88 protein-coding genes (2 of these 88 running past the window's edge) are annotated in these 115,343 nt (G+C 46.4%); 67 read left to right on the plus strand and 21 right to left on the minus strand.

Features of this window, described 5'->3' with window-relative positions:
• Positions 1 to 1,710 carry the 3' portion of a hypothetical protein gene (locus J0M30_05100; protein ID MBN8666861.1) on the plus strand. 294 nt of this gene lie to the left of the window's left edge, so the window shows 1,710 of its 2,004 coding nt (coding positions 295-2,004); its start codon lies off the left edge, out of view; its stop codon occupies positions 1,708 to 1,710.
• A 29-nt stretch (positions 1,711 to 1,739) separates the two neighbouring features.
• On the opposite strand, the gene J0M30_05105 is transcribed toward J0M30_05100, so the two are convergent.
• On the minus strand, positions 1,740 to 2,912 hold the full coding sequence (locus tag J0M30_05105; protein ID MBN8666862.1) for a hypothetical protein: 1,173 nt from the start codon (positions 2,910 to 2,912) through the stop codon (positions 1,740 to 1,742).
• A 363-nt stretch (positions 2,913 to 3,275) separates the two neighbouring features.
• Here J0M30_05105 and J0M30_05110 point away from each other — a divergent pair, with 363 nt between their 5' ends.
• A complete protein-coding gene (locus J0M30_05110; protein MBN8666863.1) occupies positions 3,276 to 3,794 on the plus strand; it encodes a transposase in 519 nt (172 codons plus the stop codon).
• A gap of 213 nt (positions 3,795 to 4,007) precedes the next feature.
• Here J0M30_05110 and J0M30_05115 read toward each other — a convergent pair whose 3' ends face one another.
• Together J0M30_05115 and J0M30_05120 are read right to left on the minus strand one after the other, a co-directional pair.
• A complete protein-coding gene (locus tag J0M30_05115; GenBank protein ID MBN8666864.1) occupies positions 4,008 to 4,985 on the minus strand; it encodes a glycosyl transferase in 978 nt (325 codons plus the stop codon).
• Between the two features lie 2 nt (positions 4,986 to 4,987).
• Positions 4,988 to 5,830, minus strand: coding sequence for a UDP-2,3-diacylglucosamine diphosphatase (locus J0M30_05120; GenBank protein ID MBN8666865.1), 843 nt, complete (start codon positions 5,828 to 5,830; stop codon positions 4,988 to 4,990).
• Between the two features lie 180 nt (positions 5,831 to 6,010).
• On the opposite strand from J0M30_05120, the gene J0M30_05125 reads away from it, so the two are divergent.
• The 7 genes from J0M30_05125 (at position 6,011) to J0M30_05155 (ending at position 16,531) form a co-directional block, all read left to right on the plus strand.
• Positions 6,011 to 9,301 (plus strand): SusC/RagA family TonB-linked outer membrane protein, encoded by a 3,291-nt coding sequence (locus J0M30_05125; protein ID MBN8666866.1) that lies wholly within the window; start codon positions 6,011 to 6,013, stop codon positions 9,299 to 9,301.
• A 27-nt stretch (positions 9,302 to 9,328) separates the two neighbouring features.
• A complete protein-coding gene (locus J0M30_05130; GenBank protein MBN8666867.1) occupies positions 9,329 to 10,852 on the plus strand; it encodes a SusD/RagB family nutrient-binding outer membrane lipoprotein in 1,524 nt (507 codons plus the stop codon).
• A 104-nt stretch (positions 10,853 to 10,956) separates the two neighbouring features.
• A complete protein-coding gene (locus J0M30_05135) occupies positions 10,957 to 12,267 on the plus strand; it encodes a hypothetical protein (GenBank protein MBN8666868.1) in 1,311 nt (436 codons plus the stop codon).
• Between the two features lie 20 nt (positions 12,268 to 12,287).
• Positions 12,288 to 13,370: an alkaline phosphatase family protein gene (locus J0M30_05140; protein ID MBN8666869.1), complete on the plus strand. Its 1,083-nt coding sequence runs from the start codon at positions 12,288 to 12,290 to the stop codon at positions 13,368 to 13,370.
• 64 nt (positions 13,371 to 13,434) lie between these two features.
• A complete protein-coding gene (locus J0M30_05145; protein MBN8666870.1) occupies positions 13,435 to 14,115 on the plus strand; it encodes an HAD hydrolase-like protein in 681 nt (226 codons plus the stop codon).
• A 96-nt stretch (positions 14,116 to 14,211) separates the two neighbouring features.
• Positions 14,212 to 15,420, plus strand: coding sequence for a hypothetical protein (locus J0M30_05150; GenBank protein ID MBN8666871.1), 1,209 nt, complete (start codon positions 14,212 to 14,214; stop codon positions 15,418 to 15,420).
• A complete protein-coding gene (locus tag J0M30_05155; protein ID MBN8666872.1) occupies positions 15,413 to 16,531 on the plus strand; it encodes a TIGR03364 family FAD-dependent oxidoreductase in 1,119 nt (372 codons plus the stop codon). Before J0M30_05150 ends, J0M30_05155 begins: the two co-directional genes overlap by 8 nt.
• Before the next feature lie 242 nt (positions 16,532 to 16,773).
• Here the strand turns inward: J0M30_05155 and J0M30_05160 are convergent, their stop codons facing one another.
• Positions 16,774 to 17,826, minus strand: coding sequence for a HAMP domain-containing histidine kinase (locus J0M30_05160; GenBank protein MBN8666873.1), 1,053 nt, complete (start codon positions 17,824 to 17,826; stop codon positions 16,774 to 16,776).
• 286 nt (positions 17,827 to 18,112) lie between these two features.
• Entirely contained in the window at positions 18,113 to 18,793 is a 681-nt protein-coding gene (locus J0M30_05165; GenBank protein ID MBN8666874.1) for a response regulator, read from the minus strand.
• A 161-nt stretch (positions 18,794 to 18,954) separates the two neighbouring features.
• Here J0M30_05165 and J0M30_05170 point away from each other — a divergent pair, with 161 nt between their 5' ends.
• The 18 genes from J0M30_05170 to J0M30_05255 all read left to right on the plus strand — a co-directional run bounded on the left by J0M30_05170 (position 18,955) and on the right by J0M30_05255 (position 42,397).
• Positions 18,955 to 21,159, plus strand: a complete 2,205-nt coding sequence (locus J0M30_05170) for a hypothetical protein (protein MBN8666875.1) — start codon at positions 18,955 to 18,957, stop codon at positions 21,157 to 21,159.
• 85 nt (positions 21,160 to 21,244) lie between these two features.
• Positions 21,245 to 22,978 (plus strand): ABC transporter ATP-binding protein, encoded by a 1,734-nt coding sequence (locus tag J0M30_05175; GenBank protein MBN8666876.1) that lies wholly within the window; start codon positions 21,245 to 21,247, stop codon positions 22,976 to 22,978.
• A 359-nt stretch (positions 22,979 to 23,337) separates the two neighbouring features.
• Positions 23,338 to 24,483 (plus strand): F0F1 ATP synthase subunit A, encoded by a 1,146-nt coding sequence (gene atpB / locus J0M30_05180; GenBank protein MBN8666877.1) that lies wholly within the window; start codon positions 23,338 to 23,340, stop codon positions 24,481 to 24,483.
• A 35-nt stretch (positions 24,484 to 24,518) separates the two neighbouring features.
• A complete protein-coding gene (gene atpE / locus J0M30_05185) occupies positions 24,519 to 24,767 on the plus strand; it encodes an ATP synthase F0 subunit C (protein ID MBN8666878.1) in 249 nt (82 codons plus the stop codon).
• Positions 24,768 to 24,854: 87 nt separating this feature from the next.
• Positions 24,855 to 25,349: a F0F1 ATP synthase subunit B gene (atpF, locus tag J0M30_05190; protein ID MBN8666879.1), complete on the plus strand. Its 495-nt coding sequence runs from the start codon at positions 24,855 to 24,857 to the stop codon at positions 25,347 to 25,349.
• Positions 25,350 to 25,373: 24 nt separating this feature from the next.
• Positions 25,374 to 25,937 carry an ATP synthase F1 subunit delta gene (gene atpH, locus J0M30_05195; protein MBN8666880.1) on the plus strand — a complete coding sequence of 188 codons (564 nt, stop codon included), beginning with the start codon at positions 25,374 to 25,376 and terminating at the stop codon, positions 25,935 to 25,937.
• Between the two features lie 33 nt (positions 25,938 to 25,970).
• Positions 25,971 to 27,551 carry a F0F1 ATP synthase subunit alpha gene (locus J0M30_05200; GenBank protein MBN8666881.1) on the plus strand — a complete coding sequence of 527 codons (1,581 nt, stop codon included), beginning with the start codon at positions 25,971 to 25,973 and terminating at the stop codon, positions 27,549 to 27,551.
• A 223-nt stretch (positions 27,552 to 27,774) separates the two neighbouring features.
• On the plus strand, positions 27,775 to 30,036 hold the full coding sequence (locus J0M30_05205; protein MBN8666882.1) for a T9SS type A sorting domain-containing protein: 2,262 nt from the start codon (positions 27,775 to 27,777) through the stop codon (positions 30,034 to 30,036).
• A 225-nt stretch (positions 30,037 to 30,261) separates the two neighbouring features.
• Positions 30,262 to 31,425 (plus strand): T9SS type A sorting domain-containing protein, encoded by a 1,164-nt coding sequence (locus J0M30_05210; GenBank protein MBN8666883.1) that lies wholly within the window; start codon positions 30,262 to 30,264, stop codon positions 31,423 to 31,425.
• Between the two features lie 257 nt (positions 31,426 to 31,682).
• Positions 31,683 to 33,866 (plus strand): T9SS type A sorting domain-containing protein, encoded by a 2,184-nt coding sequence (locus J0M30_05215; protein MBN8666884.1) that lies wholly within the window; start codon positions 31,683 to 31,685, stop codon positions 33,864 to 33,866.
• A 352-nt stretch (positions 33,867 to 34,218) separates the two neighbouring features.
• Positions 34,219 to 35,517, plus strand: coding sequence for a T9SS type A sorting domain-containing protein (locus J0M30_05220; protein ID MBN8666885.1), 1,299 nt, complete (start codon positions 34,219 to 34,221; stop codon positions 35,515 to 35,517).
• A gap of 455 nt (positions 35,518 to 35,972) precedes the next feature.
• Positions 35,973 to 38,222, plus strand: a complete 2,250-nt coding sequence (locus tag J0M30_05225) for a TonB-dependent receptor (protein ID MBN8666886.1) — start codon at positions 35,973 to 35,975, stop codon at positions 38,220 to 38,222.
• A gap of 76 nt (positions 38,223 to 38,298) precedes the next feature.
• Positions 38,299 to 38,958 carry a hypothetical protein gene (locus tag J0M30_05230; protein MBN8666887.1) on the plus strand — a complete coding sequence of 220 codons (660 nt, stop codon included), beginning with the start codon at positions 38,299 to 38,301 and terminating at the stop codon, positions 38,956 to 38,958.
• A 14-nt stretch (positions 38,959 to 38,972) separates the two neighbouring features.
• Positions 38,973 to 39,641, plus strand: coding sequence for a hypothetical protein (locus tag J0M30_05235; GenBank protein ID MBN8666888.1), 669 nt, complete (start codon positions 38,973 to 38,975; stop codon positions 39,639 to 39,641).
• Positions 39,634 to 39,924, plus strand: coding sequence for a transcriptional regulator (locus tag J0M30_05240; GenBank protein MBN8666889.1), 291 nt, complete (start codon positions 39,634 to 39,636; stop codon positions 39,922 to 39,924). Before J0M30_05235 ends, J0M30_05240 begins: the two co-directional genes overlap by 8 nt.
• A 173-nt stretch (positions 39,925 to 40,097) precedes the next feature.
• Entirely contained in the window at positions 40,098 to 40,814 is a 717-nt protein-coding gene (locus J0M30_05245) for an ATP-binding cassette domain-containing protein (GenBank protein ID MBN8666890.1), read from the plus strand.
• Positions 40,815 to 40,818: 4 nt separating this feature from the next.
• Entirely contained in the window at positions 40,819 to 41,703 is an 885-nt protein-coding gene (locus J0M30_05250; protein MBN8666891.1) for an ABC transporter permease subunit, read from the plus strand.
• Position 41,704: 1 nt separating this feature from the next.
• On the plus strand, positions 41,705 to 42,397 hold the full coding sequence (locus J0M30_05255; GenBank protein MBN8666892.1) for a hypothetical protein: 693 nt from the start codon (positions 41,705 to 41,707) through the stop codon (positions 42,395 to 42,397).
• 24 nt (positions 42,398 to 42,421) lie between these two features.
• On the opposite strand, the gene pdxA is transcribed toward J0M30_05255, so the two are convergent.
• The gene (pdxA, locus tag J0M30_05260) at positions 42,422 to 43,513 is read right to left on the minus strand and encodes a 4-hydroxythreonine-4-phosphate dehydrogenase PdxA (GenBank protein MBN8666893.1); all 1,092 of its coding nucleotides are present in this window, start codon (positions 43,511 to 43,513) and stop codon (positions 42,422 to 42,424) included.
• A gap of 213 nt (positions 43,514 to 43,726) precedes the next feature.
• Between pdxA and J0M30_05265 the strand changes: the two genes are divergently transcribed.
• The 8 genes from J0M30_05265 to J0M30_05300 all read left to right on the plus strand — a co-directional run bounded on the left by J0M30_05265 (position 43,727) and on the right by J0M30_05300 (position 56,051).
• Entirely contained in the window at positions 43,727 to 46,318 is a 2,592-nt protein-coding gene (locus J0M30_05265; GenBank protein MBN8666894.1) for a T9SS type A sorting domain-containing protein, read from the plus strand.
• 249 nt (positions 46,319 to 46,567) lie between these two features.
• Entirely contained in the window at positions 46,568 to 49,189 is a 2,622-nt protein-coding gene (locus J0M30_05270) for a T9SS type A sorting domain-containing protein (GenBank protein ID MBN8666895.1), read from the plus strand.
• A 50-nt stretch (positions 49,190 to 49,239) separates the two neighbouring features.
• Positions 49,240 to 52,125 (plus strand): hypothetical protein, encoded by a 2,886-nt coding sequence (locus J0M30_05275; GenBank protein ID MBN8666896.1) that lies wholly within the window; start codon positions 49,240 to 49,242, stop codon positions 52,123 to 52,125.
• 361 nt (positions 52,126 to 52,486) lie between these two features.
• Positions 52,487 to 53,242: a ribosomal RNA small subunit methyltransferase A gene (gene rsmA, locus J0M30_05280; protein MBN8666897.1), complete on the plus strand. Its 756-nt coding sequence runs from the start codon at positions 52,487 to 52,489 to the stop codon at positions 53,240 to 53,242.
• A 1-nt stretch (position 53,243) separates the two neighbouring features.
• Positions 53,244 to 54,167, plus strand: coding sequence for a hydroxyacid dehydrogenase (locus J0M30_05285; GenBank protein MBN8666898.1), 924 nt, complete (start codon positions 53,244 to 53,246; stop codon positions 54,165 to 54,167).
• A 77-nt stretch (positions 54,168 to 54,244) separates the two neighbouring features.
• Complete coding sequence (locus J0M30_05290) at positions 54,245 to 54,688, plus strand: hypothetical protein (protein MBN8666899.1); 444 nt, start codon at positions 54,245 to 54,247, stop codon at positions 54,686 to 54,688.
• 319 nt (positions 54,689 to 55,007) lie between these two features.
• On the plus strand, positions 55,008 to 55,481 hold the full coding sequence (gene greA, locus J0M30_05295) for a transcription elongation factor GreA (GenBank protein ID MBN8666900.1): 474 nt from the start codon (positions 55,008 to 55,010) through the stop codon (positions 55,479 to 55,481).
• Between the two features lie 180 nt (positions 55,482 to 55,661).
• Positions 55,662 to 56,051 carry an HIT family protein gene (locus J0M30_05300; GenBank protein ID MBN8666901.1) on the plus strand — a complete coding sequence of 130 codons (390 nt, stop codon included), beginning with the start codon at positions 55,662 to 55,664 and terminating at the stop codon, positions 56,049 to 56,051.
• Positions 56,052 to 56,065: 14 nt separating this feature from the next.
• Here the strand turns inward: J0M30_05300 and ruvC are convergent, their stop codons facing one another.
• Positions 56,066 to 56,656, minus strand: coding sequence for a crossover junction endodeoxyribonuclease RuvC (gene ruvC, locus J0M30_05305; GenBank protein ID MBN8666902.1), 591 nt, complete (start codon positions 56,654 to 56,656; stop codon positions 56,066 to 56,068).
• An 83-nt stretch (positions 56,657 to 56,739) separates the two neighbouring features.
• Here ruvC and J0M30_05310 point away from each other — a divergent pair, with 83 nt between their 5' ends.
• Both J0M30_05310 and J0M30_05315 read left to right on the plus strand, forming a co-directional pair.
• Positions 56,740 to 57,693, plus strand: a complete 954-nt coding sequence (locus J0M30_05310) for a flippase-like domain-containing protein (GenBank protein MBN8666903.1) — start codon at positions 56,740 to 56,742, stop codon at positions 57,691 to 57,693.
• A 5-nt stretch (positions 57,694 to 57,698) separates the two neighbouring features.
• Positions 57,699 to 58,499: a DUF3108 domain-containing protein gene (locus J0M30_05315; protein MBN8666904.1), complete on the plus strand. Its 801-nt coding sequence runs from the start codon at positions 57,699 to 57,701 to the stop codon at positions 58,497 to 58,499.
• Between the two features lie 31 nt (positions 58,500 to 58,530).
• Here the strand turns inward: J0M30_05315 and J0M30_05320 are convergent, their stop codons facing one another.
• The 5 genes from J0M30_05320 to J0M30_05340 form a co-directional block, all read right to left on the minus strand.
• Positions 58,531 to 59,376, minus strand: coding sequence for an MBL fold metallo-hydrolase (locus J0M30_05320; GenBank protein MBN8666905.1), 846 nt, complete (start codon positions 59,374 to 59,376; stop codon positions 58,531 to 58,533).
• A 9-nt stretch (positions 59,377 to 59,385) separates the two neighbouring features.
• Complete coding sequence (locus tag J0M30_05325; GenBank protein MBN8666906.1) at positions 59,386 to 60,684, minus strand: MFS transporter; 1,299 nt, start codon at positions 60,682 to 60,684, stop codon at positions 59,386 to 59,388.
• Positions 60,685 to 60,735: 51 nt separating this feature from the next.
• Positions 60,736 to 61,521 (minus strand): undecaprenyl-diphosphate phosphatase, encoded by a 786-nt coding sequence (locus J0M30_05330; protein MBN8666907.1) that lies wholly within the window; start codon positions 61,519 to 61,521, stop codon positions 60,736 to 60,738.
• A gap of 15 nt (positions 61,522 to 61,536) precedes the next feature.
• Positions 61,537 to 61,788, minus strand: a complete 252-nt coding sequence (locus J0M30_05335) for a DUF3098 domain-containing protein (protein ID MBN8666908.1) — start codon at positions 61,786 to 61,788, stop codon at positions 61,537 to 61,539.
• A gap of 94 nt (positions 61,789 to 61,882) precedes the next feature.
• Positions 61,883 to 62,758, minus strand: a complete 876-nt coding sequence (locus tag J0M30_05340) for a hypothetical protein (protein MBN8666909.1) — start codon at positions 62,756 to 62,758, stop codon at positions 61,883 to 61,885.
• Positions 62,759 to 63,006: 248 nt separating this feature from the next.
• Between J0M30_05340 and J0M30_05345 the strand changes: the two genes are divergently transcribed.
• Positions 63,007 to 65,811, plus strand: coding sequence for a leucine--tRNA ligase (locus tag J0M30_05345; protein MBN8666910.1), 2,805 nt, complete (start codon positions 63,007 to 63,009; stop codon positions 65,809 to 65,811).
• 60 nt (positions 65,812 to 65,871) lie between these two features.
• On the opposite strand, the gene J0M30_05350 is transcribed toward J0M30_05345, so the two are convergent.
• Positions 65,872 to 66,369, minus strand: a complete 498-nt coding sequence (locus J0M30_05350; protein MBN8666911.1) for an SET domain-containing protein — start codon at positions 66,367 to 66,369, stop codon at positions 65,872 to 65,874.
• 141 nt (positions 66,370 to 66,510) lie between these two features.
• Between J0M30_05350 and J0M30_05355 the strand changes: the two genes are divergently transcribed.
• Positions 66,511 to 67,722, plus strand: coding sequence for a helix-turn-helix transcriptional regulator (locus J0M30_05355; protein MBN8666912.1), 1,212 nt, complete (start codon positions 66,511 to 66,513; stop codon positions 67,720 to 67,722).
• A gap of 6 nt (positions 67,723 to 67,728) precedes the next feature.
• Here J0M30_05355 and J0M30_05360 read toward each other — a convergent pair whose 3' ends face one another.
• Entirely contained in the window at positions 67,729 to 68,760 is a 1,032-nt protein-coding gene (locus J0M30_05360) for a hypothetical protein (GenBank protein MBN8666913.1), read from the minus strand.
• A gap of 111 nt (positions 68,761 to 68,871) precedes the next feature.
• Between J0M30_05360 and J0M30_05365 the strand changes: the two genes are divergently transcribed.
• The gene (locus J0M30_05365; GenBank protein MBN8666914.1) at positions 68,872 to 69,723 is read left to right on the plus strand and encodes an endonuclease/exonuclease/phosphatase family protein; all 852 of its coding nucleotides are present in this window, start codon (positions 68,872 to 68,874) and stop codon (positions 69,721 to 69,723) included.
• Between the two features lie 81 nt (positions 69,724 to 69,804).
• Entirely contained in the window at positions 69,805 to 70,833 is a 1,029-nt protein-coding gene (ruvB, locus tag J0M30_05370; GenBank protein MBN8666915.1) for a Holliday junction branch migration DNA helicase RuvB, read from the plus strand.
• Positions 70,834 to 70,925: 92 nt separating this feature from the next.
• On the opposite strand, the gene J0M30_05375 is transcribed toward ruvB, so the two are convergent.
• Positions 70,926 to 71,627 carry a response regulator transcription factor gene (locus tag J0M30_05375; protein MBN8666916.1) on the minus strand — a complete coding sequence of 234 codons (702 nt, stop codon included), beginning with the start codon at positions 71,625 to 71,627 and terminating at the stop codon, positions 70,926 to 70,928.
• A 342-nt stretch (positions 71,628 to 71,969) separates the two neighbouring features.
• Between J0M30_05375 and J0M30_05380 the strand changes: the two genes are divergently transcribed.
• From J0M30_05380 to J0M30_05390, 3 genes are all read left to right on the plus strand, one after another.
• Positions 71,970 to 73,520: a DUF853 family protein gene (locus tag J0M30_05380; protein MBN8666917.1), complete on the plus strand. Its 1,551-nt coding sequence runs from the start codon at positions 71,970 to 71,972 to the stop codon at positions 73,518 to 73,520.
• Between the two features lie 135 nt (positions 73,521 to 73,655).
• Entirely contained in the window at positions 73,656 to 74,006 is a 351-nt protein-coding gene (locus tag J0M30_05385; protein ID MBN8666918.1) for a four helix bundle protein, read from the plus strand.
• 1 nt (position 74,007) lies between these two features.
• Complete coding sequence (locus J0M30_05390; protein MBN8666919.1) at positions 74,008 to 75,969, plus strand: RecQ family ATP-dependent DNA helicase; 1,962 nt, start codon at positions 74,008 to 74,010, stop codon at positions 75,967 to 75,969.
• A 48-nt stretch (positions 75,970 to 76,017) separates the two neighbouring features.
• Here the strand turns inward: J0M30_05390 and cadA are convergent, their stop codons facing one another.
• The gene (gene cadA, locus J0M30_05395; protein ID MBN8666920.1) at positions 76,018 to 78,129 is read right to left on the minus strand and encodes a cadmium-translocating P-type ATPase; all 2,112 of its coding nucleotides are present in this window, start codon (positions 78,127 to 78,129) and stop codon (positions 76,018 to 76,020) included.
• 205 nt (positions 78,130 to 78,334) lie between these two features.
• On the opposite strand from cadA, the gene tsaE reads away from it, so the two are divergent.
• Both tsaE and J0M30_05405 read left to right on the plus strand, forming a co-directional pair.
• Positions 78,335 to 78,745, plus strand: a complete 411-nt coding sequence (gene tsaE, locus J0M30_05400) for a tRNA (adenosine(37)-N6)-threonylcarbamoyltransferase complex ATPase subunit type 1 TsaE (GenBank protein MBN8666921.1) — start codon at positions 78,335 to 78,337, stop codon at positions 78,743 to 78,745.
• 41 nt (positions 78,746 to 78,786) lie between these two features.
• Positions 78,787 to 80,001 carry an alanine dehydrogenase gene (locus J0M30_05405; protein MBN8666922.1) on the plus strand — a complete coding sequence of 405 codons (1,215 nt, stop codon included), beginning with the start codon at positions 78,787 to 78,789 and terminating at the stop codon, positions 79,999 to 80,001.
• A gap of 155 nt (positions 80,002 to 80,156) precedes the next feature.
• Here the strand turns inward: J0M30_05405 and J0M30_05410 are convergent, their stop codons facing one another.
• Both J0M30_05410 and lpxA read right to left on the minus strand, forming a co-directional pair.
• Entirely contained in the window at positions 80,157 to 80,846 is a 690-nt protein-coding gene (locus tag J0M30_05410; GenBank protein ID MBN8666923.1) for an ATP-binding cassette domain-containing protein, read from the minus strand.
• Positions 80,827 to 81,633, minus strand: a complete 807-nt coding sequence (gene lpxA / locus J0M30_05415; GenBank protein ID MBN8666924.1) for an acyl-ACP--UDP-N-acetylglucosamine O-acyltransferase — start codon at positions 81,631 to 81,633, stop codon at positions 80,827 to 80,829. Before lpxA ends, J0M30_05410 begins: the two co-directional genes overlap by 20 nt.
• Before the next feature lie 364 nt (positions 81,634 to 81,997).
• On the opposite strand from lpxA, the gene J0M30_05420 reads away from it, so the two are divergent.
• The 5 genes from J0M30_05420 (at position 81,998) to J0M30_05440 (ending at position 90,013) form a co-directional block, all read left to right on the plus strand.
• Positions 81,998 to 82,939 carry a helix-turn-helix transcriptional regulator gene (locus J0M30_05420; protein MBN8666925.1) on the plus strand — a complete coding sequence of 314 codons (942 nt, stop codon included), beginning with the start codon at positions 81,998 to 82,000 and terminating at the stop codon, positions 82,937 to 82,939.
• Between the two features lie 113 nt (positions 82,940 to 83,052).
• Positions 83,053 to 85,260, plus strand: a complete 2,208-nt coding sequence (locus tag J0M30_05425) for a TonB-dependent receptor (GenBank protein ID MBN8666926.1) — start codon at positions 83,053 to 83,055, stop codon at positions 85,258 to 85,260.
• Positions 85,261 to 85,477: 217 nt separating this feature from the next.
• On the plus strand, positions 85,478 to 87,526 hold the full coding sequence (locus J0M30_05430; protein ID MBN8666927.1) for a TonB-dependent receptor: 2,049 nt from the start codon (positions 85,478 to 85,480) through the stop codon (positions 87,524 to 87,526).
• A 69-nt stretch (positions 87,527 to 87,595) separates the two neighbouring features.
• Positions 87,596 to 89,008 carry an HmuY family protein gene (locus J0M30_05435; protein ID MBN8666928.1) on the plus strand — a complete coding sequence of 471 codons (1,413 nt, stop codon included), beginning with the start codon at positions 87,596 to 87,598 and terminating at the stop codon, positions 89,006 to 89,008.
• 99 nt (positions 89,009 to 89,107) lie between these two features.
• The gene (locus tag J0M30_05440) at positions 89,108 to 90,013 is read left to right on the plus strand and encodes a hypothetical protein (GenBank protein MBN8666929.1); all 906 of its coding nucleotides are present in this window, start codon (positions 89,108 to 89,110) and stop codon (positions 90,011 to 90,013) included.
• Positions 90,014 to 90,158: 145 nt separating this feature from the next.
• Here the strand turns inward: J0M30_05440 and J0M30_05445 are convergent, their stop codons facing one another.
• Positions 90,159 to 93,077, minus strand: a complete 2,919-nt coding sequence (locus tag J0M30_05445; GenBank protein MBN8666930.1) for a hypothetical protein — start codon at positions 93,075 to 93,077, stop codon at positions 90,159 to 90,161.
• Between the two features lie 352 nt (positions 93,078 to 93,429).
• On the opposite strand from J0M30_05445, the gene J0M30_05450 reads away from it, so the two are divergent.
• The 10 genes from J0M30_05450 to J0M30_05495 all read left to right on the plus strand — a co-directional run bounded on the left by J0M30_05450 (position 93,430) and on the right by J0M30_05495 (position 109,595).
• On the plus strand, positions 93,430 to 96,552 hold the full coding sequence (locus J0M30_05450; protein ID MBN8666931.1) for a TonB-dependent receptor: 3,123 nt from the start codon (positions 93,430 to 93,432) through the stop codon (positions 96,550 to 96,552).
• 18 nt (positions 96,553 to 96,570) lie between these two features.
• Positions 96,571 to 98,088: a RagB/SusD family nutrient uptake outer membrane protein gene (locus J0M30_05455; protein MBN8666932.1), complete on the plus strand. Its 1,518-nt coding sequence runs from the start codon at positions 96,571 to 96,573 to the stop codon at positions 98,086 to 98,088.
• A 21-nt stretch (positions 98,089 to 98,109) separates the two neighbouring features.
• Entirely contained in the window at positions 98,110 to 100,164 is a 2,055-nt protein-coding gene (locus J0M30_05460; protein MBN8666933.1) for a hypothetical protein, read from the plus strand.
• Positions 100,165 to 100,180: 16 nt separating this feature from the next.
• Positions 100,181 to 101,080 (plus strand): PKD domain-containing protein, encoded by a 900-nt coding sequence (locus J0M30_05465; protein MBN8666934.1) that lies wholly within the window; start codon positions 100,181 to 100,183, stop codon positions 101,078 to 101,080.
• Between the two features lie 106 nt (positions 101,081 to 101,186).
• Positions 101,187 to 102,206 carry a family 16 glycosylhydrolase gene (locus tag J0M30_05470; GenBank protein MBN8666935.1) on the plus strand — a complete coding sequence of 340 codons (1,020 nt, stop codon included), beginning with the start codon at positions 101,187 to 101,189 and terminating at the stop codon, positions 102,204 to 102,206.
• Between the two features lie 36 nt (positions 102,207 to 102,242).
• Positions 102,243 to 103,136: a glycoside hydrolase family 16 protein gene (locus tag J0M30_05475; GenBank protein MBN8666936.1), complete on the plus strand. Its 894-nt coding sequence runs from the start codon at positions 102,243 to 102,245 to the stop codon at positions 103,134 to 103,136.
• 210 nt (positions 103,137 to 103,346) lie between these two features.
• Positions 103,347 to 106,778 carry an isoleucine--tRNA ligase gene (locus tag J0M30_05480; GenBank protein MBN8666937.1) on the plus strand — a complete coding sequence of 1,144 codons (3,432 nt, stop codon included), beginning with the start codon at positions 103,347 to 103,349 and terminating at the stop codon, positions 106,776 to 106,778.
• Between the two features lie 4 nt (positions 106,779 to 106,782).
• Entirely contained in the window at positions 106,783 to 107,634 is an 852-nt protein-coding gene (locus J0M30_05485) for a TraR/DksA C4-type zinc finger protein (protein MBN8666938.1), read from the plus strand.
• A gap of 81 nt (positions 107,635 to 107,715) precedes the next feature.
• Positions 107,716 to 109,056: an alkaline phosphatase family protein gene (locus J0M30_05490; GenBank protein ID MBN8666939.1), complete on the plus strand. Its 1,341-nt coding sequence runs from the start codon at positions 107,716 to 107,718 to the stop codon at positions 109,054 to 109,056.
• A 68-nt stretch (positions 109,057 to 109,124) separates the two neighbouring features.
• Entirely contained in the window at positions 109,125 to 109,595 is a 471-nt protein-coding gene (locus tag J0M30_05495; protein ID MBN8666940.1) for a YcxB family protein, read from the plus strand.
• 72 nt (positions 109,596 to 109,667) lie between these two features.
• Here J0M30_05495 and J0M30_05500 read toward each other — a convergent pair whose 3' ends face one another.
• The gene (locus tag J0M30_05500; GenBank protein MBN8666941.1) at positions 109,668 to 110,096 is read right to left on the minus strand and encodes a GNAT family N-acetyltransferase; all 429 of its coding nucleotides are present in this window, start codon (positions 110,094 to 110,096) and stop codon (positions 109,668 to 109,670) included.
• Positions 110,097 to 110,300: 204 nt separating this feature from the next.
• On the opposite strand from J0M30_05500, the gene J0M30_05505 reads away from it, so the two are divergent.
• The 3 genes from J0M30_05505 to rnc all read left to right on the plus strand — a co-directional run bounded on the left by J0M30_05505 (position 110,301) and on the right by rnc (position 112,673).
• Entirely contained in the window at positions 110,301 to 110,537 is a 237-nt protein-coding gene (locus J0M30_05505) for an acyl carrier protein (protein ID MBN8666942.1), read from the plus strand.
• 111 nt (positions 110,538 to 110,648) lie between these two features.
• Positions 110,649 to 111,902, plus strand: coding sequence for a beta-ketoacyl-ACP synthase II (gene fabF, locus J0M30_05510; protein ID MBN8666943.1), 1,254 nt, complete (start codon positions 110,649 to 110,651; stop codon positions 111,900 to 111,902).
• Positions 111,903 to 111,944: 42 nt separating this feature from the next.
• Positions 111,945 to 112,673: a ribonuclease III gene (rnc, locus tag J0M30_05515; protein ID MBN8666944.1), complete on the plus strand. Its 729-nt coding sequence runs from the start codon at positions 111,945 to 111,947 to the stop codon at positions 112,671 to 112,673.
• Positions 112,674 to 112,799: 126 nt separating this feature from the next.
• Here rnc and mce read toward each other — a convergent pair whose 3' ends face one another.
• Positions 112,800 to 113,204, minus strand: coding sequence for a methylmalonyl-CoA epimerase (mce, locus tag J0M30_05520; protein ID MBN8666945.1), 405 nt, complete (start codon positions 113,202 to 113,204; stop codon positions 112,800 to 112,802).
• A gap of 190 nt (positions 113,205 to 113,394) precedes the next feature.
• Here mce and J0M30_05525 point away from each other — a divergent pair, with 190 nt between their 5' ends.
• The 3 genes from J0M30_05525 to J0M30_05535 all read left to right on the plus strand — a co-directional run.
• Complete coding sequence (locus J0M30_05525; protein MBN8666946.1) at positions 113,395 to 114,609, plus strand: IscS subfamily cysteine desulfurase; 1,215 nt, start codon at positions 113,395 to 113,397, stop codon at positions 114,607 to 114,609.
• Positions 114,610 to 114,717: 108 nt separating this feature from the next.
• Positions 114,718 to 115,137: a Fe-S cluster assembly scaffold IscU gene (gene iscU / locus J0M30_05530; GenBank protein MBN8666947.1), complete on the plus strand. Its 420-nt coding sequence runs from the start codon at positions 114,718 to 114,720 to the stop codon at positions 115,135 to 115,137.
• A 35-nt stretch (positions 115,138 to 115,172) separates the two neighbouring features.
• On the plus strand, positions 115,173 to 115,343 hold the 5' portion of the coding sequence (locus J0M30_05535; GenBank protein MBN8666948.1) for an iron-sulfur cluster assembly accessory protein. 180 nt of this gene lie beyond the right edge of the window; 171 of the gene's 351 nt are visible here — the first part of the coding sequence; its start codon is at positions 115,173 to 115,175; its stop codon lies beyond the right edge, outside the window.

Genomic DNA, 115,343 nt, shown 5'->3' on the forward strand with positions numbered 1-115,343 from the left:
CGGGTGCGTGGGCTCCTGATTGGCAGTTATAATTTTGAACTGGAAGTAGAGGACAACGAAGGACAAATTGACAAAGACACGATACAGGTTTTGGTGGAAGAAATAGCTACCAATCATCCCCCCGTGGCAGTTGCGGGTGCAGATATCAATATTATAACCCCGACGAATACTGTTTCCTTAAATGGTTCTGCATCCTGGGATCCGGATAATAATATTGCGGGGTATGCCTGGACAAAAATCGCGGGTCCTTCGATCGTGACTATATCCGATCCGGTGAACGTACAAACTGAAGCCGGAAACCTCGTGATAGGGGAGTATCTGTTTGAATTGGTGGTAACGGATGCCGGAGGATTGTTCTCAAAAGACACGATAAAAGTAACGGTTTCAAATCCACCCGGAGTGCCTCCTGTAGCTGATGCAGGTACGGATCAGTCCATACAATACAATTTGCAAACCTGTAGTATGGATCCCTCCTTTATTACGTTGGATGGAACAGCTTCCTTTGACCCGGATGGAACGATCGTTGCCTATCAGTGGACCTTAATAAGTCCTGCCAACTCACTGGTCAATATGACCAATCCTGTCACATCCACTACGACCGTAAGTGGTCTTGCATCCGGGGTCTATAAGTTTCAATTGGAGGTAAGGGACAATGATGGTGGAACGGATAAGGATACGGTGTTGGTCAATGTTGTATCCGGTAACCGCCAACAGATACCCGCGCAATTGGTACCTGTCGGTACTTTATCTCAACAACGCCATGTTGGTGCGGTGGCCACGGTTGGAACAAAGATATTTTTTGCTGGTGGCAGATTTCCTCCTCTAAGCCCAGGTCCCAATTTTTCCTCCCGGGTAGATATTTACGATATTTCGACCAACAGTTGGTCAACAACAGAACTTAGTCAGCCCCGTTGGGGTCTCACGGCTGTGACTTCAGGCAACCGTGTGTATTTTGCCGGAGGTACAGCCATCCAAACACAAGCTGGCACTACAGTCAGCCAAACCAAGCGGATAGATGTGTATGATAATTTGACCGGACTCTGGTCAACCATGGAAATGCCCCGTGCCGGTCATTTCAGTTCCATTGCATTTGGATCAAAATTGTTCTTTGCAGGTGGCAGCGCCATCGATATTTATGATATAAATGCCAATGCCTGGACAGCTAAGACATTAAGTCAACCAAGGTATCTGATCGCTACAGCCAACGTGCAGGGTAAATTATATTTTTCCGGAGGTGCATCAACAATTTCAGGAACAAATCCATTTGCTCAAATAGATATTTTTGATCCTTCCTCGGGCTCCTGGTCGGTTTCAGCTATGAGCGAACCAAAATACGGAATGGTCAGTGTCGGATTGCGAGGGAAGGTGATGTGGGCAGGTGGTACTACGGCTGGGGGAGTTACCAATAAAGTAGAAATGTTGGATGTAAATACGCAGTCTACATCTTTTTCCTGTTTATTTCAACCCAATTCATTTTCCTATCAAAGCCTGGGAAAGTTAAATGAACGATTGGTGTTCTTTGTGTGGAATGGAACCGCGAAAGACAGGTTCGATATTTATGATGTGGTCAATGATACCTGGTCGATCGGCGTGCTGGATCAGGCGATCACTCCTTCATTAGTTATATCAGTCAATAACGAAATTTATGTGGTTGGTGCCCTGGCGGGGGGAAATGGGTACTACGACCAGGTTTGGAAACTGGTATTCTAGCGTTAATCGTATAAAAATGTAAGACCGCTCTATTTTTCCCTCGCTGGCATATAGGCATACGCTATTTCGTATTGTGCTTTCACAAATTGAGGGGGGAGCTGTCCGATCTTCAAATCGGTTTTTTGCGGTGTGGGTTCGCAGATGGAATATTTTCTTCCAGCATAGTCGATCTGGTTCTGGCCAATCGGTTTGTCAAAAGCAACGGCAATTGTTACATGGGTGGGATAGGAGATCACCAGCATGGGCAGGTCATAGATTTCTTTAATGAGATAGAAAAAGAGGGCAGCCCGGTCATCGCAATCGCTTTGATCCGAAAGTAGTGTTTGTTCGGGGGTCAGTCTTTTTTCACCACCATAGATATTGATATCCGGTTCATATAAGAAAGCGTATCGGGTGAAATTCATCAGAAACTCAACTCCTTTTTTCTTGTTTAACCCCTTGACCCTTTTTTTAAGTTCCGGTATCAGGGATGTATAGGTAGGTCCGCTTAAAGGAGTATTGAAGTAGGAGCCATAATCCACTACCGGATAATTGGTAAACAGGGCCTTTACACCAGTGCTCAATTTTATCTTAAAATGATACCCCTCTTCATAATAATTAAAGGCAATGTCTTTTTCCTGATAGGTGGCCGGCCCGAGATCGGGCATGTGGGTGACTTTATAGGTAAAACCGCGGTTGGCATTTGCTACTGGAAGTTCAACTTCTGAAAATTGCGTTTTTGTAAAATCGATCTGCCCATAATCATGGTAGTTCAGGCATACATACTGTTTTCCCTCCTTGACCCGATAAGGGATATTGTACACGTTTTCGTCCGTTTGAATGTAGAAGAGGATGCGCTCCCCATCCACGGTAACGATGGAATTATAACCTGATTTGACCAGGAAGAACCATTTGTAGAGAGTATAACGGGCGTAATTACCGTATTTGGGACTGATTCCCTGTGCGGTCCTGCGAATGAGTTGGTAAAAAAGCCAGTCATCCAGTTTGTACTTATCCCGGGTAGCAACCAGGTTTTCGATCAATCCGGCATAGGATGATTGGTTGATTTTAGCATAAAAGTCCCGGATTCCGGATGCGGTTAGAGGCCCTTCCCAGTTTACAAATAAGGAGGAATCTGCTTGAAATTCAATCTTTTCGCCAAGAAAATCAAAGCGGAGAGGTTCAGTTTGAGCCTGAAGAGAAAGGGCGCAAACCCATAGGATCGATATGGCCAGGAGCTTTTTCAAGGGGCCGATGGTTAACATTAAAGTTACAAAAACTTAACAATTAAGTAATATTAAGTTTTTGGCCTTCTGGTTTGGGGTCCAAATTCCCGCCATCGTTGGTGTTTTCCGGCAGGTATTTTAACGGGTTGAAATAAGGACGGGCAGGAAACACCAACGATATAGGTTGTTGGTGTTCCCTTTTAGTCCTATTTCAGAATTATTCTGAAAATTGTTAGGAACGGAATAGCCGAGGTTACCTTATAAGCAGAATTGTTAAAACAACGAGCCATTCTGTTTAAAATACCTAAAATTTTTGATGATTTATTTAACATACAAAAATTCATATCCCGTTATTTTTAAATGAAGAAGATTATAACGGAATGGCCTCAGTTTTATACTGCAACAATTTTAGATTGGAAGAGGTTGTTGAAGCAGGATAAATACAAGGATATTGTAATTGCTAGCCTCCGATTTCTTGTTAAATCCAGAAGGGTTCGGATTTTTGGATTTGTAATAATGTCTAATCACATCCATCTTATTTGGCAAGTTGAACCTGATTTTAAACAGTCTGACGTAAAAAGAGATTTTCTAAAGTACACGGCTCAAAAAATAAAGGCAGACCTGCGAAGAAGCCATCCACAGGTGTTGGATCGGTTCCTTGTTTGCTCATCCGATCGCCACTATCAATTTTGGAAGAGAGGATCTTTAAGTGTTGAATTAAGATCGCGTGCTGTGTTTTTTCAGAAATTGGAATATATTCATTGGAATCCTGTAAAAGCGTTTCTTTCTTCTACGCCGGAAGAGTATAAGTATTCTTCAGCTTCTTTTTATGAAACTGGCTTGGATAATTGGGGTTTTTTAACTCATTATACTGAGTGAAAGGAGGACATGCAGGAAGCACCAACGATATAGGTTGTTGGTGCTCCCTTTTAGTCTTACCTCTTAAATATTCTGATACTAGTCGGGAAACACCAACAACGGCGCGGGTAAAACACCAATGATATTGGTTGTTGGTGTTCCCTTTTAGTCTTACCTCTTAAATATTCTGATACTTGTCGGGAAACACCAACAACGGCGTAAAGAGGGATTTCATCAACCAAAAACATGGTGAAGAAGATCCGGCACAGAACGGCTATAATCCTTTTTAAGGGCTTTTTTGCAATAGATCCAGTTGTAGAACTCTTCGGGAAAGAGTTCGTCGAGTCTTTCCAGGGTGGTGATACCCATTTTCCGTAGTGCGGCGGCATTGCATTGCTGTTCATATTGCCCCCGGATGGGAATCGAGAGGATCTTTTTGCCGAGGTGAAGGGCTTCGGCAGGGGTTTCAAAGCCTCCTCCGGTGATGATACCGGTACAATGGATCAGGCTTTCATTGAACAGTTGTTTATTTACCGGTTTCCAGGTTATATGCCCTTCGGTCCGGTCGGACTTGGTTTCTCTGGAGAAGATCTCAAATCGGAAATCGGGAAGTTTATTGAACAAGCTTTTAAGTTGTGGTTCGCAGTAGGCAGGAAGGTAGACCGTTACATATCCACCGTCTGTAGGCTGGGCATCCAGAATCATTTGCTTGATCACCGGGGTGAAAATGAATTCATCATACCGCTCAAAATGAAGTCCTGCCTGCCGGGTGGCTCTTGCATAGTTAAGGAGGATCCATTCACCAATACGGCTCTTGATGGAAGGCCTTGGTGTTTTCTCTGATACAAAGCTGGCCTGGTGTCCAAAGTTGACCGAGGGAACTCCTTTTTTGGCACAGGCAGCGGAAGTTATATGGTCAAAATCGTTCAGCACCAGATCATATTTCTCCACCGGGAGTTCATTGATCTCTTTTTTCAGCCGCAGCGGTGAATAGGCCCTGGTCATTTTCCAATAATCCAGTCCCCCATCGCATTTATAAAAAAGGCTTAATCCCTGGCTACGGAATTTCACCGGCGCATCAATGGCCAGGGTGCTGTTACTCCCACTGAGAAAAATATCCACTTCCCCTTTCTGGCTAAGGTGGGGAAGCAATTCCATGGCCCTGCTGATATGGCCGTTTCCGGTAGCTTGAACAGCGTATAAGATCTTCATGTTTACATTGCTAAGGAGTGTAAATACAAGGCTATTTCTGCAGTAACAACATCGGTTTCCTTTCGGGCCTCGATATCGCGCACCTGCACCGTATTCATCACTTTTTCGTCGTAGGTATAAATATGCCAGTCATTATTATAATATTCTAAGGAGGTCAGGTGTTCTACCCAATCACCACTGTTCAGGTACACCACACTTCCTTCCTCGTTTTTCACCACCCTTTTCTGGGGCTGATGGATATGCCCACAGATCACATAATCATATTTTTTTCGGATGGCGATCTCCGCGGCGGTCGTTTCAAAATCATTGATCCGGATCACGGCTTTATTCACACTCGCCATAACTTTTTTTGATAAAGACACCCGCTCACGACCAATCAGTTTAAAACAATAATTGATCGCTTTATTAAATAGCAACAGGGCGGCGTATCCATTGCTCCCCATCTTTGCCCACAGCTTGGCAGCACCCTTGGTGGTATTATCAAACACATCTCCATGAAAGATCCAGGTCATCTTATTGTCGATCTCAATGATGAGTTTATCTGTCAGTTGAAAATTCCCCATGTTCATATCAGTATACTTACGCAATAATTCATCATGGTTTCCGGTAATGTACACCACCTTGGTTCCTTTCGTAAGCATGCTGATCACTTCTTTCAAAACGGCGGCGTGAGAAGGGGGAAAGTATCGCTTTGAAATTTGCCAGATATCCAGGATATCTCCATTCAGAATCAGGATACGGGGGCTGATACTCTTTAAATAAGTGAGGATCTCTTTGGCCCGGCTTCCATATGTTCCTAGATGAAGGTCAGACAGCACAACCACATCAACCAATCTTCTTTCCATGGGAATAGGAGTTTTGCAAAGCTCCGGAAGAGATATGTCTTTACTGTTATCGAATGATTAAGTAATTGTGAATTGAAATTGTTAAGAGTTGCTTAACCTGAAGCTAATCCTGGCTTCATATGACACGGATAGTTTTGCGCCGGGTTAAAAAAAACAATTACAATCAAAACCGGGAAAACTATGAGAGAAAAAATGAATTGGCTCCGCCAGTTATCCGCCTTGCTGGTTTGTTTAAGCATGGCTACACTGGTACAGGCCCAAAATGTACTTTCAGGGAAAGTACTCAATGAAAACGGCCAGCCATTAAGCGGGGCCAGTGTTACCGTAAAAGGAACAAAACAATCCACCTCCACGGACAATGAAGGCAATTTCAGCCTCAATGCCTCTTCCTCCGATGTATTAGTGATCTCGTTTGTGGGATACGGTCAACTCGAAGTAAAAGGCAATCAATCAAGTTCCGTGATACTTTATCCCGACAGTAAGAGTATGTCGGAGGTAGTTGTCACTGCCCTGGGTATCCGCAAGGAGAAAAAGAAACTAGGGTATGCCATTCAGGAATTAAAAGGTGAAGAGTTTACCGTGGCCCGTGAATCAAATGTCGTTAACCAACTGGCGGGCAAAGTGGCTGGTGTGACCGTAGTAGGCAGCCCATCCGGTATTGGTGGTTCTTCCCGTGTTTCCATTCGTGGTGAGCGTTCGGTTGACCTCAATAAAAACCAACCTTTATATGTAGTGGATGGAGTTCCCGTTAGCAATGCCATCACAGGAGCATCTGGCCGGGGTAACCTGGAAGTGGATTTTGGAAATGGCGCCGGATTTCTCAATCCAGATGACATTGAATCCATGAGTGTATTAAAAGGAGCTGCCGCTTCGGCCCTGTATGGTTCACGCGCAGCCAATGGGGTTATCCTTATCAAGACCAAGAGTGGACGTCGCGGAAAAGGGATCGGTCTTGAAGTGAACAGTAACGTAACATTGGAGTCTGCACTCAAACTTCCCGAATATCAGACCGTTTACGGACAAGGAAACGGAAGTGGTGGTGCTTTTGCTTTTGTCAATGGTGGTGGTGGCGGTTTGGCCGATGGTACCGATGAAGGATGGGGCCCTGCATTCTCGGGTAATTTTAATTTCCCTCAATACAATTCACCCCGCACCCTGAATGGCCAATTGATCAATTTTACCGGCGGTGACCTGAACGCACCTGCCGGTAGCGTGATCACTTCCACACCCTGGGTAGCTGACAAAGATAATTTGAAGAATTTCCTGGAAACCGGAACCACGTTTACCAACAACGTAGCCATGGTGGGTGGCAATGAGAACGGAGATTTTCGCCTGAGCTATACCAATCTCGATCAAAAAGGGATCGTACCCAATACCGATCTCAAAAGAAATACCCTCTCTCTGTCTGCCGGTTATAACCTGAGCAAGAAGTTATCGGTGAAATCTTTCGTAAGCTATATTAAAAGCGAAAGCGATAACCGTCCGTCTATCAGCTACGGTACAGAAAGCATCATGTACTTGTTCAACTGCTGGTTACCTGCTTCTGTAAAAGTGAGCGATATGAAACGTTTGTGGCAACCTGGTCTGGAGAACCAAAAGCAGTATAGCTGGAACTATAACTATCATGATAATCCGTATCTGACCGTAATGGAAAATACCAATGGTCAGTACTATGATCGCATCATTGGCAATATCATCCTCAAGTATGATTTCACCAACTGGCTGAGTCTGCAGGTACGTACGGCTACCGATTGGAGTAATGAACGCCGGGAATACCGCCGGGCCTTCAGTACCCAGCGTTTTCCCTTTGGTCAGTACAGGGAAACAGGTATCGTAAATGAAGAAAGAAATACCGACTTCCTGTTCACTGCCAATAAGGAGATCACATCCGATCTCGCCTTTAGTGCCAGCCTCGGTGGTAACCAAATGCGCCAGACCTCTCGCTTTAAAGAGGATGTAGCCGGGCAATTAAATATCCCCGGTATCTACAGCCTGAACAACTCCCGTATCGCCCTGGTGGTTGAACAAAGCAATGTGGCCAAGCGCATCAACAGCTTGTATGGTTCTGTTGGCTTCTCGTACAAGAACAAAATATTTCTGGACCTGACCGGTCGTAACGACTGGAGCAGCGCCCTGACCCTCCCTGAAAACCTCAAAGCCTTTGGAACAGAGGATAATTCCTATTTCTATTCTTCCGCGGCTTTGAGCGCCATCATCAGCGATATGGTGGAACTGCCCGAAGTGTTTAGTTTCCTGAAACTTCGCGCCAGCCTCGCACAAGTGGGTAACGATACGGATCCTTTTGCCTTTACCCAAACCTACAACAGAAGCGATCCCTTTGGTGCTTACCAGGTGTATAGTGAGACCAGCAGCCTCGCCAACCTGAACCTGAAACCCGAGATCAGCTCTGCCTACGAGTTTGGTACGGATATCCGGTTATTCAAAAACCGCATCGGATTGGATCTGACCTATTATCAAAGCCGTACCAAAAACCAGATCCTGAATATCCCCCTGTCTAACACCAGTGGATATGATACCCGTAAGATCAACGCCGGTTTGATCAAGAACTATGGATTTGAAGCTATGTTGACTGGATCTATCCTGAAAGGAAAGAACCTGACCTGGGATGCCTACATCAACTTCTCCACCAACCGCAGTACTGTTATCGAATTGAGTGATGGGTTGACCAACTATGTAATGGCCAGTCGTCGGGTAAGTGTGGAAGCCCGCGTAGGGGAACGTATGGGTGATATGTACGGTATCGGTTTTGCAAGAGTACAGAGCTCCGATCCTACCAAACCCTACTATGATGCCAGTGGACAATACACCGGGCAAATGGTATTTGGAAGCAACGGACGTCCCATTTATACAACCAACCGCATCAAATTAGGGAACTACAATCCGGATTGGATGATGGGTATTGGAAACAGCCTGAACTATAAAGGCATCCGCTTATCCTTCCTCTTTGATATCCGTCAGGGTGGGGAGATCTATTCTGAAACGCAGACCGTAGGCCGTGAAGGAGGAATCATTGTGGAAACGCTTGAAGGAAGGGCCGATGGATATGACCTGAGCAAACCCGGAAATGGCGTGATCGGACAGGGTGTTGTTTTCTCCGGAGGTACAACCGGCACTATCAGTCCGAATACAACCAAGGTTACCGCCCGCGAATGGCATACGGCCTGGACTGGTGGACGCGGTGTTGCAGAGGGAGTCATGTATGATGCTTCTTTTGTTAAGCTCCGCGAGTTGCAGATCGGTTACTCGCTTCCTGATAAGCTATTTGGTAAACTTCCTTTCCGTGGAGTAACCGTATCGCTGGTAGGACGTAACCTCCTGCTGTGGGATAAAGTGCCCCACGTGGATCCCGAGAACATGTCCTACTCTGGGGGCACAGCGCTTCCTGGTATCGAGTACATGAGTATCCCTACCACCCGCAGTTATGGATTTAACCTCAGCTTCAAACTCTAATTCACTAACACCAAATAAAACAGGCACATGAAACTGTCAAAAATATGGATCCCGGTACTGGCCCTTGTAGTTGGCATCGGGTGTACCAAAGACTTTGAAGAGGTCAATACAAACCTGAATAACCCGATCGATGTAACACCCGATCTGTTGCTGAGTGGAATCATTCGCAGCACCATGAACCAACAGGTAAGCGAAGCCTGGGGTATCGGAAACATCGTGGTTCAGCATCATGCCAAGATCCAGTTTGTAAACGAAGACCGCTATGGCTGGAATGAACAAAATGGTATCTGGAACAATGTTTATGGTAACTATCGTAACCTGCAGAACATCCTGACCAAAGTCGGGGGAGATGAATCAAATCCCTATTACGGAGTGTCCCTGATCCTCAAATCCTGGATGTTTTCACTCGCCACGGATGCTTATGGAGATATTCCCTATTCAGAAGCTGGTAAGGCCAAGACCGAAGGGTTGTATCAACCGGTTTATGATAAACAGGAAGATATTTACACCGGCATCCTCGCTGATCTGAAGAAAGCCAATGAATCATTGGCAACAGCCATCGGGTCTTTCAACGGCGATCTGATCTACGGTGGTGGTTCCTCTGCGCTGATCAAATGGAGAAAACTCGCCAATTCCCTTCGCCTCCGTTACCTGATGCGTTTGTCGAAAAAGAAGAACGTGAATGCAGATATGCAAGCGATTCTGAGCGACCCAACCAATAACCCCATTTTTACCGGGAATGCTGATAATGCTGAACTCAAGTACTTGGCAGCAGCGCCAAACCAGTGGCCTTTGTATGGCACGCGCGTTGGTTCTTTTGATGAGTTTCGCGTAAGTAAGACATTGACTGATCGGCTTACTGCTTTGGGAGATACACGGATCAATGTTTTTGGCCGCCCCACACAAACCTCTGTGGCGAATGGTACTCCTCAGATCCTGGGTGTACCCAACGGTCTCAGTGATGTAGATGCCCTGGCATACAATGGAGGGGTACAAGGCGTATCGCGTGTAGGCTATACGTTTGCCTGTCTGGTATGCAACGACAATGGGCAAGCGCCTCCTGATCCCGCAGCCCCTCGCGCTTTGCTGATGACCTATGCCGAACTTCAGTTCATTCTTGCTGAAGCGCGTCAGAAAGGAATGATCACCACCGGTGATGCAGAAACCTATTACCTGAACGGGATCAATGCCAACTTTGCATACTGGCAATCCGTGGTACCCGCCGCCTATGGTTTGAATGTAAACATGCCGGCAGGATACCTCACCCAATCGGGCGTGGCTTTTACAGGTACAGATGCCGAGAAACTGGCTAAGATCGCTTTGCAAAAATGGATCGCTCTATACTTTAACGGACTCGAAGCCTGGTACGACTGGAAGAGAACGGGCATGCCCGAGATCATTCCTGGTCCGGCCAACCTGAACAATAATAAAGTGCCTGTACGGTATATCTATCCTCAGTCGGAGCAATCATTGAATGGCACTAACCGCGCGGCAGCTGTATCCCGTCAGGGTACAGATGACCTGAACACCAGACCCTGGATTTTCCAATAGGTCTGAATGATGAAGTAGTTCTTTTCATTTACGCATAAGCAGTAGTTTCTTCATTCTCATGTACACGGGGTGGAACGTCATGTTTCACCCCTATTTATTTTTCTATGCGCTTCTTTTTTTTAACCCTTTTATTTATACAGGTTCAGGTGGCCGCACTTTGGTCACAGGACATTAACCTGGGCAAACCTCTACCCAATTGGGAACGGGGTTATTTGGATATTCACCACATCAATACAGGAAGGGGAAATGCCAGTTTTCTGCAGTTTCCCGATGGTACCACATTTTTGATCGATGCCGGAGAGATTTCTCCGCTTGAGCCCCGTATTTTTTCCCCTCGAAATGCCAGCATCAAACCCGATTATTCCGAGAAGCCGTTTGATTGGATCGTACACTATATCCGGACTGTGAAACCGGATATCGGGACAACAGGGATAGACTATGCCTTATTGACCCATTTTCACGATGATCATTTTGGTGCCATGTATCCTGGGGCACCCCTGTCAGGTACAGGAAAATTTGGTCTAACGGGGATTACAGGCGTGGGCGAACGAGTTCCTGTTCACAATTTAATTGACCGAGGCTACCCACACTATGGATACCCTTATGATATGAAATTACAATCCACACAATATGGCGGGGGTGAGATTGAATTTGGTGAAACCATGAAGAACTATTTCTCTTTTCTTCAATACCAGATAGAAAAGGGTTTCAAAATTGACTCTTTTCGGGCTGGAAGTAAAACACAGATTTCGATGAAACATGATCCAGCCTCCTTTCCAGGCTTTTTTGTACAAAATGTAAAATCCAATCAATTTATATGGTCGGGGAAAGACAGCAGTGTACAGAATGTTTTTCCCCAATACAATGCCACTGACCGTACAACCTGGCCGGATGAAAACAGCCTTAGCCTGGCACTCACCATTCATTATGGTCCATTTATTTATTATACAGGAGGAGATAATCCGGGTAATGTATTTGCCGGGGATAAACCCTGGCGGGATGTAGAAACCCCAATGGCAAAAGCAATTGGAGAGGTGGATATAGCTACCATGGATCACCATGGTAACCGCGATGCGGTTAATGAATTTCAGGTCAGGACATTCAGGCCAACAGTCTGGATTGAACAGGTATGGTCCTCTGATCACCCTGGTCATGAGGTCTTGATCCGGGCAACATCACCTCACCTTTATCCGGGAAAGCGTGACCTCTTTGCCACAAATATGCTTGAGGCCAACAAAAATGTGATCGGCCCTCTGATCGATCGTGCCTACCGCAGCCAGCAAGGACATATTGTGGTACGGGTATTTCCTGAAGGTAAAAAATACTTGGTGATCATATTGGATGATAGTCGGGCCGACATGGTGGTGAAGGCTGTATTTGGTCCTTATTATTCTAAAAACAAACAAATAAAATAACCTCTGAAACAAATACGAATATGAAAAAGGTGTATCTCCTTCAGGTCTTTTTTTTCCTGGTATTGAGCGGTAATGCCCAAACAAAGACAGAAAACGTTGTAGTCATTACGCTGGATGGGCTTCGTTGGCAGGAATTATTTGCCGGAGCTGACAGTCAATTGATCAATGATGATACTTATGTCCACAACGCCAGAGAACTGAAGAAAAAGTTCTGGGCAAACGAACCAAGTGAACGGCGAATGAAATTCATGCCTTTCATGTGGGGTACTATTGCCAAACAAGGGCAGATCTATGGAAACCGTTGGATGGGTAATAAGGTGAATAATGCCAATCCGTATTGGTTCTCTTATCCTGGCTATAATGAGATATTTACCGGCTTCCCGGACGACAGTGTAAATTCTAATGATAAAAGGCTTAATAAAAACGAGAATGTTCTGGAGTACTTACACCGGCAGAAGGATTTTAAAGGCAAGATCGCGGCCTTTACCTCCTGGGATTGCTTTGACGCGATATTGAATGAACCCCGGAGTGGTTTTCTGGTAAGTTCCGGGTTTGATAAAACCGGATTGAATACACCCGAATTCAGGATGCTTGATGAAGCCCAGTTTCTTTCACCTCAACCGCTTGGAGATGGTGTCAGACCCGATTTTCTGACCTATACGTTTGCCAAAAAATACCTTGAGACCTTTAAACCGAGATTATTGTATATCGGGTTTGATGAAACAGATGACTATGCACACTCGGGTAAATATGATGAATATCTATACAGCGGGTATATGACGGATAAATGGATCGGGGACATATGGAATTATCTGCAATCACAACCTCAGTACAAGGACAAGACCACACTGCTAATTACCACGGACCATGGAAGAGGGGATAAAGAAAAAAAGCAATGGACAAGTCATGGGGAGAAAGTACCTGATGCCAGTGAGATCTGGTTTGCTGCAATCGGACCGGATACAAGGCCTTTGGGTGAAATGAAGGAAGAAGGGCAGTGGTATCAGCGGCAGGTGGCCACCACCATTGCGGCGGTACTGGGTTATGATTTTAAACCCAAACACCCTGTGATGGAACCTTTTAGGTCTGTGTTAGCAAAGTAATAAATGGAAGGTCATTCATAGGTTTCCCGCAGCGCGCTGCAGGAATCATAAACTAAATAGAATCATGGCAGTAAAGCTCGTTGTCTTCGATATCGCTGGTACCACCGTCCGTGATGACGGATCCGTTGCCACTGCTTTCCGGAATGCTTTTGTAAAAAATGGATTTGAAATCAGTCTGGAGGACACCCATCCCTATATGGGGGTAAAGAAAGTGGTTGCCGTGCAAATGATGCTTGAACAGTTAGGTGCCCGCTATACGGCCGACGATATTCAAAGGATCCATGCGGATTTTGTGAATGAGATGATCGATTATTATGAGTATGATCCATCGGTCAAACCCTTTGCAGATACAGAAGAGGTTTTTCAGTCACTCAAAGAGAAGGGTGTAAGGATCGCCCTGAATACAGGCTTCCCTCGCATTATTGCGGAAACCATTGTGAACCGTTTTCAATGGATGGAACGCGGTTTGATCGATGACCTGATCGCCAGTGATGAAGTAAAAGATGGCCGGCCTTCCCCTCTCATGATCGAACAACTGATGCACCGTGCAGGTATTGACGACCCAATGATGGTTGCCAAGGTGGGAGATACCACGGTAGATATTGAAGAAGGCCGTGCGGCTGGTTGTTTTTATATCATTTCGGTGACAACGGGCTCCGGCACTATGGAGGAATTGGCCCCTTATTCCCCCACGCATATTGTCAATAACCTGACAGAGGTTTTTGAAGTGCTTTCTAAAAATTAAGCGGCCTAAATAATTCTGCTGGCACAGCCATCTACCATACGGTCTCTGGGTAATTTATTACTTACCGCCCTGGCGGCGTTTAGTGTGTACACCTGTATGTATGCCTATCGCAAACCTTTTACTGTTGCCGATTTTGGAGCGCTTCGCTTTTTGAATATCGATTACAAGATCTGGTTGGTGATTGCCCAAACAACAGGTTATACGCTGAGTAAGTTTGTGGGCATTCGCTTTATCGCCGAATTGAATAAAGGAACCCGTTTTCTTGCTGTGATCAAACTGATCGGTATCGGATGGATCGCGCTTTTACTTTTTGCCATTGTACCCGCTCCATACAACATTATTTTTCTTTTGATCAATGGTTTGCCGCTGGGCATGATCTACGGTATCGTATTCAGCTACATTGAAGGTCGGCGTACAACGGAATTTCTGGGTGCCGTGCTGGCCGCCAGTTTCATATTTGCTTCGGGATTCACCCAAAGCGCCGGTAAATGGGTGATGAAAATGCTAGATACCAATATCTGGTGGATGCCGTTCATGACCGGACTTGTATTTTTTCTCCCGCTGTTATTTTTTACCTGGCTACTTGATCGTACCCCACCACCTACCGCTGATGACATTGCTCAACGTACTGAAAGACGCACGATGAATAAAGCCGAACGGCGAAAATTCATCCGGCATTTCTTTCCGGGATTATTACTGTTGGTGCTCACCTATATACTTCTCACCATCCTGCGTGATTACCGTAGCAATTTTGCCGCCAATATCTGGAAAGAACAAAACCTGGAGAATGACTCTTCGATCTATACAACGAGTGAATTAGTGCCTTCGATTGTCATCCTGGTTTTGATGGCCCTGTTGATTTCCATCCGCAGTAATATGCGTGCACTGATGGTCAATCATACCCTGGTGATATTGGGGTTCTTTCTGGCAGCGATCAGCACCCTTCTGTTCCAGGCCGGATGGATTTCTCCATTCTGGTGGATGACTCTCACAGGTACCGGATTGTACATGGGTTATGTTCCGTTCAATTGTATGTTGTTTGAGCGACTTATCGCTTCCTTTCGCTATGTCAGTACGGCAGGGTTTATCATTTATGTGGCCGATGCGTTTGGTTATTTAGGGAGTGATGCGGTTCTGCTCATAAAGAATTTTGGAAATTTCTCTTTATCCTGGACAGATTTCTATATACAGTTGGTGTTGGGGGTTTCTGCCATAGGCGTGTTGATGACCAGCATCGCCGCCTTTTATTTCAAACGAAAATACAATCGTCACACTTTAGCTTCCTCAATTATACACTATGCCTAAAGCCATCGTTATTGGTGCCGGAATTGCAGGTCTTGCCACGGCCCGCGCCCTCGCTGTTAAAGGATATCAGGTCACTGTCATAGAAAGATCCAGCCGGGCTGTTGGCGCTTCCATTCGCAATTTTGGAATGGTATGGCCAATAGGTCAACCGGATGGTGTATTATATGAAAGGGCAATGCGTTCGCGAAGTATATGGATAGATGTTTGTACTGAGGCCGGTATCTGGTTTGATCCCGTTGGCTCTCTGCACCTGGCCTACCGACCGGAGGAATGGCAGGTGTTGGAAGAACTACAAGTTGCTTACGGTCATCGCCAAACCCGTTTGCTGAATGCAAATGAAGTAAGGGCCTGTTCCCCTTTTTCACAACCAGAGGGATTATTGGGTGGATGGTTTAGTCCGACTGAAACCATTGTAGATCCCCGACAAGCCATTGCCCTGATTCCTAACTGGCTCGAAGGAAAATATGGTGTAAAATTTATTTGGGATAAAGCAGTTACCGATATTGCCTATCCTGCCGTATATGCCGGAAAAGAAATGTGGGAGTCAGACCGGATCTTTGTTTGTAGTGGTGCTGATTTTGAAACGCTTTATCCCGAACTTTTCCAGGAAGCGCCCATTACAAAATGTAAACTTCAAATGATGCGTATGGCCGGTCAGCCCAATGGGCAACGGATCGGCCCCGCGCTTTGTGGCGGACTCTCTCTGGCACATTATACCAGTTTCCGGGCGGCCCCTTCTTTGGACGGATTGAAGAAAAAATTTGAACAGGATTATCCTGAATTACTGAAATGGGGTATTCATGTGATGGTTTCTCAAAACCAGGCCGGTGAACTTACGGTAGGCGATTCACATGAATACGGACCGACGCATGACCCATTTGACCGGCAGTATATTAATCAACTGATCCTCGATTACCTTTCTCAATTTGCACGCTTTCCCAATGAACAGGTCATTGAGACCTGGAACGGCATTTATCCCAAACTCACCAATGGCGGAACGGAATGGGTGCTACAACCCGAAAGTGGTGTAACCATCATCAATGGTGTCGGTGGGGCAGGGATGACATTGAGTTTTGGGTTGGCGGAGGAGGTGGTGGTTCGGGAGGCGTGATTTTTCGTGAGACGTGAGGCGTGAATGGTGAATGGTGAATAGTGAATAGTGAATAGTGAGACGTGAAACGTGAGATGTGAGATGTGAGATGTGAGATGTGAGATGTGAGATGTGAGAAATATTTGGGTTTGTAAGTTATATGTTTTTACTATTCACTATTCACCATTCACTATTCACTATTCACGCCTCACGTCTCACGCCTCACGAAAAATCACGCCTCTCGCTTCACGTCTCCCGAAAAATCACCCCTCTCGCCTCGCATTCAACGTAAACCCGATCGTAGTACCAATATTTTCTGTGCTACGCACATGAATGGTTTGACCATGGGCTTCTACAATATGTTTACAGATGGCAAGACCAAGACCAGAGCCGGTAACATCTACAGAGCGCCCACGTTCCGTGCGGTAGAATCGTTCAAATATCCGGGGAAGATGTCTTTCCTGGATACCCATACCATCGTCACTGATCTCGATCAGTATTCTTTTTCCATCCGTATTGTAAGCACTGGCGGTGATCGTACCACCGTTTTTGCCATATTTGATAGAGTTCTCAACGAGGTTGGTTATAACCTGTCGGATCTTTTCTTTATCGGCAAAGACATACAGTGGGGATTCGCACCCTTTCTTGATCGCACAACGGATATTTCGGGGTTCTGCCTTCAGGGAAAGAACTTCGTACACTTCACGTATCAGATCCTGTATCACAAAATTTTCTTTGTACAACATTAATTCTCCCCGCTCCAGTTTTGAGATTTCATCCAGGTCATCAATCAGATTGGAGAGTCTTTCCACATTACGGGATGTTTTTTCCAGGAATGCCTTATTGACCTCGGGATTAAAAAGTGCTCCTCCCAGGAGCGTATCCACATATCCCTGTATGGCAAAGACCGGGGTCTTGAATTCATGCGCCAGGTTCTGTAAAAATTCCTTTCTGAATTGCTCATTCTTCCGGAGCATGTCGATCTCTTTCTGTTGTTGTTCTCCCCATGCTTCCACATCCTCTCTTACTTCATCAATGCTTTTTTTGGGTAAAATATATTTGTAGTATGTCTCTTCGCGTTTACTCGCTTTGGTCTGGTGGATCATTTTATAGATCAACTTGATCTTCCGGTAAATGAATTTTTCAAGGGTAAAAAGAATTAAGGCATATCCACCGATCAACATGAGGCCAAAGGCAATGGCTGCATGTTGCCAATTTCCATTCAATACATAGATACCCAGGGCTACGGGGATCGAAAGGATCAATGCCGTAAACAGGGAAAGCTGTTTGGGAGAGAGGTTTTTGGTATCGAACATGGGGCAAAGATAGACCAGGATGGGGTTGTTTGGATGACAGATGACGGATGACGGATGACAGATGACGGATGACGGATGACGGATGACAGATGACGGATGACGGATGACAGATGACCGAGGAGAGATGTTGGATGTTGGATGACCTATGTCAAAATAAATATATTGAAAACAAAGCCAGTATAAACGAAACAGTATCACCCCTCTCCAACATCCAACATCTCTCCTCGGTCATCCGTCATCTGTCATCTGTCATCCAAAATCCAACATCCACCCAACCCCATCCTGGTCAAAGCTCGAATTTATACCCCACCCCCTTCACGGTGCGGATACAATCGATGCCGAGTTTTTGGCGCACTTTGCGGATGTGTACATCAATGGTGCGATCGCCAACAATGACATCATTTCCCCATACCTGGCTGAGGATCTCATTGCGAAGAAAAACTCGCCCCGGTTTTGATGCCAGGAGATAAAGTAACTCAAATTCTTTTTTCGCTAATACGATTTCCTTGCCGTCGAGTTGGATCAGGAATTTCTCGGGGTCGATGGTCAGGCCATTTACTTTGATCAATTTGACCTCGGATTTATTCAGCCGGCGGAAAAGGGCATTCACCCGGCTGATAAAGACCTTGGGACTAATGGGTTTGCTGATATAGTCGTCGGCTCCCGTTTCAAGGCCTTTGATCTGGGTTTCCTCGTCACTCAACGCGGTAAGAAACAAGATCAGGGTTTCCTTAAAAGCCGATTGGGAACGGAGGATCTTACAAACTTCCACCCCCGTCTTTTTGGGCATCATGATGTCCAGCACAATCAGATCAGGCAGGGCGAATTTGGCCCTTTCCAATGCTTCATCCCCGTCTTTTGCCGTAAAAACCTGGTAGCCTTCATTGACCAGGTTATACTTCAGGATCTCGAGAATATCCGGCTCATCATCTGCGATCAATACCTTTCTGGATTTTTTTTCGGCCATGAGATGCTAAAGTTTGCGCAAACCTAAAGGAAATTGTTTTGATGGGATTTGTCCCAGTCGCTCATAACATAGACTTAATATAAAGTTAATAATTACTGGGTTGCCCACCGGATTACTAGTAAAAAGTGGATATAGGGTATTAAATTTGTCTTTCGTTTGGTATGTCCAAATCAATACTTTATACCTGTTTTATCTGTATCCTGGTCCTGAAGGGCCCTGTCGCATCTTTTGCCCAGGACCTGAAGCCGGATATCCGCCGCGCTTTGTACCATGATTTTGTGGACAAACAGCAGACCATGGCCCTGGCTGCCGACGGTCAGGCTGACCGATCCTACAAGCCAACCGGGAATGAAGAAATTGATTTTATCCTGACCGATGCCCTGGTTACCCGGGTGGATGCCCTCCAGTACCAGTTTGAAAAGGATTCCATCTATCCACATCCAGTCAAAGTGCGATATATCCGTGGTTTAGAGGAGATTTTGAAGAACCTGAATACAGATACCACCCGCGATCGGCAAGCAGCCCTCAACCTGCCCCGGGTCCTGGCCACTTATGAGGAGTTTATTGCCTGGGACCGGGACAATAAACCACTGGATAGCCTGGTTGAATCGCTTCCTTATGCAGTAGCCCTGCCCCTGGTACGGTCAGCCGCATTTGACCTGAACCCTTCCATAAAGACCTGTCGGCAGATCATCATCCGGAAATATTGTGAGCTCAACCCATCTCAGATATTTTTCACACTCAGGCAGTACCCCGATCTGCCTTATGCGGACAGCCTGATCAAAGTAGCCGCCTATCGCTACCCAATGAGCCTGTACGATTATGCCTCAGCCAATAATGCACTGAGTGCACGGATCCGAAAGCTGGAAGATCCCCTGATCAGCACCATTTCCCGGATGGCAGTAAGCGGTGGTAGCGGGCAGTTGTATTTTCCTTTTCTCGACAATATCATTAAAGGCAAAGTGAGCCAACGCGAAGTAGACGCCGTTAAGAATGATGCGGAGGAGTATTATAAACTATTGGTCAGGACGCGTATTGATTATGTAGAAAGGGCCATTGCCGGTGATACTACCTATGGTTTTAAGGCTTTGGCGGATATGTTGAAAAAGAAGGCCACCGATGTCTACATCAATGTCATCAACGGGCTGCACGATCAACCTGATGCGGTACGGTTCAGGGTATTGCAATCACTCAATGCACAGGAGTTATATTATCTCGCTGTTCTTAGCGATGGGGAAATATATACGTCCAGCTATGTAAAAGGCGTCTATCCCCTGATGATGGCCAAAGTAAATCACCGTCCCGATTCCCTGCTGAAACTGGTGCGCTTTGATAAGTTCCGGAAATTCATCAAGATGGCGGCAGGGTACAATACACTCAGCGATTTTCTGGGTGCTTTCCCGAATCACAATGATGCACAAACGCTGATGACCGCCTTTGTCAACGGTCTGGAAAATGGAGAAGGATTGGAAGAAGGAGTGGATGTGGCCGACTCCTATGGCAGTATCTCGGAAACCAATAAAACGGTAGCCGAGGATATGGTCACCAATGTAAAGATCAATTACCGGAAGAATTTCAACGCCAATAACCGCCGGGGCATGGTGATCTATGACCTTTTGTATAAACTTTTTCTGTCAGCCGATTCTACCAAGCCCATTGATCTTTCCAAAGAATTAGGCATTCCACCAGTCTATACCGTGAATTATGATATGTTGTCGGATGATTCCGCGCGTGTTATCCAACAAGTATTTTTTTATGGAGATGAAGATCAGGATGGACAATTGTCCTTTATCAACTTCATGGCCATGTTCAAAGGCAAACCAGACTGGAGCATCAGTGAGAATGACTACTGGGTCACGATCAAATCGGTAAAAGGGAAATCGGTCTGGATCTTTGCCAATAAACCCAAACTGGGGGATGATGATCCGGATGAACAGGCGCAGATCCGATTGGGCGAATACCTCAAAGCCAACAATCTGCATCCTACGGTGGTCATTCACCGGGGGCATAGTTATCATTTGCCTTCCACACTGGAGAAACTGGCTCCTTCAGCGGGTATAGTCGTGCTGGGTTCCTGTGGAGGTTATAATAACCTGAATGATGTACTCTCAATCAGCAGTGATGCACATATCATTTCTTCCAAGCAGGTGGGGACAAAATCGGTGAACGAACCCATCCTGGAAGAGATCAATAACAGTCTGCTGGCGGGTAAGGACATTGACTGGATCGGTATGTGGCAGCGCCTTTCAGTCCGATTTAGCAAGAACGCGGCTGCACGCGAAAAATTTGATGATTATATCCCTCCCTATAAGAACCTGGGAGCGATATTTATAAAGGGTTATCGTATTGCTATGGCTAAAGGTTAAATGGATATTTTTCAAATTCTCAAATCCTTCCGTGTCTTCAACTACATCCAAAAGTCTGCTTGATTTAAGCCTCCTCCGGAGGATCATGCATTTTGCCTCACCGTACAAGAGACGGTTTTGGTTGTCAGTGGTTCTGGCCATTGTACTGGCCGTATTTACTCCCATACGCCCCATTCTTATTCAGCAAACAGTTGATAAATATATTGCCGGGCGATTGGTGGAAGGATTGATCCTGATCACCGTGATACAGATCGGCTTATTGCTGGTGGAAACCGCCATCCGGTTTTGGTTTACCTATATAACCGCTTGGCTGGGCCAATCGGTGGTGAAAGACATGCGGGTAAAAGTATTCAATAAGGTACTCCACCTGAACCTGTCCCAATTTGATAAAACACCGATCGGCACGCTCACCACCCGGACCGTGGATGATATTGAACGGATCAATGATGTTTTTGCAGATGGCCTGATCCCTATCATTGCCGACCTGTTATCCATCATTTGTGTATTAGGTTATATGTTTTGGGCAGATTGGAAACTGACACTGGTGGCGTTGATCCCCTTTCCCATACTTATCCTGGCCACCTATTATTTTAAGAATTCGGTGAACAAGAGTTTCCATCGTGTGCGCAACGCGGTAGCCCAACTCAATGCGTTTGTGCAGGAACACCTGACGGGTATGGCGGTGGTTCAGGCCTTTGCGGCGGAAGAAAGAGAGTTTGGGAAATTCCGGAAGATCAATAAGGAACACCGCAATGCAAATATCCATGCCATCTTTGCTTACTCCATCTTCTTTCCTATTGTGGAGATCATATTGGCCTCGGCCATTGGATTGGTGGTCTGGAAAACCTCACACCAGGCATTGGCATTGGGAGAAAACCGCCAGGGTACCCTGATGGCCTTTATCCTTTGTTTGAACCTGATCTTTCGACCCCTCCGTGTGATCGCCGATAAGTTCAATGTGTTGCAAATGGGTATGGTGGCCGGGGAAAGGGTGTTCAAAGTGCTCGACAATGATGACTTTATTAAAAATGAAGGCGATCATGCTCCTGCCCGGGTGGAAGGAAGGATCGAGTTTGATAAAGTCGGATTCTCCTATGTACCCGGCAAACCGGTGTTAAAGGGGGTTTCCTTTCAGGCCGAACCCGGAAAAACAGTAGCCATAGTGGGGCATACCGGTAGTGGAAAGACCACGATCATCAGTTTGCTCAACCGGATGTATGAAACAGGGGAGGGCAGGATCTTGTTGGATGGAGTAGATATCCGGGAATATAAATTGGATGCTCTACGGGCCAGAATAGGTGTTGTATTACAGGATGTATTCCTCTTTTCCGGGTCCATCATGGATAATATTACCCTCCGCAATCCAGAAATACCCCGCGAAAGGGTCGTGGAAGCTGCCAAACTCATCGGCATGCACGATTTTATCCTTCGCCTGCCAGGTGGGTATGATTATAATGTGCGGGAAAGAGGGGCCACGCTCTCTCTGGGTCAACGACAGCTCTTGTCCTTTATCCGGGCTTTATTGTACAATCCGGCCGTCCTGATCCTGGATGAAGCCACTTCATCAATTGATACGGAAAGTGAGCAACTGATTCAGGAGGCTACCGAAAAACTCATTTCCGGACGTACCTCCATCATCATCGCTCACCGTCTTTCCACCATCCGCCGCACCGACCTGATCCTGGTGATGGATAAGGGGGAAGTAAGGGAAATGGGCACCCATGAGGAACTGCTGGAAAGGGGAGGATATTACCACCGGCTTTATCAGTTACAGTTTGAAAAACAGCGGGTTGTGGGGCGCGAGTTTCGTGAGACGTGAGGCGTGAGGCGTGAGGCGTGAGACGTGAGTTTCGTGAGGCGTGAGGCGTGAGAGGTGAATGGTGAATAGTGAATAGTGAATAGTGAATGGTGAATAGTGAGTGGTGGATGCCGTAATGGGTTATAAGTTATTGATTTTTAGAGGTAGACTCGACAATACACCGTACTACATTCACTATTCACTATTCACCATTCACTATTCACCTCTCACGCCTCACGTCTCACGAAACTCACCTCTCACGCCTCACGCCTCACGTCTCACGAAACTCACGTCTCACCCCTCCCGCCTAAAAGGATTTTTCCATTTTTTCGGCATTTACACCTCCGACCCCTATCTTTGCGCCAAATTTTGGGATGGGTATGATGTCGAGATTACTAAAATCCTTTACTGTAGCGGCTTTCAGCGTTTTTTTGGTGGTTTTTCCGGGTGTCACTCGTGCCCAGGATCATGGTCACGAGGAAGGGCATGAAACCGGTGCTCCCAAGACCGAACATGCCGAAGAAAAGAAGGGCGCTTTCAATGCCCAGGAAGTGATTTTTGACCACGTATTAAATGCCCATGAGTTTCATTTCATGGACCTGCCCGGAAAGAATGGTGAAAAGCACCCCGTAACCCTTCCCCTGCCAGTGATTCTTTATTCTCCTCAACGCGGATTGGATGTGTTCATGTCTTCCAAATTTCATCACGGACATGAAGCCTATAAAGGGTATCGTCTTTCTCATGGTAAAGTCATTGCCGTAAAGGAAGATGGTATTACTCCCGATGAAACCGTAAAAGTGCTGGATGTTTCTCTTAGCCGTAACGTAGTGCAAATGTTCATCGCCCTGATCCTGCTGGTTTGGTTGATGACCTCCATTGCCAAACGTTATAAAAGCGGCACTGGTGTTAGTTCCTCACCCAAAGGCTGGCAAAATGCCATTGAGCCGGTGGTGACCTTTGTACGGGATGAAGTGGCCAAGCCCAACCTGGGTGATAAATATGCCAAATACCTTCCGTATTTGCTGACCATCTTTTTCTTTATTCTCATCAACAATATTTTCGGGTTGATACCCGGTTCTGCCAACGTAACCGGCAATATCGCCTTTACCGCGGTGTTGGGGATCATTTCACTGATCGTGATCCTGTTTAGCAGCAACAAACATTATTGGGGACATATTTTCAATCCTCCGGTTCCCGGCGCCATGAAGCCCATCATCGCCCTGGTTGAGTTCATTGGAGCGATCTTTACCAAACCCGCTTCGCTGATCATACGGCTTTTCGCCAATATGTTGGCAGGGCACATTATCATCATTTGTCTTATTTCCCTGATTTTCATTTTCGCGAATATGAGCAAGGGTATTGGTTGGGGTTTTGCACCCGTATCCATAGCCTTTACTGTATTTATATATATGATCGAGATTTTGGTCGCCTTTATCCAGGCCTTCATCTTTACAAACCTGACGGCCGTGTTTATCGGACAGGCCATGGAAGGGGCGCATCATGATGAAGCCCACGCGGCCCATTAAAACGTTTATTTTTTTAATCATTATAAAACACAAGTATGGATTTATTGATCGTCTTGTTGAGTACAACAGCCTGGGCAAATGCAGGTGGTGCCATTGGTGCCGGTCTTGCAGCCATCGGTGCCGGTATTGGTATCGGCCAGATTGGTAAAGGCGCGGTGGAAGCCATCGCCCGTCAGCCGGAAGCTGTTAACGACATTCGTGCCAACATGATCCTGACCGCCGCCTTCGTAGAGGGTGTTGCCCTCTTTGCGGTAATCGCAGGTATCCTGGCCATGTTCGTTTAAAAAAAATACTGCATCCCGCGCACAGGGCAACGGATGCAGTTTTTCTCTTTTAAAATTTTTAGAAATCACGATATGTTTTTACTGACCATCGACCTACTGATCCCCGAAGCCGGTTTGCTCATCTGGAACCTGCTGGCTTTCCTGATCGTTTTCTTCATTCTGAAGAAGTATGCCTGGCCTGCGATTGTAAAAGGGTTGAAAGACCGTGAGCAGACCATTGCCGATTCACTCGCTACTGCCGAGAAAGTAAAGGCTGAAATGGCCCAACTGAAAAGCGAGAACGAAGCGCTGATGGCCCAGGCCCGTGAAGAAAGAGCCCAAATGCTTAAGGAAGCCCGGGAAACCAAGGACCGGATCATCAACGAAGCCAAAGAACAAGCCAAGTTGGAAGCCAATAAGATCATGAGCGAATCGCAAACCGCGATCAACGCACAGAAAATGGCTGCCCTCACGGATGTAAAAAATCAAGTGGGTAAACTGGTGATCGAGGTGACAGAGAAAGTGCTGAGAAGAGAATTGGGGAATAAAGAAGCCCAGGAAGCACATATCTCCGGCCTCGTAAACGAAGTAAAACTGAATTAAATTCACAAGTTTCCAAATTAGCATATGCTGAACCCACGTCTCGCCGCACGCTACGCCAAATCCCTGCTCGACCTCGCTTTAGAGAGAGGCGAACTGGAACAGGTGTATGCTGACATGAAAGTGCTGCAGGTCATTTGCAAGGGCAATGCCGATTTTGTCGCCCTGCTGAGAAGCCCGGTGATCAAGAATGAGACCAAGCGGAAGATCGTAGAAGCTGTTACAGCCGGAAAGATCGGGGTGACCGTTAACTCCTTCAACCGTTTGCTCATCACCAAGAACCGTGAGGGGTATTTACCTGAGGTGATCGCTGCCTTTATTCAACAGTATAAAAATTACAATGATATTTATACCGTTCAACTAACCACCGCGGTTCCTGCCAGCGAAGCATTGAAAACACAGATACTGGATCATTTGCGGAACACAACCCCAATGAAAAAGATCGAACTGGAGACAAAAGTGAACGAGGATATTCTGGGTGGATTTGTGATCCAGGTAGGGGATAAATTGGTGGATGCCAGTGTGGCCTACGACCTGCGCGAAGTTGCCCGCCAATTTGAGAACAACGATTTCATTTATAAAGTCAGATAAGGAACATTCAAAAAAAGATAAACTGTTCATACAATGGTAGAGATCAAACCAGACGAAATAAGTGCCATTCTGCGCCAGCAGTTGAGCAACTTTAATGCCAGTGCCGACCTGGAAGAAGTAGGTACCGTATTGCAGGTGGGTGATGGTATCGCCCGTGTTTACGGACTGGGTAATGTCCGTTACGGTGAACTGGTAGAATTTGAAAATGGCGTAAGGGCCATTGCCCTGAACCTGGAAGAGGACAATGTGGGTGTGGTATTGATGGGAGAAACCGGGAACATCGAAGAAGGATCCAAAGTGCGCCGTACCGGTCAGATCGCCTCGATCAAAGTTGGGGAAGGCATGGTAGGCCGTGTGGTAAATACGCTGGGTGAACCCATTGATGGAAAAGGACCCATCACCGGTGAACGTTATGAAATGCCGCTTGAGCGGAAAGCCCCCGGGGTAATCTTCCGTGAGCCGGTAAAAGAACCTTTGCAGACAGGTATCAAAGCCATTGACGCGATGATCCCGATCGGACGTGGACAACGTGAATTGGTGATCGGTGACCGTCAAACCGGTAAGACCGCCATCTGTATCGACACGATCATCAACCAGAAGGAATTTTATAAAGCAGGCAAACCTGTTTATTGTATCTATGTCGCCATCGGCCAGAAGGCTTCTACCATTGCCGGAGTGATGAAGACATTGCAAGATGCAGGTGCCATGGAATATACCATCATCGTAGCCGCCTCTGCTTCAGATCCCGCACCTCTTCAATTCTATGCCCCCTTTGCTGGTGCAGCCATTGGAGAGTTCTTTCGCGATACCGGACGCCCTGCACTGATCATCTATGATGATCTGTCAAAGCAAGCTGTGGCCTACCGTGAGGTATCCCTGCTGCTCCGTCGCCCTCCCGGCCGCGAAGCCTATCCTGGTGACGTATTCTATCTCCACAGCCGTTTGCTGGAGCGTGCCGCCAAAGTGATCTCCGATGACGGAGTGGCCCGCAACATGAACGATGTACCCGATTCGATCAAACACCTGGTGAAAGGTGGTGGTTCCCTGACCGCCCTCCCGATCATCGAAACACAAGCAGGTGACGTATCTGCCTATATCCCGACCAACGTAATCTCCATTACGGATGGTCAGATCTTCCTCGAAACCAACCTCTTCAACTCCGGTATCCGTCCCGCCATCAACGTGGGTATCTCCGTGAGCCGTGTGGGTGGTAACGCGCAGATCAAATCGATGAAGAAAGTGGCTGGTACACTGAAACTCGATCAGGCCCTTTACCGTGAAATGGAAGCCTTCTCCAAATTTGGTGGTGACCTCGATGCCGCAACCAAGAACGTATTGGATAAAGGTGCCCGTAACGTAGAGATCCTGAAACAACCCCAGTACTCACCCTTTGCCGTTGAAAAACAGGTAGCCATTATCTACCTGGGTACTAATGGTCTGATCAAAGACGTACCCGTAAAACGCGTAAAAGAATTCGAGGAACATTTCCTGATGGAAATGGAAAACAAACTTCCCGATGTACTGGCCGAATTCAAAAAAGGAAATCTTCCCGAAGATGGCCTGAAGAAAATGCTGGATCTGGCCAATGCCCTGATTCCCCAATACAAAGCCTAACACTCGTTAGATAAGTAATAGAAAAGTTGTCTCCTTTTGGGGACAACTTTTTTTATTATACCTAAGGGTTTACCCTTACATATTAATTACATTTGCATAGGAAAGAACGAGAATTACGATCCGTACCCTCTTGATTTTTCCCGCCACCGTACCAAACTCCATTCTATCCGGAGTCTCCATTTCCAAACACATCATTAATCATTTAAACCAAAATTGGTATCCCATGAGGAATGTCCTTATGCTACTGCTTTTATTTGCTTTTACGCAAGTGATCCAAGCCCAAACACCCATTACATCCTATACGATCGTGAATAATACAACGGTCACCACCTCCTCCAACAGCAACCTGGGTTGGAATGGGGCCGCACCCTATCCCACGAGTACTACCTTCACTCATTTTTATGGACAAACCAATTCGGGGGGCGCTGGTTTAGAACGTGAGGTAACCGGTTTTGCGATCGGTGCCGTAACCTATAGCCGTATGCCCAGCGCCGGTGGATTGCCTTTTGAATCCGTGATCGTGAACAGACATCCTACTTCCGGTGGTGATACGATCAATGCGTTGTATGAATACACGGCTTCTTCAGGAAATAATCTTTACTATGCGCCTTCGTATATCAGCACCATGGAAGGTGTGATCAACAGTTTTGTTTGTAACCGGGGTTCTGATAATACCTTTTCCAATTCACCCACGACTCAGGCAAATATTGAACGCATTGACCTGATCAAAACAGGTGGTATACTTTGTGTCAACCCCACGCGGCAAGGATTTCTGATCAATGAGCGGAGCGGAAATGATAATTTCAAAGTAACAGCCATTACGAGTCTCACAGGTTCGAACACGGTCAGTACACTGGGGTCGCTGCTTTCGGTTACCACGGCCAACTGGGGATCTGTTGGTCCGGCTATCATCAGCCGGGTTATGAGCCGCCGCACAGGTTCCGATGCTAACCTGCGGGCTAAGCAGGACATTGGATCGCAAAACATTTCAGGGGTATTTATCTCCTTCTCCAGTTTGGGCATCCCGGCAGGTACCACCATCTATGGGATCTCTGTTTTTCCAGCGGATGTAACTGCGGCAATGGACCTGACCGGGCTCACGAATGTTCCATCCAATACAGATGCCGGCGCCAATGGTGGTTTGGATATGATGGCGGGTGGCGGTTATTTCCAGGGAAGTACCGTTTCGCTGAGCGGGAATATTTATAATGACCTGAATGGTTTGACGGATGCTACCGTGAATGGCACAGCCACCAATTCACCTGGGGGTAGTCCCTTATATGTGAACCTGGTGGATCCGGTGAGTAATAAAGTGATATCCTCAGTAGCCGTTCAACCGGATGGAAGCTATACTTTTCCGGCATTGCTGAACTCAACAACCTATAGTGTACGGATCAGCACCACGCAATTGGCCACCGGCGCAACACCGGGTGCCAATGCACTTCCTTCGGGTTGGGTGTTTACCGGTGAAAATGTGGGTGCTGGTGCAGGCAATGACCTGAGCCCGAATGGCACACAATCGGTAACCGTTGGCACCAGTAATGTTACCAATGTGAATTTTGGCATTGAAAGAACTCCTGCGAGTACCGATAATACCCAACCCAATCAGGTCAACCCCGGAGGCACAATTACACTTGTCCTTCCGCCAACAGCCTTTGCTGCACCTGACCCTGATGGAGGTACAGTAACCGCTGTACGCATCACGGCATTCCCGGGCAATGTTACTTCCATTACGATCAATGGAACCACGTACACTTCAGGTACATGGCCAGGTGCCGGTGTCACTATTCCCACCAATGCGCTGGGTGAACCTACCCAAACCATTGAATACGATCCCATCGATGGGGTGCTTGATGTAACGATCGCATATGCAGGTATCGATAATGCAGGCCTGGAAGATACCAGCCCGGCCACGATCACCATTCCCTTTACTTCCACACTACCGGTGACCATTACCCGCTTTGTGGCCACCGTTGCTGGAAATGATACAAGACTGGAATGGGAAACAGCCGCACAGATCAATTTCCTTCAGTTCGAAGTGGAGCGTTCCGGTTCGGGTTTCGGAAATTTTGAACGCATCGCCGTTATTCCTGCAAATAATGCATCTTCAGGTTCCTATCAATATATTGACCGCGAAGTGGCCAGAAGACTGACCTCGGGCTATTACCGGTTGAAGTTGGTGGACAGGGATGGACAATTTACCTATAGCCGGGTGGCCCTGGTTCGTTTTGCAAAAGGGGTTAGCACCGATATCAGACCTAATCTTTTATTGGCTGGACAAACCGTAACGATCAATCGGGCTGGTGACCTGGGCCGGGGTTGGGATGTGGAAGTCAGGAACCTGAACGGACAGCTGATCTATCAGAAAAAATCCATCCAGCAGTCAAGCCTGGAGATTTCCACCCAAGGCTGGCAGGCCGGGCTGTATGTGATCCGTTTGCAGGGTGGGGAAGGAATTACAACGGAAAAGATTGTTTTACAATAGGTTAAGCTCGACTTTGATATCCACTGGAAGCCCCGCTGAATGCGGGGCTTTTTTTTAAAAAAAAAGAGCCAATAATTTATTTAGGATCATTTTGTGGGAATCAAAACCCGCCTATTTTTGTAACCCACTTCCATTTTTCTACCTGAGAACCAGATCCCCTCCCTTTTTGAAATACCACTGATACCCCCTGAAGGCTGTATTATCATTTGTCATTAAATATGTGGTATGAAAAAAAATCTACGTTTATTTCTGTTTGTTCTTTTTATGGGTATGGGTTTGGCTGTATTTGCCCAACCCCAGTTTAGTTGGGCTGGTTTTCCCAATGGCGGTTTGACATTTAGCAACACTTCTGCCGGTGTAACCCTGAATCTTCAGATAACGGGCAACCAGCAGTTCATTAACAACCGTCCCAGCTACAATGCTTTCAATGTGGCCGAGCTCACCACTCAGGTGGATTGGACCTCATCTGCCAACTCACTCACGTATGCCTTTACACTGAGCGCACCTTTGATCGGTGTGAACTTTCGTCTGTATGATGTGGACCAAAATACAGGTGTAGGCTGGGATGATCGTATCACGATCGTGGGGGTCAATAATGCGGGTCAAACTGTTTATCCATTGATACTTCCAGCTTCTTATCAGGCTGTAAGTGGTGTCAACAATAATATTCTCGAGGGAAATGCGGATAATATTTTCTTTGACCTCAATTATGCCACTGTCACTTTTGGCAACCAAAATGTAAAATCCTTTACCGTAGTTTATTCTTGTGGAGCGCAATCGCCTGCCAACCCCAATCAACAATGGATGGGGATTGGCGCTGTAGGTTCGTTGGCATTGGCTACCCTTCCGGTTAACCTGACCGGATTTACCGCTAAGGCTGTTGGTTATGATGCCCGTTTGCAATGGGAAACCGAAGCCCAGGTGAATTTTGATCATTTCGAGATCGAACGTTCAGCATCCGGAACCGGTTCATTTGAAGTAATCGGACTGGTGGCTGGAAATAATGGTGCAGCAGGTTCTTATACATATGCTGATGTAAATGTTGGTCGTCAATTGACCACAGGTTATTATCGGTTGAAAATGGTCGATCGTGATGGTCGTTTTGAGTATAGCCGTGTAGCCTTTGTTCGTTTTGGAAAAGGCCTGTCTGTAGATGTTCGACCCACGTTATTGTCCGCCGGTGAATCCATTGTGGTCAACCTGGCTGGAGATCCTGGTCGTGGTGTTGACATCCTGTTGTATAACGCCACCGGTCAGGTACTGGAAACCCGCCGCAATGTGGTATCCAACCGCACCGAACTCTCTACCAGCTCATTACATCGTGGTTTATACATTGTACAGGTAGTGGAAGCCGGAAATACCCATACTTATAAGGTCACCCTTCAATAATTTTTTAGAACCAATTGCTTTTGAGAAAAGGTCCCCACAAAGGGACCTTTTTATTTTGTTTACTATCAACACCTTAGAAATAAAATAGGAGAAAATACGTAATATTTTACGTAGTTTTTCTCGCAAAACTTGCATAGTAAAAAAACCAAGTATATTTTTGTTCTCGTTAGTAAATACCCCGAGACGCTTCGGGAACCAAGGTCCAGATCCAGTGAAGAGCTATTGATACTAAGTTTTTAATTCGTAATACCCTGATCATGAAAGTGAAAACGCTGCAATACCGCAGCCTGGCCAAATTGGTCATTCTCTGCGCATCTGTGTTTGGTTTTTCCACCAATACATATTCTCAACTTTATAAAGGCCGTGACGGTGCGGAATCGTATACTACAGCTGGTTCTTATGTACTGAACAGGTATTCTGCCCTGGGCGCCTCTGTTTCTGCGGGCGCATTTTCCCTCACGGTGAGTGATATGAGCGAACTCAACGGCTCGCTTTCCTTTGCCAAATCGGTGAACCCTTTTGCCAATGATGCCCTGAGCAATGGTGACCTTGTCCTGATCATTCAAATGCAGGGTGCGGATATTACCACTACCAATAACAGTAGTTATGGTACGATCCTGAATTATAATAACACCGGAAACTATGAATTGAAAACTGTTTATAATGTTTCTGGAAATACCATTTATTTCTGTGATGGATTGACTCGTAGTTATACACAGAGTGGACGCAGCCGGGCACAGGTTGTCCGCATTCCCCGATTGACCACGCTTTCGGTGGCAAGTGGAGTGATCATAACAGGAAATGCGTGGAATGGTACCACAGGGGGTATCGTTGCCCTGGAGATGTATAACAATACAACGCTGGATGGTAGTATATCGGCTTCTGAGATCGGCTTTCGGGGTGGAGTAGATGTAAATAATGTATCCATCGCTTCTGGAAGTGCCAATAACACAGTATATGTAAGTAGTTCTTCGGTGAACAATGATGCGGCAAAAGGAGAAAGCATTGTTGGTAACCAAACTGATTATGAAAGCTTAGGTGGTTCATTGGGTCGTGGTGCTCCAGCCAATGGCGGAGGCGGTGGTAATGGCCATAACGCCGGTGGTGGTGGTGGTTCAAATGCCGGTACCAATGGAAGTTTAACGCCTTATAATGGAACAGGTGTCAAGAATACCGGTTCGGGTTGGGCAGCTGCCTGGGAATTGGAGTATGCAGGTTTCTCCACCGATGTTTCGGTAGGCGGAGGACGTGGAGGTTATTCCTTTTCCAGTTCCAATCAGGATGCCCTGACCTATGGTCCTGGAAATGCAATATGGGGTGGAGACAGCCGCAAGAACATTGGCGGATTTGGTGGCCGTCCCTTGGATTATAACGGTAATACACGACTATTTTTAGGAGGCGGTGGTGGTGCCGGTGACGGTAACAACTCCGCGAGTGGAAATGGAGGAAATGGCGGTGGTATCGTCTTCCTGCTAAGTAATGGCAGTATCTCTGGTACGGGAAGCATTTCAGCCAATGGCCAAAATGGTTATTCTACCAGCGGTTCCTATATTGATGCGGGTGGTGGTGCCGGAGGCGGTGGTGCCATTCAGGTACTGTCACAGGGTACCATAACAGGTATCAGTATGTCGGCCACTGGTGGTGTGGGAGGTAATCAAACCTATCTTACCGGTGAGGCAGAAGGACCTGGCGGTGGCGGTGGTGGTGGTTATATTGCCACAACAACTACCAGTGTGGCGCGTAGTGTGGCTGGTGGTGTAAATGGACTCTCTTATTCAACACATGTTTCAGAATTTACACCCAATGGTGCCACCCGTGGTGCAGGGGGTGTAACAACGATAAGAAGCTTTGCTGATGTGAATGCCTGTAACGAGGTTGGTTTTATCCTTCCCCTGAACCTGGTTTCTTTTGAAGCCGTGCGAAATGGCCAACAGGTAAACCTTCAGTGGAATACCGATAATGAACGGAATATGGCGGGTTTTGAGATCCAGCGCAGTTATGATGGGGTGGAGTTTTCCGGCATAGGCACACAGGCTTCGGCCCCCAATGCCAATGGTATCGGACGCTATTATTATACAGATAGCAAGGCGGATACAAGGTCGGCCAGGATCTATTACCGGATCAAAATGATCGAACAGAATGGTTCTGCTCAATATTCTCCGGTGAAAATGGTGCAAAACACTACTGTATCCGGCATGAGTATCTCTGTCTATCCGAATCCTGTAAATGATCAGATTTCAGTAACAAGACCTGCCAACTGGCAGCAAAGCAGCCTGCAGTACGATCTTTTCAATACCAGTGGGCATGTGGTCAAAACCTTCCGTCGCAACGAAGGGGGCATGACCGATCAGCTCCAGGTTGGAGAACTCTCCAAGGGTGTTTATATCCTCCGGATATCAAATGGAACAGAGACCCAGAGCCAGCGGATCATCAAATTGTAAGCAACAGTACCTACTATACGGACCCGTCCCGCGACCCTTGTTGCGGGACTTTTTTTGTCCGCTCACGACCGGAAGGATGAAATTTTGCGCAACAAAAGCATGGGATTTTACGATGCAACAAGGAATTTTTTCCGAAAAACTATTTTTTAACTATCTGAAAATCTTCACTTTGTAAAACTACATGTAAAAAATACGGTCTTTTTATGTAGAAATCCCCTGCAAAACTTGCATCGTAAAAAAACGCAGTATACTTTTACACCATCAACGAAGAAATACGGCCACCATCCGCTTCTTCTTCCGATCCGAGAGAAAGACCAGTGAAAAAAGTTTTTGATTCGTAACACCCTAGAAGATGAAAACAATTGTACCCACAAGGATGCTCTCCTTTATTGTTGCAGTACTTGCAACAGTATTAACCACCTCAAATATTTCGGGTCAAACCGTTAGTACCTCAAGTGAGTTGCTAACCAATGGTCTGCGCTTCGAAAACTATACGGTGCTCTCCGGGAATCCTGGTGATGAAGGAACCGTGTACAGTTTCCCCGATGTTTTCACCGATGTGGACGCTACTGTTACAATCGATAGCCTCGTGAATGGAGCCAGAGTGAATAATATTGATGATAACTCCAATGGATTGGGCTATAAGGGTGCTTTTCAACCTTACATTCGTAGTGGTGGTGTGATCGGTTACTCTTATGTTGTCTTTAGTTTCCGCTTTTATAAGAAAGGCACAAACGAACCTGCCTCCCTTGACATCGTAAATGCTTCTGCACTTGATATTGATGGGAACCTTAACCTGAAGGAGTTTTGTGAAATTCGCATGGGTTCAGGCAGTACGGCCACCTATATGAGTACAGCTTCCGATTTGTCTGTATTGCAGATGCTCACAGGGCGTTTTAAAGGAGAGAATATACTGGGTATTGAAAGATCTGGTATTGATACCGCTGCCTATTCCAACATGTTTACTTCAACGAATACCGGGATCACTGGATTTTCCGTGGCCTACGGTACAAATACTTTGATTCCCACCAGCGGCGCACGTCAGTTCAGCCTGTATATGAAAGGGTTTAACTACCCCGATGCAGCTACACTGCCCCTGGAACTGTTAAGCTTTGGCGCTATGCTGAAGAAGACCACAGTGGAACTGAACTGGATCACTCTTTGGGAAAAGAACCTGAGCCATTTTGAAATCGAGCGCAGCCTGGATGGCCGCACCTTTCAACAAGCGGGCCTGGTTTTCGGTGTAGGTAACTCAGATTTTAAGAGCAGCTATTCCTTTAAGAATAATATCAGCGAACTGGTTGCCCCCATCATCTACTATCGCTTGAAACTGGTTGACCAGGACGGTAGCTATGGATACTCCGATATCCGCGCTATCCGGATCAGCAGCAGCAAGAATGAAGTAATGACGGTGATGGCCTATCCCAACCCCGTGGTGAACGAAGTAAAGATCACCATTCCTGATTCCTGGCAAGGCACAGAGGTAAAGTACGACCTGTTCAATGCCAATGGTCGCGTGGTAAAATCCATCCGTAGCGCCAAAGCCAGCCAAACAGAAATGATCAATATGAGCGACCTGGGAAGAGGATTCTATGTACTGAAAGCCAGCAATGGTACCGAAGTCGCCCAACAAAAGATTATAAAGAACTAAGTGTACGGTATAGTATTTAAGTTTTGAGCCCTTTTACAAGCAACCAAAATCCACCATATCCCCTAAAAGAAACCTAAGCATGGTTCAACACAAAAGCATGGTTCGATAACGAGTAGTAGTAGTAACGATGCCGGTACCCTACGGCAAAATGTAAATACTGATTGGATTAAGAATTTCACTTTTAGGGTATCAATAGAGACCGGGTATGTCTATACTCGGTCTATTTTTTTTACCAGGATTGGAGGATTGGAGGATTTGGGGATTTTAATAATTGGAGAGCTGGTAAAGCAATAATTTATTATATATCAATCCATTACAATTTATTTTGGCGAATGATAGTTATAATCTGAATCGCCATAATTCCGAATCCTCAAATCCCCTAATCCAAAAATCCTGGTTTGCATTTGGTTTATATCATAAACTACTTTACATTTGTCTCCACAACTGCTATTTTTATGAAATCTGTCTTTGTTGCTGTGCTGACAATTTTATCCCTATCCCTTCAGGCGCAAACGCTGGTGAAAGGACGTGTAATGGAGAAGAAAAAACCGATTGAAGGAGCGAGTGTGGCGCTGAAAGACACTTACGATGGTGCCACCACGGATAAAGAAGGTTATTTCCGGTTCCGGACCACCGAAAAGGGCGTTTTTATTCTGACGATTACTTCGATGGGATACAAACCATTTGAGCAAAGCATTGAGTTAAAAGCCGGAGACTCCGTAGAAGTGAATGCACTCCTCAAGGAAGAGATCACCGAATTAACAGCTGTGACCGTTACAGCGGGCACCTTTGAGGCCAGTGACAAGAAAAAGGTGACCGTTTTGAGTTCCATTGATATTGTGACCACTGCCAGTGGAAATGGAGATGTAACCGAAGCCCTGAAATCGCTTCCCGGTGCCCAACAGGTAGGGGAGAGTGAAGGTTTGTTCGTACGCGGTGGTACCGCACAGGAAACCAAGATTTTCATTGATGGTACGCTGGTCAATAATTTCTTTTTCAGCAGCATGCCCAATATTGCCGCCAGGGGTCGTTTTTCTCCCTTCCTGTTTAAAGGAACGGTCTTTAGCACAGGTGGTTATTCCGCTTTATATGGACAGGCCCTTTCCTCGGCCCTTATTCTTGAAACCATTGATTTTCCCGATCAGTCAGCAGCCAACCTGGGTGTTTCAGTAATTGGTTTGAGTGGTGGGTTTCAGCAACTGGCCAAGGATAAGAATTCATCCTGGGGGTTGAACTACAGCTATAGCAATCTGGCTCCGGCCTTTGCCGTCATCAAACAAAACCAGGATTATTTCCAGATCCCGGTGTTTCATGGCGCCGATGGTAATTTTCGTATCAAGACTTCCAAAACAGGTATTTTAAAATATTACACTACCCTTAGCACCAGTAAACTGGGCTTTACCACCAACAGCATTGATTCGGTAGGGTATAAGGACCTGTTTGGACTCGAGAATTTCAACGTTTACCATAACCTGGCCTGGAAAGAAAAACTGGGACGAAAATGGAAGATCGACATTGGTACTTCTTATACCAATAATAAGGATGATATCAATAGTGGCATGCGCGATGCGCAGGACAAGGATATCCTTTTGACAGGGCTTGAGTTCAAAGATTATCAATTGAAACTTCGGGGTAATTATTTCAATGCAAAAGTAGTGTTGGAAAAAAGACTGGTGGGTCTGTCAGCTCTTCGTTTTGGTTCCGAATACAACCATTCCACCGATAAAACAACCTATACAGACTTTAACGGCAATAAATACCCGGGAACTATTTCTGAGAACCTGAATGCGCTTTTTGCCGAAGCAGATATTTATATTACCAATGCCATTGCAGCCAAAGTGGGTTCAAGAATGGAACATTCTTCCCTGATCGATAAAACAAACCTTGCCCCCCGGGTATCACTTGCCTATAAAACGGGTAAACAAAGCCAGGCTTCTATTGCCTATGGATTGTTTTTCCAAACACCCGAGAACCGCAACCTGCCTTCTGCCTTTCCGCTTACCTTTTCAAGGGCAGCCCATTATATCGCCCAGTATCAAAAGGTGACCTCTGACCGTACACTTCGTGCCGAGTTATTTTATAAAAAATATGATGACCTGGTAAAAACCGGTCTAGGTAGTGGCAGTCAGTTCCAGGCACTTAACAATGAAGGTTTTGGAGATGCAAAAGGCTTTGACTTCTTCTGGCGGGATAAAAAATCCATTCCCAATGTAGATTACTGGATCTCCTATTCTTATCTGGATACAAAGCGGGACTATCTCAATTTTCCCGGTGCCATCACCCCCAATTTTGCCGCCAAGCATACGGCTTCCTTTATTATCAAGAAGTTTGTGACCAAGTTAAAGACCCAGTTCAACGGGGCCTATAATTTCGCCACCGGCCGCCCCTACTATAATATCGCTTATGATGGTCAGAACAATAAGTTCAATATCACCGATCAGGGAAAGACACCGGCTTATCACAATTTCAGCTTTAGCATGAATTTCCTGCCAAATATTGGTAAGGAAAAAGCCAAATCATTCCCGGTTTATGTACTTTCCATTAGCAACCTTTTTAACGTGCGGCAGGTCTTTGGATATCAGTACTCCTATAACGGGATTCGGAAACAACCGATTCTGCCTACTTCAAGGATGTTTGTTTTCATAGGGGCTTTCATCAGCTTTGGTGTGGACAGAACGGATGATGTTATTAATAGTAATTTATAATCTTTGTTTTCCGCGGCGATCGCGGCGGGAAATTTCCTTAAACAATCAATCAATATTTACCAATAAACAAATGATCATGAAAAAGTTGCTCTCCTTCTTCCTGCTTGTTGCCACCTTTGCTTCTGCTCAGGCTCAGATGCCCGAGAAGTTTGTCAAGGCCATGGAATCCAAAGTTGCACTCATTGATTCCACCAATTCCGCAGCCGGCTTCATTGAACTGGCCAACTCCTTTGAGCGTATCGCCAATGCCGAAAAAAATCAGTGGCTTCCTTACTATTACGCGGCTTTGTGTAATGTAATGTCGGGTTATTTTTCTATGGGTGATAACCCGATGGGTGCCAGTGCAGACAAGATTGACCCCTTAGCCGACAAGGCCAAAGAATTATTGGACAAGGCTGAAGCGTTGGAGAAAGATAATTCTGAGATCTACCTCGTGCGTAAGATGGTCCACAGCCTTCACATGATGGGTAGCCCTATGCAGCGTTATATGACGGATGGACCGGCGGCCACATCAGCACTTGAAATGGCCAAGAAATTAAACCCTGACAATCCCCGTATCTATCTTCAGGAAGCGCAGGACAAATACCATACCCCTGAACAGTATGGTGGAAGTAAGGAAGAAGCCAAGCGTTTGTTTGAAAAGGCGGTGAAGCAATATGAGATATTTAAGCCTGCCAGTTCCATTCATCCGAATTGGGGACTTACTCAGGTCAAGTTCTTTCTTTCTCAATATTAATAATACAACGAACCATGGAGGATAAAAAGCTGACCGAAAAGGAAAGCCTTGATCTCATCACCCAGATGATCAACAAGGCCAAGGATTCTGTACACGATACGGGGATCACCGCCATCATGTGGGGGGCGGTGATAGCCATATGCTCCCTTGTACGGTTGGCTGAAATCAGGTATGGTTTCCGTTTGCCCTTTAACATTTACCTGCTGACCGCTGTGGCCGTCATTCCTACCATTATCATCAGTGTTCGGGAAAAAAAGGCACGGAAAGTAAAGGTCTATGGGGAAGATTTCAACGAATACCTTTGGATATCCTTTGGCATCGCCATATTCCTGATATCGCTTATCAACGCCAAGATAGGCGCAGATATCCGGCCGATGATAGCGGAGTATAAAAGTGTTACCGGAAAAGAATCTCCATTCAATTATTATGAGTATATATCCAGCTTCTTTCTGATGCTTTATGGCCTGCCCACCTTTGTATCTGGAGCCTGTATGAAGTTCAGGCCAATGGTCATCGGAGGTATCTTTTGCTGGGTTTGCGCCGTGATCGCACTGTATTCCAATGGACAGATCGACCTGCTTCTTACGGCAGTATCGGCTATCCTTGCCTGGCTTATACCAGGGATCATTTTGGAAAGAGAACACCGAAAAGCAAAACAAGCCTTAAAGCCCACGCATGTTTAAGGACCTGGATCCCATATTACATTCTCAGCTCAGGCTTGCGGTCATTTCCCTTTTGATCGGGGTAAAAGAGGCAGAATTCACGTTTCTGCGCGAAAAAACCAATTCGACCGCCGGAAACCTGAGTGTACAGATCCAGAAGCTAAAAGACGCCGGGTATATCGAAGTAACCAAACAATTTAAAGACAATTACCCGCAAACGCTTTGTAAGATCACCCCAAAGGGCGTAGAGGCGTTTGAGGAGTATGTGACGAGTTTGAAGAGTTATTTGGAACATGGTGCGTGAGACGTGAGACGTGAGACGTGAGTCGTGAAACGTGAAACGTCAATCGTGAATCGGGAACGCAGGCCATTCCCTTTTTACGTCTCACGTTTCACGACTCACGTCTCACATCTCACATCTCACGATTCACCTCTCACGACTCACGTCAATCTTCCGTAACTTTGCCTAATACACACATGTCCGACATCATCCGGGTACAGCACCTAAGCAAACAATTCGATGAAATAAAAGCCGTAGACGACCTGTCCTTTACGGTCAAACAAGGCTGTGTACACGGTTTTTTAGGGCAAAACGGAGCCGGCAAATCCACTACCATCCGTATGCTCCTCACCCTGATCAGACCCACTGAGGGGGAGATCGAAATTTTCGGGTTGCCTCTTTCCCGTAACCGTCGCCAGATACTTCGCCGGATCGGTGCGGTGATCGAGAAACCGGATCTCTACAAATACCTTTCCGCTTACGATAATATCCGCCTGTTTGCCCGTTTAAGCGGGATCAACCCGGAACGCTCCCGGTTGATGGATCAATTGGACCGGGTAGGGCTTTCCGCCCGGGCACAAAGCAAAGTGCATACCTTTTCCCAGGGAATGAAACAACGGTTGGGGCTGGCCATTGCACTGGTGCATAACCCCGACCTGGTGATACTCGACGAACCGGTCAATGGACTTGATCCGCAGGGAATCGCCGATATACGCAACCTCATCCTCCACCTGAGCCGGGATGAGGGGAAGACAATATTTGTATCCTCCCACCTTCTTTCTGAAATGGAAATGATCGCTGATGATATGCTGATCATTGACAAAGGGCGGAAGGTTGTGGAAGGGCCTGTTCAGGAATTACTCACCCCGGAGAAAAGAAGCCTGGAAGATTATTTCTTATCCTTAACCCGCTGAACCCATGTTTCTGAACCTGCTGCGTATTGAATTATATAAAATATTCCGCAAGCCACGGACCTATATCGCGTTTGGGGCCATTGCCGTCATGATCCTGCTGATTCAGTTTGCGATCAAGGTTCAGGGAAAAGAATTGATCCAATTCTTTCTCGGCAGCCAGGATGCTACTTTTGAATATGAAGAAGGCAAGATCCTGAATGGCTACTTCGTCTGCTTTTTTATCCTGAATACTTTATTGATCCATGTACCGCTGCTCGTAGCCCTTATTGCCGGTGACCTGGTAGCCGGAGAGGCCAATATGGGTACCCTGCGTTTGTTGGTGACCAAACCGATTTCCAGGGAGACGCTCATGCTCTCCAAGTTCTCCGCTTCGGTGGTGTATGTGATGATGCTCCTGTTATGGATGGCTGTGTTGGCCCTGCTGGGAAGCATTTTCCTTTTTGGCACCAATGATCTGGTGGTAATAAAGGAGACAGGATTTCAAATCATCCAGTCAAGTGATGTGCTCTGGCGCTTTTTTGCGGCCTTTGGTTTTGCCACTCTGGCCCTGATCTGTATCGCAGCGCTGGCTTTTATGCTTTCTGTATTTGCCGAAAATTCTATTGGCCCCATTGTGGCTACGGTCTGTGTGGTGATCGTTTTTACCATCATTCAGCAATTACAAGTACCCATGTTTCAGGAGTATGCCGCTCCATATCTGTTTACCACCCATATGCTGGGCTGGAAGGGCTTTTTCTATGTGATGGCCACTCCCGAGAATCAATCCATTCCCGGATCAGTGGAAAATCCCTGGGCTATGGTAAAAAGTGGATTGGTTTTAACACTTTATACGCTATTGTTCCTGGGGGTAGGTGTAATTTCATTTAAACGAAAAGACATTCTGAGTTGATATGAAAAAAATTGTGCTTTTAATAAGTGGCCTGATGTGTATGCTTTCTGGTTTTGCCCAGGAAGATGCCAGTGCTTTGCTGGAAAAGATCAAAACAAAATACAACCAGGTAAAGGATTATGAAGCAACGGGGAAGATGAAGACCAATGTGATCTTTATCAAAGCCCCTTTGGCAGATATCCGGGTGTTCTACAAAAATCCGGACAAGATCAAGATCAAAAATGAATCGGGTGTTTCCTTTGTACCCAAAGGATCGGTAAATATCAATATGGGGAATATTTTTACCCTGGCCAATTACACAGCCATTGATGCTGGTACTGAGACATTGAATGGGAAGAAAGTGCGACTGGTAAAAGTGTTGCCGGATGGTGAAACAGGCGAGATCGTTCTGTCCACCTTATATATCGATGAGGCGGCTATGCTGGTGGTTAAGTCAAAAACTACTACGCGGGAAAATGGGACCTATGAGTTAGATATGAGTTATGGGAAATATGCCTCCTATGGTTTGCCCGATAAGGTAAAATTCACCTTCAATACCAAAGAGTACAAACTACCTAAGGGAGTAACATTTGACTACGACAATGGCTCTTCAGAAAAGGAAAAAGAGGCCACCGCAAATAAAAAAGGAACAGTGGAGATCACCTACACTTCCTATTCCATTAATAAAGGGTTGAAGGACGAGGTGTTTAAGTGAATTTGAGTTCACCGCAGAGAACAACTAAATCTCTTCAATCCGCTCGTCCTCGGCATTAGCCAATACTTCCCTGGTCCGCTTACGCAATGGATTCTTTCGCATATCATGGAAACCTGCGCGGGTGCGGCATATATCAATACACTCAAATATGGCAGAGCGGAAGGAACTTTCATCGGCCCGGTTTTTACCAGCGATGTCAAAAGCAGTGCCATGATCCGGAGAGGTCCGTACCACGGGAAGTCCAGCCGTAAAGTTTACGCCTTCACCACCTGCCACCGACTTAAAGGGAATCAACCCCTGGTCGTGGTACATGGCCAATACCGCATCGAAGCGGTGCTGATAGCCTCTGGCAAAAAACGCATCGGCACTATAGGGGCCAACGACCAGCATGTTATAGCTCTGTTTGGCTTCTTTGATCGCTGGTTTGATGATGGATTCTTCTTCATTGCCGATCAGCCCTTCATCACCTGCATGAGGGTTTAGCCCAAGTACGGCGATACGCGGTTTGTCGATCCCAAAATCCTTTTTCAGGCTTTCCTGCAGGATCAATAATTTGGAGATGATGGCTTTCTTCTGGATATGCTCGGTTACACCCGAAACAGGTACATGTTCCGTAAGCAGGGCTACCCTGAATTCACCGGAGAACAATACCATGGCTACATCCGGCACACCAAAATAATCTTTCAGAAATGGGGTGTGCCCGGTATAATTAAACGATTCTGATTGCACATTTTTTTTATGGATCGGGGCCGTAACCAACCCATCGATCTCTTTGTTCTTTAGGGCCTGCGTGGCCGCCATCAGGGAAATGATGGCATACTTGCCTCCCGTTTCATTCAGCTCACCAGGGGTGACATTGACATCTTCTTCCCAGCAATTCACCACATTGATCTGTTTGGGGTTAAGCCGGTTGAGTTCTTTGACGTTTTGGTAATTGAAATTGGTGTCCGGAATGGACTTACGGTAGAAATTGATCACTTTATTATTCGCAAACACAACAGGGGTGCAAAGGTCGAGCAATCGATTGTCGGAAAGCGTTTTGATCATGATCTCAATGCCGATGCCATTCAGGTCGCCACAACTGATGCCGATAACAGGTTTTTGAGGGGTAGTCATAATGTCGAATAAGGGCTAAAGATATTAATAATAAAAATAAGCCATTTTCAGACCCACTTAGCGTTTATCTCAATTTAATAATAGATTACTCTTACCGCCATAAAAATTATCCCTTATTTCCCAATGATTGTTTACTATATCCTTGCTACTCATTGACGGTTGGGGTACTTTTATTGGGAACATCCAATACTTGTGTAGGAACCAGTCCATGTTATGAAAACCCTGTGTGCCCGACCCTATCTTTATTTAATTACTGTAATCCTTCTTTACAGTCAGGGTCTTCTTGCCCAATGTGGCGTAGGATATACACAGGCCCAGGTAAACTGGGACAAGCTTGACTACTATTTTAATGGCACCAAACCTTACAATTCTTACGTATCGAACACCATGGAGCAAACGCAAAAATTTGCGTTGGGTCCAAATTATGTAACCATTGCCACCAGTTCCAGCAACATTGTAAACCCGGGAACAGCCGATGGGGTGAGTGCAGAGAACGGAACGCATACGGGAAATCTCACCAATTATACCGGACCAGATGTTCAGTACAACCCTTCAGCGGATGGGCAATATGTGACCCTGACCTTTAATGAGGAGGTGACTAATTTGAACTTTACACTGTATGACATAGATGGCTCTCAGCGGATTGATTTTGCGGCAACCAATGCGGCCAGCGTGGCACAAAATATCAATATCACAATTCAGGCTTCAACGATTCTGACGATCACCAATAATAACAGTACCAGTCCTTATGTAGCTGCTACCAGTGGAACCCTGGCCAATAACTCCAATCAGGGAAGTGCAACCATCACGGTCAATGGACCCGTTAAGCAATTGGTGTTTACCTATACCACGGTCGGAGCTGATGGAGTGACCTGGCTATCGGATATCAATGCCTGTGTTACTGGTAGCTTTCCTTCCCTTTACAATCGCACTCCCGACAATGAACCCTTTTTGGGCCCTGCGGGCAATCAGCCCGATTATTTTCTGATCACCCCCGACAATGACTATTGTTATATGGTGGATCCGGCAACCGGCGTCGCACGACCGCTTTTTCAGGATCCCAGTAAAGACTTTTTGAATTCATTTGGATATGATCCATACAACCACTATCTCTATTACATCTCAGAGAACTCGACCATTGATGCCAATAATAAGACCTTGAAACGGTATGATTTCAATACGGAGTCTTACTCCACGATATTGGCAGACCTCACCAGTTTGAACATTCCGGTGATGAACCAGGGTGTAGAAACAGCCGGGGCGGCTTATTACAATGGTAAACTGTTTATCGGTTTTGAAGGCGGGCAATATAATAGCAGTAATACACGTGAGTCCATCGTTTATCGACTGGACCTGGATGGTTCAGGAGTTCCAATCAATGCCGTGCAGGTCTTTGCCGTTAATTCCTATAATGGAGGCTCAGGTACCCATGACTGGGCTGACTTTGTAATTGAAGATGGGGTGTTGGTGAATTACAATAGCCGGGTTGGGACAACGATGGTAGCCTACGAGCATTACAACATGATGACCGGACAGTCGACACAATATTTAAATCCCAGTTCCACTACCGGCTTCGCCTATCAGGCTGGACTTACCTGGGCCGGCGATCAATATTCATTTTCCAGCAGGGCTATTACAAAATACAATGAGAATGGTACGGTGGGTACACCGATCACCATCACCAATGTGGGAGGCGGTACTTTTCAATCTGGCGCTGGTGACGCCTCAGAGAATTTCAGGCCAAAATGTGATTTTGGCGATGCGCCTTCGTCGTATGACCCTGTGGCAAATAGCCCTGCGGTACATGAGCGATCCGACAACCTGCGGTTAGGTGCCGTGTGGGATAGTGAATGGCTGAAAACAGGTGGAGCGGGTGCTACGGCCGATGGGGGAGATGAAGATGGAGTTGCCACCGTGCCTGTACTGGATACCGGTTATTTCAACTATGCCATTGATGTGGATGTGTTTAATAATACCGGAGTGAATGCTACAGTTTCCGCCTGGTTAGATTATAATGCTAACGGAGTGTTTGATGTGTCGGAAGGAGTTACTGCAAGTGTGGGAACCAGCGCTTCCATGCAAACTGTTACCCTTGTATGGTGGGTCATCAATACGCCTTTAACCCTGGGTCAGTCTACCTACCTGCGGGTAAGAATTACCTCTGCAGATAAAAATATGGGAACAGCTCATCCGACCGGATATTATGATGTGGGTGAGGTGGAAGACTACGAGGTCATGGTAGATGCTGTGTTGCCCATTATCCTTCAATATTTTAAAACCACAGTGGTCAATAACCGGGTAAACCTTGACTGGAAAACATCTGGTGAAACCTCATCTGGTTTGTACCTGGTGGAAAGAAGCGCTGATGGGGTAAACTGGGAAGAGGTAACCATCGTCAATGCTTTTGGAACGGCAGGCGATCATCTCTATGCTTATGTTGATTCCTTCCCTTTGCCAGGCCAATCGTTTTATCGTTTGGCGATCAAGCGACGTACAGATGGATCCCTGGAAGCCTACAGTCCGGTACGTACTGTTCATTTTTCTGTGTCTCCTTTTGTTTTAAAACTACAGCCCAATCCTGTTCAGCAAGAAGCCACGCTTACTTTTATGGCACTTGAAAATGGAATGGGAAAGGTCCGCATCTTTACCCAACACGGCACCCTGTTGATGGAAAAAGCCGTTATCTATGTTAAGGGAAGCAACGAGGTAGTAATACCTGATATCGGACCTCTTCGTCCTGGAAATTATATCCTTCAACTTGCTACTCCGGAAGGGGTTTTCGCTACACGCTTCCTGAAAAACTAAGCCTTTTTTTATTTCCACTCTTATTTAGAATCAGAGTTTTGTATTAAAAACTACTGATTTACACTTACGTTTTTAAAATATTCTCCCCCTTTTTTCGTTTATAATTCACGTAATACAAAATAAGTAATTGTACTTATTTAGGCGTGAAAATTTACGAATCATTAAAATTTTTAAGTATTTCCTATTAAGTTAGCATCCGTGAAAACCTGATAAACCCTTATCCTGTTTGAAAACTTAAAGATCCATACCATGAAACAGCGCTACCCTCTCCATCTTACTGCGTTTCTATTACTCCTTTTATTTCAAGCAGGAAATGTTTGGTCACAATGTGGCGGATCAACCACACAGGCTCGCGCCAATTGGGACAATCTTGACTATTACTACAACGGAGGCCCCTATTCTGCCTATATCAGTTCGGCACAGGCAAGAAGCCAGCGATTTGGGATAGGATCTAATTATTTCACATTTGCTGTTTCCAATGACGTTACTTTATATGGAGACGTAACAACTCATGCAGGTGATGTTACCGTAGGTGGTATTGCCTATACAGGCGCGGATGTGCAATTTCAGCCTACATTATTGGGTCAGACCTTCACCATCACCTTCAATAATGAAGTGCAAAATGCCAGTTTCACCTTATACGATATTGATCGGTTAGCCTCTTTCACGGTAGTTGCTACCAATGCGGCTGCGGTTCCTCAAAATGTAAACGTGGCACTTCAGGGAACAACGATCCTGACAGTAGGAGGTGTACCTGCTGCTCGTACGATTACCGCTGATGCCACTACGCTTGCCAGTCCGGATAACCGGGGGACGGCCACGATCACAGTTGCCGGACCGGTTAAAACGATCGTCTTGACCAATACTGTACTGGGAAGTGATTCCCATTTTTGGTTTTCTGATATCGTGGCCTGTGTTACCGGCAGTTTTCCCAATAATTATCAGCAGACAACCGATAATGAACCCTTTACTGGCCCGGCGGGTAACCAACCGGATTATTTTCTGGCTACGCCGGATAATGACTCTGTGTATATGGTGGATCCGGCAACCGGCAATGCCTGGTTTCTGTTTCGTGATGCGAGTAAGGACTATGTCAACTCCCTGGCGTATGATCCCTACCATAAATACTTGTACTACATATCCGAGAACGTTTCGGTTGACGCCAATAACCGCGAGCTGAAACGATACAACCTTACTACCGGAGCCAGCTCAACCATCGTAGCGAATATTACAACAACCCTTGGCATTCCTACCATGGGTTCTGGTGTGGAATCAGCCGGTGCTGCTTTTTATGACGGCGCCCTGTACCTGGGTGTTGAGGGTGGACGTACAGGAACAGGAGGAAGTACACAAACCCGCGAAACTCTTTTCTGGAGAATTGAACTGGATGCTTCTCAAAATCCTACCGGGGTGGCCTACCAGGTATTTGCCAGCGATGCCTATATCAATGCAAGTAATACCTCAATACACGACTTTGGTGATTTTGTGATCCATGATGGAATACTTTATGATTTCAACACGGCCAGAAATGGAGGTAACTATAGTCAAAGCAAATACCACCATTACAACCTGATGACCGGAAATATGGACGCCTTGTATAATAATCCTGGTTCTGGTTCATGGAATGGTCAGGGAGCACTAACCTGGTCGGGCGACCTTTATTATTTCAGAGGAACCACATCTGGTAATTCCGGAGTAGGTTTTTATAATAAAGCGGGTACCAATTCAGGCATTGTTGCCATCACACCGCAGGGGGGAGCCAATTGGCCCGGTGGAGCTGGTGATGCGAGCGAGAACTTTCGCCCCCGCTGTGATTTTGGTGATGCTCCTGCATCGTATGATCCGGTGGCTAATAGCCCGGCAGTACATGAACGTTCCGACAACCTCCGATTGGGTGCTACCTGGGATAACGAATGGGCAAAGACCGGTGGAGCCGGTGCCACTCTGGATGGTGGAGATGAAGATGGTATCGCTACTGTTCCATTACTCGATACGGGCACATTCAACTTTGCTGTAGATATTGATGTGTTTAATAACACCGGCGTAGATGCTACGCTGGGTGCATGGCTAGACTATAATGCAAACGGTGTTTTTGATGCCGGTGAAGGAGTTATCCAAACGATTGGAACCAGCGCCTCCACCCAGACCATTACATTGGTTTGGTGGACGATCAATACACCACTTGTGATCGGTCAAAGCACCTACCTGCGTGTACGGATCACAGCGGGTACGAATAACATGGATGAAAATCATGCCACAGGATATTTCAATTCAGGTGAAGTAGAGGATTATCAGGTAATGGTCGCGAGCGTACTTCCGGTAAACCTGAAATACTTTGATGCCCAGTTGACCGGTAACCAGGTTAAAACCACATGGGGTACCAGCAATGAAAGCAATCTCGGCGTATTTGAAGTGGAAAGAAGTGGCGACGGAAGTATGTGGTCCTCCATTGGAACTGTTACTGCGCTCAATCAAACAGGCGACCATGTCTATACGTTTATTGATACCCTCCCCTTAAAAGGGAAGTCCTACTACCGCCTGCGCGTCACACGCAAGGCTGATGGCAGTACAGAGAAAGTGAGCCAGACCAAAACTGTTACCATTGTCCAAAAATCCTCACTGACCGTGATGCCAAACCCGGTACGTACCTGGGCAAAACTTGATCTTCAATCTACACGGCAGGGTACTGCAGAGATCAAAATATTGAGCCTGCAAGGGGCCCTGGTCTATCAAAAGCAGTTGGAAATCAAAGAAGGACTCAATACCATTCAACTCGATAACCTGAAACGTTTTCAAAGCGGCACGTATATTTTACAAGTAAAAACACCAGATGAATTGTTCAATCGACAAATCATTATACAAAATGAATGATTTTAAGTAATTTGTAATTCAGTTAAATCCAATAAGAAAAACCACTACCGATGAGAAAGAACCATCTCTTAGCAGGGCTCACCATCCTGTGCCTGTTTGCTATTACATTTTTTATCTACCAAAGCCAAACCAACCGAAACGTCCTTCATTCCGAAGCTGAAGAGGAGCGGGAAGAAGGTGCCGAAATTGAATTATTTAGTGGCGCTGACCGTCAGTTATTGATGTGGGTTAACGGCAGGGCTGATATGGACGGCTCAAGCCTCACGGGCAAGTACATGCGCGCCTGGCAGCAGTATCTCCAATTAAAAAACAAGAATGTTGATTATCGCGGTGGCCGAGTTGGCGCCGCCAACTGGACCTCTCTGGGGGATGTATCCACCATTGGGGGTCGTGTATTAAGTATTGCTGTGGATAAGACCAACAGCAATAACCTTTGGGCGGGTTCCGCCAGCGGAGGAATTTGGAAATCCACTAATGCGGGAAGCAGTTGGACCAGTGTTGAAACAGGATATCCCACTTTAGGTGTATCCTCCATCATTGTTCACCCCACTGACAACGATACCCTCTTTGCCGGTACAGGTGAGGTTTACCGGGTTGATACGTCCAATATCGGATTCAATGTGTGGAAGGCCCGTGGTACCTATGGTATCGGCATCCTGCGTAGTGTGGATGGTGGTACTACCTGGAACCAGGTTTTAGTGAGAACATCGGACCTGATGTTTGGTGTTCAAATGATGGCCTTTGACCCTTCAAACAGCCAACGGATCTATGCCTGTGCCACAGATGGCCTTTACCGTTCCAATGACGGTGGTACTACCTGGTCAAATATCCTTAGCAAGATCTATGTTTCAGATATTGCCATCAACCCTTCCAACCCTGATCAGATCGTGGTGGGAGTAGGGAACATGGTCAATACAGATAAAGGGGTCTATCGCACCACCAACGGAACTGCAGGTAGTCCGACTTTTACCAAAGTAACCAGTGGTCTTCCAACCTCCTGGTCTGGGTATATCCGGTTAGATAATGTAGGTTCCGGAGTCCTCTATGCACAGGTGGCAGGTACCTCGGGTAACGAGTTATTCTTATCCACTGACTTTGGTGCCAACTGGAACAGTAAGTCCGGTTCTGCTCACGTGGATTTCCAATACTGGTTTTCACACGACCTGGCCATCAATCCTTCCAATACCAACCAGATCTTAATGGCGGGTGTGGATTTTTACCGTTATACTTCTACCAATAATACCACAGGTGGTTCTATTACCACTACCATTTCATCCGGTAGCAGTCCTGTTCACTCCGATATTCATGATATTGAATTTGACCCCAACAACAGCAATACCATTTATGTGGCTTGTGATGGTGGTATGTATAAAAGTACCAATGGTGGAACCAACTGGAGCGCGATCAATACAGGGCTACGTGCCACACAATTCTATGCTTCATTCGGTGTACATCCTACCAGTGCCAACGTAATGATCGGTGGGTTGCAGGATAATGGGGTGGTTCGCTATAATGGTACTTCCTGGACAAGTGTATTTGGTGGAGATGGTGGGCCTTGTGCCATTGCCCCTAATGGTACTACGGTACTGGCCTCCAATGATGCCCGTCGGGTTCGCCGATCCACAGGAGGTGTTACAGGAACCTTTAACAACTCATTAGCCGCATGGGCCTTTACAGCTGACGATCGTACTGCGTTCATGGCACCGGTCGCCATTAGTAAATCCAACGGAAACTTTATGTATGTGGCTTCTGACAATATCCACCGTTCTACTAATGGAGGTGGTACATGGAGCAATACGGCTACCAGTTCGACAGCCTATATCGAACAGCAGCGAAAGACCGCTATTACAATAGCAGTATCCCCCACCAATGAGAACAAGATCTATGTATCGACTTCCAATATTGCCCAAAATACTACCAATGACTTTTTGTGGGTGAATGGACAACCCAACGTATTTAAAAGCACCACTCCTGCCACAACGCCGTATACAAGCATCAAAGGCACATTGCCCAACCGATTTGTGAATGATTTTGCCATTAGTGCGGTGAATGATGACAGCGTATACGTAGCCATAGGCGGATTTGGCACCACCCACATTTACCTGACACCCGACGGTGGCGCCACCTGGCAAGCCAGAGGAACCGGTTTGCCGGATGTACCCTTTAATGCTGTATTGATCGATCCCACCAATCCAAGTGTGATCTATGCCGGTTGTGATTTTGGTGTATATGTAAGTCCAGACCGTGGTGCAACCTGGACAGACTACAACAATGGTTTCTGGGATGCCACACAGATATTCGATCTGCAAGTAGATGCCAATAACAAACTCATTGGTGTTACCCATGGAAAGGGCATTTTCCGGAGTGACCTCTATAGCGGCACCCTGCCCGTTAACATCACCTCCTTCTCCGGTGTTCACCAGAGCGGCCTCAATAAGCTGACCTGGATCACAGAGAGCGAAAGGAATATCCGTCAGTATGAACTGGAAAGAAGCCTGAATGGTGTTGATTTCACCACCATTGCTACGCTTGCTCCGCACAATCAGCAAGGAACTTATACCTATAATCATACAGACGCGGTCAACAGCAACACAACAGCTGTTTACTATTATCGCCTGAAATCCGTAGACCTTGATGGAGCCCTCACTTATTCGCGTGTGGTGGCCCTGCAGGTAAATGGAAAGAAAGCTTTTAGCGTATTGAGTAATCCGTTTGGTGATCAGATAAGCATAGGCATGAACCTGCCTGCAGCTTCTTCCGTCACCATGAACCTGTACGACAATAAAGGAAGTCTGGTCCGCAAGAAGATATTCTCCGGCGCAACCGGTCCCAATACATTTATTTTAGACAATGTGGCTGTATTACCCAAAGGAACTTATGTGGTCGAAGCCCTTGTCAACCGTCAACGATATACACAGCAAGTGCTGAAAAAATAACTGAACTCGGTAGCTGGTTATTACTTGCAGGCTGAGCCTGCCGCCCCTCTTCATTCTTGTTGAGGGGCTTTTTTTTGGGTGTTGGATGTTGGATGTTGGATGTTGGATGACGGATGACGGATGCCAGATGACGGATGACAGATGACGGAGGGTGGCTATGCGAGACCTCTGGTCTCGCACTTCTAGAAAGCCGCTTCTGGCGGCAGCAATTGTTTATTAATAAAAAAAAGAGAAAGTTGTTGTTCGAGTCGCCAGAGGCGACAAGAGAATAGTGCGAGACCAGAGGTCTCGCACAGCCACCCTCCGTCATCTGTCATCCGTCATCTGTCATCCAACATCCAACATCCTCTATCTTTGCCCCATGTACACCCTCAAAAAATCCCTTGGCCAGCACTTTTTGAAAGATGAGAACATCTGTCGAAAGATCGTGCAGGAACTTCGGGAAAGACCGTTTACCCAGTTGCTGGAGGTAGGGCCCGGAGGGGGGGCGTTGACCAAGTACCTGATCGAGATTCCGGATATTGCCTTCAGGGCGGTGGAGTTAGACCGGGAGAAAGTCGACTATTTATTAATGACCTATCCTTCGCTGAAGGATCGGATCCTGGAAGGGAGTATTTTGGATATACCGGCGCCTTTCTCCGGGAATTTTACTGTAGTCGGCAATTTCCCCTATAACATCTCCACCCAGATCCTCTTTCGTATATTGGAATGGAGGGAGCAGGTGGAAGCGGTGATCGGGATGTTTCAGAAGGAAGTAGCCCTTCGTGTGGCGGCCAAAGAGGGAAGCAAAGTGTATGGTGTAACAAGTGTATTGGTACAAGCCTTTTATAAAGTAGAATACCTCTTTGACGTACATGAGAATTGTTTTCAGCCTCCCCCCAAGGTTAAAAGCGCGGTGATACGGCTTTCGCCACTGGAAAATCCGCCGGTCATCGCCTCCCCGGATCGATTGTTCAGGCTGGTGAAGTCGGCCTTTAACCAGCGCCGGAAGACCCTGCGCAACGCGACGAGGGATTGTTTTGTCAATGAAATACTGGACCTCCCGATCTTTGATCGGCGGGCTGAGCAACTATCGGTAGCAGAATTTGCCGAGCTGACATTTAAAATGAAACAGTAGGATGAGAAAAGTGATCATTACGGCCCCGGCACATGAATACCTGATGACCCGTTTGAAAGAACAGGGTTTTGAACCGGTTTATGTTCCGGATATTGAGTACGAGGCACTGGAAACTTTAATTCCAGAAGCAGAAGGGATCGTAGTAACCACACGGGTCCGTATCGATCAACCTTTATTGGCCAAAGCCATCCAACTCAAATGGATCGGCCGCCTGGGTAGCGGGATGGAGATCATTGATACCGCCTATGCCGAAAGCAAAGGAATTCTTTGTGTCAGTTCCCCCGAAGGAAACCGTCTGGCCGTAGCCGAGCATGTGCTGGGGATGATCCTGAACCTGATGAACAATATTTGTTTGTCGCATCAGCAGGTACGTGAGGGCAAATGGATACGTTCCGCCAATCGGGGTACTGAATTAAGTGGCAAAACCATCGGCATCATTGGGTATGGGAATACCGGGAGTAGTCTCGCGGCACTGCTGGCCCCTTTTGAGGTCACGGTATTAGCCTATGACAAATACAAATCGGGTTTTGCCAAAGGATATATTAAAGAAGCCAGCCTGGAACAGGTAGCGCGGTATGCGGAAGTAATTAGTTTCCATGTGCCCCTAACCGAAGAAACCTTCCACATGGCCAATACCTCCTTTTTCCAATCCCTGAAGAACAAACCCTGGTTCTTTAATGCCGCCCGGGGCAAAGTAGTCGATAATACCGCTTTGATCCAGGCCCTTAAGGAAGGCTGGATCGCAGGGGCCGGACTGGACGTATTGGAAAATGAAAAATTGGAAACCTATTCCGCGGAAGAACAAGTGCAACTGCATTGGTTGTTGCACCACCCACAGGTACTCGTTACCCCCCATATTGCAGGCTATTCCAATGAGGCTTTCTATAAAATGGCCAGGGTATTGCTGGAAAAATTGGGTCTTTGATCAGCGTTTCGTTAATTAGGATTTCCTTATGACCAGATGCGATTTTACGCTATTAATTTAGCCCAAATACATCTGCTATGAAAAGAAATCTACTCCTCTTACTTCTTTTCTCTACACTGTTCATTTCCTGCCGCAGGCAGGTCGAAGACCGCCTTTTTGGCCAGTGGAAACTGGATCAATCTTTCCGGCGCGATTTCCTGGACCGGGACTATTTTACCACCGGGTATGAAGATGGCGTTTTCACCTTCAATGAAAGTGGTACCGCCAGCTATACCAGTGCTACCGATACCCTGACCGGTTATTGGGAAGCTGATTTTTACAACCGGGGATATTATGACGGGAATGGAAACTGGCAAAACCAGCGACAGAAATACCTGCGGATCTACCTCGTCAATTTTCAGGCGAATCAGGTCTTTAACCTGAACCTGGATGAGTTTAACTTTCGAAATAACTGGAACTGTATTCGGGGTATCCAATATTCATATGGTCGGGATAGGATATATGAGTTTGTAAGACTTTGATTTTTTTTCACCGCAGAGAACAGGAGAACGCTGACTTACGCAGAGATTTTGAGTGAACTTCATAAATTATTGACTATTATTATTTGATGTGCAAATAATTTTCCAACTATCTATAAATCAATTATCTATAGATTAGTCTATACTCCAAAATTTCTCTGCGTAACTCAGCATTCTCTTGTTCTCTGCGGTGAATCTCCATTTTGTTCCCGGCGGTAAAAAATCCCGGGTTTTCCCGAAAATTCTATATTTGCAATTATAGCAACGCTTCAGACCCTCTGAGGCGTTGTTATTTTTTTCTGTTTAATAAAAACCTTGAACCATGAGTGGGTTGAATTATGTAACCAAGGAGACCTTTGAGCAAATGAAACTGGACCTCCAGCGGATGAAGGCGGTAGACCGCCCTGCTGCCTCCAGGGCCATTGCCGAGGCAAAAGAAAAGGGTGACCTGAAGGAAAATGCAGAGTATGATGCAGCCAAAGAGGCCCAGGGATTACTGGAAGCCAAGATCGCCCAAATGGAAGGGGTAATGGCTAATACACGGATCATTGACGAAGGCAGCATTGATACCAGTAAGGTCTCGATCCTGACCAAAGTGGGACTGACCAATCTGAATACAAAAAAGACAGTGACCTATCAGATCGTTTCTGAAAATGAAGCCGACCTGAAACTGGGTAAGATCTCCGTGACTTCCCCCATAGGTAAAGGATTGTTGGGTAAAAAAGTCGGCGAGGTGGCTGAAGTGCAGGCGCCTGCCGGGACGATCAAGTTTAAGATTGAGAATATTTCGGTGTGAGGCGTGAGACGTGAGACGTGAGACGTGAGACGTGAGACGTGAGACGTGAGACGTGATGTTCGCGGCATTAAAATTAAACTTTTTTAAGTATATTAAATTTTCCTGACTCACGACCCACGCCTGACGTCTCACGATTCACGTCTCACGTCTTACACATACCCAAACTACCATACCACTACCATGACCCTCTTTTCCAAAATAATCGCCGGCGAAATTCCTTCCTACAAAATTGCGGAGAATGATAAGTTCTTTGCGTTTCTGGATATTTTTCCATTGCGGGAAGGGCATGTGTTGGTGGTGCCTAAAGTTGAAACAGATAAGTTTTTTGATCTGGAGAAAGATTATTTACAAGAGATCCTTGTTTTTGCTCAGCCTATTGTTAAAGCAATGGAGAAGGTCTTCGATTGCAACCGGGTGGGCATTTCTGTTATTGGGTTGGAGGTGCCGCATGCGCACCTGCATCTTATTCCGATCAATTCGGCCAACGACCTCAATTTTGTACAGGAGAAAATAAAGATGACGCCGGAGGAACTCTCCGCGGTACGTGACCGGATATTGGCGCAACTGTAAGGGCGCCAGGAATATCATTTGGCTATTTTCTGCGGGTTTTTTGAAACAAATTCTTTCCAATCATTTTTCTTCCCTTTGTTTTTTACGGGGATGGCTGATTTTTTCTTTTCAGGCAGGGCCCGGTGCCGTTGCAGGTGATGACATAGCGCTACAGCTAACGCATCGGTGGCATCAAAGTGTTTTGGTTTTTTTTCAATCAGAAAGATCGTTTGCAGCATTTTCCATACCTGTTCCTTGCTTGCATTTCCGTTTCCAGTAACCGATTGCTTTACTTTTTTGGGTGAGTATTCGGTTACCGGAATATTGGTTTGCATGGCCGCGGCGATCGCTACACCCTGGGCTCTTCCCAGTTTGAGCATGCTTTGTACATTCTTACCGAAAAAAGGGGCTTCAATGGCAAATTCCCCTGGTTTGTATTTGATGATGAGTCCGCAAACGGTCTCGTGAATAAGCTGAAGCCGCTTATAAATATCCTTTTGAGCCCCCGGTTTCAGGGCGCCCATCTCTAAAATGGTGACTTTTTGCCCCGAAACGGCGATCACTCCATATCCCATGACGACGGTACCGGGGTCGATCCCGAGTATTATTTTTTCAGGCTTTTGCAAGGGGCTTGTATTTTTACCGATAGATGAGGCTGAACAAAAATATCAAATTCTTTCTCAAATATGTTTTGGGGCCTCTCTTATTCATCTGGTTATCCTGGTCCATTTATCGCGAGATACGACAACAGCCTAACCTGGCCCTTTCCTGGCAACAGATCAAAGCATCCCTGAATAGCCCGGAAATTGGCAAATTGATCGCCGTTATTGGATTGATGGTACTTAACTGGTCGATCGAAACAAGAAAATGGCAATTGGCGGTGCGCCAGGTACAAAAGATCTCCTTTTGGCAGGGATTCAAGGCCATACTTACCGGGGTCTCTTTTTCGGTAACCACACCCAACCGTACAGGTGAATACCTGGGGCGGGTCCTGTATATGGACGAAGGAAACCGGCTGCGAACCATTTCCCTTACCATTCTGTGCAGTATGAGTCAATTGCTCGTTACCCTGTTTGCCGGTATCATTGGTCTTCTTTTTCTATGGAACCGAATTCTGCGTGCAGAGCCCATCAGTGGATGGTCATCCATTGGCCTTCAGGTATTGCTTTTCGGGTCTGTTCTGGCATTCATTATTTTAACACTTTTTTATTTTCGGGTATCCCTGTTCGCGCGTTGGATAGACAGGTTGTCGCGGAAGGAAAAATTCGCTTTTCTGTTGATTGAGCTGGGGGCTTTGAATGCAACTATCCTCTGGCGATTATTGTCATTATCTACCATACGGTTTGGGGTATTCATCTTGCAATACTTCCTGCTGTTTAGTTTCTTTGGCGTGGAGGTTGGATTTGTGGAGACCCTCTGGTCCACCAGTTTGGTATTTTTGATCCTGGCCATCATACCCGGATTTGCCCTGGCAGACCTGGGAATACGGGGGGAGGTGAACCTGAAGGTTTTGGGCTTATTCAGTTCAAATGCCATAGGTATCGGGTTCACAGCCGTCATAGTATGGTTCATCAATTTAATAATACCCGCATTGGCTGGTAGTTTATTAATTTTAGGCATTAAATTCTTTGGCAAACGCCCATCAAAACAAGAAGGCACATGAATGGAATGAAGTTCATCATATTTGCGGGGATCAGTTTTTTCCTCTTTTCCTTTAAAAGCCATCAGCCCAGCAATGACAGTAATTGCGGGATGAAAAATAACGCTTTCAAATCCGGGGAGGAAGTAACATTTACAGTGTACTATGCAGTGGCCGGGTTATACGTAAATGCAGGTACAGCTATTTTCAGCGCCAACCTCGAAACCCTCAATAACCGGCCTGTATATCATATCATAGGAGATGGCAAGACAAACAGTTCCTATGACTGGGTGTATAAGGTGCGGGACAAATACGAGTCCTATATTGATACCGCCACCCTACAGCCGCTGAAGTTCATCCGGAATGTAAACGAGGGCGGGTTCAAGAAATACGAGAACATCAGCTTCAACCGCAATGCGAATACCGCCATCACAACCGAAGGTGTGTTCAAAGTGCCCGACTGTGTACAGGATGTGCTGAGTGCTGTCTATTATGCGCGAAGCATTGACTTCAATAAATTTAAGGTGAATGATAAGATCACCTTCCCTATGTTCCTCGATAACCAGGTCTACAGCATGTATATCCGTTACCTCGGTAAAGAAGAAGTAAAGACCAAATACGGAAAATTCAGGGCCATCAAATTCAAACCCCTTTTATTGGAAGGCACTATTTTCAAAGGCGGTGAGAGCATGACCGTTTGGGTCAGTGATGACGAGAACCATATTCCTCTCCGGATCGAAAGTCCGATCGTTGTGGGAAAAGTGAAGATCGATATGATGGGGTATAAAAACCTGCGGCATCCGTTGACTTCGTTGGTAAGACGTAAGTAAAAGCGTTACACGAATCAATATGATTCGTGTATTAAATGTCTGCTACCCGAAAAAAGTCCTTCGGTCTGATCCCTTTTTCTGTCTGCTCCACCGTGCAACATTCCTGAGCTGCGTCGTGCTCAAAACACAGGATGTAATCATTTTCCACCGCTTCTTTCAGAAAGCTCTTTTTTTCATTCAGTGTTGTCAATGGAAACATATCATAGGCCATGACATACGGAATGGGAATATGGCCATGCGAGGGGAGGAGATCGGCCATATACACCAGTTTGCGGCCCTTGTAACTGACCACGGGTAACATCATGGCATCGGTATGGCCATAGACAAATTTTATGGAAATGTTCGCTGTAAACGGTGTATCTCCCTGTGCTGCTTTTTCTATGAATTTCAATTGCCCACTTTCCTGGATCGGAAGAATATTTTCCTTCAGAAAGGAGGCTTTCTCCCGGTCATTGGGTTGAACCGCCCACTCCCAATGATCTTTATTGCTCCAGAAAGTAGCTTTTGGAAAGACGGGCACCAGTTTATCTCCTTGCCGGACAATAGACCCCCCACAGTGATCAAAATGCAGATGGGTAAGAAAGACATCCGTAATGTCCGACGCATGATAACCTACCCGTTGAAGTGACTTTTCCAGGGTGTCTTCCCCGTGTAAATAGTAATGACGAAAGAATTTCTCTTCCTGTTTATCCCCGATACCATTGTCAACCAGGATAAGCCGTTCGCCATCTTCAATAAGAAGACAGCGCAAGGCCCAGGTGCACATATTGTTTTCGTCTGCAGGGTTGATCTTGTTCCACATGCTCTTTGGCACCACGCCAAACATGGCACCCCCGTCGAGTTTGAAGAGCCCGGTTTCTATTGAATAGAGTTTCATGGATGCAAGTTAGACAAATGATTTTTTACGGCTTCTGGCGGCAGTGAGTAACAACCAGAAAAGTCCCAGGGCAAAGAACACGATCAGGGCCAGAATGGAATTGCGCATACCTCCGTTGTGTTCGGTCAATCCTTCAATAAATCCAAAACTAAACAAGCCAATCACAATGGCCAGCTTCTCGGTGATATCATAAAAGCTGAAGAAGGAAGCGGTGTCCTTTGTTTCAGGCATAAGTTTGGAATAAGTGGACCGGCTCAGGGATTGAGTACCCCCCATAACCAATCCGACAAGTGAGGCAAGGATATAAAAATGAAATTCGGTTTGGATAAAATATCCGGCGATACAAACGCCGATCCAAAGGATAACAGCAAGGATCAATACTTTCAGGTTTCCCCATTTGGCTGAAAGACGGGCCATCCCCATGGCACCGGCAATGGCAACCAATTGAATGATGACCGCTGTGATGATGAGTTTGGAATCTTCCAGTTTAAGTTCTTTTATGCCAAAGTCGATCGCTACCAGCATTACGGTTTGCACCCCCATGCTATAGAAGAAAAACGAGGTCAGGAAACGTTTCAGGGCAGGCATATGACGTAACTGGTTCCATACCAGTTTGAGCTCATGAAATCCATTGACAAGGATATGCTTCCGGGCCTTTCGCTCCTGTAAGGGAGGTGCCGGAAGCCGGGAGAACGTGAGTTGTGCGAAACCGATCCACCAAAGTCCTACCAGCAGGAAAGTAAGTTGAAGGGGGAGTTTTTTATCCGATTCCGGCATAAAAAGTACCAGGGCAAAACCGATCATCTGCATGATCACACTGCCAATATAACCCATGGTATAGCCTTTGGCGGAAATGCGGTCCATATCCTTTTCGGCAGCGATATCGGGGAGATAGGAATTGTAAAATACCTGGCTTCCATAGAATCCGATTCCGGCGATCATAAAACAAACCAGCCCCAGCGTCACATGGTCCCCATCAAAAAAGAACAACAAGGAACAGCTAAGGGCACCCAGGTAACAGAAGAACCGCATGAACTGTTTTTTATTGCCTTTATAGTCGGCAATGGAAGAAAGGATCGGGGACATCAGTACCACGAGCAGGAAGCCAAATGACAACACATAATCTTTGAGCTCGGTGTTGACGAAATTCCGCCCCAGAAAAGGGATCCCATTGGGAAAATTCTCTTTGGAGGTTATGGCAGCATAATAGGCAGGGAAAAAGGTTGTGGTGATCACCAGGTTGTAAACGGAATTCGCCCAGTCATACATAGCCCAGGCGTTTACTACTTTTTTAGGAGCCGTCTGCATCGTTAGGTTGGTTTGACACAATTTAAGCAATTTGAGCAATTTGAGAATTGCCTACTTCGGGATCACACCGGCAATGATCAAAATGATCAAGGCCAGTCCAACAATGATGCGGTAATACCCGAAAAGCCTGAAACCATGTTTTTGTAAAAAGCCAATAAAAAATTTAATGGCCAGGATGGCTACGATAAAAGCCACGGCATTGCCAATGGCGAGGAGTTTGATATGTTCGCTGGTAAACGATTCGTATCCTTTTAACAGCTTGTACCCGGTGGCGGCCGCCATGGTTGGTACGGCCAGGAAAAAGGAGAATTCGGCGGCGAGTTTGCGGGTCAATCCCTGCTGCATGCCCCCAATGATCGAGGCCGCACTTCGGCTTACCCCGGGTATCATGGCCAGGCATTGCCAGATGCCGATCAGAAATCCTTTTTTAAAGGTGATTTGCTCTTCCTCGTGGATGACGGGGTTTTTGAAATAATCATCGATCACGAGGAGGACTACACCACCCAGGAGAAGGGTAACAGCTACGGTGGTTGAGCTTTCAAGTAGTGAATCGATCTTGTCACTGAAGATAGCGCCCAGGATCAGGGCCGGGATAACAGCGATGACCAACTTCAGGTAGAATTGCCATTTTCGGAAATCAACAAATTTCTTCCAGTAAAGAACCAGCACTGCCAGGATGGCCCCTAACTGAATGGCAACAGTGAATAGCTTGGTAAAATCACTATCTGGAACACCAAGGATCTTTTCGGCAATGATCATGTGGCCCGTGGAGGATACAGGCAAAAATTCGGTGATGCCCTCCACGATGGCGATGATAACGGCTTCCAGAATACTCATGGGAGATACAGGTTATTATTCCGCCTGTTTGGGTTTGCGGAAGATGGCGATCACTTCAATGGCCAGCCCGATCAGGATGATAATGGGCGCAATTGTGACCCGGGTGGAACTATATACTTGTTCTGCATCAAATTTACCCGGATCGCTTTTTCCACCTTTCATAAGAAAGAATCCGATCACCATTACAACAACCCCGGTCAGCATCAGCAGATAATTCTGTTTGCCAAATAAAGGGGCCATTCCGGTATCTTGTTTTTTAGCGCTCATATTCGTTTGGTTAGGGGACTAAGGTACTATTTTCATTGGAAACTAATAGCTAACAGAAAATAGCTTTTAGCAGTTAGTTGTTAGCTTTTAGTGTTTAATACAGGTCATCCAGTTTCATCCTCAGATACTTGGTAATACTCCGGAATGTGCTCAATACCGAAATGCCAATTCCGGTCAGGATGAGGATGATATAGAGAAGGGTCAGTTTGCCGTTGTCGCGCAACAGCCGAAGATCGGGGACCATCCATTCAAAAAGGTAAATGAGCCCGATGATGGCGCCGATGGCGATAAGAGCGGCAATGGTACCATTGATCACAGCCTGGATATTCATGGGTTTGGAGATAAAACTCCGGGTAGCCCCCACCATTTGCATGGTTTTGATCAGGAAACGGTTGCTGTACATGGCCAGACGAATGGTATTATCGATCAGGATGATGGAGAGAATGGCAAAAAGGGAGGACAAGATGATCAATCCGATCAAGATCAGTTTCATGGCCGGTCCCATTTTTTCTACCAGCGCAGCAGGGTATTCCACGCTTTGTACCAGGAGCAGGTTTTTGGATAACTCGTTTTTCAGGTTGATCAGACTGTCCTTGTTGACATATTCGCTGGACACATTGAACTCGATAGAAGCAGGAAGAGGGTTCTCGTCTATCAGCTTATTGAAATCATCCCCACCATCATTCATCCATTGCTTTTTGGCTGTTTCCTTGTCAATATAGGCTACGTTGCGGGTAAAGGACCTCGATTTCAATTGGGCCACCATCGAATCGATATCTGCCTGACGGGCGTTATTTTGCAGGAGGACCGCGATCCGGATTTCCTCTTTAAGATGCTTCATATAACGGCTTCCACTCAGGAAAAGCCAGCCAAAAATACCGATCAGGAAGAGTACGATCGCCACGCCAATGATCGCCATGAAATAGGAGGGTTTGCCACGCTTGAGAGATGATTTACCTATTTGGGACATGCTTTTGGGATTTTGGTAGTTTTTTGACCACAGAGGCCCGGAGACACAGAGAAGTTTGATTATCCATCTGGGATTAATATTTAACAATCAATAATTAATAATCCCTTAGTCTCAGTGTCTCCGTGGTTATATTACACTTTCAATAGAGGCAAAAATAACGGATTTGAGGGTCAATTCGTAAATTTGCACCTCTCAAAACCCCTTTTAAACTTTCTTTTAGCATCACCCTAATAACCCCGCAGCGAAGCATGGAGTACAATTTCAGAAGCATTGAGAAAAAATGGCAGCAGACATGGAAGGAATCGGGGGTGTACAAGGTCTCCAATGAATCTTCCAAACCCAAGTTCTATGTATTGGATATGTTCCCTTATCCCAGTGGGGCGGGACTACATGTCGGCCATCCCCTCGGGTATATCGCCAGTGATATCTTTGCCCGTTTCAAAAGACTAAAAGGGTATAATGTCCTTCACCCAATGGGGTATGATGCCTTTGGACTTCCCGCCGAGCAATATGCCATCGATCATGGGGTACATCCTGCTGTCAGTACCGAAGCAAATATTGCCAATTTCAGACAACAGTTGGATAATATCGGGTTTTGCTTCGACTGGGACCGGGAAGTACGTACCTGTGAACCTTCCTATTACAAGTGGACCCAATGGATATTTCTTGAACTTTTTCATGCCTATTTTGACCAAACAGACCAAAAGGCCAAGCCCATCTCCTTTCTGGAAGAAGAGTTTGAAAAATTTGGTTCTTCCTCCGTCAACGGGAAACGTTCCCCTGTGTCCTTTTCCGCTCAGGAATGGAAAGGCTATAATGAAAAGACCCGGATGGATATCCTGATGAACTTCCGACTGGCCTATTGTGGTTATGGGGAGGTGAACTGGTGCGAGGCCCTGGGTACGGTTTTGGCGAATGACGAAGTAGTGAATGGGGTGAGTGAGCGTGGTGGGCATCCGGTGGTAAAAAAGAAATTAAGACAATGGTATCTCCGGATCACCGAATATGCCGACCGACTGTTGGAAGGATTGGAGCGGATCGACTTTAGTGATGCCATGAAGGAAATGCAAAGCAACTGGATCGGGAAAAGCAGTGGAGCGGAGATACAATTTGATATTGAAACCCCCGCTGGCGAAAAACTACCCCTTGTGGTTTATACCACCCGACCGGATACCATTTTCGGCGTGGATTTCATGGTGGTGGCTCCCGAGTTGGAGCTGGTGGATAAGATCACCACCCCCGACCAGAAAAAACAGGTGGATGAATATTTGGCCTATGTAAAAAGCCGAAGCGAACGTGAGCGGATGGCCGAAAAGAAGATCACCGGGGTATTTACCGGGGCCTATGCCCTCAATCCCTTTGATGGCCGAAAGATCCCGGTATGGGCCAGTGAATATGTATTGGCAGGATATGGCACCGGAGCCATTATGGCTGTACCCTGTGGCGACCAACGCGATTTCTTATTTGCCAAACATTTTAATATCCCTATTACCAATATCATTGGCGAACACTATAATGGGGAGGAGGCTAATCCGACCAAAGAAGCGAAATTGGAAAATTCCGGTTTCCTGAATGGGTTGCCTATGCGGGAGGCCCTGGAGAAAGTGATCGGGGAAGTAGAAAAGAAAGGGATCGGCCGCCGCAAAGTGAATTTCAAAATGAGGGATGCTGCGTTTAGCCGCCAACGCTATTGGGGCGAACCCTTTCCCATACGCTGGATCGATGGTACAGCCTACCCATTACCCGCTGATCAGTTGCCTTTATTGCTTCCCGAAGTAGATAAATACAGCCCTGGACCTGAAGGCGAAGGACCCCTCTCAAACATTCCGGAGTGGACTGCCTTGCAATTGGAAACGAATACGATGCCCGGCTACGCCGGTTCTTCCTGGTACTTTCTGCGGTATATGGATCCCCATAATGAAAACGAATTCTGTTCCCGAAAGGCGTCTGATTACTGGGGACAGGTAGACCTGTATATAGGAGGAACCGAACATGCCGTGGGTCATTTGCTGTATAGCCGTATGTGGACCAAGGTACTTTATGACCTCGGCCATATTGGACATGATGAACCCTACAAAAAGCTGGTGAACCAGGGAATGATACAGGGAAGCAGCCGGTTTGTGTACAGGGTTAGAGGGACCAATCAATTCGTTTCAGCCGGGTTAAAAGATCAATATGAAACGGATACGCTTCATGTGGATGTGAACATGGTAGATGGATTTGAACTGAATATTGATGCCTTCCGAAAATGGCGTAATGGGGAATACAAGGATGCTGAATTGATTGGAGAAGATGGAACCATTTCATCCCCCCTCTCCAAGAATGAAGAGGGGCCGGGGGTGAGATACCTCTGCGGCGCGGAAGTGGAGAAGATGTCCAAATCAAAATTCAACACCGTTAACCCCGATGACCTCGTACAACGCTATGGAGCCGATACCTTCCGGATGTATGAAATGTTCCTGGGCCCGGTAGAGATCAGTAAACCCTGGGATACCAAGGGAATTGAAGGGGTACACCGGTTTTTGAAAAAGTTCTGGCGTCTTTTTGCCACCGAGGAGAAAGGCTGGATCGTGAACGAGCAGGCACCTACCGATGCCGAGCTAAAGGTGTTGCATAAAACCATCAGGAAAATCGGCGATGATACCGAACGGTTTAGTTTCAATACCGCGGTGAGCGCTTTTATGATCGCGACAAATGAACTTGCCGATCTGGATTGCCATAAAAAAGCGATTCTTGAACCCCTGGTCATACTGCTTACTCCCTATGCCCCCCATATCTGTGAAGAGATCTGGCATCAATTGGGAAATACCGGTACCGTTCTGGATGCCTCCTTCCCGGTTTTTGAGGAGAAATATGTAAAAGAATCCACCAAAGACTACCCTATTGCCATCAATGGGAAGACCCGTACCGAAATGACCCTTGCCCTCGATGCTACACCACAAGAGGTCGAAGCCCTGGTGCTGGCCAATGAAGTGGTTCAAAAATGGCTGGAAGGCAAGGCGCCTAAGAAAGTGATTTTTGTAAAAGGGAAGATGGTGAATGTAGTGGTGTAAGTCGAGAAACGTGAGACGTCAGTCGTGAGCGGTAAATGTTCAAAACTCACGATTCACGTCTCACGCTTTCCCCGCCAACATCTCGGCAATAAAATCAGTCACCTTATACCGCTTCAATACCTCCTCCGAAAGCGATGCGGCCCCATTGATCATACCCAAACAACCCGGTTGATTACACATGCATTGGAAAGGTTGTGCCATGTCCCATTCGGTAGAAGGGTAGAAAAAGGTAAACTCATCACCCGGCTGTATGGGCTGAAGGGCCGTCAACTCCATGGTGGTAGTATTGAAAAATACATTGGGGTTGCAACTGTGATTGATATACTGCAAATATTGTGGTAATAGCGTAATGTGTTTTTTGATGCCCACCTGTACTGTGAGATAGGAGGGTTTACGGGAAACAAAGGAAGCACCAAAGGGACTCACCAGATCTCCCGGCTGAAATTCTTTTAAGGCGTGTAATGATTTGTTTCCGGTGGCCGTGGATTCGATGACTTCGCAAAATTCATTGGAAAAAACGGAACGGAACGGGTGGGGGTTCGATGCAGGATTGAGCATAAAGATGGGTTAGTAGTATTTATAAATGAATTTATATAGAATAAAGCGGTGTAAAAAAATATTTTATTCCCATTTTCAAAATATTAAACTAACTATCGTTATTCTATTGCCAATAACTATATTCATTCATATAACTGTTTCATGCGATTTGAATATAATTTCTATTCTTCCTTTTTACTGGTCTTCTTTATCCATGGTCTGGTTTATGCGGGTATGGTATGGGTAAAGGGGTTACGCCGGGAGAACCCCTCCGATCTATGGCTGGCCTTCTTCCTCTTATTGGGGCAGCTCTATATATTACCCTGGATGGTGGGTTTTGCCGGGTGGTATGATAACCAGCCTTACCGGGACCTGCTCTTTTATGTACCCTTTCAGCATTTGTACTTATTAGGACCCGTAGTTTATTTCTATGTGCAAAGCCTGCTTAACCCCGGGTTTGTGTTTAGCCGGAAAAAACTCCTCCATTTTCTCCCGGCCGCCCTGTACCTTTTATACTGTCTGGTTGTATTTATTACCGACAAGCTTGTCCTTCATAGGTATTATTTTCTGTACAATGAGGCTGACCCTGATTTTGATACCTGGTACCAGGTTACGGGCTTTCTGTCCATGTTCTTCTATTTTGGACTTTCCTACCGGTATTATCGCGTGTACAGGAGGCTGATCGTTCAGGTGGTCAGCTATGCGGATACCTTGCATTTCTTTTGGATCAAGCGTTTCCTGATGGCCTTTCTCCTTATCCTTCTGGTCAGGGCTCTTTTTTATATACTTGACCTGGTATGGGGATATTGGTACACCGACACCTGGTGGTATTATCTGGCTTTTGCATTGATTGTTTATTATATCGCCATTACGGGGTATTCCAACTCAATGGTATCCCGGATCGCCTTTCGGTTCAAATTTTTCCAGGAAAAAAAGGTCTATCTGCTATCCGGGGCAGGTAAACAATTGGAGGACCTGGAAGAAATTGAAATAAGCGAACCTGACCAGGAAACCAGCACCGCTGCGAAAGAAGCTAATAGCCAATGGATGGAAAAAGTGAGAGAGGCCATGGAAAATGGAAAGGCCTATACGGACCCGGAACTGACCCTGACCCAACTTGCGAAGCAACTGGGCACCAATTCTTCGCTCTTGTCAAAAGTGATCAACCAGGGGTATAAATCCTCCTTTAATGATATGGTGAACGCTTACCGCGTAGCGGCCATGAAAGAAAAGCTGGTTCAAAAAGAACATCATCGGCAGACCTTATTGGCCATCGCTTTTGAATGCGGGTTCAATTCAAAAGCTACTTTCAATCGCGCCTTTCAACGACATACGGGCCAATCGCCGCGTGACTTTGCAAAAGACCTTGAATAGGCTCCTTTATTTTTGACCCGCCAAAGGAGTTGCGGGCTTTACCAGTTTTATAGCCGCACTGGTTTGTTCGGTACTTGAAAGCATGGCCTCATACCGGCGGTTATTCACCAGCGCGATCATGTAGGAAGTATTGGGGGGTATCTCTCCCAGGTTTTCGGCCACCATAACAAGATCATTGGTTTCTTTCAGGTCGGCCACAGCGATCCGGATCGTATGGGCAACGGCCGATAAACGAATATGTTCAAATACCAACCGGTCATTCAGGAACAGGGAGATGGAATCGCCATCGATCTGGGCATTGTCGTAGAATTTTAGCTCAATACTATCACCCGTCACTGGTATCTCCAGGCTGTATTCCTTTTTTCGTTGGAAATATTTGTCTTCTATGGTTACTATTGGTTGAGGTTTAGGCGCTGTTTTAACCACCACTGGTTCTGGTTTTTTCTCCGGCAGGGTTTCAGTGATTACTGGCGGAGGTACGGGCGACCGTTGAGGTTCCGGCATGGGTGCAGGAGGTGCTTTTGCAATGGAAGCAATGCTGTCAATGATCCAGGGATCATTGGCCCCAATGGTATAATTATCGATCACATAATCCCATTCATCAAAAAAGGAAGCGGAGGACGTTTTATTCAAATGAACATCTCCCCGGTCCTTGTCCGGTTCATCCCGTTCTACCACTTTACCATCTAATTTCATGATGCCTTCTCCGGGACAATTGAAATCAGCCCTGGCCAGATTGGGGGTTTGCCCAGGTCTTAAGGAAAGACCCCGGCCCGTTTTTTCTTCTATCAATTGGTCATCCCACCACACGGTTTCATTGGTGGAAGCATCAAAAAAACCTTTGATGGCATATCGGCGGTATTGCGTAGGGGAGGTGTAATAGTAGGAAGTACCGGTGAGGCTGTCACCTTGTTGGATGATCTTGATTTCAACCTGCTGACGGTTGATCTTTCCCTTCCATACGCCAGTTATCATTTGGGCATATACAGGATATAGTCCGGTCAGCAGTGTAAGCAGGGTCAATAGTGTTTTTTTCATTCGGTCGTTTTACGATCGGGGACAGGTAGAAACGTCCCTGGGAACGGATTATTTTTTAATGAAATGCCAAAAATGGTGCCACTGGCCCCCGGGGCTTACTACCTTTAGGACATGAAAAAGATCATCCTTTCCAACCTGTTCATCCTCTTTGGATTGGGGGTTTCCCTGGCCCAAACGGAATTGAACTTCATGACGTTTAATATTCGGCTCAATGTGGCGTCCGACAGCCTGAATGCCTGGCCGTACCGGAAAGACCTGGTTGCTTCCCAGGTGCTTTTTCATGAAACTCATATCCTGGGCGTCCAGGAGGCTTTGCATGGACAGATGACAGACCTCCAGGAAAGGCTGCCCGGTTTCAGGTATATCGGGGTGGGTAGGGATGATGGAAAAGAAAAAGGCGAATATTCCGCCATTTTTTATGATACTACCCGCTTGCAGGTAATTAAGAGTGGCACCTTCTGGCTTTCACAAACACCCGAGATACCCGGGAGTAAGAGTTGGGATGCGGCCATAACACGGATCGTTAGCTGGGCGAAGTTCAAAGACCGCAAAACCAAAAAGACATTTTTTGTTTTCAATACTCATTTTGACCATATCGGAAAACAGGCGCGTGCTGAAAGTGCAAAATTGATTCTTGAAAAAGTGAAAGCGCTCAGCGAAAAACTGCCCGTGATCGTAATGGGTGATTTTAACTCAAAACCCAATGACCTGCCTATACAAACCCTGACAGATATTGGAAACCCTGACAGGCTATATGATACAAAACTCCTTTCCGAAACGCCTCACTACGGACCGGCGGGTACCTTCACTGGATTCGGTGCCAAAGAGACCGATGACCAACCGATAGATTTCATTTTTGTAAAAAAGGGAATAAGGGTGCTCAAACACGCGACCCTCTCGCAAACCTGGAAGGGCCGGTTTTCTTCGGATCATTTTCCGGTATGGGCAAAGATCAGGTTATAGGTATGCGACCGACGTGGGAAAAAGACGGTTCATAGGCAATTCGTTATTTTTCCTCCTAAATACTTTAGTTTTACGGTACAGATGCCAAATCCAAACCTCCAAGCTGATAGCGACAATCTGAGTGCCGCGGACAAGGAATTTGAGAATAATATCCGTCCGGCGCAGATCGCTGATTTTTCCGGGCAGGAGCAGGCTATTGATAACCTTCGGATATTTATCAAGGCTGCCAAGCTTAGGGGAGAAGCCCTCGATCATATTCTTTTTCATGGCCCTCCCGGATTGGGCAAGACCACCCTTTCCCGAATCGTGGCGAATGAATTAGGGGTGAATATCAAGGAAACCTCCGGGCCGGTTATTGAAAAACCCGGTGACCTTGCAGGTTTGTTAACCAGTCTTGAACCTCAGGATGTGCTCTTTATTGATGAAATTCATCGGTTGAGCACGGTGGTGGAAGAATACCTCTATTCAGCCATGGAGGATTATCGGATCGATATCATGATCGAATCGGGGCCCAATGCACGGAGTATACAGATCAACCTCCATCCCTTTACCCTGATCGGTGCCACCACAAGGAGCGGATTACTCACGGCACCCTTACTTTCCCGGTTTGCCATTAAATCCAGGCTCGAGTATTATAATGCGGAAACCCTGCAACGGATTGTCAAACGCTCTGCAGGTATTTTGGATGTTGGGATCACTTCCGATGCCTGTGGAGAGATCTCCCGGCGGAGCAGAGGTACGCCCCGTATTGCCAATGGACTCTTGCGTCGTGTACGCGATTTTGCCCAGGTATTGAATGAAGGAAAGATCGACCTGGCCATTACCCAGCATGCGCTGCGGGCGTTGAATGTGGATGAGCATGGACTGGATGATATGGATAACCGCATTCTGCGCACCATCATTGATAAATTCAAAGGAGGGCCGGTGGGGATCACTACCATTGCTACGGCGGTGGGGGAAGAATCAGGCACTCTTGAAGAAGTGTACGAGCCATTCCTGATCCAGGAGGGATTTTTACAACGCACACCCCGCGGGCGGGAGGCAACAGCAAAAGCCTATGAGCATTTGGGGAAGAAGAAAAGGGGAGGGGGGACACTCTTTGAGGAATAGAAAACACAAATTGTTTCGAATAAGCACGAATGCCACGAATTTTTTGATCAATTCGTGGCATTCGTGCTTATTCGTACTAATTCGTGCAATCTCTATGATTCATGGACAACCAGCCTGAAGCCATTTCCATGGATATTCACGATCTCCAACTTTGGATCGTTTCGCAGGTATTTGCGAAGTTTCGCAATGTACACATCCATGCTTCGGCCATTGAAGTAGGTATCCGAACCCCAGATCTTTTTAAGGGCCTGGTCACGGGGTAAAAGGTCATTGATATGATCGGCCAGCATTTTGAGCAGTTCATTCTCCTTGGGAGAGAGCGTCTGTGTGATACCATCATGCGACAATTCGCGCAGTTTGGGGTTGAAATGGTAGGTGGACAGGTCGTACTCTTTATTCTCGTTCTCTTTATTTACCTCCTCATTGCGTTTGAGGATGGCTTTGATCTTGAGTAAAAGCACTTCGCTGTCAAAAGGCTTGGTGATATAGTCATCGGCACCCAGTTTATATCCCTGGATGATGTCTTCTTTCATGGTTTTAGCACTCAGGAAGAACAGGGGGATATCAGGATCTACATCCCGGATTTCCTCTGCCAGGGTAAAGCCGTCCATATTAGGCATCATTACGTCGAGCAGACAGAGATCAAATTTCTCGCGCTGAAAAGCGGCCAGTCCAAGACGGCCATCACGTTCCAGGGTTACGTCATAATCATTCAATTCCAGGTAGTTTTTCAATACGCTGCCTAAGTTCGGATCGTCTTCGCATAACAGGATGCGGGGTTTTTTTCCTTCCATTGTGCTTGTTTTTTATCGGTTGTACAAATAAAAATAAATCATTTGCCATTATCCCCCATGGGGGTCTAATTTTTTGTTAAGAACTAATTTGAGGCGAGAGACGTCAGTCGTGAGGCGTGAGGCGTGAGACGTGAGGCGTGAGGCGTCAGTCGTGAGGCGTCAGGCGTGAGACCGGAAACCGCAAATAGGTGTTAGATCACCGAAATTCGAACATTACACCTCACGTCTCACGTCTCACGCCTCACGTCTCACGTCTCACGCCTCACGTCTCACGTCTCACGTCTCACGCCTCACGTCTCACGACTGACAAGAATTTCCTATCTTTCTCGGCAAACTACACACATGGCTGACCAAAGCAAATTTCTGGAAGCAGTACAGTCTGGATATACCTTCAAAGGGGAGTCTGTAGTCCTGGGAACCGGGATACTTGGAGGGGAGGCGATTCCGGGAGCGACCGTCAAACTGGCCCTAAAGACCCTCAACAGGCATGGATTGATCGCCGGGGCTACTGGTACGGGTAAAACAAAGACCCTGCAGGTGATAACCGAAACACTGAGCGATGCCAGTATTCCCGTGGTTTTAATGGATATCAAAGGTGACCTGAGTGGGATTGCCGCTCCTGGTACTGTAAATGAAAAGATCACCGAACGTAGTCAGAAGATCGGGATTGAATACAAACCCACCGGTTTTCCGGTTGACCTTTTTACCCTCAGTAATGAGAAGGGAGTAAGACTTCGCGCTACCGTAAGTGAATTTGGCCCGGTGCTGCTTTCCAAGATATTGGGGTTGAATGATACCCAGGGAGGATTGGTGGCCATGATCTTCAAGTATTGCGATGATGCCCAACTGCCTTTGCTTGACCTGAAAGATTTTATCAAGGTGCTTCAATTTGTCAGCGATGAAGGCAAAGCGGAATTGGAGAAAACCTATGGAAAGATCTCCACTACTTCTACCGGAACCATACTCCGAAAAGTGATCGAATTGCAACAGCAGGGGGCGGATCTGTTTTTTGGTGAACGGAGTTTTGATGTGGAAGACCTGATGCGCATCAGCGACGATGGCCGGGGAATGGTATCGATCATACGGGTAACAGACCTTCAGGATCGTCCCAAACTCTTTTCCACCTTTATGCTTCAGCTTCTGGCGGAACTCTATGCCAATAGTCCGGAAGAAGGTGACCTGGAAAAACCCAAACTGGTACTCTTTATTGATGAAGCCCACTTGATTTTTCAGGAAGCAAGCGAGGTATTGTTGCAACAGATCGAAACCGTGATCAAGCTGATCCGGTCAAAAGGGATCGGTATATTTTTCTGTACACAGAATCCCATGGATGTACCTCCGGCCGTATTGGCGCAGTTGGGATTGAAAGTACAACATGCACTGCGGGCCTTTACTGCAGCCGATCGCAAAGCCATCAAACAAACGGCAGAGAATTACCCATTATCAGATTTCTACAAAACCGAAGAAGCCCTGACCCAACTCGGGATCGGTGAGGCGCTTATTACCTCCCTGAACGAAAAAGGTATACCTACCCCACTTGTGCATACCTTACTTTGCGCTCCCCGAAGCCGAATGGATATTCTTTCCGATCTGGAGATCGACAATATTGTTGGCAAATCAAAACTGGCAGCTAAGTACAATACCCCCGTTGACAGCCAGAGTGCCTATGAGATTCTCACCGAGAAATTAAAAGCGGCCGAAGAAAGGACCAAGGAACTCGAAGCCGATGAACAACGCGAAAAAGAAGAGAAAAGGCCCGGCCGCACACGCCAGGAAAAAGGCTTTTTTGATGACCCGGTGGTAAAAAGCATGGCGCGTACCGCAGGCAATACCATAGTACGGTCATTGTTAGGTGCTTTGGGGATTGGAGGGAGGAGGAAGAAGCTGTTTTAAGTTGTTGTGAGGGGTGAGGGGTGAGGGGTGAGGCGTGAGGGGTGAGACGTGAGGCGTGAGACGTGAGGGGTGAGACGTGAAAGGTGAAACCTGGGAGGTTTGCGAGGTTTCCTAATTTTGGGGAAATCTTACCCTATGTTCCTAAATCTGGCCCATACTAAATTGGATGTTTTTCATTGTTCTAAGGAATTGGTAAAACTGTGTTATGAACAAACCAAACAATTTCCAATGGAGGAAAAATATTGTTTGGCACAGCAAATTCGCAGAGCGGCAATATCAGTACATTTGAATATAGCAGAAGGATGTTCAAGGAAATCAGTCGCTGAAAGAAGGCGTTTTTTTGAGATCGCAAGAGGATCAATTGTGGAGGTTGATGCTGCTTTGGGTATTGCAGTCGCCCTCTCCTATATTTCCAAGGAGGAACTCCAACACACAGGCGATCACTTGGCGCGATCCTTTAACATGATTTCAAAAATGATGACGTGAAATGAGCACCTCAACATCGCCGCAAGGCTCCTCTTCAGATACCCACAATTCATCCCAAGCCCTGCATTCAATACTAAAGAAATATTGGGGATATGATACATTTCGGCCGATGCAGGAGGATATTATTCATTCTGTATTGGCTGGAAAGGACACCTTGGCACTCTTGCCAACTGGCGGGGGAAAGTCATTATGTTATCAGGTTCCTGCAATGAGAAAGGATGGTATATGTCTTGTCATTTCTCCCCTTATCGCTTTAATGAAGGATCAGGTTGAAAATCTTCGAAAAAAGGGTATAACTGCCTATGCCATATATTCAGGCATGAGCCGCAAAGAAACTGAGCTAGTATTTAAAACTGTTGGAAATAGTAATTGCAAGTTCCTATATGTCTCTCCGGAAAGGTTAGAAACCCGCCTTTTCAAAGAGTATCTTCCCTCCTTTTCCATTTCACTCCTGGCTGTAGATGAAGCTCATTGCATTTCCCAATGGGGATATGATTTCAGGCCTCCTTATTTGCGTATAACGAATTTGAGGGAGGAATTACCAGGTGTACCTGTATTAGCGTTGACTGCTTCTGCCACTACGGAAGTTCAGGAAGATATATGCCAATATCTTGGCTTTAAGGAGCGTGTGATTTTTCGGCAGTCATTTGAAAGGCCAAATCTTTCCTACAGCGTTTTTTCAGTGGAAGCATTTATGCCCCGTTTGAAAGAAATTGTTGAAAAAGTGCCGGGTACGGGTATAGTCTATTGCAAAAGTCGAAAGGCAACACAGGACATAAGTGCGCAGCTGAAATTATGGGGACTAAATGCAGATTATTACCATGCTGGTCTTTCTGGAGCAGAAAGGGCGCGCAAACAGGAAGCCTGGATTCGGAACGATATTCGAATTATGGCATGTACAAATGCATTCGGAATGGGAATCGATAAGCCTGATGTGCGCATAGTTGTTCATACCGATGTTCCAGACTGTCTTGAGAACTACTATCAGGAAGCCGGAAGAGCCGGGCGGGATGGTAAGAAATCCTATGCTGTACTTCTTTACAATGACCGTCTTCTTCAGAACCTGGAGGAACAGGCGGAACAGCGATTTCCTTCTCCGGATGAGATCAAAAGGGTATATGAAGCAATCGGGAATTATTACCAGATACCATCCGGGGCAGGTGAAGGGGAAACGTTTGAAATAGAGATACAAGACGTCATTAAAAAATTTGAACTCCCTGTAAGAAAAGTGCTTCCCGCCCTTAGCGTATTGGAACAGGATAAGTGGCTATCCTTTAATGAACAAGTATTCAAATCATCAACTGTTCAATTTACTTGTGATAAAAATGCATTGTATGCTTTTGAAGAAGATCATCCGGAACTCGAGCCATTAATTAAAGCTTTGTTGAGAAGTTATGAGGGGATTTTTGGTTACCCCGTTAGTATATCTGAATATCTGCTTGTTAAACTGTTAATGCAAGATCATTCCCGGATTGTAAAGGATCTTAGTACTCTAAATCGGTATGGTTTAATTTCATATTCCCCCCAAACAGATAAACCTCAAATTCAATTTTTGCGAAACCGCGTAAAGGTGGAGCTTCTGCAAATCGATATGATAAGATATAGAAAACAGGAAGATCGATTTCGTAGGCGTCTTGCTGAAATGAAGCGGTTTGTTGCTTCTTCTGATTGCAGGAGCCGGTTTATTGGAGAATATTTCGGGGACACAAATATGAATGATTGTAGTATTTGTGATAACTGCTTAAAGAAAAAAGTTAAGTCGGTTTCTGCCTCTGATATTCAGAATTTTTTTGACCGTTTGATATTGTTATTGGCCAATGGCGGGATTGAAGCCAAAGACTTGCGGAATAAGTTCAGCGATCTTAGAAATGAACGTTATTGGGAGATCATGAAATTCTTACAAGCAGAAGGCCAGGTTGTGATAGACGGGAATGGAAGAGTTTCATTGAGACGTGAAACGTGAGGCGACTCACGACTCACGACTCACGTCTCACATCTCACATCTCACGCCTCACACCACCTTCTTCACAAACAACCGCCCCGAATTAATCGCTAATACGACATCACTCAAGCCCATTACGAGGGCACCAAAGGTAGGCGTAAGAAATCCGAGTGCGGCAACAGGTATCGCGACAATATTATAGGCAAAGGCCCAGAAAAGATTTTCTTTAATGGTGATATAGGTGTGTTTACCCAAACCCAGGGCCATCGGTAAATTGCGCAGGCCTTTATTCATGAGTACGACATGCGCACTTTCTACGGCTATTTGCGAAGCTTCACTCAGCGATACACCGATGGTTGCTTTGGCCAGCGCAGGCGCATCATTGATACCATCCCCAACCATCGCTGTAGGGATCGCTGCGTTCAGTTCCTCGATCTTATCCAGTTTCTGCTGGGGCGTCTGCTCGGCGATCACGGTTTTGATGCCAAGTTGTTTGGCCAGCGCTTCACATTTCTCTTTTTTATCTCCGCTTAAAAGGATCGTAGGAATATTCCTGCGTTCAAAAAATTGTATTACTTCCTTGGCTTCCGGTCTCACTTCATCTTCCACATCAACCCAACCAATCAATTCATTGTCGCGGGTGATGAATACATTGTGTTCACCGGGTTCCTGACCGGCTGGCAGCACTTTATAAGAGCCCGCCCAATAAACTTTTCCCTCTTTGTCTGTGGCCTTCATTCCATACCCTTTTACCTCCTCGATCTTTGCCCAATTGATCGGGGCAGCAGATTTCCAACTTTCAGTAATGGATTTGGCAATGGGGTGGTTGGAGAATTTCTCAAGGGAGTAAACCAGCTTTTGAAATTCTTTTTCCTCCATAGTCGAATGAAACCCGGAAATTTTGAATTTACCGGTGGTTAAGGTGCCTGTTTTATCAAAGACCACTTGTTTGATCTCGCGAAAGGTTTCAAGACTCGTGGCATTGCGAAAAAGGATACCGTTCTTAGCCGCACGACCCATCCCTACGGCAATGGCAGCAGGCGTGGCAAGCCCCATGGCACAAGGACAGGCGATCACCATCACGGCGATACTCCGCATTAAGGCCGGCGTAAATTCCTGTAGGATGATCCAGTTAACAACCAAGGTGGCCAACGCGATCACCAGTACCGTGGGAATAAATATGGCACTGATCTTATCGGCCAGTTTTTGCACGGGTGGTTTCTCTCCCTGCGCTTTTCTGACCATATTGATAATACCCGATAGCACGGTGTCCTGCCCAATAGCGGTAACCTGTGCCTTTACAGTGCCATCTGTCAAATAGCTTCCACCGATCAGGGTGTCTTTTTTGATTTTATGTACCGGGATACTTTCTCCGGTGATGATTGCTTCATTGGCATGGGCTTCTCCACTCAGAATCTTGCAGTCAATGGGTACCTGTTCCCCATTTTTTATCAGGATCAGATCGCCTACACGCAAAGCGGTATTTTCCACCGGGAAGATCTGTTCCTGATGCTGGTCATCAAAGGCGATCATATTCGCCATCACTTTTTGTGATTTGGCCAGTTTGTTCAATTCTCGTTGCGTGGAAGCAATCGAAGCATCCTCCATGTAATTACCAAGAAATACCAGGGTGATTATGGTAGCAGCCGTTTCATAGAACATATACTGCTCAGCCTGGCCGGTCAATGTGCCATATAAACTGTAAATAAAAGCCGCACTGGCCCCCATCGTGATCAGTACATTCATATTGGGCATACCATTGCGAAGACTCTTATACGCGCTTCTGCCAAAAAAACTCATCCCCACGATATAAACAGGAAGGCTCAGGGAGAGTTGTACCCATGGATTCACGAGCCAATGAATATGGAGCCCCGGAATCATGTGGAGCATCAATATGGCCGTAAAGGGCAGGCAAAACCAAAACCGTTGTAAGTGGGTAGAAAGAAAAGGCTTCTTTTTTGATTCAGTGACGGGTTCCAATCTGTCTGCTACAGAATAACCCAAATCCGTGATGCCATTGGAGATCTTCTCACGCGAATAACCTTCCGCCGCTTCAAAGATCACATCACCCGTGGCAAAATTGACCTTTACATTCTTCATGCCCTGCTTTTCCAGATACTTGTGAATGTTGATCGCACAGGTATTGCAATCCATTCCTTCTACTTTCCACTCCTGTACCATGATTTATATGATTTTAGGATTAACGGATTGGATTAACGGGATTGATAAAGACGGTTTTAGAAATCCTGATAATCCTGAAATCCTTTATATCCTGGTAATTGTTGCATTTTCTGTTGCAAATTTAAGCTATTTCCACCCGTTTGCCAATTCATGGTAACCCTATCTTCTACACAAGGTTGCAATTACAAAAATATATTTTTGCAAAATGGACATCCTATTTGAACTAAGGGAGATCAGTGCGGTTGCGGCCAGGCTTTTGCCCCTGATCAGGGGAAAAGTGGTGGCGCTGCACGGCGACATGGGAGCGGGGAAAACAACCCTCGTACATGCGCTGGGGGAGGTGATGGGAATCCACGAGGTGGTCAGCAGTCCAACTTTTTCAATCATCAACGAATATGGGTGGGAGGGCGGCCCTGTTTTTCACATTGATCTGTACCGTTTAAAAGATGAGGAGGAGGCCATACAGGCAGGGGTGGAGGACTGCCTTTACAGTGGTGCCACCTGTTTGGTGGAATGGCCAGACCGGGCACCGGGTTTATTTCCACCCGATACCATCCATCTTTACCTTGAGGTGGTAAACACCCAGGCCAGAAAGCTGCGTATAGCCGGGAATTGATTATTTTTATCATCCGCCCATCCAACGGGACCTTAACCAACATGAGCCAGCAAAAACCCCGGATCAGTACCTCCTTCAGTTATGAAACACTGGAGGAAACCCTGGACATAAAGCCCAAAGGGGCTTCCATGCATATCGGTATCCCTAAGGAGATCGCTTTTCAGGAGAACCGTATCGCTCTGACCCCCGACGCGGTCAGCGTATTGGTCAGCAATGGTCATGAGGTCATGATCGAACATAATGCCGGTGAAGCTTCGCATTTCCGCGATAAAGATTATAGTGAGGCCGGTGCGCGGATCGTTTATGAGCGGGCCGAGGTTTTCAAGGCACCCATCCTGGTGAAAAGCGCACCGGTGATCGAAGAGGACCTGCCTCTTCTTCAACTCAATCAGGTGATCATTTCCCCCATCCATCTTTCCGTATTGAAAGCCGATCTGTTGGAAAAGATGATGGAGAAACGGATCACCGGTATTTCCTTTGAAAATTTAAAAGACGATAGTGGTACATACCCCATTGTGCGGAGTATGAGTGAGATTGCCGGAAGCGCGGTGATGCTGATCGCGGGTCAGTACCTCAGCTCTGCTAACCACGGCAAAGGGGTATTATTGGGTGGTATCTCGGGTATCGCTCCAACCAAGGTTATTATTATCGGGGCAGGGATCGTAGGCGAATATGCCGCGCGTGCCGCCCTGGCATTGGGCGCCTCGGTCAAGGTGTTTGATAATAGTGTATATCGGTTGAAACGTCTTCAGAATAATGTTGGCCACCGGCTTTGGACCTCGGTGATCGAACCTCGTATGCTGGCCAAACAACTCAAGACCTGCGAAGTAGCCGTAGGTGCCCTGGCCAGTGAAACAGGCCGCACCCCCATGGTGGTCACCGAAGAAATGGTAAGCAATATGCGCCCGGGTAGCGTCATCATTGATGTGAGCATCGACCGGGGTGGTTGTTTTGAAACCTCCGAGATCACCAGCCATGGTCATCCCGTTTTCTTAAAATATGGAGTGATTCACTATTGTGTGCCAAATATACCTTCCGGTTTTTCCCGTACTGCCTCCCAGGCCATCAGCAATGTGTTGATGCCCTTATTTATGGAAGCCGGAGAAGAGGGAGGATTTGAAAAATTGATCTGGCACCAGGTGCATCTCCGCAGCGGGATTTACCTTTTCAAAGGGCATCTCACCAATTTCCATTTGAGTGAACGTTTTGGGATCAAGTTTACAGATCTGAATCTATTGATCGCGAGTCAGCGGTAGGCTTAACCACAGAGACACAGAGATAAATGTACAGATGATAAAAAATTCCAGTTGTTTATTACTCCGTGGATTCTATTGGGTTTAGTCATATTTAAGAACACAAAGGAATTCATTAGCTATCAGAAATCTCTGCGCCTCTGTGTCTCTGTGGTGTATTATAATTTGTAGTTCAGGATATCCAGCCGTTCCGAACAAAACCCAAATTCCACTTCATCATTACTACTTACCACAACCAATCTGTCACTGGTTAATTCCGCGATGAGCTGTTGATAGAGGCTGATACCCCCGGCATCGAGGTTGGTACAGGGTTCATCCAATAATAAAATAGGTACATCTGAGTAGAAAGCCTGGGCCAGTTTGATGCGTTGTTTCATTCCGCTGGAATAAAAACGAATCTGTTTATCTGCCGCATTTTCCAAACCCACCCGTTTCAGTATTTCAGGAATCGTAATGTCTTTGACAAAGGGTTTGAAAACCTGGTGAAAAGTGAGAAATTCCAAAGCGGTCATTTCTTCAATGACTTCGAGGTAGGGGGCAGCGATGGAGATGAGGTCGGGGGTCGGAGGTCGGGAGTTGGGAGTTGGAAGTCGGGAGTCCGGAGTCGAAGGTCGGAGGTCGGAGGTTTCTCTCCGAACCCCGGACCCCGGACTTCCGTCTTCGGACCAACTAATTCTTCCTTCATTCACGTCTACCGCCCCGCTTATCACCTGCAGCAGGGTACTTTTCCCGGAGCCATTGGGTCCGGTGATAGCGTAACTTTTCCCTTGTTCAAATGTGTAATGAAGGTGGCGAAATATCCAATCGCGGTTATACCGTTTCCCTGCGTCAGTCAACGATACTTTCATCGCCGTTGGTTTTGGAGAAACGTTTGATGATACCGCGTTGGGAAGTGCGGATGAACTGAACGATCTCATCGCGTTCATCACTTACATCAAATTCTTCCTCCAGGAATTCCACGGCCTGGGTAGTGTTCATCCCCTTATTATAAATAATGCGGTAGATATCGAGAATATGATTGATCCTTTCTACGGTAAACCCTCTTCTTTTTAATCCGATAGAGTTGACCCCGGCATAGGAAAGCGGGTTTCGGGCGGCTTTAATATAAGGAGGAACGTCCTTGCCCACCAGTGAACCACCACTTAAAAAGGAATGTTGACCGATATTGACAAACTGGTGAACGGCACACATGCCACCAATAATGGCCCAATCGCCGATCGTTACGTGTCCTGCTACCTGCGTGTTGTTACTCATGATGCAGTGATTGCCCACCAGACAGTCATGTGCCAGATGGCAATAGGCCATGATCAGACAGTTGCTGCCGATCATTGTTTTTTCCCGGTGTTCTGTACCCCGGTTAACCGTAACAAATTCCCGGATCGTAGTATTATCCCCGATTACCACCTGGGAATACTCACCCTGGTATTTGAGGTCTTGCGGAATAGCGGCGATAACCGCACCCGGAAAGATCCGGCAGTTTTTGCCGATCCGGGCCCCTTCCATAATGGTCACATTGGAACCGATCCAGGTACCATCTCCGATCTCTACGTCCTGGTGGATGACTGTAAAAGGGTCCACTTTGACATTCGTAGCCAAACGGGCATTGGGGTGAATATAAGTATGAGGATGAATCATTTGTTAGCGCTTGATTTTCAAAGGACGGACAAAGTTAATTTTTAATGAATAATAGCGAAGTTTTTTTGCAAATAATTGGCAATTAGGGTTTTGGATGACTGATGACGGATGACAGATGACAGATGACGGAGGACGGATGTTAGATGTTGGATGTTGGTAATAGGTATTTATTTTTGGGGTTTGGTGATTCAAAAACCTAAAACTTAATACCTTATAACCACCAACCACCAACCCTCATCCGTCATCTGTCATCAGTCATCCAACATCCACCATCCACCATCCAACATCCGTCCTCCGTCATCTGTCATCCGTCATCCAACATCCAACATCCATCCCCCACAATTTCGTACCTTTGCCCACTCACATGCACCAACCACAAGACATACTCGCTCTCGCCTATCGCAACAACCTGATCCAGGATCAAATGGTTCTGTTGCAGGAACGCGAACAACAGATCCCGGGTTCGGTGCAGTACACTATTAAAAGGTATCACCGCCAGTCTCAATGGAGCATAGAGGATACCGGTATGCTGGTGTACCATTACGAAAAGAATTCCCTGGAAAAGAGCTACCTGGAATTGCGTTTCTGTGTTTCAGGAAATGTCTATTGCCGTAAAAAGGAAACGGAATGCGACATGTGCCAGTACGCTGCTTCCCGCCACTGCATGGAAAAAGTGGATAGCGTGGATGTGTTGAGTTTTCATTTCACCCCGGCCCAACTGACCCAGTTTGTAAAACCCCGCCGCTCAGATTCCAATCTGGGTGACGAAGTGATGGCCTTTAAACACCGTTCCTCTTTTTCCAAAACACTTCCTCTTTGTGGTAAAACAAGAATGGTGCTGGAAGGGCTGCTCAATCATACCTACTCGGATACTTTAGCGAATATTTATATCAACGCGCAAACGCAGATGCTTCTGCTCTATAGCCTTGATTGTATGCTGGGCGATAAACAGGTGGAGAATATCACCTGTAAATTCCTGGCAAATGAACTGGATCGGGAAAAGATCATTCGTTCCCGCGAAATTCTACTCGAACATATTGGTGAGCCCATCACCATCAAAGAACTTAGTCGCAAGGTGGCCATCAATGAATGTTACCTTAAAAAAGGTTTCAAAGAGATGTTCGGCACCACCATCTTTGATTTTTATCAAAGCCAGCGTATGGAACATGCTAAATACCTTTTATATGAAAAAGGGCTTAGCGTCACAGAAGTGTCATTGCTTCTCGGATATTCTTCCATCTCTCACTTTTCTACCGCCTTCAAAAAGCACACAGGGCTTAAACCCTGTGAATTGCTGATCCGGTAAGATCTCCCTGTTTGGTAATTATGATTGCTTTTTCGCATTGCGTAAAGCTTTTTTCTTTTTGCGAAAGCCTAACGAAGAGAGATAGCTGATTTTTGCGGCACAAAATCAATTGTATGTTTGCATGGAGGAGTTTGCTCTTTTTAGTTCTCGCCCTATTGGATGTAGTTATAGGTCTTTCGCAGCGGCCCTTCGCCGATGATTCTACCCATCCGGTAACCAAGAACCTGCCCGATATTACCGTGGTGGGCCGGTATAGCCGAAGTGATTTCCAGTTAATGCCAGAGATCGTAGGCACAAATATTTATGCCGGAAAGAAAAGTTCGTTGATCGTGCTGGATAATGTCCAGGGAAATGTTGTTTCAAATACCATGCGCCAGGTCTTGGCCAAAGTTCCGGGAATCCATGTTTGGGAAAGTGACCCGAGTGGTATCCAGATCGGGATTGCTGCACGGGGGTTAAGCCCCAATCGAAGCTGGGAATTCAATATTCGCCAGAATGGGTATGATATTGCAGCAGATCCGTTTGGTTATCCGGAAGCTTATTACAATCCCCAATTACAGGCGGTTCAACGCATTGAAGTGATTCGAGGACATGGCGCGTTACAGTATGGTCCGCAATTTGGCGGACTGGTGAATTATATCCTGCGTAATGGGAGCGAGATCGATCAAAAATTTGTGGTGGAAACGCAACAAACTGTTGGAAGTAATAATCTATTCAATACCTATAATGCTGTTGGCGGTAAGAATGGACGTTCGCACTATTATGCTTTTTTTGATCACCGGAATGGAAATGGATGGAGAAACAACAGTCGGTTTTATACCCATGCTGTCTATGGAACATATACCTACAAGCTGGCGCAACGACTTACCTTATCGGCTGAAATTATGCACTCACATATCCGAAGCCAGCAACCCGGTGGGTTGACCGATGCGCAATTCAAACAAGATCCCCGGCAAAGTTTCCGTCATCGAAACTGGTTTGATATAAAATGGACCACACCTGCATTGATCCTTAATTATACGATCAATGAATCAACCAGGTGGAATACGAAACTGTTTGCCACCATTGGCGACCGCAGCAGTATCGGGTTTCTGCAAACCATAACAGTTCCCGATAGCATTAATCCAGCTACTTTACAATACAATAACCGGACTGCCCAGGTGGACCATTACCGTAACTACGGGTTGGAAAGCCGGTTTATTACGGATTATAAAATGGGGAAATGGCAAAATACCTTTTCCACGGGTATCCGTTTATATACCGGCACGACGCATCGCCTTTCCAATGGAAAAGGGTCAACTGGAACGGACTATAGCATGATCATTGAAGGGGAATATCCTGGCGATATCAAATTCCGATCGGCCAATGTCGCTGCATTTGCAGAGAATATTTTCCGCATTAACGATCATTTATTGATCATACCTGGTATCCGGTTTGAATGGCTGGAAGGAGAGGCGAGTGGAAGGACCGGTTTCAATAATCTGGGCGATCCCATTATTCTGCAACCTATCACCCGGGGTCGAACATTTATGTTGGGGGGTATTGGCGCGGAATGGCATGTAGGCAGTCAAATGGAGATATACGGCAATATCTCCCAGGCCTACCGGCCCATTCAATTTGCCAATCTCCAGGCTCCCCCTACAACCGATGTGGTGGATCCTAACCTGAAAGATGCAAAAGGGTACAATGCAGATCTGGGTTATCGGGGAAAGTATAAGGATTTCCTTCAGTTTGATGTCAGCCTTTTTTTCCTGCAATACAACAACCGTATTGGTACGGTAACCGTTTCAGGAACACCTTCCTACCGTTTGATCACCAATGTGGGAAACAGTACCAGCAAAGGAATGGAGTCCTATATAGAGTTCAATCCGCTTCGCGCCTGGGTTAAAGGAAAGACGGACCTTATTCTGTTTGCCTCTTACGGGTATACAAATGCCCGTTACGATAATGACCATAAAGATGCCAATACAAAAGGGAAGAAGGTCGAGAACGCACCTGAACATATTCTACGCAGTGGAATGACCCTTGGTTGGAAGTCTTTTTCTGCCACGCTGCAGTGGAGTTATTCCAGTGAAACCTTTAGTGATGCCAATAATACGGAAACGCCATCGGCCAATGGAAACACCGGGCTGATCCCTGCGTATTCTGTAGCAGATCTGTCCTTTGCTTATAAGATCAAACCCGCCATAAGCGTCAAGGGTGGTATCAACAACCTGGCCGACACCTATTATTTTACACGTCGCGCGGGTGGGTATCCGGGTCCGGGATTATTACCAGCAGATGGTCGAACTTTTTTTCTCTCCCTGACGGCCAAACTCTAAACATAAATTCATAACGCTTCCTTCCACCCTCGCGTCTTCGCGGTTAGTCATACCGCCAAGGCGCGAGGGCGTGCGAGGATTTGTATGATTTAAATCAATTGAAAGAATGACTCTCATAGGAATGCTGTCATTTAATTGTAAAACGATATTGCGCTCTCTTATATTGACAATGGCGTGATAAAACTTCATTTTCCCAAATGAAACTTTGCTCCCGCAAATGAAAACTATGATACGTTTACCCCTATGCGCAGTGGCCCTGTTATTTTTTGTACAAGGAATGGCGCAGGAAGACAGTGTAAAGACCAAACAACTTGAAGAAGTGATCATCACCGGGCAGTATCGCCCGCAAACCGTAAAAAATTCTGTTTATCAGGTTCGTACCATTTCCAGAGAAAGAATCATCAAGCAGGGAGCCACCCGATTACAGGATGTGCTGATGAGTGAATTGAATATTCGCTTCAATCAGGATGTCGCCACCGGGGGTTCGAATATCACCATGATGGGATTGACCGGGCAGAATGTAAAAATCCTCATTGATGGTTTGCCCCTGATCGGAAGACAAGGCACATCGAATGAGATCAACATCAATCAGATCGATATTAATACCATTGAACGGATTGAGATCGTGGAAGGGCCTATGTCGGTGATCTATGGAGCCGATGCTCTGGCGGGTGTAATTAATATCATCACCAAAAAATCAGGGCCTGGTCGCTTTTCTGTCAATGCCCGGTTGCATGAAGAATCGGTAGGCCGGGAGTATGGCATTCAACAAGGAATCCATAATCAATCAGTAGGGATCAGTTACCGGTATCGTAATTGGGATCTGGGTGGCCAGCTGGGTCGAAATTATTTCGGAGGATGGAAGGATACTGCCATTGGCCGGGAACTCGTTTGGCACAAAAAAGATCAGATTCTTGGATCAGGGTATATAGGCTGGAATAAGAACGGCCTTAACCTTCGGTACCGGATCGATGGGTTGGATGAGATCATCACCAACCCCGGCAACTTTGATTATTATCAAAGTTCATCCGGAGATACCCTCGCATTGGATCAGGAATATCTTTCCCAGCGCCTCATGCACCAATTACAGGGAAGTTATTTTGTGAACAGTGGGCTCTCTTTCCAAATACAATCCAGTTTTACCGATTATAGCCGCCAGGTATTTTCTACCACCGTCAGCCAAAAAACGGGAGCCGTTCGTTTGAATACAGCTGCCGGTACACAAAGTGTGATCGACTTCGCCGGGTTTAGCACCCGTGGTACAGCCTTGGTCAGGATATCCGATCAATGGTCTGTTCAACCCGGATTTGATATCAATATGGAGTCAGGCTCCGGGGAACGGCTGAAAGAAGGAACCAATAAGGTAAATGACTATGCCTTTTTTGTCACCTCGGAGTTCACGCCCAGTAAAAAGATCAATATCCGTCCCGGATTACGGTTTATCAAAAACTCGGTATATAATGCCCCTCCGCTGATCCCTTCGATCAATACCAAATTTGCCCTGGGTAAAGACCTTGATCTGCGTATTTCCTATGCACGGGGTTTCCGGTCTCCATCCCTTCGTGAATTATACTTTAATTTCTTTGATGCCAATCACCAGATCGTGGGTAACCCCGACCTGAAAGCAGAAACATCACACAGTTTTACAGGTTCCCTTAGCTGGAAAAAAATGGAGCCGGGAAAAGTGGCCTATACCACGGTCGTTGGTGGATTTTACAATAGTGTAAAAAACCTGATCGACTATGCCATGTCGGCCAATGATCCGAATATATTCCAACTGACAAATGTATCAGATAGCCGAACCGCTGGTTTCAATCTTTCATCGGTGGCTAAGTATAAAAATGTGTCCATTTCTGCGGGAGCGTCCTATACAGGATTCTTTAATGACCTATCCGAAACCGACAAGGCCCTTCCGGAGTTACAGTGGTCGGCCGAAGTAAATGCCTCGGTTGGGTATAAATGGGTAAAGCCCGGGCTTGACCTGAATGTTTTTTATAAATACACCGGGAAACGTCCCTCTTATATTTTAAGTGGATCTGATATTTTGCTGACCTCACTCAAAGGATATCATTGGGCCGATATCACCCTCACCAAATCCTTGTTCAAGGTACTATCCCTGCAGGCAGGTGTACGTAATCTATTCAATGTTGACAGGATCCGGAATTCAGTTGTTGGCAATGGTGTTCATGCGGCCAATGGCACCCGGAGCATTGGAACTGGAAGATCGGGGTTTGTAGGGTTGGTATTTGATTGGGCGAAGAACTAACAGCGGATAGCCTTTAGCTGATAGCTTTTGGCCAAGGATAACAATTAATAATTAATAATCAATAATTCAATGAATAAGAAAACGCTACTTTTTACAACTCTTTCGATCGTGTTACTCCTGAATGCATGTCGCAAACGCGATGCCGTGCTACCCGATAATCTGGTGAATTTTGAAACAGCATCCATTGGCATTACCGAACAGGAAAATACGGTAACGGTCAAAATAAAATTGGAGCGTGCAACCAATACGGATATACCGGTAACGATTCAGGTGACAGAACAAGGTGCTGTTTACGGAACGGATTATACTACTACACCGGCTGTTTCAGCTTCAACGGTTAGTTCAGGTCAATTGGTGGTGACGATCCCCTCAGGAAATAATGAAGCGGCATTTACCATTCAAAAACCTACCGGTGCCTTGTATGATGGGGATGAAAAACTGGTATTTGATATATATAGCTCTGGCAATCCGGTTTTGATCGGCATTGCCCGGAAACTGACGGTTTCTTTCTCCGAGCTTGTTGCTACCAGTGCTTCTACCACTGTAAATGGAGGTGGTGCCACCTATCCCAATAAGGTGTTCATTGACCTGAGTGCTAACCGGCAAACCCCTGTGTTGCGTACCAATTGGGATCTTGGTTTTTATGGCGGGGCAGATGACTATCGGGTCATTCTCAATTCTTCCTCGGCCATGATGGCGAAGATGATCGACAAGAACGATCTGACAGCCGTGACCGCAGCGGATACCCTTGGCTTTTCATTGGATGTTGCCTTTAGCCAAACAAATCCACTGGTTTCTCAATTGCCCTTTATCGATCATCCAAGTGGTGACCTTACACGTACCGCAATCGCTGCTATCAGCGCCAATGCAGCCGATAACAAGGTCTATATTGTCAATAGAGGATTGGGAGTTGGAGTGCCCGCACCTGCCAGAGGTTGGAAAAAGATTCGTATCATCCGCAACGCCTCTGGTGGATACACAGTTCAGCATGCCGACATTGGGGCTACTACTTTTTCCTCCATCGATATACCTAAAGACGACGCTTTTTACTTTACCTATTTGTCATTTGAAAATGGACGTTTGAATGTAGAACCAGAGAAGAAGAAATGGGATATTGCCTGGACCTATTTTTCCAATGCCACCAATTTTGGCGCTGGAGAAGTTCCTTATTTGTTTCAGGATATCATTTTACAAAACCGCAATGTACAAGCTGCGAAAGTTATGATAGCCACCAAGGCCTTTGCAGATTTTGGCGAAGCGGATATTGCCGCGCAAACATTCTCCAGCCTGCAAACATCCATTGGGTCTGATTGGCGTAGCGGAGGAGGCCCAACCTCTGCACCGGCGGTCCGCTCCGATCGGTATTATATTATAAAGGATGGGGATAATAACTATTATAAACTTCGTTTCACTGCGCTTACCCAAAACAGCGAAAGAGGATATCCCGCATTTGAGGTGGTGTTGGTGAAGCGAGGCGGGTAAAATTGTCCAACTCTTATTCCCGATTTAGTAATTCAACTTCCCATTTCCGTAAGCTTCTGTCATTTCATTGCTTTTTTTTTGTAAAAAAATTGAAACGAAATGCACAGAAGACTTCTTTCAGGCATAGCCATAGCCGTTACCCTTGCATCCCAGGCCCAGGTAAATAACCGCCAGCAGATCGATAAACTCTGCGGATGCTTTGAGGTGGATTTTAAATATGCAGAAACCTTTTCTCCCGATCATCAATATAAATTTCATGAAAGAGAAGAGATCGGAGGCACAGCTGAACTGGCCCTCCCCATAGAGGTAAGTGATAAAAAAGTAGTGATCCAGCACCTGTTGGTCGTATCGCCAACCATGATCGTCAAACACTGGCGCGAAGAATGGGAATACGAAGCTACCGTGATCTGGAAATATATTGGTGAACGCACCTGGGTAAAAGAACAGATTCCGGCGGATAAAGTAAAAGGTAAATGGGTGCAAACTGTTTGGGAAGTTGCGGATGAGCCGCGCTATCAGGGATGGAGTGCCTTTGTGGAGCTCGACGGACATATGGTTTGGCAGAACACAACGGATGCGCCTTTACCCCGTCGTGAATATTCCGTTCGAAATGATTACAATATTCTTCGTCGCACCAACCGTCTGACCTTTACAGATAGCGGATACCTGCATGAACAGGATAACCGAAAGATCCTTCGCCAGGATGGAAAGGATAAACTGCTTGTGGAAGAGAAGGGGTGGAATACCTATAGAAAGATCGAAGAGAAAGAATGTTCCCTGGCGTTAGACTATTGGGAGAAAAATAAATTCTATTGGTCACAGGTAAGGAGTGTTTGGGCCGATATTCTGAACTCCCGCAACCGGATAACTTTACAGAATAAGGTCGGGGGGAAGATGCTGCATGAGTACCTGATCATACTGGGCAAAGAGGCGGTGGAGAAGGGGTATAAGGAGGAAGAAGTGCGGAGGAAGATAACGGCGGAGATAGGGAAATTTTTGATCTAAGTTTCTAACCGCAGAGAACATGAGAACACGGAGTTACGCAGAGAAAATTAATTAATCGCTTTTAACAATAGTTGTTAAGGTGTGAATATCTCTGCGTAGCTCCGTGTTCTCATGTTCTCTGCGGTAATACTATTCTTTAATAAGATCATTTTTTCTCCATTTGCAGATCGAATAAGAACTGAAACAGGTTCATCTCCGTCGGTATCTGTAATTTTTTTCGTAGCCTGTACCGGCTGATCTCCACGCCCCGCACAGAGATACTCATTAGCTGGGCGATCTCCTTACTCGAGAGGTTCATACGCAGGTAGGCACAGAGTTTTAGTTCATGCGGTTTCAGGTCAGGGTATTTCTCTTTTAACAATACCAGAAAATCACCGTGTACTTTATTAAAATGGACAGAGAAGTGTTCCCACTCATCGTTCAGTTTCTCCTCTTCTGAAATGACCCGGATCAGCTTTTTTAGTTCGGCCGTTTCCACGATCTCTTTGCCATGTCTGTTGAGGTGTTGCAGTTCTTCCTTGAATTTGAGGATGAATTCTTTTTTCTGTACCAGGTTCATCGTACTCGAAGCAAGTTCTGCATTCTTGAATTCGATCTCGGCTTCCAGTTTTTCATTTTTTAGCTGTGCCAACTCTTTCTCCGATTTTTCCAACTCCAGCTGGTGCAGATAGGCCATTCGCTTTTGCTCTTCTTCGTACCGGGCTTTTTCCTCTTCAAACCGGCGTTCCTGTTTCTGGATATGTTTCTTCTCCTGCCATTTATAATAGAGATAGGCAGCGGCCAGGATCAACAAGACATAAATACCCCTTGCCCAGGTGGTTTGATACCAGGGGGGTAATACGGTAAAACGGTAACTGTTTTCCGGCGATTCATTGTTTAAATGACTCCTTGCTTTGACCCGGAAGGTATAAGTACCAGCTGGCAGCTTGGTGTATTCCTTATCGGTTTTACCCGACCAGGGCGACCATTCTTCATCAAATCCCTCCAGTTTATAACTGTATTCAATGGAGGAATGCTGGGCAAAGAGCGGGGAGGAGAACTCAAATACAAATGAGTTCCAGCGATAGGGGATCTCTACACGACTGGCATCGGCGGATGGGGTGAGAGAATGATTATCGGTAAAATATCCGCCAAATAAAAGTGAATCAGTATCCGCCACGGCTTTTACTGATCGGATATGAACCTGTATGGGACGAATATTTTCGCGGTACTTCTGGTAATTGACATGATAGAACCCTCTTTCCCCGCCAATAAATACATTCTCCGGGTCAAACGGATACACCTGTTCAAACCCACTCAGAATTCGGCCCTTTAATTCAGGAAGATAAAAAAGTTGAGGTTTAGGCCCGGAAAAATCAAGGACACCCGGACTTTTTTCATGGACAAACCAGATATTTCCTTCTTTGTCCTCCTGCAGATAGCGCAGACTCGTTTCACCAAACAAGGCTTCATAGGTTGGGGAGCGAATAAACCGATCGGTTTTGGTGTCGTATTGGTAAATGCCCTTTTCGGTTGCCACCACCAGACCTTTACCAATATAATACACCTGGTTGTTCAGGGTTGAAGGCAGGCCATTCTTTTCCGTATAAAGTCTTACCGAAGAATCGCGCGGGTCAATTTTATATACCCCCCGATAGGGATGAGAGATCCAGATAAAGGATTTGTCGATGACAATATACCGGGCCGAACTGTTGTAGGTACTCAGCGCTCCCTGATCAAAAAATTGATCCCCCTTTTTTTCATAGACGTTTATCCCGTTGTAATTACCGGCTACGATCTTGCCTTCATAGCCAGGAAAGGAAAGGCCTTTAAAATCCCAGAATCCACTGGTCCTTGATTGGAGGACCAGTTGATCGCCTTGAAGTCTGTAGAAACCATCATCCCGGCCAACCAGCAGGTCACCGCTCACTGTAGTTATCTGCCAGGTCTGGCCTCCGGCCAGCATCTTCACCCGGTTAGGGGTATAACTCAAATCACCACCACGTATAAATGGTACGGCAAACACACCGGTTGATAACCCAAAGATCATCCGGTTTTCATGCGAGGTCAGGGAGAATCCACCCCCGTCATTGAACAAGGCGGGATTGATATGGGTAACGGCATTATTATAGGCAATATAATCCAGGCCATTGTCCAGACCCATCCAGATATTTCGGTCACGGTCAAGAAATAGCGTACGGATATTACTGTTTTGCAAACCTTCCTTTTTCGAAAACATTTCAATCACATTCCCGCTACCATCGGTATGGTACATCCCATTTGAATAGGTGCCGATCAGAAAATTGTTACGGTCAAATATGATGCAGGATGAAAAATTCTGGCGGTTATCGACCTGCGGATGCTGCAGAACAAAAGGGATAAGAGCTTTGCCTGTCAATAAAAAAAGACCTCTTCCCGAGGTTGCGATCAGGCTGGTGTCGGCGGAAAGCTGGGCGATTGATGTGATAAACAGGTCATCCGGTAGCTGGCTCCTTTCGATCAGGGTATTCCATTTTCCACCGGAAAAACTCAACAACCCGTTCTTTTCGTCATGGGCGATCAGTTGGCCGGCATGGACCCCAATGAACAACCAGGAGGAAAGCGGAGGGTGAACGGTCATCCGGTTTTCAGCATACCGGATGATCTTATAATTGGAACGAAAAAAAACATCATTATTAAAGCATACGATATCCCATACATCTGAGAAATCGCGGTCGGTAGGAGGGAGCAATTCCTTTAAAGAGGTAAATGTCAGTTTGCCAGCTTTATCAGGGGAGAAATAACCAATCTCATCCTGCCCCCCAACATAGAGCCGATGATCCTTTCCAAACTCGATCGATCGGACAATGGTCTTGTTTGGAAGAGGATACAATTTCCAATAGGTACCGTCAAAAGTTAAAACCCCTTCATTATTAGCAATATAGATACGACCGGAGGAATCCTGTCTAATATCCCAGTTCTGCGAGCCTGCCTTATAGGTCTGTTTGGAGAAATTGATCACCTCTTTTTGGGCGATATAGGACTGACCAGCCGTACGTTGGATACATCCGGCGACCAGGAGTTGAAGTAATAGCTTTTTGGCCATACATCTGAGATTTGTATCTATATCCGGCCTTTAGATGTAGTCCAGATGTAGAAAAATATACTCAAATATAAGGATTTAGCATATCTGTGTAGTAGGGATGTACCTTAAAATTTGCCTTCAAAAAATTGGTGATTTAATTTCACAAATCCTGAAATCGGCCCTTGTTGGGGTCAATTTTGTACTTAAACTGCTTGCGTATGAATGCTTATTCCCCTCCTTTGCTATGCCATTGGTATAGTCCACATTTTCCATTTTTTTTTGAACGAAACAATTTATTCCAAACCAAATGATGGAATGCTTGCTGTCATTTTGTCCTATAATCTACAAGCATAATGAATAAAAATTGCTGTTTATGAAAATGAAATTCAAACAAGGGCTGGCTACCGTACTGGTCCTGTTGATCAGCCTGGTAACCCTGGCACAGCAGATCACGGTAAAAGGTAAAGTGACCGGTCGGTCTGATGGGCAACCATTGTCCGGCGCTTCTGTACAGGTGAAAGGCGGTGGCGCAGCCACTACCACTGGTGCAGATGGCTCATTTACCCTGACCGTACCCGGCACGGGTACGATACTCGTGGTATCCTATGTAGGGTACACATCCCAGGAGCTCACAGTGCCTGCGAGCGGCGACATGACTTTTTCACTTACTGAAAGCGTAACTACCACACTTGCAGATGTAGTGGTAGTAGGCTATGGAACCCAACGGGTTACCAAAGTATCCGGTGCTATTTCCACGATCAAAAGTGGTGATATTGAAAAACTGCGCCCGGTACGTGCCGAAGAAGCCTTACAGGGACGCGCCGCTGGTGTTAACGTGATCCAGGGTGGTTCGCCCGGTTCAAAACCCACCGTTTTGATCCGTGGTATCCCCTCTTTCTCGGGAACTGACCCGGTAGTGATCGTAGATGGTGTGCCTCAAACCCTCACCGACCTGAATTCCATCAATGCCTCGGATATCGAGTCCATTAGTGTATTGAAGGATGCCGCCACCACCGCCATTTATGGGGTGAAAGGGGGTAACGGGGTGATCGTGGTGACCACCAAATCAGGTCGCCGCACCGCTAAACCCGATATCACCATCAGCAGTAATTATGGTGTACAGGAAGTGATGAACTATATAGGTGTGCTGAATGCCTCCGAATATGCCGCCATGATCAATGAAGGCAGCACCGTATCGGGTGGGGATATCATCTTCCCCGATCTGTCTGCATTAGGAGTAGGCACAAATTGGCAAAAAGAGATCTTTGAAACAGCCCCGATGCAATCCCACAATATCAGTGTACGTGGTGGCGGGGACAGGATGTCTTATTTCCTCTCCGGTGGCTTCCTCAGTCAGGGTGGTATCGTAGGTGGTTATGATAAATCCCGTTTCAACCGGGGTAACCTGACCGCCAACCTGCAGTTTGACCTTTCCAAAAAACTGAAATTCATCATGAACACCTCGGGTGTTCTGCTCGATGGAAAAGGTATACAGGAAAACTCCTTTAACAGCATCATCGGAAGCGCCCTGAACTTTGATCCTACCGTACCGGTACTGAATACAGTTCCCAATACCGTGGGTAAATACGGGTTCAGCAACCTGCTTCTTTCCGAGATATTCAATCCGCTGACCAAACTCGACAATACCTTTAATAAGAATTCAGGGACCAAGATCTATGGAAAATTTGAGCTACAGTATGATGTGATCAAAAACCTGAAACTCTCCACCCGCTTTGGATATACCAAATATGACGGGAATGCCAAATCCTTCACGCCCCTGGTATTTTACGGATTGAATAACGTGGAAAATACCATGAATGCGGATGGGTCTACCGTACTGGGTAAACACAATAGTGTTTCACACGAGAAGACCAGCAACTTCAACTATACCTGGGAATCCTTTGCCAATTACAATTTCAATATCAAGGAGGACCATCAGTTTGAAACCGTACTTGGTTTCTCCCTTGCCCGCATTTCAGGAAATGCAGCCGGTGCCAGTCGTCAGGATGTTCCCTTCAATAGCTGGGAATTTGCCGACTTCACCGCCGCAACCGGACAGAACAATGCCACCAACAGCAATGCCCTTACCGGTTATTATTACCAGTATTTCCGTCGCAACCTTTCTTATTTTGCCCGGGTCAATTATGATTATAAAGACAAATACCTGGCTTCCTTTACCGCCCGCCGCGACGGTTCCTATGCCTTTGGTACCGAGAATAAGTATGCGAACTTCTTCTCTGGTTCATTGGGTTGGGTAGTTACCCGCGAAGACTTTTTCCAATCGGATTTCATCGACTTCCTCAAAATCAGGGGTAGTTATGGATCGATCGGGAATGAGAATGTGGATCCCCAGTTTGTGGGTATAGTTACCGGCGGACCCAGCTATGGTTCCACGGCAAACAGTAACGGCTATACATTTGGCGATATCTTCTATCCCGGTTCAACCGTTGGATCAGCCGCCAATGATGCCCTTCGCTGGGAGAAACAACTCCAGGCCAACTTTGGTTTTGATATGACCTTTAATGATCGCCGGTTCTCTTTGTCCGCCGATTATTTCCAGAAATCAGTAGATGGTCTCCTCTTTACACCCTCTGCTTCCCTTTATCTGGGTACCGTTCCTATCCCTACCGCCAATATCGGATCTACCGAGAGCAAAGGGTTTGATGTTACCTTAGGATACAATAATTCATTTGGTAAAGATTTCAAACTCAATACCACTGTTACTTTCACTACAGCTACCAATAAAGTTACAGCTACCAATGATGATGGTACAGCCCGCATCTTAGGTGGAGGTTATTTCAACGGCCAATCGCAAACAGTGACCGTATTTGAAAAAGGTGAAACACCTGGTTATTTCTACGGTTATAAAACCGATGGACTGTTCCAAACCACCGCCGATGTAGCTGCCTGGGCCCTGCAACCCGGCGCACAACCTGGTGATATCCGTTTTGTCGATATGAATAAGGACAATGTGATCAATTCGGAGGACATGGTTAAGATCGGTGATCCTTTCCCTGACTTTACCATGGGTTGGAACCTCAACCTCGAGTTCAAAGGATTTGATTTCACCGCCTTTACTTACGCTTCCGTTGGCAATGATATCTACCGTGCCTTTGAACGGAATGCGAACTATTCCAATAAGTTCAGGTCTGTGCTGGCTCGTTGGACAGGTCCCGGCACTACCAATGATGCACGGAACCCCCGCTATTCATTTACCGATGCCAATAGCAATATCCGGGTATCCGATCGCTTTGTGGAAGATGGTTCATTTGTGAAAATCAAAAACCTGCAATTGGGCTATACTTTCCCGAAAAGCATGATCGGTAAAGTATTTACCGGACTACGGGTTTATGCTCAGGTTAAAAATGCGTTCACCTTTACCAAATACTCCGGTTATGATCCTGAGATCCCCGGTGGTATCCTGGATACAGGTGTGGATCGCGGTGCTTATCCGCAAGCGCGCACCTATGCATTGGGTATTGATATCAAACTTTAACTCTTTAAGTGTAATGATATGAAAAGGAACAAATTTTCCATATTGACCGCAGGACTGGTGCTCGTGTTTACCACGTTCACCTCCTGTAAAAAATGGCTTGATTATAATCCGCATGATGATTTCCGCACAACGGAATTGGATTATCTCAAGTCTGAAAGCGATTACCGCACCATGGCGGTAAGCGTATATACCCCGATTCAATGGCTTAACCAGGCCGTAGTGGTTGGTGAGATCGCGTCTGACAATGCCGTAAGCGGAGGAGAGAATGCCTCCGACGTACTGGCCTTACAGCAGATCGATGATTATACCCATACACCGGTCAATTCACAATTGACCGAATTGTGGCAGGCCGCTTATGAAGGCATCAACCGGGCGAACTATATGCACCAGTATAAGGATAAAAACCTTGCTGGCGAAACCATCAATTTTGCCGGAAAGGACGCGTTGTATGGTGAAGTATATTTTCTTCGCGCCTACTATTATTTCCATCTTGTAAAGTTTTTTGGCGATGTGCCACTCTTTACCGATCGTCGGTTGTCGCTTAGCGATTCACGTCAGTTAAGTCGTGCTTCCAAAGCCGATGTGTATGCTGCTATCGAAGCCGATCTTACCAGTGCGATCGCTGTACTGCCTGCCGTGCAGGTAGAGAAAGGACGGATCACCAAGTATGCCGCACAGGCCTTGCTGGGTAAGGTCTATCTGTATCAGCAGAAATATGACCTGGCCGCTTCCACGCTGGACAATGTCATCACATCCAATGCTTTTTCGCTGGTATCCAATTTCGCTGCCATGTTCCTGTCAACCGGTGAGAATGGACCTGAATCCGTATTCGAGATTCAGTACAGTAATGGCTCTCCTTATTATAACTGGGGTGGAGTCACCCGTGGTCAGGGCAACCTCTCTGTTCAACAGTGTGGTATCCGGGGCCTGAATGGTTCGGCAGATATGCCTTATGCCTCTGGTTGGAGTACCAATCTTCCCACCCAGAACCTGGCGAATGCCTATACAGCCGGTGACCAGCGCAAGGATGCGACCATTCTTGATATTGAGGCCTATAAAGCCGCCAATCCTTCGTACAATATTACCTACCAGGTAGCTCCGTATAAAAATACCGGTTTGTATAACCAGAAATACCATCCCAGAAAGGGACAAACCTCTGGTCAGATCGAGTTGAATTACCTGAACAACTATCGCACCATACGGTATGCCGATGTATTGTTGATGGCTGCTGAAGCTTTCAATAAAGCATCCGCTCCCAATGATGCCAAGGCACAGACCTACCTCAATCTGGTTCGTCGCCGGGCCTTTGGAGACAATCTCCATGACATCACTTCAACAGGCAATGCCTTGTATGAGGCGATATTGACCGAGCGCAGACTGGAACTGGCCATGGAAGGAGACCGTTTCTTTGACCTGGTACGCACCGGAAAAGCAGCGGGTACAATAGCTGGTTTTGTTCCTGGTAAACATGAAGTATTCCCCATTCCTCAACAAGAAGTGGAAATTTCTGGTATTGCACAAAATGATGGATACTAAGCCCCACCAAAAAACGATTGTATGAGAACAATAAAGATTTTATCTGGATTACTGATGATGCTGGCCTTTACGGTTAGCTGCACCCGCGAAGAGTTTGATGACCTTTCGCTGGTGGCCAGTGGCACCGCGCCGGCCAACCTCTCCGTCCTGTTTGAGATCACACAGGACAATACGGGAAATGTGACGATCACACCCAATGGAGAAGGGGTATCATCCTACGAAGTATATTATGGCGATGGAACAACGGTTCCTGCCAAAGTGAGCCCTGGTAAGAACACCACACACCGCTATGCCGAAGGGCAATACCCGGTGAAGATCGTGGCCTATGGGATCACCGGCAAAACCACCGAGTTCACCCAGCAACTCACCGTGTCCTTCCGGGCACCTGAGAACCTCGATGTAACAATGGCCATCGACCCCAATAACAATTTTAAAGTAAATGTATCAGCGACCGCAACCTATGAGACCAACTTCAGGGTTTATTTTGGCGATGTGCCCAATGAAGTGCCCATCACCTTTATCGAAGGCCAGACCGTCAGCCACACCTATGCGGCTGTTGGCGACTATACAATTAAAGTGGTGGCCCTGAGTGGAGGTGCAGCAACGACTGAATATTCGCAAGTGATGAGCATTGTGGATCCCGTTTTGTTGCCATTGACCTTTGAGTCATCGACCATCAATTACACATTCAACAATTTTGATGGAGGTGATGCCAGTGTGATCGCCAACCCACAGATCGGTGGTATCAATACCAGTGCTAAAGTGGGACGCATGATCAAAAATCCCGGACAGGTCTGGGGTGGAAGCTGGATCGGACTGGGTAGTGCGATCGACTTCTCCACGAACAAGTATTTCCTGATGAAAGTATTTTCTCCCCGCGTAGGCGCCAAAGTGCTCCTGAAAGTAGAGAATGCTTCCAATGGCGCCATTGCCTATGAGAAGGAAGTGACCACGACAGTGGCGAATGCCTGGGAAGACCTGTTGTTTGATTATACAGCGATCAATACGGCCAATGAGTATCACCATATCGTTTTGATCTTTGAACTCGGTACAGCTGGCGATGGAACGTCCAACTTTACCTTCCTGTTTGATGATATCCGCCTGGTGAGCACACCTCCTCCCGCTATCAGCCTGCCTCTGGATTTTGAATCGACATCACTGACCTACAATTTTACCAATTTTGACGGTGGTGATGCATCGGTGATTGCCAATCCACAATCAGGTGGCATCAATACCAGTGCAAAGGTTGGACGCATGATCAAAAACAATGGACAACCCTGGGGTGGTTCCTTTATTACCCTGAACGGTCCCATTGATTTTACCAACAAATACTTCCGGATGAAAGTGTATTCTCCCCGGGTAGGTGCAAAAGTGCTCCTCAAAGTGGAGAATAGCGCCAATGCTGCACAGAACTATGAGAAGGAAGTGACCACCACGGTAGCGAATGGCTGGGAAGATCTGGTATTTGATTATACCGCGATCAATACCGCCCAGAGCTACGACCGCATTGTGCTGATATTTGAATTGGGAACTGTGGGAGACGGATCGGCCAACTTTACCTTCTATTTTGATGATATCCGACTGGTAGCTACTGCTGCTTCAACGGATATCGCCCTGCCCCTGGATTTTGAATCCACTACGCTCACCTATTCCTTTACCAATTTCGATGGTGGAGATGCCAGTGTGATCGCCAACCCGCACCCGGGTGGGATCAACACCAGCACCGCAGTGGGACGCATGATCAAAAATGCCGGTCAACCCTGGGGTGGCAGCTGGATCGGTTTGACCAATCCCATCAATTTTGGAGCAGGCACTACTTTCAAAATGAAAGTGTACTCTCCCCGGGTTGGTGCTAAAGTATTATTGAAAGTAGAGAACCAAACCAATGGCGGTATCAGCTTTGAAAAAGAAGTGACCACCACCGTGGCCAATGCCTGGGAGGAACTCACGTTTGATTACTCCGGTATCAACCTGGCCAACACCTATCAGAAGATCGTTTTGATCTTTGACCTGGGTACTGTCGGTGATGGCTCTGCCAACTTCACATTCTATTTTGACGATATCAAACTTAACTAACTATAAAAGACAGATCATGGTAACTAAAATAAAAGCAATCGGCGTTCTGTTCCTGATGGGGGTACTCACCATCATCAGTTGCAAGAAGGAAGAATATTCCTTTGGTACGCTCAAGTCACCTGAAGGTCTTACCATCACCACGGCCATTACCGGGGTAAATGCCTCCAATCCGGATGGCGATGGCTCAGGACTGGTACAAGTGACCGTTTCAGCTACAGATGCCCTCACCTATAAGATCGACTTTGGCGATGGTATCAGTAAAATGGTTCCCGGTGGTGATATCACCTATAAGTATAATAATCCCGGCACTTTTGACTACACCATTACCGTCAACGCGATCGGTAAAGGGGGTACTACTACAACCCTCAGCAAACGGATCCGTGTGTTTGTAGCGTTTGAAATCCCGGCCGAGATCGTAGCCGCCCTTACAACGGGTACATCACGGGTTTGGGTAACGGATAAAGATGCCCCCGGACATTTTGGTGTAGGACCATCGGATGCCTTTTCACCGATCTGGTATGCTGCTCCTCCTAATACCCGCGAAGCCTGTGCCTACGATGATGAGATCACCTTTAGCAAAGATGCCAATGGACGTATCTTCATGAGCGTAGACAATAAAGGACAATCCTTCTCGATTGGAGCGTCTGTTCCTTTCTATGGATTTGCCGGAGGGGATGGCTGCTATGGTACCAGTACAGGAGGTAATAAACAATTGACCTTTATGCAGGCAACTTCAGGTTCTACCAGCGCTGTCTCCACCCAGATTCAGTTCATGGTTCCAGGGAATGGGATCATTAACTTCGGTACTGGCGGAACAATGTATGAGATCCTCTCCATTTCCAATACAAGCATGAACCTGCGGAATATTGGCATTGACGGGAATTCATGGTATCAGATCCTGAAACCAAAACCATAAATTGATGTTAGATGTCGGATGTTAGAAAACAGGGAATAATTACAATCCAACATCCAACATCCGACATCCGACATCAAATTTCATTATGTCCTTAAACCTGTGCATCATGCGAAAACTAACTTTTCTGATCTCCTCCTTAGTCCTTCTTGCATTTTCCTGCAAGAAAAAGGGAAATGGTACCGATGACCTTCCTCCCTCCAACCTGCAGGTAACAGCCAATGTGAGTACCGATAATAGCGGGAACGTCCAGTTTGTGGCTACGGCTACCAATGCAGTAAGCTATGAGTATGGATTTGGGAATGGAGTTTTTCAAACTGTCAGTTCAGGTACGGTCACGTATAAATATCCGGCTTCGGGTACCTATACTGTTACAGTTACAGCACGAAGTGCAAGTGGGCAAACAGTATCTACCTCTATCCAGGTAACCGTTACAGTGACATTGACCCTTGTATGGTCAGATGAGTTTGACGCACCAGGTGCACCCAATCCGGCCAAATGGGGATATGACCTGGGTGCTGGCGGATGGGGCAATAACGAAGTACAGTACTATACCAACCGATTGGATAATGCAGTGGTCTCTGGTGGTACCTTGAAGATCATTTTAAAAAAGGAAACATTTAGCGGCAGCCCTTATACTTCAGCACGCCTGTTATCCAAGGATAAATATTCCTTTAAATACGGCAAGATCGAAGCCCGGGCCAAATTACCAGCCGGGGGAGGTACCTGGCCTGCCATCTGGATGCTGGGTAATAATATTGGGAGTGTGAACTGGCCCGCCTGCGGAGAGATCGATATCATGGAACATGTAGGCAATACCCTGAACAAGATCTATGGCACGGTTCATTATCCCGGTGCCAGCGGTGGTTCTGCCATTGGCGGCACAGTGAATATCAGCAATGTTTCTACAGAGTTTCACCTGTATGCCGTGGAATGGACACCCACCTCGATCAAGTTCCAGGTGGATGGGGTAACCTTCTTTACGTTCACCAATACACCCGCACTGCCCTTTAACCAGAATTTCTTTATCATTCTCAACATCGCCATGGGAGGAAATTTTGGAGGTGCTATCGATCCCGCCTTTACCGAAAGCCAGATGGAGATCGATTATGTGCGGGTCTATCAATAAGCGATACGTGGCGAGAAACCTGTTTCAACCAACAACATGAAAAAGCAGCAACTGATCATATGGAGCCTCTTGTTGGGAGGAATCACCCTGCAACTTTTCACCCAATGCAATTCCGCTACGGGAAATGGAGCGGCTCCGGCAAAAGATACAGTAAAGACCATCCTCTTTGATGATTTTTCAGGCCCCGGCCTGGATAGCACCCGATGGAGTGTGGAAACAACCGGTATCCATGTCAACAACGAATTGCAGGCCTATATTAATTCTCCCGATGTCATTCACCTGATCGATGGGAAAAACGAGGGCGCGGAAAATGGCGCGCTGGTATTACAACCACAATACCGTCCCGGTTTTGTTACCCCTGACGGTCGCAAATTTGATTTTGTTTCCGGTCGTATCAACACCCGGAACAAGGTACAGTTTGCCTATGGTACCGCCTCTGCCCGGATCAAACTGAGCCCCGGAGCCGGTCTCTGGCCCGCCTGGTGGTTATTGGGCAATGGCGAATGGCCCGCCACCGGTGAAATCGACATCATGGAGTATGTGGGAGAAACCGACTGGGCCAGCGCCGCGGTGCATGGAACAGGGTATAGTGGGGATGCCGGTCTGGTAGACCGGTATTATTTCCCGGATAGCAATGATGTAACCCAATGGCATATCTATTCGGTGGATTGGGGACCAGACAGCCTCATCTTCTATTATGATGGGATCCCTATGTTCCGGGTCACCAAGCCTATGACCGAATTCTTTGGCACCTGGGCCTTTGATAACCCCAAATACCTCATCCTCAACTTTGCGGTAGGTGGCGTATTCCCCTATAAAGTAAACGGGATCAAAGAACCCTATTACGGTCTTTCTTCCAATACCCTCGAGTCCATCAAGAAAGGTGAAAGCCGAATGGTGGTGGATTGGGTGCGGGTAGTAGGGAGATAGTATTTTATTTTTTTATTTCTCGCAGCGGACGCAGAGAAAATTCGGGCGCAGCGGCCTCCTTATTATCGGATTTAATACTTCCGTTGCGTTCGTTGCCTCTTTGCGTACGCTGCGAGAAATAAAAAACTCATGCAATCCTCGTAATCCGTGTTAATACCAAGACCGGAAATCCAAAAATCCTGGTTACCTTTGCCCCCTTAAAAATCGCAAATGACCTCGAGGTATAGGGAGTTTTCCGGATTGAATTTACCCGCTATCGAGCAGGATATACTTAAAAAATGGACTGATAATCAGGCCTTTGAGAAAAGTGTGTCCCTGCGAGATGGAGCTACCCCGTTTGTGTTTTATGAAGGGCCTCCCAGCGCCAATGGCATGCCCGGTATCCACCACGTTATTTCACGTACACTTAAGGACCTGGTTTGCCGCTACAAGACCATGAAGGGCTTCCAGGTGAACCGTAAGGGTGGTTGGGATACCCATGGCCTCCCGATCGAGTTGGGGGTAGAGAAGGAATTGGGTATTACCAAAGAAGATATCGGGAAAAAGATCACAGTTGAAGAGTATAACCGCAAATGCCGCGAGGCAGTTTTGCGGTATAAGGATAAATGGGATGAGATCACCCGGAAGATGGGCTATTGGGTTGACCTGAATGATCCCTATATCACTTTCAAGAACGAATACATCGAAACCCTTTGGTGGTTATTAAAAGAATTATACAAGAAAGGCCTGCTCTATGAAAGTGTGAGCATCCAGCCTTATTCACCCGCAGCAGGTACAGGCCTTAGCTCACATGAACTCAACCAGCCGGGTACCTATAAAGATGTCAAAGACACCAGTTGTGTGGCCATGTTCAAAGCAGTGAAGAATGACAGGTCGGCATTTTTGTTTGAGGCAGCTCCGGTGGACGAAATTTTCTTTCTGGCCTGGACCACTACGCCCTGGACACTTCCTTCCAATCTTGGTCTGACCGTAGGGGGTAATATTGATTATGTATTGGTAAAAACGGTCAATCCCTACCTGCACAATACCATCCATATCATTCTGGCCAAGGCCTTGTTGGGTAAATACTTCAAACCGGAGAATGAATCAGGTGATTTCAGCACCTATAAAAACGACGGCAAGAATATTCCTTATCAAATCCTTACCGAATTCAAAGGCTCGGCCATCGAAGGGTGTAGCTATGAACAGTTGTTGCCCTACGAAGCGAACTCTCCAGCCCAGATCGAAGAAATTACTCCGGGCGCAAAACCTTTCCGGGTATTGGTAGGTGATTTTGTGACCACCGAAGATGGTACCGGTATTGTTCATACCGCTCCTGCCTTTGGCGCTGATGACTTTCGCGTTGGGAAGAAATACAATATTGGTATCCTCACCATGGTGGACCGGCAAGGTAAATTTGTCGATGGCCTGGGAGAGTTCAGCAACCGGTATGTCAAAAATTATAAAGACCAACCGGATTATGAAGATGTGAATGTGGACATCAGTGTTAAACTAAAGAAAGAGAACCGCGCTTTTAAAGTAGAAAAATACGAACATAGCTATCCCCATTGCTGGCGCACCGATAAACCCGTACTATATTATCCATTGGACGCCTGGTTCATACGTACCACGGCCATCAAGGATCGTATGGTGGAATTGAACAAAACCATTAACTGGAAACCGAAGTCAACTGGCGAAGGCCGCTTTGGTAACTGGCTGGAGAATATGGTGGACTGGAACCTCAGCCGCTCGCGGTATTGGGGAACGCCCTTGCCCATCTGGCGCAGTGAGGATGGTGAAGAAGTGAAATGCATCGGCTCCATAACCGAACTCAAAGAAGAGGCGCAAAAAGCCATTGATACTTTACCCAGGGAGCTCATAGCGAATAGCCAAAAACAATTAGCAGGGAACATCGACCTTCATAAGCCCTATGTTGACGAGATCATCCTTGTATCTGATTCCGGAAAGCCCATGTACCGCGTACCCGACCTGATCGATGTATGGTTCGATTCTGGGGCCATGCCTTATGCGCAGTGGGGCCTGCCGGATACCTCTTCTGGTAAGTTTGGACCGCTCAGCCCCGAGAATTTCTTTAAGTATCATGCGCTGAAAGCAGATTCCACAGGTACTTCGACATCCGCAAAATCACATATTTTTCCTGCCGACTTCATCGCCGAAGGAGTGGATCAAACCCGTGGTTGGTTTTACACCCTGCACGCGATCGGTTCCCTGCTTTTTGATTCGGTGGCCTATAAAACCGTAGTGAGTAATGGCCTCGTGCTGGATAAGAACGGGAATAAGATGAGTAAACGCCTCGGCAATGTGGTGAACCCCTTTGAGACCATTGAGAAATATGGCGCCGATGCCACACGTTGGTACCTCATCACCAATGCTTCTCCCTGGGACAACCTGAAATTTGATATTGCCGGCATCCAGGAAGTACAACGCAAATTCTTTGGCACCCTTTATAATACCTATCAGTTCTTTGCCCTTTACGCCAATGTGGATGGATTTTCTTTTAAAGAAAAATACATCCCCCTGGCTGAACGTCCCGAGATCGACCGATGGATCCTTTCTTCCCTGCATTCATTGATCAAGAAGGTAAATGGAGCTATGGATGATTATGAACCCACCATGGCCGGAAGGGCTGTGGAGGAATTTCTGGATGAGCACCTGAGCAACTGGTACGTTCGCCTTTGCCGTCGCCGGTTCTGGAAAGGGGAATATGAGCATGATAAGATTTGTGCCTATCAAACATTATATGAATGCCTGGAAACCCTGGTTCGCCTGATCGCTCCGGTTTCTCCGTTCTTTAGTGATGCTGTTTTTCAAAACCTGAATGCTGTTACAAACCGGTTTGGAGTAGATTCGGTACATCATGCAGATTTTCCCACGGCCGATGAATCTATGATCGATACGGCCCTGGAAGAAAGAATGCAATTGGCCCAGGATGCCTCTTCCCTGATCCTTTCCTTACGGAAAAAGGTGAATATCAAAGTTCGCCAGCCCCTTCGTCGTGTTCTGATCCCTGTACTCGATCCCGCGATGATGGCCCAGCTGAAGCAGGTTGAAGACCTGATCAAATCTGAGGTAAATATTAAAGAAGTAGAATATTTAACCGAGACAGAAGGGTTCATCAAGAAAAAGATCAAACCAAATTTTGTGGCCCTGGGTAAAAAGCTTGGACCGAACATGAAAGCGGTGGCCTCCGCCCTTTCTGCCTTTACCCAATCAGATATCACCATTTTGGAGCGGGATGGCGTGTATAATATTCCCATTAATGGTGAAGAAATACCAGTACTTTTATCGGAGGTCGAGATCAGTAGTGAAGATATCCCAGGGTGGACCGTGGCCAATAAAGGCAGTCTGACCATTGCACTGGATATCACCCTCAGTCCTGAATTGGAAAGCGAGGGGAATGCCCGTGAATTTGTGAACAGGATTCAGAAGATCCGCAAGGACAGTGGGTTTGACCTCACCGATCGCATTGAGGTTAAGGTAGCTGCCGCTGATGGAATGAAAAATTCGCTGGGAATGTTTAATGCCTATATTTGCGCGGAAATTCTGGCAGACAAACTGGATATTTTACCAGTTTTGACAGACGGTATAGATATTGAAGTAAATGAGATCACACTTAAAGTTCAGGTAATTAAAAAAGGGTAAGCGTATGCCAAACAAGAAAAAAGCGGCACCCAAGAAAGCAGCCAAACCCGCTAAAAAAGCGGTGGTAAAGAAAGCGGCTCCCAAAAAGGCGGCCCCCGCCAAGGCGGCTGCTAAGAAGCCTGCCCCGGCCAAGAAAGCCCCGGTCAAAAAGGCCCCGGCGAAAAAGGCCCCGGTAAAGCCCGCTCCCACGCCCAAGAAAGCGATTGCTAAGAAACCGGCTGCCCCTGTGGCCAAAAAACCAGAGCCCAAAAAGGCAGCACCTGTTGTAGTAGCCCCGAAACCGGTGGCAAAAAAACCTACTTCTTCCGCACCCGATCCGAAATCACTCGTTTCCGTAAAACCCGTAATCAAACCCATTGTGAAAAAAGAAACCCCGAAGCCCTCGAAAGTGGTCATCCCTAAAACGACCGTTAAGACAGTTAAAAAGTATGAACCTGAGTTTACGCGGTCTGTACTTGATACACCCAATATGGAGCATACCGGCCCTACCCAGCGGTATAGTGATGCCGACCTGAATGAATTCAGGGAGATCATCATGAAAAAACTGGATGCAGCCAAAAAAGAGCTCAATTATCTCCAGGGTCTGATCACCCGTAAGGATGAAACCGGAGATATGGATGAAGGCCGCTATATGACCATGGAGGATGGTAGCGTGAGCATGGAAAGAGAACAGCTTAGCCAGATGGCAAGCCGTCAGATCACCTTTATTGATCACCTGGAAAAGGCCATGATGCGTATTGAGAATAAAACCTATGGTATTTGCCGGGTTACTGGTAAACTGATCGATAAGGCCCGCCTGCGTGCTGTGCCCCATGCCACCCTGAGCATCGAGGCCAAACAGATGATGAATAAGTAATCTTTTCTACGATATTCTTTGATCTATTGTGATACCGGTTCCCAGGAACCGGTATTTTGTTTCACCCCAACACACTTGCGCATGAAAAAACATCTGCTTTTCTACTTGACATTTCTTTTACTAGGTCTGTCCGCAATTTCCCAGCGAAACGGCCTGGTGGCCGGTCCCATGCTGGGCCCTGTTGAACTTCGCGAAGCCCGTCTCTGGGTAGAGGTTACCCCACAGGTAAAGGCTGTAGCCCTACGGTATTTCAAAAAAGGAGAGCCCGCGCTTGCAAAGACCAAATCCTATAAAGGGGTATTGGGTCAGGATTTCAATCCCATTCAATTATTGGTCGGGGGGCTTGAGCCTGCCACTACCTATATGTATGAATGGTGGGTGGATGGTAAACCATCGGGCGCCAAAGGCAGTTTCACTACAAAAACCCTTTGGCAATGGCGAGACCCGGCTCCGGATTTTTCCTTTCTTACCGGTTCCTGTGCTTATTTTAATGAGCCTGCCTATGACCGTCCCGGCACACCCTATGGAAAAGACACCTCCATTTTCCTGACCATGGCCAAAGAAAATTCAGCTTTCATGCTCTGGCTGGGCGATAACTGGTACACCCGCGATGTGGATTTTGCAGAATGGGGGCTTTGGTATCGGGCGCATCATGACCGGGCGCAACCCGTATTGCGCGACCTGCTGAAGAAGATGCCCCACTATGCCACCTGGGATGATCATGACTATGGCCCGAATGATATTGGGACAAATTTTATTTTAAAAGATAAAACAAGGGAGGTCTTTTCCAACTATTGGTGTAACCCATCCTATGGGGAGGATGGCAAAGGCATCTATACCCAGTTCAGTTATTCCGATGTAGATTTTTTCCTCACGGATGACCGCACCTGGCGCAGTGCCGATGAAATGCCCGATAGCATCAATGGTCTGCCCAATCCCGATAAACGCATGCTGGGCAAACAACAAATGGATTGGTTGAAGAATGCCCTGCGATATAGCATGGCCAGCTTTAAGGTGGTAGTTGTGGGTAGCCAGGTGTTAAATCCCGTTTCTCCCTTTGATAAGCTGCGCGATTTTCCGGTTGAATATGGTGAACTCATGGCTTTTTTAGCAGATAATAAGATCAAGGGTGTGGTATTCCTGACCGGTGACCGTCATCACAGCGAAGTAATCCGGGTGGAACGCCCGGGTACGTATCCCCTGTACGATGTAACGGTTTCTCCGCTTACCTCCGGTACCCATGTTTTTGGTTCCGCAGAAAAAAATAACCCTTATCGTGTTTACGGGTTGGATCAAAAGCAGAATTATGGACGTATCAGTATCACCGGAAAGACCGGGGAACGTATCTTGCAGGTCAACTTTGTGGGGGTGAATGGGGAGGATTATGGAAGTTGGAAGGTTTCGGAAAAGGAACTTCAGTAAGAGAAGATTTTAAGGGCTAATAGCTAATAGCTTTTGGCCATTAGGGTAAATCAAAGAATTTTATTCAAATGACCATTCAGTTTTCCTACGACAAAAGTAAAGTGCTCCAGGCGCTGCGCTATCATTTTATCAGCCAGAAGGAGTTACGCCTCATGCTCATTCTTGTCAATGTATTTGCGCTGACTTCGGCTGCTTTATTCTTTTTTAAAAAGGTCACCCCGCTTGCTTTTTTACTTGGTTCATTTCTCTGGTTTGGCTTTATGATCGTCATCTGGTTTGTGCTACCACTCGTCATTTACCGGAAGGCGGATACATTCAAAGATCATTTTACGCTGCATTTTGGTGAGCAGGAATTTACATTGGGAAATGAACGTGGTCAGCGTGCTTTTCCCTGGAGTACCGTTAAGAAAATGGTAGAGAGCCCGCATTTCTTTCATTTGTATTTTGATACCAAATCTTTTTTCCTGGTGCCTAAAGATGCCTGTGAAGATGTGGTGGGTGTTCGTAAGTTGATGCGGGAGAAAGTAGGGAGCAAATAGTAATAAGAAATAAGGAAGTAGGCGCACCTGGCTATTCTACTTCCTTATTCCTTATTTTCTATTTCTTATTTCCTAGAGGGCTTTTTCCATTTCATAATGCGGAATGGAGATTTCCAGAAATTCATCACTCACAACCTGATATCCCATTTTCTCAAAAAAACCTACTACAGGTTTGCGGGCGTGCATATTGAGTACTTTATAACCCTGGTCGCGGGCGATGTTTTCGGCAAAAAGGATCATTGCTCGACCAATACCCTTACCTTGCAGGTCGTTTAGGACGGCCATTTGCCGGAGACGGACTTTATCATTGGATTCTTTAACCAACATACAGCAACCCAGGATACTTTCATCCTCAAAGGCTCCGATCAGGAGGTTTTCTTTTTCTTTTTCCAATTCTTCTTTAGAAAAATGGATTCCGATCGGCCGACGCAGGATATCGTCCCTTAACTTTACCATGAGTAGGTATTCGGGGGTGCCGTGGTCAATTATTTTAAGGGCCATCCGTGTTGGTTTTGGGGGTCGTTTCGGTGAATCAATTCAATTTACAACATCATATTAACATGACCAATCCGCCATTTCCTATTCATTTGTCCGAAATACCCTCAAAAGTCATTAATTATCAATTTTTTAGGAAAAAAATGACCTTTGCGTTGTGATTTATTCAAAAATTATATTTTTGCACCCTAATAACCAAATTATTGAAACATGTCAGACATCGCCTCCCGAGTAAAAAAGATCATCGTAGACAAATTAGGTGTAGACGAAGCAGAAGTAACAAGTGAAGCTTCTTTTACAAATGATTTAGGTGCCGATTCCCTTGACACCGTTGAGTTGATCATGGAGTTCGAAAAAGAATTCAACATCTCCATTCCCGATGAACAGGCTGAAACCATTACTACTGTGGGTCAGGCTGTCGCTTACCTGGAAGAAAACGCCAAGTAATTGCGCCCGCAGTTTGCGGGGCTGAATGGAAATAAAATTAAATCCGCCTTCCGCCTGTTTACAACAGCGAAGGCGGTTTTATCTTTAACACAATAACAATCCACAGGCACTATGGAATTAAAAAGAGTAGTTGTGACGGGGATGGGCGCCTTGACGCCGCTTGGCAATACGATAGACGAATATTGGAACAGTTTGATCAATGGAGTTTCCGGCGCCGCGATGATCACCCAGTTTGATGCCAGTAAGTTCCGGACAAAATTTGCTTGTGAAGTAAAGAATTTTGAACCTACCCAGTACCTGGATAAAAAAGAAGCCCGCAAGATCGATCGCTTTACCCAATTTGCCCTGGTGGTAAGTGACCAGGCCATGGCCGATGCAGGTCTGGGTCCGGATAATATCGATCCGGATAAAGTAGGGGTGGTCTTTGCATCAGGTATTGGCGGATTGATCACCTTTCAACATGAGGTAACAGATTTTGCCCGCGGCGATGGTACCCCTCGCTTCAACCCTTTTTTCATTCCCAAGATGATCCTGGATATTGCGGCGGGTCAGATCTCCATGCGGCATAATCTGCGCGGACCCAACTTTGCCGTGGTGAGCGCCTGCGCCAGCAGCACCAATGCCATCATTGAGGCCTATAACTTACTCCGGTTGAACAAAGCCGATATCATCCTCACCGGCGGAAGCGAGGCCGTGATCTCCGAAGCAGGAGTAGGAGGATTTAATGCCATGAAGGCCATGAGTGAGCGGAATGATAGTCCCCAAACCGCCAGCCGCCCCTACGACAAAGACCGCGACGGTTTTGTGATGGGAGAAGCCGCCGGTATGTTGGTACTGGAAGAATTGGAACACGCCAAAGCACGTGGTGCCCGTATCTACTGCGAAGTAGTAGGAGGTGGCGCTACCGCCGATGCCCACCACATCACCGCCCCACACCCGGAAGGATTGGGTGCCCGGAATGTGATGCTTGCGGCCCTGCGTGATGGTGAAATGGAGGCTACGGAGATCGATTATATCAATACACACGGAACCTCTACACCCATAGGGGACGGAGCCGAGGTAAAGGCCATTACACAAGTATTTGGCGAACATGCCTATAACCTGAATATCAGTTCCACCAAGTCAATGACCGGGCACTGCCTGGGCGCTGCCGGGGTGATCGAAGCCATTGCCTGTATCAAAGCCGTGATGCACGATATTGTACCCCCAACGATTAACCACTTTACCGATGACCCGGAACTGGATCCTAAATTGAACTTCACTTTCAACAAGGCCCAGCAACGAACCGTGAATGCAGCCCTGAGTAATACTTTTGGGTTTGGTGGTCACAACGCCTGTGTCATCGTTAAAAAGTACAAGGGATAAGTAAATTTCTTGACCGCGAAAAAAAATTGTAGTTTACAAATCGTGGATTTTTTCAAACGTATTTTCAAGAACCGTGGGTTTTCGTTTAAGGGGGAACTGAAGAATATTCTTGGTTTCACCCCCGGCAACCTTTCGCTGTACAAGACCGCCCTTACCCACCGTTCCGTGCGCGAAAATTCGGATGAGAACAACGAACGCCTCGAATACCTCGGAGATGCTGTACTGAGCGCCCTGATCGCCGATTACCTGTTCAAACGTTACCCCTACAAGGATGAAGGCTTTCTGACCGAAATGAGGAGCAAGATGGTGAACCGCCAGCAACTCAATGAAATTGCAATGCGGATGGGGATCCGAAAGGTCACACTCTACAACAAGAATGATAATTCACTCAAAGTAAGCCAGATCTTTGGCAATACTCTAGAAGCCCTGGTAGGAGCCATTTATCTCGATAAGGGATACAAGAAAACCAGTGTATGGGTCACCAAACGCATCATTCTCCCCCATATGTTCATTGATGATCTGGAATTACTGGAGATCAATCACAAAAACAAACTCTATGGCTGGGCCAATCGCAATGGCCATAACCTCGAATTTGAAACCGTAGAGGAAAAGATCGAGAATGGCCGCCGGTTATTCACCATCGCGGCTGTAGTGAATGGTGAAAAAGTATCTATCGGCCGGGCCTATAACAAAAAAGACGCCTCCCAGATCGCCTCACAATTGGCCGTGGAGAAACTGAATATCGCGACTAGTGAGAGCCGTGAGACGTGAGGCGTGAGAAGTGAATAGTGAATTATAGAAGCTGTTCCTTATGGTCAATAACTTATAACCTTTAACCAAATATTTGTTCCCCATTCACCATTCACTATTCACTATTCACTATTCACGTCTCACGCCTCACGCCTCACGCTCCTGACAAAGCTCCACCAACACCCCATTCGTCCCTTTTGGGTGCAGGAAACAAACGAGTTTATTATCGGCGCCGTTCTTGGGTTTCTCATTTAGCAAAACAAACCCTTCCTGTTTCAACCGCTCCATTTCGGCATAGATATCCGTTACATCAAAAGCGATATGGTGCATGCCTTCCCCTTTTTTTTCAATATACGTGGCGATCACACCGGTAGGGTCAGTGCTTTGCAATAACTCGATCTTGTTGCTGCCCGTCTGGAAAAATGCCGTGTTCACTTTCTCCGATTCCACTAACTCCTGTTTGTAGCAAGGGGTGTTCAATAACTTCTCAAACAGGGGAATGGACTTTTCTAAGTCTTTGACGGCGATGCCGATATGTTCAATTTTGTTCATATGAGGAGGGTTTAAATACAAGCTTTTAGCTATTAGTCTTTAGGTATTGGCTAACCGCTAACAGCTAAAGGCTTATCTCATTTACGATTTTGGTAAAAATAGCCTCTGGCCCTCATTTCGCCCATGACATTGACAACTTTTTGGGGTAATTTTGTGTTGTAACGAAAACGAGCGAAATCATAGAGATATGTTGAAATTCCCCATTTATTTGGACCATAACGCGACCACCCCCTGCGACCCGCGTGTTGTAGAGGCGATGATCCCGTATTTTACTGAAAGTTTTGGTAATGCAGCCAGCCGGAACCACCCCTTTGGGTGGCAGGCGGAAGAGGCGGTGGACTATGCCCGTGAGCAAGTGGCCCAACTGATTGGAGCCGATCCCAAAGAGATCATCTTTACCTCAGGTGCTACCGAAGGGGACAACCTGGCCATCAAAGGGGTGTTTGAGATGTATGCTTCCAAGGGTAACCACATCATCACCTGCAATATCGAACACAAAGCTGTACTCGATACCTGTAAGCATATTGAGAAAGAGGGTGGGGAAGTAACCTACCTCGATGTCAATAAGGACGGATTGGTTGATCCCAAGGACGTAGAAGCGGCCATTAAGCCCAATACCATCCTGATCGCCCTGATGTATGCGAATAACGAGATTGGAACAGTAATGCCCATCCGGGAGATCGGTGCCATTGCCAGAAAGCATGGTGTACTGCTCTTTACCGATGCCACCCAGGCAGTAGGTAAGATTCCCGTGGATGTTAAAGCAGATAATATCGACCTGCTGGCTATGACCGCACACAAAATGTATGGTCCCAAAGGGATTGGCGCTTTGTATGTACGCCGCAAAAATCCCCGGGTCAAAGTGACCGCACAAATGGATGGCGGTGGCCACGAAAGAGGCATGCGCAGCGGTACGCTGAATGTACCCGGTATCGTTGGGTTTGGTAAGGCCTGTGAATTGGCCCGCCTGGAAATGGACCAGGATGCCAAACGCCTGGTGGTATTGCGCGATAAACTGGAAACTGCCTTGCTGGGTCTGGAAGAAGCATACCTGAATGGCGATAAACAACACCGCCTGCCCCATGTCAGCAATATCTCCTTCAAGTATGTGGAAGGAGAAGGGTTGATGATGGGCTTTAATAAGGAAATCGCCCTTTCATCTGGTTCGGCCTGTACTTCAGCCTCCCTGGAACCCTCCTATGTGCTTAAAGCTTTGGGGCTGGGAGACGATCTGGCACACAGTTCGCTGCGTTTTGGATTGGGACGTTTCACCACAGAAGAACAGATCGATTATACCATTGAGCAGGTGTCCCGGACCGTGAACAAACTGAGAGAAATGAGTCCCCTTTGGGAAATGTACAAAGAGGGAATCGATATGGATACGATCGAATGGGCGCATCATTAAAAGGTTGTCGGATGAAAGATGTTGGATGTCAGTATTTAGTAATACCTAACATTTAACAACCAACATCCAACATCTAACAATTATCTTTCAACAACAAAACAAACTAAAATGGCATACTCCGATAAAGTAATCGACCACTACCAGAACCCCAAAAATGTGGGCACACTGGACAAAAGCAAATCGAATGTAGGTACAGGCCTGGTTGGCGCTCCCGAGTGCGGTGACGTTATGCGTCTCCAGATCGAGGTAGACCCACAGTCCGGACTGATCACCGATGCCAAGTTTAAAACCTTTGGTTGTGGCTCCGCCATCGCCTCTTCTTCCCTGGCCACCGAGTGGCTCAAAGGAAAAAGTGTGGATGAAGCCATCAAGATCGACAATATGGAGATCGTGGAAGAACTGAACCTTCCTCCGGTTAAGATCCACTGCTCTGTTCTGGCAGAAGACGCGATCAAAGCGGCTGTAAACGACTACAGAAAAAAGAACGGGCTGGAAGAGATCAAGTTTGAAGAAAGCAGCGTACACTAAAAGCTGATAGCTCTTAGCCTCTATAATTGTAAAGAATGACAACGCTCGAAAACGCCATATTTGTCTCCGATAAAGCAAAATCCAAAGTCGCCCAACTCATGAGCGATGCCGGTATTGGCGCAGACTCCACTTATTTCCTTCGGGTTAGTGTGGTGGGAGGAGGATGCTCTGGCCTGAGTTATAAATTGGACTTTGACAACGAACAA

This window comes from Chitinophagales bacterium (assembly GCA_017303415.1).
In the GTDB taxonomy this organism is placed as follows: Bacteria; Bacteroidota; Bacteroidia; order Chitinophagales; family Chitinophagaceae; genus SpSt-398.

What these genes read in the sequence shown, in the direction of transcription:
- J0M30_05125 (MBN8666866.1), top strand. Translation starts at nt 6,011, where the DNA reads ATGAGAGAAAAAATGAATTGGCTCCGCCAGTTATCCGCCTTGCTGGTT.
- atpH (MBN8666880.1), top strand. Translation starts at nt 25,374, where the DNA reads ATGCTGAACCCACGTCTCGCCGCACGCTACGCCAAATCCCTGCTCGAC.
- J0M30_05245 (MBN8666890.1), top strand. Translation starts at nt 40,098, where the DNA reads ATGTCCGACATCATCCGGGTACAGCACCTAAGCAAACAATTCGATGAA.
- J0M30_05200 (MBN8666881.1), top strand. Translation starts at nt 25,971, where the DNA reads ATGGTAGAGATCAAACCAGACGAAATAAGTGCCATTCTGCGCCAGCAG.
- J0M30_05205 (MBN8666882.1), top strand. Translation starts at nt 27,775, where the DNA reads ATGAGGAATGTCCTTATGCTACTGCTTTTATTTGCTTTTACGCAAGTG.
- J0M30_05355 (MBN8666912.1), top strand. Translation starts at nt 66,511, where the DNA reads ATGCGATTTGAATATAATTTCTATTCTTCCTTTTTACTGGTCTTCTTT.
- J0M30_05440 (MBN8666929.1), top strand. Translation starts at nt 89,108, where the DNA reads ATGCACAGAAGACTTCTTTCAGGCATAGCCATAGCCGTTACCCTTGCA.
- J0M30_05375 (MBN8666916.1), bottom strand. Translation starts at nt 71,627, where the DNA reads ATGGAAGGAAAAAAACCCCGCATCCTGTTATGCGAAGACGATCCGAAC.
- J0M30_05140 (MBN8666869.1), top strand. Translation starts at nt 12,288, where the DNA reads ATGAAAAAGGTGTATCTCCTTCAGGTCTTTTTTTTCCTGGTATTGAGC.
- J0M30_05160 (MBN8666873.1), bottom strand. Translation starts at nt 17,826, where the DNA reads ATGTTCGATACCAAAAACCTCTCTCCCAAACAGCTTTCCCTGTTTACG.
- J0M30_05470 (MBN8666935.1), top strand. Translation starts at nt 101,187, where the DNA reads ATGCGAAAACTAACTTTTCTGATCTCCTCCTTAGTCCTTCTTGCATTT.
- J0M30_05365 (MBN8666914.1), top strand. Translation starts at nt 68,872, where the DNA reads ATGAAAAAGATCATCCTTTCCAACCTGTTCATCCTCTTTGGATTGGGG.
- J0M30_05480 (MBN8666937.1), top strand. Translation starts at nt 103,347, where the DNA reads ATGACCTCGAGGTATAGGGAGTTTTCCGGATTGAATTTACCCGCTATC.
- J0M30_05490 (MBN8666939.1), top strand. Translation starts at nt 107,716, where the DNA reads ATGAAAAAACATCTGCTTTTCTACTTGACATTTCTTTTACTAGGTCTG.
- J0M30_05240 (MBN8666889.1), top strand. Translation starts at nt 39,634, where the DNA reads ATGTTTAAGGACCTGGATCCCATATTACATTCTCAGCTCAGGCTTGCG.
- J0M30_05505 (MBN8666942.1), top strand. Translation starts at nt 110,301, where the DNA reads ATGTCAGACATCGCCTCCCGAGTAAAAAAGATCATCGTAGACAAATTA.
- J0M30_05150 (MBN8666871.1), top strand. Translation starts at nt 14,212, where the DNA reads ATGTATGCCTATCGCAAACCTTTTACTGTTGCCGATTTTGGAGCGCTT.
- ruvB (MBN8666915.1), top strand. Translation starts at nt 69,805, where the DNA reads ATGCCAAATCCAAACCTCCAAGCTGATAGCGACAATCTGAGTGCCGCG.
- J0M30_05360 (MBN8666913.1), bottom strand. Translation starts at nt 68,760, where the DNA reads ATGAAAAAAACACTATTGACCCTGCTTACACTGCTGACCGGACTATAT.
- tsaE (MBN8666921.1), top strand. Translation starts at nt 78,335, where the DNA reads ATGGACATCCTATTTGAACTAAGGGAGATCAGTGCGGTTGCGGCCAGG.
- J0M30_05300 (MBN8666901.1), top strand. Translation starts at nt 55,662, where the DNA reads ATGACCCTCTTTTCCAAAATAATCGCCGGCGAAATTCCTTCCTACAAA.
- pdxA (MBN8666893.1), bottom strand. Translation starts at nt 43,513, where the DNA reads ATGACTACCCCTCAAAAACCTGTTATCGGCATCAGTTGTGGCGACCTG.
- fabF (MBN8666943.1), top strand. Translation starts at nt 110,649, where the DNA reads ATGGAATTAAAAAGAGTAGTTGTGACGGGGATGGGCGCCTTGACGCCG.
- J0M30_05500 (MBN8666941.1), bottom strand. Translation starts at nt 110,096, where the DNA reads ATGGCCCTTAAAATAATTGACCACGGCACCCCCGAATACCTACTCATG.
- J0M30_05235 (MBN8666888.1), top strand. Translation starts at nt 38,973, where the DNA reads ATGGAGGATAAAAAGCTGACCGAAAAGGAAAGCCTTGATCTCATCACC.
- J0M30_05465 (MBN8666934.1), top strand. Translation starts at nt 100,181, where the DNA reads ATGGTAACTAAAATAAAAGCAATCGGCGTTCTGTTCCTGATGGGGGTA.
- J0M30_05485 (MBN8666938.1), top strand. Translation starts at nt 106,783, where the DNA reads ATGCCAAACAAGAAAAAAGCGGCACCCAAGAAAGCAGCCAAACCCGCT.
- cadA (MBN8666920.1), bottom strand. Translation starts at nt 78,129, where the DNA reads ATGGTACAGGAGTGGAAAGTAGAAGGAATGGATTGCAATACCTGTGCG.
- J0M30_05495 (MBN8666940.1), top strand. Translation starts at nt 109,125, where the DNA reads ATGACCATTCAGTTTTCCTACGACAAAAGTAAAGTGCTCCAGGCGCTG.
- J0M30_05145 (MBN8666870.1), top strand. Translation starts at nt 13,435, where the DNA reads ATGGCAGTAAAGCTCGTTGTCTTCGATATCGCTGGTACCACCGTCCGT.
- J0M30_05425 (MBN8666926.1), top strand. Translation starts at nt 83,053, where the DNA reads ATGTTTGCATGGAGGAGTTTGCTCTTTTTAGTTCTCGCCCTATTGGAT.
- J0M30_05330 (MBN8666907.1), bottom strand. Translation starts at nt 61,521, where the DNA reads ATGAGTATTCTGGAAGCCGTTATCATCGCCATCGTGGAGGGCATCACC.
- atpE (MBN8666878.1), top strand. Translation starts at nt 24,519, where the DNA reads ATGGATTTATTGATCGTCTTGTTGAGTACAACAGCCTGGGCAAATGCA.
- J0M30_05175 (MBN8666876.1), top strand. Translation starts at nt 21,245, where the DNA reads ATGCATTTTGCCTCACCGTACAAGAGACGGTTTTGGTTGTCAGTGGTT.
- J0M30_05285 (MBN8666898.1), top strand. Translation starts at nt 53,244, where the DNA reads ATGAGAAAAGTGATCATTACGGCCCCGGCACATGAATACCTGATGACC.
- rsmA (MBN8666897.1), top strand. Translation starts at nt 52,487, where the DNA reads ATGTACACCCTCAAAAAATCCCTTGGCCAGCACTTTTTGAAAGATGAG.
- J0M30_05335 (MBN8666908.1), bottom strand. Translation starts at nt 61,788, where the DNA reads ATGAGCGCTAAAAAACAAGATACCGGAATGGCCCCTTTATTTGGCAAA.
- J0M30_05455 (MBN8666932.1), top strand. Translation starts at nt 96,571, where the DNA reads ATGAAAAGGAACAAATTTTCCATATTGACCGCAGGACTGGTGCTCGTG.
- atpB (MBN8666877.1), top strand. Translation starts at nt 23,338, where the DNA reads ATGATGTCGAGATTACTAAAATCCTTTACTGTAGCGGCTTTCAGCGTT.
- J0M30_05215 (MBN8666884.1), top strand. Translation starts at nt 31,683, where the DNA reads ATGAAAGTGAAAACGCTGCAATACCGCAGCCTGGCCAAATTGGTCATT.
- J0M30_05475 (MBN8666936.1), top strand. Translation starts at nt 102,243, where the DNA reads ATGAAAAAGCAGCAACTGATCATATGGAGCCTCTTGTTGGGAGGAATC.
- J0M30_05230 (MBN8666887.1), top strand. Translation starts at nt 38,299, where the DNA reads ATGAAAAAGTTGCTCTCCTTCTTCCTGCTTGTTGCCACCTTTGCTTCT.
- J0M30_05340 (MBN8666909.1), bottom strand. Translation starts at nt 62,758, where the DNA reads ATGTCCCAAATAGGTAAATCATCTCTCAAGCGTGGCAAACCCTCCTAT.
- J0M30_05315 (MBN8666904.1), top strand. Translation starts at nt 57,699, where the DNA reads ATGAAGTTCATCATATTTGCGGGGATCAGTTTTTTCCTCTTTTCCTTT.
- J0M30_05450 (MBN8666931.1), top strand. Translation starts at nt 93,430, where the DNA reads ATGAAAATGAAATTCAAACAAGGGCTGGCTACCGTACTGGTCCTGTTG.
- J0M30_05460 (MBN8666933.1), top strand. Translation starts at nt 98,110, where the DNA reads ATGAGAACAATAAAGATTTTATCTGGATTACTGATGATGCTGGCCTTT.
- J0M30_05170 (MBN8666875.1), top strand. Translation starts at nt 18,955, where the DNA reads ATGTCCAAATCAATACTTTATACCTGTTTTATCTGTATCCTGGTCCTG.
- J0M30_05155 (MBN8666872.1), top strand. Translation starts at nt 15,413, where the DNA reads ATGCCTAAAGCCATCGTTATTGGTGCCGGAATTGCAGGTCTTGCCACG.
- J0M30_05265 (MBN8666894.1), top strand. Translation starts at nt 43,727, where the DNA reads ATGAAAACCCTGTGTGCCCGACCCTATCTTTATTTAATTACTGTAATC.
- J0M30_05390 (MBN8666919.1), top strand. Translation starts at nt 74,008, where the DNA reads ATGAGCACCTCAACATCGCCGCAAGGCTCCTCTTCAGATACCCACAAT.
- J0M30_05165 (MBN8666874.1), bottom strand. Translation starts at nt 18,793, where the DNA reads ATGGCCGAAAAAAAATCCAGAAAGGTATTGATCGCAGATGATGAGCCG.
- J0M30_05210 (MBN8666883.1), top strand. Translation starts at nt 30,262, where the DNA reads ATGAAAAAAAATCTACGTTTATTTCTGTTTGTTCTTTTTATGGGTATG.
- J0M30_05435 (MBN8666928.1), top strand. Translation starts at nt 87,596, where the DNA reads ATGAATAAGAAAACGCTACTTTTTACAACTCTTTCGATCGTGTTACTC.
- mce (MBN8666945.1), bottom strand. Translation starts at nt 113,204, where the DNA reads ATGAACAAAATTGAACATATCGGCATCGCCGTCAAAGACTTAGAAAAG.
- J0M30_05410 (MBN8666923.1), bottom strand. Translation starts at nt 80,846, where the DNA reads ATGAAAGTATCGTTGACTGACGCAGGGAAACGGTATAACCGCGATTGG.
- J0M30_05110 (MBN8666863.1), top strand. Translation starts at nt 3,276, where the DNA reads ATGAAGAAGATTATAACGGAATGGCCTCAGTTTTATACTGCAACAATT.
- J0M30_05255 (MBN8666892.1), top strand. Translation starts at nt 41,705, where the DNA reads ATGAAAAAAATTGTGCTTTTAATAAGTGGCCTGATGTGTATGCTTTCT.
- J0M30_05130 (MBN8666867.1), top strand. Translation starts at nt 9,329, where the DNA reads ATGAAACTGTCAAAAATATGGATCCCGGTACTGGCCCTTGTAGTTGGC.
- greA (MBN8666900.1), top strand. Translation starts at nt 55,008, where the DNA reads ATGAGTGGGTTGAATTATGTAACCAAGGAGACCTTTGAGCAAATGAAA.
- J0M30_05350 (MBN8666911.1), bottom strand. Translation starts at nt 66,369, where the DNA reads ATGCTCAATCCTGCATCGAACCCCCACCCGTTCCGTTCCGTTTTTTCC.
- J0M30_05320 (MBN8666905.1), bottom strand. Translation starts at nt 59,376, where the DNA reads ATGAAACTCTATTCAATAGAAACCGGGCTCTTCAAACTCGACGGGGGT.
- J0M30_05430 (MBN8666927.1), top strand. Translation starts at nt 85,478, where the DNA reads ATGAAAACTATGATACGTTTACCCCTATGCGCAGTGGCCCTGTTATTT.
- lpxA (MBN8666924.1), bottom strand. Translation starts at nt 81,633, where the DNA reads ATGATTCATCCTCATACTTATATTCACCCCAATGCCCGTTTGGCTACG.
- J0M30_05405 (MBN8666922.1), top strand. Translation starts at nt 78,787, where the DNA reads ATGAGCCAGCAAAAACCCCGGATCAGTACCTCCTTCAGTTATGAAACA.
- J0M30_05120 (MBN8666865.1), bottom strand. Translation starts at nt 5,830, where the DNA reads ATGGAAAGAAGATTGGTTGATGTGGTTGTGCTGTCTGACCTTCATCTA.
- J0M30_05345 (MBN8666910.1), top strand. Translation starts at nt 63,007, where the DNA reads ATGGAGTACAATTTCAGAAGCATTGAGAAAAAATGGCAGCAGACATGG.
- J0M30_05445 (MBN8666930.1), bottom strand. Translation starts at nt 93,077, where the DNA reads ATGGCCAAAAAGCTATTACTTCAACTCCTGGTCGCCGGATGTATCCAA.
- J0M30_05385 (MBN8666918.1), top strand. Translation starts at nt 73,656, where the DNA reads ATGTTCCTAAATCTGGCCCATACTAAATTGGATGTTTTTCATTGTTCT.
- J0M30_05220 (MBN8666885.1), top strand. Translation starts at nt 34,219, where the DNA reads ATGAAAACAATTGTACCCACAAGGATGCTCTCCTTTATTGTTGCAGTA.
- J0M30_05290 (MBN8666899.1), top strand. Translation starts at nt 54,245, where the DNA reads ATGAAAAGAAATCTACTCCTCTTACTTCTTTTCTCTACACTGTTCATT.
- iscU (MBN8666947.1), top strand. Translation starts at nt 114,718, where the DNA reads ATGGCATACTCCGATAAAGTAATCGACCACTACCAGAACCCCAAAAAT.
- J0M30_05420 (MBN8666925.1), top strand. Translation starts at nt 81,998, where the DNA reads ATGCACCAACCACAAGACATACTCGCTCTCGCCTATCGCAACAACCTG.
- J0M30_05225 (MBN8666886.1), top strand. Translation starts at nt 35,973, where the DNA reads ATGAAATCTGTCTTTGTTGCTGTGCTGACAATTTTATCCCTATCCCTT.
- J0M30_05270 (MBN8666895.1), top strand. Translation starts at nt 46,568, where the DNA reads ATGAAACAGCGCTACCCTCTCCATCTTACTGCGTTTCTATTACTCCTT.
- J0M30_05115 (MBN8666864.1), bottom strand. Translation starts at nt 4,985, where the DNA reads ATGAAGATCTTATACGCTGTTCAAGCTACCGGAAACGGCCATATCAGC.
- J0M30_05380 (MBN8666917.1), top strand. Translation starts at nt 71,970, where the DNA reads ATGGCTGACCAAAGCAAATTTCTGGAAGCAGTACAGTCTGGATATACC.
- J0M30_05275 (MBN8666896.1), top strand. Translation starts at nt 49,240, where the DNA reads ATGAGAAAGAACCATCTCTTAGCAGGGCTCACCATCCTGTGCCTGTTT.
- J0M30_05250 (MBN8666891.1), top strand. Translation starts at nt 40,819, where the DNA reads ATGTTTCTGAACCTGCTGCGTATTGAATTATATAAAATATTCCGCAAG.
- J0M30_05325 (MBN8666906.1), bottom strand. Translation starts at nt 60,684, where the DNA reads ATGCAGACGGCTCCTAAAAAAGTAGTAAACGCCTGGGCTATGTATGAC.
- J0M30_05135 (MBN8666868.1), top strand. Translation starts at nt 10,957, where the DNA reads ATGCGCTTCTTTTTTTTAACCCTTTTATTTATACAGGTTCAGGTGGCC.